This window comes from Pseudomonas cedrina subsp. cedrina (assembly GCF_001983175.1).
GTDB lineage: Bacteria > Pseudomonadota > Gammaproteobacteria > Pseudomonadales > Pseudomonadaceae > Aquipseudomonas > Aquipseudomonas cedrina.
Genome location: NZ_MNPW01000007.1, coordinates 56,702 through 172,044, shown reverse-complemented (window position 1 = coordinate 172,044; position 115,343 = coordinate 56,702). Strand labels below are relative to the sequence as shown.

Sequence of the window (115,343 nt, the reverse complement as noted above, 5' to 3'; positions counted from 1 at the left end):
AGGTAATCCAACATGAGCTTCAATCTTGCCAACAAAACCCTCGCCGAACGCGCCGAGCTGGAAGATGAAAAGTCGCGTCTCTACGACCTGTGGCAAACCAACCTGGGCAAAGCCAAGGGTGAGGCCGCGCGGTTGTTCGGCGAACGCGCCAAGCGCAAGGGCAAGTGGGCCGAATGGGTGCGCGCGGAACTTGACGGCATGTCGCCGCCGGAGTTCGCCAACATGGTGCGCAGTGAGGTCAACAAGCTGATGGCGGCGGCTAAGTAAAGCTCGCCACCACCGCTTCGCGAACTTTCAGCAACAGTGGATCAAGCTGCGCCTGGGTGCGCCAACCCAGTTCCACCGGATAGCGCGGCAGGGCCAGCGGGCACGGCACTACATGGAGGCCGGTCATTTGCGCGATGGCCCGCGCGGCATGCCCCGGAATGGTCGCCACTGCCTGGCTGCCCTTGAGCAAAAACGGCAGCGCGGCAAAGTGGCTGGTGGAGGCGCACACCTGGCGGGTCAAGCCCTGCGCCGCCAACCCCTCGTCGGTGATGCCGATAAACCCGCCGGACGACACCAGCACATGTTCGCGAGCGACGAACTCCTCCAGGCTGATACCGGGCTGGCTTGAGTCCAGCAGGCAGCAATAATCCCCCTCCGCCAGCACTTGGCGACTCAAGCGGCTGTGGGCGAAACCGCCGGCGGTAATCGCCAGGTCGAGCGTGCGGTCGAGCAGGGCGCCCGCCACGATCTGGCTGTGGGTCTGACGGAAAATCACGCGCAGTTTCGGCGCCCGTCGGCCGATCTCTTCCATCAGCCGGCGGCCATAGGCAATCTCGAAATCATCGGACAAGCCCACTACCACGGAGCGGCCCTGGTACTGCGGGTTGTGCGGATTGGCCATTGCCAGGCTCTGTCGACACCGATCCAGCGCTTCACTGATCAACGGTTTCAGCTGGTTGGCCCGCAAGGTGGGCGCCAGGCCGCGCCCGGTGCGCACGAACAATTGATCGTCATACACCTCGCGCAAGCGCCGCAGCCCGGCGCTGATGGCCGATTGGGTGACCCCCAGGCGCAACGCCGCGCGGCTGGCGCTGGACTCGTCATGCAGCGCTTCGATGGTTTTAAGCAGGTTGAGATCGACCTGGGCGATATTTATCTGGCTCATATCATTCAGTACTGAAGTGGGCTTTATTCATGATCGAGGCTGACGGGAGAATGGGCAACCCCTGACTACGGAGTGAATGTGATGCCTGTTTCTACTGTAGCGGCCCTGCAAATCGGCTCCTTGCCTGGCGGCAAGGCTGACACCCTGGCGCAGATCCTGGCCTATGAGCACGAAATCCTGCGCAGCGGTGCGCAATTGGTGGTGATGCCTGAGGCGCTGCTGGGCGGTTATCCCAAAGGCGAAGGCTTCGGCACGCAACTGGGCTATCGCCTGCCCGAAGGGCGCGAAGCCTTTGCGCGTTATTTTGCCAATGCCATCGACGTGCCAGGCGCCGAGACCGAAGCGTTGGCGGGTTTGTCGGCGCGCACCGGTGCGAGCCTGGTACTGGGTGTCATCGAGCGCAGTGGCAGCACTTTGTACTGCACCGTGCTGTATTTTGACCCGGCGGGTGGCCTGGTGGCCAAACACCGCAAATTGATGCCCACTGGTACCGAGCGGCTGATCTGGGGCAAGGGCGATGGTTCGACCCTGCCGGTGATCGATGCTGCCGTAGGACGCATCGGCGCAGCCGTGTGCTGGGAAAACATGATGCCGCTGCTGCGCACGGCGATGTACGCCAAGGGCGTCGAAGTGTGGTGCGCGCCGACGGTGGACGAGCGCGAAATGTGGCAAGTGAGCATGCGCCACGTGGCCCATGAGGGGCGCTGCTTTGTGGTCAGCGCGTGCCAGGTGCAGGCGTCGCCCCAAGCGTTGGGGGTGGAGGTCGCCCATTGGCCGTCGGACCGTCCGTTGATTGCCGGCGGCAGCGTGATTGTCGGGCCGATGGGCGACATCCTGGCCGGGCCTTTGCTGGGTGAGGCGGGGTTGCTGACTGCACGGATCGATACCGCTGACCTGGTGCGCGCGCGGTATGACTATGACGTAGTGGGGCATTATGCCCGTCCGGATGTGTTCGAACTGGTGGTGGATGAGCGCGCAAAACCGGGCGTGCGTTTTATCACTGATTAAACACAGTCAGGGTTGTGGGAGCTGGCTTGCCTGCGATAGCCATGGGTATCTACACAAGTTTCAAAGGCTGAAAAAATTCCCTGTAGTGAGCGGGCTTGTCCCGCGCTGGGCGGCGAAGCGGCCCTAATAAAGACACCGCTTTACTTCAGATCAATACACTTGCCTGATTTGGGGCCGCTTCGCAGCCCAGCGCGGGGCAAGCCCGCTCACTACAGACCGCGATCGCAGGCAAGCCAGCTCCTATATTAGATGCTCATCGGCCGGAAGATTTGGCTGCCAGCCATTCAGCGCGGGTCATTTCCCATAGGTCGCGCGGGAAGGTGCCCTCGACAAACTCGCCTTCTTCCGTCCTGATCAACCGCATGCCCGTACGCTCGGAAATCCGCCGTGACCCCAGGTTGGGCGCGGCCTTGGGCACCCGCATGAGAGGGCGCTTGAGTACGCCGAACCAATAGTCGGTCACTGCCGCGCTGGCTTCGCTCATCAAACCTTGCCCCTGCCACTGCGGGCCGAGCCAGAACCCTCGGTTGTTGTCCTGCTCATCCATCAGGCTGATAACGCCGATCAACTGATCCGGCGCGCTTTTCAAGCGGATCGACCAGTGCCATTCCTCGTGACGGGCCATGGCGGGCAGGGCGTTCTCTTCCAGGAAGGTGCGTGCACCATCGGCCGGGTAGGGCCAGGGCACCAAGGCATTGAGGTAACGCACCACTGCCCAGTGGGGAAATTGCCGCTGGATGCCCTCGGCATCGTCCAGGACCAGCGGGCGCAGGATCAGGCGGTCAGTCAACAACAGAGGTTGCATGGCGTTTACCAGGTAGCGGTATTCGGAAGATCCAGTGTGCCACGGTCCACAAAGCGCATCGTGCCGAACAGGCCTCCGGCCAATTTGCCGCGCAGCACATAGGGCAGGTTGTTCAGGCTCTGGGTCTGGCTCAGGCCCAGGGTCTGGCGCAGAAAGGAAAACGCCGAAACACTCACCGGCACCATGAGCACCGTCTCGGAAAAACGTGGGATGGAGCCGCTTTGATCGCTCACCCCCGACGCCAACGGCCGGCCATTGACCTCCAGGTCCAGGGCCACGCCGTTGTAGTCGATGGCCGTTTCATTGGGGTTCTGCACCCGTAGTTTCACGGCGAAGCGCACTTCCAGCTCCTGGCTTTGCAGCGGCTCGATGCCCACCACGTTGATGTTCACCGGGTCACGGTTGGGGAACAGCGCGCACGCGCTCAAGGTCAGCAGCAACAGCGATACAACCATGAGCTTGCGCATGTAACGGTGCTCCTATTTCTTGGTGACGTCCGGGTCCTGCATCACTTTGAGGGTCGAGGACTCCGGATCGAATTCATCTTCTTCCAGCTCTATGAACTCCTCAGGCAGGAAAATGTTCAGCACGATTGCACAGAAAGCGCCCACGGTGATCGGCGACTCGAAGATGTTGTGCAGCGCCTTGGGCAGCTCGCGCAGCACTTCCGGCACGGCGGCAACGCCCAGGCCCATGCCCAGCGAGATCGCCACGATCAGCACATTGCGCCGATGCAGGCCGGCTTCGGCGAGAATCTTGATACCCGCCACGGCCACGGTGCCGAACATGATCAGGGTCGCGCCGCCCAGGACCGGCTTGGGCATCAGTTGCAGCACCGCGCCGACCATCGGGAACAACCCCAGCAGCACCAGCAGGCCGGCGATAAAGTACGCCACGTAGCGGCTGGCCACGCCGGTCAGTTGGATCACGCCGTTGTTCTGGGCGAAGGTCACCATCGGCAGGCTGTTGAAGGTGGCCGCCATCGCCGAGTTAAGGCCATCGGCCAGCAGGGCCGGACTTGATGCGCTTGATGTGCAGCGGGCCCTTGACCGGCTGTTGGGAAATCATCGAGTTGGCCGTCAGGTCACCGGCCGCTTCCAGAGGGGAAATCAGGAAGATCACCGCCACGGGAATAAACGCCACCCAATCGAACGAGAACCCGTACTTGAACGGTACCGGTACGCTGATCAACGGCACCTGGGGCAATGCCGCCAGGTCCACGCGGCCCATCAGCCAGGCCACGACGAAGCCCAGGGTCAGGCCGATCACGATCGAGCCCAGGCGCAGGAACGGGTTGTTGAAGCGGTTGAGCACCACAATGGTCAGCAGCACCAGCGCCGCCAGGCCCATATTGCTCGCCGCGCCGAGATCGCTGGCGCCGAAACCGCCGGCCATGTCGGTGACCGCAACCTTGATCAACGACAACCCCATCAAGGTGATGATGGTACCGGTGACCACCGGGGTGATCAGCTTGCGCAGCTTGCCGATGAACTGGCTGAGCACCACTTCGATGAAGGCTGCGAAAAAGCAGATGCCAAAAATCGTCGAAAGGATCTCATCGGTGCCGCCGCCCCGGGCCTTGACCATGAAGCCGGCGCTGAGAATCACGCTGATAAACGAAAAACTGGTGCCCTGCAGGCACAACAAACCCGAGCCGATCGGGCCGAACGTGCGCGCCTGCACAAAGGTGCCGAGCCCCGACACAAACAGCGCCATGCTCACCAGGTAAGGTACTTCGCTTTCCAGGCCGAGCACGCCGCCGACGATCAAGGTGGGGGTGATGATGCCGACAAAGCTGGCCAGCACATGCTGCAACGCGGCAAAGACCGCCGCGGTGAAGTGCGGGCGGTCTTCCAGGCCGTAGATCAGGTCGGATTTATAGCGCGGGCGGGGGGCTTGAGCGTCAGACAAAATGAGGGCTCGGGTCAGAAAAGGGAGGCGCAGGATGCCAGAAACGGCCAGTCGTCAGAAGTGTAATAAATTTTTTATAAAGCGCCCTGCGCCAAACCCCGACATCAGCCGATACCTCGTATAGGCCTACCTATCCATGCCAACAGGGGTGGCCACGGTCTGTGCAGCGCGTTGGCGCTGGCGGATCGTTTCGCGGCAGGACGCTAGCAAACATTACTTCTGAGAGCCTCCCTTATGTCCCTCCGTCATCTGAACATTGCCCCTCGCGCATTCCTCGGGTTTGCCTTCATCGCCGTCCTGGTGGTCATCCTGGGGGTGTTTGCGGTCAACCGCATGACCCTGATGCGTCAGGCTTCGTCGGACATGAGCACCAACCAGCTGCCCAGCGTGACGTACCTGGGGCACATGACGGAAAACGTGCTGCGCATGCGTATCCTGTCCTTTCGCGTGCTGGTCAACCGTGAGCCGGCGGCCCTGCAGGAAGCCGAAACCCGCATCGGCGTGCTGGTCGACAAGGTCAGGGCCGCCCAGAGCCACTATGCCGCGTTGCCGGCAGGTGCCGAAGAGGCGGTGCTGTACAAGACGTTCGCGACGACCCTGGACAACTACGCCAAGGCCCAGGCCGACATGATTGCCCTGTCCAAGCAAGACAAGGTCGATGAAATGCGTGCCCTGATCAACAGCCGCATCAAGGAAGGCACCGACCAGATGGGCGAGCAGTTGAATAAACTGATCGCCCTCAACGCCGCCGGCGCCAAGGCCGCCGATGCCCAGGCCGAACACAGTTACGAGGCCGCCATTACCGGCGTTATCGTCGTGTCGGTCGCCGCTGCGCTGCTGACCGTGTTGCTGGCCTGGCTGCTGACCCGCAGCATCGTCACGCCGTTGCGCAAGGCCGTGCAAGCGGCTGAAAGCATCGCCGGCGGCAACCTGACCGCCACCATCGAAGACGACGGCAAGGATGAGCCGGCACGCCTGATCAGCGCCTTGTCGGCCATGCAGACCAACCTGCGCCAGACCATCCAGCACATTGCGGGCTCGGCCACGCAGTTGGCCTCCGCCGCCGAAGAACTGAGCGCGGTCACCGAGGAAGCCTCCAAGGGCTTGCAGCAACAGAACAACGAAATCGACCAGGCGGCCACGGCGGTCAACGAGATGACGGCGGCCGTGGAGGAAGTGGCGCGCAATGCGGTGTCCACGTCCGAGGCGTCCGGGCAGTCCAACCAGGCCGCGCGCGAAGGCCGCGACCGCGTGATGGATACCGTCGGCGCGATCCAGACCATGACCCAGGACGTGCAGAACACCGCCGTGATGATCGAAGGCCTGGCCACTCAGGGGCGTGACATCGGCAAGGTGCTCGACGTGATCCGCGCGATCGCCGAGCAGACCAACCTGCTGGCGTTGAACGCGGCCATCGAAGCGGCCCGTGCCGGTGAAGCCGGGCGCGGCTTTGCGGTGGTGGCGGACGAAGTGCGGGCATTGGCCCACCGCACGGCCCAGTCGACTCAGGAAATCGAAAAAATGGTCGCCGGTATCCAGAACGGCACCGGAGAAGCCGTGCAATCGATGCAGCAGAGCAACCAGCGCACCCAGAACACCCTGGAAATGGCCCGCGCCGCCGGCGTGGCACTGGAGCAGATCACTCAGTCCATCAGCCTGATCAACGAACGCAACCTGGTGATCGCCAGCGCGTCGGAGGAACAGGCCCAGGTGTCCCGCGAAGTGGACCGCAACCTGGTGAACATCCGCGACCTGGCCACGCAGTCGGCGGCGGGTGCCAACCAGACCAGCGCGGCCAGCCATGAGCTGTCACGCCTGGCGGTGGATTTGAATGGGATGGTGGCGCGGTTCGTTATCTAACGAGCGCCGCAATTCAACGGTGGGAGCTGGCTTGCCTGCGATAGCAATTTGTAGTGAGCGGGCTTGTCCCGCGCTGGGTGGCGAAGCCGCCCCAAACCAGGCGACCCCGTTTCATCCTGAACGTGAGCGGCGTCTTCATTGGGGCGGCTTCGCCACCCAGCGCGGGGCAAGCCCGCTCACTACACAGTTGGTTTTGTGGTGTGTCAGGGGGCTATTGCTGCCAGGCCGCCGGGTTCACCAGATTCTTCGGTTTCTCTCCCGCCAACGCCGCCAACAGATTGTCCACCGCGCACTGGGCCATCGCCTCGCGCGTCTCATGGGTCGCCGAGCCGATATGCGGTGTGGCCACCACGTTATTCAGGCGCAGCAGGGGGGAGCCATGATCGAGCGGTTCCTTCTCGAACACATCCAGCCCCGCCGCGCGGATAGTGCGTTGCTGCAACGCCTCGACCAGCGCCGCCTCATCCACCACCTTGCCCCGCGAAATATTGATAAAGATCGTCTCCGGGCCCATCAGCGCAAACTGTTCGGCGCCGATCAGCTTTTCGGTCTCGGCGGTGAGCGGCAGCGTCAGGCAGACAAAATCAGCCTGTTGCAGCAGGTCATTCAAGCTGCGGTACTGCGCGCCGAAGCGCGCTTCCACCGCCGGCTTGGGCGAATGGCTGTGGTAGATCACCGGCATGCCAAAACCAAAATGCCCGCGCTGGGCCAGGGCTTCGCCAATGCGGCCCATGCCGATGATGCCGAGGGTCTTGCCGTGGACATCGCTGCCAAAGTGCGCCGGGCCGATGTTTTTGTGCCACTGGCCGGCGCGCACCATGTCGGCGAGCTCGACCACGCGCCGGGCGGTCGCCAGGATCAACGCAAAGCCGGTGTCGGCGGTGGTTTCGGTGAGGACGTCGGGGGTATTGCTGAGCAGGATGCCGCGCCCGGTCAGGTAGTCGATGTCGTAGTTGTCGACGCCCACCGACACGCTGGCGACCGCCTCCAGTTTCGGTGCCAGGTCCAGCAGCGTGGCATCCAGGCGCAGGCTGGCACCGAGCAGGCCATGGGCGCCGGGCAGGGCACCGCGCAGCTTGGCCAGGCCAGGCTCGTCCAGGGCTTCGATCAGCGTGACCTCGGCCTGTTCATGCAGGCGGGCCATCAGCGGCGCGGAGAGTTTCTTGTACAGCACGACAGATTTTTTCATGAGGTCTTTACCTTCAACTCCGGGGTTGGCACCCGCACGCGATCACTGGCGCCGGGCTTGAGGAAAATCGTCAGCACCACCGACAGCAGCAACGCACCGCTCATCAGCAGGTACGACGCGCCGGGCGAACCGGTGCTGCTATTGAGGTAACCCACCAGGTACGAACCGCCGAACGAACCGAGGGCGCCCATGCTGTTGATCAGCGCCATGGCGCCGCCGGCGACGTTGGCCGGCAGGATCTCCGGCACGATGGCGAAAAACGGCCCGTAAGGCGCATACATGCAGGCCCCGGCAATCACCAGCAAGGTGTAGGACCACCAGAAGTGCTCGGCACCGAGTACGTAGGACGCGTAGAACGCAATCGAGGCGATCAGCAGCGGCGGCCACACAAAGCGTTTACGCTTTTGCAGCTTGTCCGACCCCCAGCTCACCGCCAGCATGCCGATCACCGCCGCCAGGTACGGCAGCGCCGACAGCCAGCCGGCCTCGACCATGTCCATCTGCAAACCGGCCTTGAGGATCGACGGCAGCCACAGCACAAAGCCGTACACGCCGATGCTCCAGCAGAAGAATTGCAGCGCCAGGATGATCACCTTGGGCGAGCGAAAGGCTTCGGCGTAGTTCTTCACCGCCTTGATACCGACTTGCTCGGCAGCCAGGGCGCTTTCCAGTTCCTGTTTCTCGGCATCGCTCAGCCACTTGGCATCCTTTGGACGCTCATCGGCCAGCTTCCACCAGATGAAGGCCCAGAACACCGCAGGCAGACCTTCGATGATAAACATCCAGCGCCAGCTGAAATGCTGCACCAGGTAGCCCGACACCACCGACATCCACAGCATGGTCACCGGGTTGCCGAGGATCAGGAAGGTGTTGGCGCGCGAGCGTTCGGCCCGGGTGAACCAGTGGCACAGGTACACCAGCATGGCCGGCATCACCGCCGCTTCGACCACGCCGAGCATGAAGCGGATCACGATCAGCATGTAGGCATTGGACACCACCCCGGTCAGGGTGGCCAGGCCGCCCCACAGGATCAGGCTGACAAAGATCAGCTTCTTGACGCTGCGCTTTTGCGCGTAGATCGCCCCCGGCACCTGGAAGAAAAAGTAACCGAGGAAAAACAGCGCCCCCAGCAACGACGACATGCCAGGAGTGATCATCAGGTCTTCGGCCATCCCGGAGGCGGCGGCGAAGCCATAGTTGGCGCGGTCCAGGTACGCCAGGCTGTAGGTGATAAAAACGATGGGCATGATGTACCACCAACGGCGGGTGGCGAGTTTCACGGTTTCCATGGGGTTGCTCCTGAGCTTGTTGTAGTTGTGGCAACAGGGTGTGGGTCAAGCGACGGATCGGGTGGGCAGCTCTGAACGGCTGGGCAAGCCTTCCATGTCACCACGGCTCTGCACGGCGCGGCTGCCGATCCAGTTGCCGCGCTGCACCGCCTCGGGAAAACTGAGGTTTTCCAGCAGCGCGCTGATCATGCCCACGGCGAAACCGTCGCCGGCGCCGACCGTGTCGACCACCGTTTCGACCCGCACGGCGGCCACGAAACCCTGGTCCATCTGCGTGCGGTAGTAGGCACCGTCGGGGCCCAGCTTGATCGCCACGGCTTCGGCGCCCTGGTCGAGGTAGAACGCGGCAATGTCGGCCGGGTCATCGAAACCGGTGAGCAGACGGCCTTCGCTCAAGCCCGGCAGGACCCAATCGGCCCTGGCGGCGAGGGCGTTGATTTCGCGGATCATCGTCTGTTGGTTGGCCCACAGCGACGGGCGCAGGTTGGGGTCAAACGACACGCTGCGCCCGGCCTTGCGCATCTGCGTCATCAGCTCCACGGACAGCTCGCGGGTAGCTTCGGACAAGGCAGGTGGAATACCGGTGGCATGCAGGTGCCGGGCTTGCAGCAGGGCAGGGCTGATCGCGGCGATCGACAAGTGGCTGGCCGCCGAACCCTTGCGAAAGTACTCCACCTGGGGATCAGCGCCCGCGTCTTCGCGGGACTTGAGTTGAAAGCCGGTCGGGTGCAGCGGATCGACCGCCACATGCCGGCAATCCAGGCCTTCCTGGGTCAAGGTATCAACCACGAAACGTCCGAGGGAATCATCGCCCACCCGGCTCAGCCAGGCCACGTTGAAGCCCAGGCGCGACAGGCCGATGGCGACGTTGCTGTCGGCGCCCGCGATACGTTTGTGAAACTGGGCGACCTGGGCCAGGTCGCCGGTCTGCTCGGCAACGAACATCGCCATGGTTTCACCAAACGACAGAATATCGATCTCAGACATGCGCATTCTCCGCACGGGGTTGGCCCAACAGGGCGAGGGCGGCGACCTGCCGCGCAGTGACGTCGACCAAGTCATCGCCTTGCAGCGGAAATTCCACCGCCCGGGTAATACCTGGAGTCATCAACTTGAGCAGTTGTTCCCACAGATGCAGGTCGGTGGGGCCGGGAGGCTGCGCGACCAGCTTGCCGTCGGCGCGACGGGCGACGGCCTTGCAGTGCAGATAATCCACATGCCGGCCCAGCAGGCGCGCGGCGGTGAGGGCGGATTGGTCTTGCCACTGCCAGTTGCCGATGTCAAAGGTCATTTTGACCGGCAGGCCCAGGCGTTCGACTTCGCTGAAGAAGCGTTGCATCGGCTCGATGCGGCCGCCGTGCAAGGTCTGGTCGTTCTCCACCAGCAGCTTGACCGGGTGGCGATCGAGCAGGGCGTGCAGGCTTTCCAGATCGTTAGTGTCGGTGAAATAGCCGAGGGAGACTTTCAGCCAGCGAGAGCCAAAGGCCTGGGCGCGGTCCAGGGTGGCGGCGAGTTCGGCATTCGGTTGGGCGCGACCGGCGACCCAAAGTTCCAGGGGCGATGAGAACACGGATTCCAGGCCATTTTCGGCGGCGGCCTGGGCCAGTTCGGAGGGCTGTTCGACGGTCAGCAATTCCTCACGCCATTCGATGCGTTGGGCACCGGCGCTGGCGAGCAATTCGACGAAACTCAACTGGCCCTGCTGGCGAACCAGGTCGGCGCCGTAGCTGGAAAGACTGATGGAGACGTGGTGTTTATGCATTGTTATTTATCTCTGAAACCGGTTTCATTTTTATACGCAAAACAAATGTGGGAGCTGGCTTGCCTGCGATAGCGGTGTGTCAGGCACCTTGATTGGCCTGATGCACCGCTATCGCAGGCAAGCCAGCTCCCACAAGAGATCGGGTTGAGCCTCGGATAATGAGTTGGGGCAGGAAATCCAGGGTACGCGTCGGCTCGGTATCACCGCGCAGGCGCTTGAGCAGGCAATCAAACGCCGTGGCGCCAATCGCCTCCGTGGGTTGGGCAAGGGCGGTGATGCCACTGCCCACCAGCGGGTACCACTCCAGATCATCCAGGGCGATCAGGCCGACATCATCGAACAGGTGGCAGCCCAGGTTTTTCAGCGCACGGGTGCAGGCCAGCGCGGCGATGCCGTTGGCGCAGAACAGCGCTTTGGGGCCAGGTTTCGCAAGAAAGCTTTGCAGATTGTTTTCCAGCGCGGCATCCATCTCAAGCACCGCACCGGTCAACGCCGGACGCCTGGCGATTTCGGCCTTGAAACTCTCCAGGCGCTCCAACCGCGAACTGGTGCCATCGGTGGCTTCGCTCACCAGCAGCACATCGCGGTAACCCTGTTGCTCCAGGTGTTCCACCGCCATGCGCACCGCTGCCGGGTTGTCCAGGCCGACCAGGTCGCTGTGCAACGGCTCGACCTTGCGGTCCACCAGCACCAAGGGCATTTCCCGTTGCAGTTCCAGCAGTTGGTCCAGGTGATGGCCGAGGGTGTTCACGATCAACCCTTCGATGTTGTACGAGCGCAGCGCCGCCAGGTGTTGGCGCTCCTGCTCGTCATCGCGGTCGGTGTTGCACACCACCAGGCTGTAGCCATGCTGGCGGCAAGCGGTTTCGACGCCGTGCATCACAGCAATGGAATAGGGGTTGCGAATATCGGCCACCAGCATGCCGATCAGCCGCGTGCGGCCGCGTTTGAGGCCACGGGCCATCTGGTTGGGGCGATAGCCGAGTTGTTCGATGGCTTGCTCGATGCGCAGGGCAATGGCATCGGAGAGCAGGGCGCGGTCATCGCCGATAAAGCGCGACACGCTGGCCTTGGACACGCCGGCGCGCTGGGCGACGTCGAGCATGGTCACGCGGCTGCGCTGGGCGGCGGAAAAGTTGTTCACGGTCATCGACCTTCTATTTTTATTGGAATCACTGAAACCGGTTTCAGGAAACCATCAAACGAGGAAAGTCGTCAAGTTGTTGTAGGACAAAGTCAGACAACCGGTGCGTCAAACCACCACACTCAGCCAAGTCGCGACCAACAGCAACAGGGCCATGCCCCGGTTGAAGTGCTGCATGGCCTTGGGTGAACGAAATACACGGGCCGACCCGATGCCCAACAGCGCCCATGTACCCAGGCAGGGCAGGGATATCAGGAAAAACACCAGGGACAAGACCACGACCTGGCTCTGGCGCTCCTCGCCATTGCCGGCAAATACGCTCACTACCGCGAGGGCCATCATCCAGGTTTTCGGGTTGATCAATTGCAGGCTGGCGGCGCCGATGAGGCCCAGGGGCTTTTCGGTTGCATCCACCTCGATAGCTTGGGCGGGCGCGCTGAAAATCTGCCAGGCCAGATAGCTCAGCCAGGCGATGCCTATCCATTGCATGGCCATCTGTACCTTGGGCAAATGGACCAGGGACTGGCCGAATCCGCTCCCTACCAGCAACACAAGGCCCGCAGCCCCGGCGCAGGCGCCGAAAATGATCGGCAGGGCGGCTTTCAACCCATAGCGCGCACTGTTGCTCAGCACCAGGATGTTGGTGGGGCCGGGTGTGATAGACGCAACAAAGGCAAACAATATAAATGGCAACATGACAGGGACTCCAAAAAAACGATGGAGTCGATCTTCACAAGCCTGCATGTCACCTGTCTGGAAGATTTGAGCAGCGTTTGCGGTACGCGGCGGGCGTGAGGCCGTAGGCACGCAGGAACCAGCGGCCCAGGTGGCTCTGGTCGGCAAAACCCAGGGCAATCGCCACTTGCGCCGGTTGCTCGCCCTTGGCCAGCAAATGCCGGGCGCGGGCCAGGCGCAGTTGCACCAGGTAGGCGTGGGGCGGCAAGCCGAACGCGCTCTTGAAGGCACGACTGAGGCGGAAGCGGTCGACCCCGCAGGCCAGGGCCAGTTCGTCCATGCCGACATCGGCGTGCAGGTGGGCATGCAGGTATTCCCGGGCCTTGTGTGCCACCCGCGGCAATCGCGGGTCTTCGTGGTAGCGGGTGCGCCAGTAAAGGTGACCGGTGAGGCGCTCCAGCAATTGGTCCATGGCGCGTTGTCGCACAATGCGCAGCTCGCCGCTGTGCAAGGTCTGGAACGCCTGGCTGGTGGCCAGGGCCAGGCGCGGATCGCGGGTCAAGGTGCTGGCAACACTCAACTGGCTACCCTGCGGCGCCTCTTCGAACACCGCGCTCACTTCACGCGCCAACCAGTGTGGGTCGAGGTAGAGCATGTGATAGGTGAAGCCGTCGGCGGTGGGCGCATCGCCGTCGTGCAGTTCGCCGGGTTCCAAAAGGAACACCTGGCCGGGCACGCTGTTGTGACGGGTGCGGCGGCAGTTGAATTGCTGCACGCCTTGTTCGGTGACGCCGATCAGGTAACTGTCGTGCCAGTGCGGGTCATAGGCGTGGCCCTCGAAATGCGCGCGCAGGGTCTCGATGCCAGTGTCGGCGTCCTGGGACAGGTCGATCCAGTTGTGCGCGGCCATAAAACACCGAGGCGGAATACGTGAGGCTATTAGCGCCCAGCCAGCGATGGGCGTCTAGAAGGTTTGTGCAGCGTCAGCCGAACAGCCCGGCGGCGATATTGATCGAGAACCCGAGGATCGCCGTGTTGAACAGAAAGCCGATCAGCGACTGCGCCAGTACCACTTTGCGCATGCCCCGGGTGGCGACGCCCACATCGGAAGTCTGCACCGCCACACCGATGGTAAAGGAGAAGTACAGGAAGTCCCAGTAATTGGGGGTCAGCAACCCTTCGGCAAAGCGCAGCGCCGGCGCCTTGCCGTCCCAGGTGTAATACAGGCGTGCGTAATGCACGCTGAAGATCACCCCGATCAGCAACCACGAACCGATCACCGTCAGCCCGGTAAAAGCGTAGTGCAGCAAACGTTCGGAGGCGGCCAGATCCTTGCTGCCCACCAGTTCGAAGGTGATGGTCGCCAGGCTGGCAATGGCAGCGATGCATACCGTGAACAGCACCAGCCCGGCGTTTTCATCCTCGATCTCGGCGATGCGCTTCACGTCATCGGCCTTGGCACGGCGGGTGAGCCACAACATCAGTATCAGGTAGGTCCAGACCCCGGCGTTCCAGCCGAAGAGGATTTTGCTGGCCAGCGTATCCGCCGGCGCCAGGATGCCTACGGCAATGCCGAGCACGGCGGCGGCGGAGAGGCGAGGGTGGGTGCGGGCGAGGAAGGGCATGGATGCTCACGGCTGGCAGGGGTAAGCAGACTGTACCTGATCATGGATACCATAAATAACTCTTGTGGGAGCTGGCTTGCCTGCGATGGCTTCAGGCACCAAGCCGTTGTAGTGAGCGGGCTTGCCCCGCGCTGGGCTGCGGAGCGGCCCTAATACAGTCACCACCGAGTTACAGGTAACACCGCATCGCCTGGTTTGGGGCGGCTTCGCCACCCAGCGCGGGGCAAGCCCGCTCACTACAGGCTGTGTAGATACCGATGGACATCGCAGGCAAGCCGGCTCCCACAGGAAACGGTTCAGGCTGGGCTAGCGTGGTTTTTTCTTCACCAGCTTCATCACCACCACAAAGAACACCGGCACAAACACCACCGCCAATGTCGCGGTGATCATCCCGCCAATCACCCCGGTGCCAATCGCCTGCTGGCTGGCGGAGCTGGCGCCCGTGGCGATCGCCAGCGGCACCACGCCGAGGATGAACGCCAGCGAGGTCATGATGATCGGCCGCAAGCGCAACCGCGCGGCTTTCAACGTGGCGGTGATCAGGTCTTCACCCTGGTCATACAGGTCCTTGGCGAACTCGATGATCAGGATCGCGTTTTTTGCCGACAAACCAATGATGGTGATCAAGCCGACCTTGAAGAACACATCGTTGGGCATGCCGCGCAAGCTCACCGCCAGCACCGCGCCGAGCACACCGAGCGGCACCACCAGCAACACCGAGGTCGGGATCGACCAGCTCTCATAAAGCGCCGCCAGGCACAGGAACACGATCAGCAGCGACAGGCCCAGCAGGATCGGCGCCTGGGAGCCCGACAAACGCTCCTGCAACGATAAACCGGTCCACTCCTGGCCCAGGCCCGCCGGCAGTTGGCTGACCAGACGCTGGATTTCATCCATCGCTTCACCGGTGCTGTGGCCCGGCGCCGCTTCGCCGGAAATCGCAATGGCCGGGTAGCCGTTGTAGCGCGTCAACTGCGTCGGGCCTTGGGTCCACCTGGCCTCGACGAACGACGAGAGCGGCACCATCTCGCCTTCCTTGTTGCGCACGTTGATCTTCATCAAGTCCGCCACCTGGCTGCGCTGGTCGCCTTCGGCCTGTACCACCACCCGCTGCATGCGGCCCTGGTTGGGGAAGTCGTTGATATAGGCCGAACCAATGGCCGAGGACAATACATTGCCCACGTCCGCAAAGGACACGCCCAGTGCGTTGGCCTGCTTGCGGTCGACTTCCAGTTGCACTTGCGGTGCTTCGGCCAGGGCGCTTTCGCGCACATTGGCCAGGATCGGGCTTTTGCCGGCGGCCGCCAGCAGATCGGTACGGGCCGCCATCAACGCCGCATGACCCACGCCGCCGCGGTCCTGCAGGCGGAACTCGAAACCACTGGATGTGCCCAGGCCATCCACCGGCGGCGGCAGGACCGCATAGGCAATCGCGTCCTTGAGCCCGCTGAAGGCCATGTTGGCGCGCTCGGCAATCGAGGCGGCGGCGTCGTCGCTGCCGCGCTCGGACCAATCCTTGAGCGTGGTAAACGCCAGCGCCGCGTTCTGCCCCGCTCCGGAGAAACTGAAGCCCATGATCATGGTGGTGTCGCCCACGCCCGGCTCGCCGGCGTTGTGCGCCTCGATCTGCTCGGCCACCTGCACGGTGCGGTTCTTGCTCGCGCCCGGTGGCAACTGGATGTCGGTGATGGTGTAGCCCTGGTCTTCCACCGGCAGGAATGAGGAGGGCAGGCGGGAGAACATCCACCCCAGGCCCACCAGCAGCACCAGGTAGATCAGCAGGTAACGGCCGCTGCGCTTGAGGGCATAGGCCACCCAGCCTTCATAACGCTCGGTGAGGCTGTCAAAGCGTTTGTTGAACCAGCCGAAGAAACCGCCCTTGGCGTGGTGCTCATCCTGGGCGATCGGTTTGAGCAACGTGGCGCACAGGGCCGGGGTCAAGGTCAGGGCCAGGAACGCCGAGAACAGGATTGAGGTGGCCATCGACAGCGAGAACTGCTGGTAGATCACCCCCACCGAACCTTTCATGAAAGCCATCGGCAGGAACACCGCCACCAGCACCAGGGTGATGCCGATAATGGCGCCGGTGATCTGGCCCATGGCCTTTTTCGTCGCCTCCTTTGGCGACAGGCCTTCGGTGACCATGATGCGCTCGACGTTTTCCACCACCACAATCGCATCGTCAACCAGGATGCCGATCGCCAGCACCATGCCGAACATGGTCAACACGTTGATCGAGAACCCCAGCAGCAACATGGTGGCGAAGGTGCCCATCAGCGCAATCGGCACCACCAGCGTCGGGATCAGGGTGTAGCGCACGTTCTGCAGGAACAGGAACATCACCGCGAACACCAGCGCCATGGCTTCGAGCAGGGTGTAGACCACCTTGGTGATCGAGACTTTGACGAACGGCGAGGTGTCGTAGGGGATCTTGTATTCCACGTTGGCCGGGAAGTAGCGCGACAGTTCATCCATCTTGACGCGCACCAGAGTTGCGGTGCTCAACGCATTGGCACCCGGCGACAGTTGCACGCTGACCGCCGTCGAGGGCTTGCCGTTCAGGCGCGTGGAGAACTGGTATTCCTGGCTGCCGACTTCCACTCGCGCCACATCGCCGATGCGCACGGTGGAGCCGTCCGGGTTGGCCTTGAGCACAATGTCGGCAAATTCCGCAGGGGTCGACAACTGGCCCTTGACCAGGATCGCGGCGGTGATTTCCTGGGTCTTGGTGCCCGGCAAGTCACCGATGCTGCCGGGCGCAACCTGGGCGTTCTGCGCGGCGATTGCGGCATTCACGTCGGCCGGCGTCAGATTGAAGCCAATCAGCTTCTGCGGGTCGATCCAGATGCGCATCGCGCGTTCGGCGCCATACAGCTGCGCCTTGCCCACGCCGTCCAGGCGTTTGAGCTCGTTCATCACGTTGCGCGCCAGGTAATCGCTGAGCGCCGTGTCATCGAGCTTGCCGTCGTTGGAGGTCAGGGTGACCAGCAACAGGAAGCCCGCAGAGACTTTCTGCACCTGCAAGCCTTGCTGGGTGACCGCCTGGGGCAGGCGTGGCTCCACCGCTTTGAGGCGGTTCTGCACATCGACCTGGGCCATTTCCGGGTTAGTGCCCGGCTGGAAGGTGGCGGTGATGGTGGCCGAGCCCAGGCTGCTCTGGGATTCGAAATACAGCAGGTGATCGCTGCCGTTGAGTTCCTGCTCGATCAGGCTGACCACGCTCTGGTCCAGGGTCTGTGCCGAGGCGCCAGGGTACACCGCATAGATTTCGACTTTCGGCGGCGCGACATCAGGGTACTGCGCCACCGGCAACTGCGGGATGGCTAGCGCGCCCGCCAGCAGGATAAACAATGCCACCACCCAGGCGAAGACCGGGCGGTCAATAAAGAACTGCGGCATGACGGGCTATTCCTTTACGAGTGGGCTGGCGTCCACTTCAACTTTTTCACCGGGGCGCGCGTGTTGCAGGCCTTCGACAATGATGCGGTCACCGGGCTTGAGGCCGTGGCTGACGATCCAGCGATCGTTGATGACGGCGCCCAGTTCCACCGGCTGCTGGCTCACGGTCTGCTCGGCATCCAGCAGCAGCACCATCGGGATACCGGCGCTGTCACGGGTGATGGCGCGTTGCGGCACGCTGATGCCTTGCTTGTCGACCGCCTGTTCCACGCGCACACGCACAAAACTGCCGGGCAGCAGGTCGAGGTCCGGGTTGGGGAACTCGCTGCGCAGGATGACTTGCCCGGTGCCGGGGTCGACGCTGATCTCGGCGAACAGCAACTTGCCCGGCAACGGGTAGAGGCTGCCGTCGTCCTCGATCAGCGTGGCCTTGGCCTGGTCCTGGCCGACCTGTTTCAAGCTGCCGGCGCGGAAGGCGCGGCGCAGGTCATTCAGCTCGCGGGTCGACTGGGTCAGGTCGGCGTGAATCGGGTCCAGTTGCTGGATGATCGCCAATGGCGTGGCTTCGTTCTGGCCGACCAGCGCGCCCTCAGTGACCAGCGCGCGGCCGATACGCCCGGAAATCGGCGCGGTCACGGTGGCATAGCCCAGGTTCAGCCTGGCCCGCTCGACGGCGGCCTTGTTGGCGGCGACTTCGGCGTTGGTCTGGCGCACGGCGGCGCGGGCGTTGTCGTAGTCCTGGCCGCTGATGGCGTTGCCTTCAACCAACTGGCTGTAACGCTGCTCTTGCAGGCGTGCCTGGAAGGCATTGGCCTCGGCTTTGCTGAGGTTGGCCTGGGCACTGTCGAGGTCGGCCTTGAACGGGGCCGGGTCGATGCGAAACAGCACATCGCCCTGTTTCACGTCATGGCCTTCCTTGAACACCCGTTGCATCACCACGCCCGCCACCCGTGCGCGCACCTCGGCGATCCGTGGCGCGGCAATGCGCCCGCTCAGTTCACTGGTGATGGCCAGGGGTTTGGCTTCAAGGGTTTCAATGCGCACTTTGGCCAGCGGCGGCTGTGGCGTCGGCGCTGCGGAGTCGCCACATGCGCCCAGCGCAAGGGTGAGGGCCAGCAGGCAAAACGGCGCAAACGGATTCTTCGACATGCTCTTATCCCAATATTGACTGGCGCATCCTAAGGGCACCTGCGCCGTGGTGCTGTGAAGCTGTGTAGGGCGTGTGTGAAGAAATGTAAGGTGCGGCGCGCGGGACGCCGGGGGCGTATATCCTTGCACACTGCTTATGTGGGAGCTGGCTTGCCTGCGATGCAAACGCCGCGGTCTTTGCCCAGACTGAGGTGATGCTATCGCAGGCAAGCCAGCTCCCACAAAAAGCAGTTCATGCAGCGCCCTGTGCACCGCCGACAAACCGCATTATTTGGAAACGCCATGCCCAACATCCTCCTGGTCGAAGACGACGCCGCACTTTCCGAGCTGATTGCCAGCTATCTGGAACGCAATGGCTACCACGTCAGCGTGCTCAGCCGTGGCGACCAGGTCCGCGAACGCGCGCGTGTCAACCCGCCGGACCTGGTGATCCTCGACCTGATGCTGCCCGGTCTCGACGGCTTGCAGGTGTGCCGCTTGCTGCGCGCCGACTCGGCGGGCCTGCCGATCCTGATGCTCACCGCCCGCGATGACAGCCATGACCAGGTGTTGGGCCTGGAAATGGGCGCCGACGACTACGTGACCAAACCCTGCGAGCCGCGCGTGTTGCTCGCCCGTGTGCGCACCTTATTGCGCCGCAGCAGCTTGTCCGAACCCCAGGTCGCCAATGACCGCATCATCATGGGCAACCTGTGCATTGACCTGTCGGAGCGCACCGTGATCTGGCGCGACCAGGCGGTGGAACTGTCCAGCGGCGAATACAACCTGCTGGTGGTACTGGCGCGGCATGCCGGCGAAGTGCTCAGCCGCGACCAGATCCTGCAGCGCTTGCGCGGCATCGAGTTCAACGGCACCGACCGTTCGGTGGACGTGGCCATTTCCAAGCTGCGCCGCAAGTTCGACGACAACGCCGGTGAAGCGCGCAAGATCAAGACCGTGTGGGGCAAGGGCTACCTGTTCAGCCGTTCCGAGTGGGAATGCTGACCCATGTTCCGCGTCCTGTTGCGTCTCTACCTGATCACCATCGTCACCTACAGTGCGGCGATCTACCTGGTGCCGACCCTGGTGATCCAGCTGTTCGAACACCGTTACATGAACTACAACATCGAGCAGACCCGCGGCCAGCAAAAGCTGATCGTCAAGCAATACCAGCGCGCGCCGGTGGAACGCTGGTCGCAGGTGACCGAGCAACTGGGCCGCGACTTCGCGCCACTGAAGGTCCAACTGCTGCTGCGCCAGGACGCCCGCTACACGCCGGCCGAAGAACAACTGCTGGAACAGGGCAAGTCGGTGGTGCGCCTGGGCGAATGGGGCTGGATGGAACAGATCAGCTCGCCGATCAACGATCAATTCGTGGTCAAGCTGACGATCCCGCCCGATCCGCTGGACATGAACGTGCTGTATTGGGCCATCAACGTGCTGATCATTGCTGCGCTGCTGGCTTGCCTGCTGGTATGGCTGCGCCCGCACTGGCGTGATCTGGAACGCCTGAAAAGCACCGCCGGGCAACTGGGCCAGGGCAATATGGCTGAGCGCACGGGGATTGCGGCCAACTCCAGCATCGGCAGCCTGGCCTCGGTGTTCGACACCATGGCCGACGATATCGAGCGCTTGCTCAACCAACAGCGCGACTTGCTCAATGCCGTGTCCCATGAACTGCGCACGCCGCTCACGCGCCTGGACTTCGGCCTGGCCCTGGCGCTGTCCGAAGACTTGCCCCAGGCCAGCCGCGAACGCCTGCAAAGCCTGGTGGCGCATATCCGCGAGCTCGACGAACTGGTGCTGGAACTGCTGTCCTACAGCCGCCTGCAAAACCCGGCGCAACTGCCGGAGCGGGTGAGCGTCGTGCTCGACGAATTTATCGACAGTGTGCTCGGCAGCGTCGACGACGAACTGGAAAACCCCGAGATCGTCATCGATGTGGCGCTTGACTGCGCCGTGGAGCGCTTCAACCTCGACCCGCGTCTAACCGCCCGTGCCTTGCAGAACCTGCTGCGCAATGCCACGCGTTACTGCGACAAACGCATTCAGGTCGGCGTGAAGGTCTGCCCCAAGGGCTGCGAAATCTGGGTCGACGACGACGGTATCGGCATTCCGGCGGATCAGCGCGAACGCATCTTCGAACCGTTCTACCGCCTCGACCGCAGCCGTGACCGCGCGACCGGCGGTTTCGGCCTGGGCCTGGCCATCAGCCGGCGCGCCCTGCAGGCCCAGGGCGGCACCTTGACGGCATTGGCGTCGCCGCTGGGCGGCGCGCGGTTTCGCATGTGGTTGCCCAACGTCGATTAGAAAACCCGGAGGGGAAGGCGCACACTGTGCCCCCGCTTTACCCGAGGAGAGATTGGCAATGACTGGTGTTCACGCGTCCGCTCAACAAGGTTTCTCCACCCAGGCGGTCACTTATGCCCAGGGCCGACCCAATTACCCCAGGCAACTCACCGGCTGGCTCACCGAAACCCTGCGGATTGACGCACGGTCGACGGTGATCGACCTGGGCGCCGGCACCGGCAAATTCACGCGCTTGCTCAGCACCCTGGCACCGACGCTGATTGCCGTCGAACCGGTGGCCGCGATGGGCGCGCAGTTGACCAGGCTGCTGCCGGGCGTGCGCCTGGTGAACGGCACGGCCGAATCCATCCCGCTGGCGTCCGCCAGCGCCGATGCGGTGGTTTGCGCGCAGGCGTTCCACTGGTTCTCCACCCAGGCCGCACTGGCGGACATACATCGCGTGCTCAAGCCCGGCGGGCGACTGGGGCTGGTGTGGAATGTGCGAGACGAAACGGTGGGCTGGGTGGCGGCAATCACAGAAATCATTACCCCGTACGAAGGCGATACCCCGCGCTTTCATACCGGGCGTTGGCGCGAAGCCTTCACGGGCGTGCATTTTTCCGATCCTGAACTCACCTGTTTTGCGTACAGCCATGTCGGCAGTCCTCAGGAGGTGATCATGGATCGCATTTTGTCGGTGAGCTTTATCGCGGCGCTTCCAGCAGCAGAAAAGGCTACCGTTACCGCGCAATTGCGCGCTTTGATCCAGACCCATCCCGACTTGCGCGGACGGGACACCGTTGCCTTTCCCTATCAGACCCAAGCCTATGTCTGTCAGCGGCTGAGCTAAATGGCATAAAGTCAGATCATATTGATATAAGTCGTTATAAGAAAAATCGCTATCCTGCGGCCAGAAATTTATAAGGCCGCAGGTAGCTGGAATGGATGTGGGTAATATTGGTTTCGTGGTTGCCGGCCTGATCGTAGGTTTTATCGTGGGCATGACGGGTGTGGGCGGGGGCTCCTTGATGACCCCGATCCTGCTGTGGTTCGGCATCAATCCGGCCACGGCCGTGGGCACCGACCTGTTGTACGCCGCCATCACCAAATCCGGTGGGGTGCTGGTGCACAGCAAAAACAGGAACATCGACTGGAGCATCACCGGCTGGCTGACCCTGGGCAGCGTGCCCGCGGTGCTGCTGACCCTGTGGTTCCTGGCCAGCCTGCACACCGACCCCAGCGCGATGAACGCGGTGATCAAGCAGGCCCTTGGCGTAGTGTTGCTGTTGACGGCGCTGGCGATCCTGTTCAAGAAAAGCCTGTTGGCCTTCGCCCAGCGCCATGCCGGCGATGGCTACCACATGAACCCGCGCAACCTGAACGCCCTGACCGTCGTCACCGGCGCAGTGCTGGGCACCATGGTCGCCCTGACCTCCATTGGCGCCGGCGCACTCGGCACGGTCGCGCTGTTTATCCTTTACCCGTTCCTGGCCACGCGCCGTCTGGTCGGCACCGAAATCGCCCATGCCGTGCCCCTGACCCTGGTGGCGGGCCTGGGCCACGCCGGCATGGGCAATATGGACTGGCATCTGCTGGGCTTTCTGTTGATGGGGTCTTTGCCGGGCATCTACATAGGCAGCCACATGACCGGCAAAGTCCCGGACGGCGTGCTGCGCCCGTGTTTGGCGGTCATGCTCATGGGCATCGGCTATAAACTTGCCTTCTAGGCCCTACACAAACCCAATGTGGGAGCGGCGGTGCGACGATTCGACTTGCTCGCGAATGCGGTGTGTCAGTCACAGAATCTTCAACTGGAAGACCGCATTCGCGAGCAAGCCCGCTCCCACAGTTTTGACTGCGCCCGGCCTTAGGCCTTGACCGGGCCATTCCCGATCTGCCACACAAACGGTGGCTCGGCCCCATTGACCACCCAATCCCCGACAATGCGCGCCTTGTAGATCACCGGGTTGTGCGAAGACACCGTCCGCGCATTGCGCCAATGCCGGTCGAGGGCCTTGCCCTGGCGCACATCCGAAGCCCCGAGCGCATTGAACAATTGGCTGGTGGCGCGCTGGATCAGTTCCGACACCACCACTTGCGCGGTGGCCGATTCAATCTCGGCCGCCACATTGGCTTCGCGCTCCACTGCCTCATCCCCGCCAAAGCGCGCCACATACGCACGTTGCGCCGGCAGCGTCGCTTTCAACGCGCTGGCCTCGGCGGCGTAGACCAGGGCGGCCACTTCGCCCACTACCTGTTGAACTTGCGCATCCTGGCTGACGTGGGACGCGTTGCCATGGCTGTAGATGCGCTTGCGGCTGCGCACCTGATGCGCCACGTCGCGCAGGGCGGCGCGGCCGATACCGGCCAAGGTGGCGAGCAGCACCAGTTGGTAGAACGCGGTCTGGTATTTGAAGCGGCTGGCGAAGTCGATGACATTTTCGGCCTCCACCCGCGCACCGGTAAAGCGCGAGGTGCCGCTGCCGGTGGTGCGCTGGCCAAAGCCGTCCCAGTCGTCGCTGTGGACCACGCCAGGCTGGCGCGCGCGGGTGGCCGCGATCACGTCTGCGCCGGTGTCGCTGCGCTGGGCGTACACGTCGATCCAATCGGCGAAAATACTGCCGGTGCTGTAATACTTTTCGCCATTGAGTGTCCAGTTGTCGCCGTCGGGGCTGACCTGGGTGACCACATCGCCAATCGCCACGCTGCCGATCTCGGTCCAGGCGCAGCCGACGATATCGCCGTCCACGAACCGTTTGAACCACAGGTCGCGACCGGCGCCGGGCGGCGCGTTCAAGCGGTCTTCGGCAAAGGCAAAGTGCCCGCGCAGGGCCTGGGGCACGTTCGAGTCGGCTTCGGCCAGTTCAATCAGCAGTTCGAACAACTGCGGCAGGGAAGCGCCGCCGCCGCCGTATTCCACCGGCACCCGCACCGCGCCAAAGCCGGCCTCCTTGAGCCATTGGATAGGCTCGTGGGGCAGGGTGCGGGTGTGCTCGCGCGCCACGGCGCCGTCGGCGATGCGCTGGAAGATTGGCCGGAAGCGCGCGGCCAGTGTGGGGTAGTCGACGCCGATGGACAGCGGGTTGATGACGTGATGTTCGGTCATGGGCAAGGTTCCTGGGCAGTGATCATGCAGAAGGTGATTGCACAGTCCGTGCCGGGTCCTGGCGCCCGTATTTGCTGGGCAACGCAATGCGCTACTGTTGCGCTGGCAACAGCTGATCGACAAACCCGCACGATCCGCAACAGTCACGCCGGCACTAGGTTTTCAGCGCGGCGCCCCTGGCCTGGGCATTTGCCCGGCCTGGCACGCTTGCTGCTCAAGGCCTGGGTACATCCCTTTGTGCGAGGTACCGTTCGATGAGTCAGCAAGCTGTGAAATTTGCCTATTGGGTGCCCAATGTCAGCGGTGGGTTGGTGGTCAGCAAGATCGAGCAACGCACCGACTGGGGCATCGACTACAACCGCAAGCTGGCGCAACTGGCGGAGGCCGCCGGCTTCGAGTACGGCCTGACCCAGATCCGCTTTACCGCCGGCTACGGCGCCGAGAACCAGCATGAGTCCGTGGCGTTCAGCCACGCCCTGCTGGCCGCGACCACCCGGCTCAAGGTGATCGCCGCGATCCTGCCCGGCCCGTGGCAACCGGCGCTGGCGGCCAAGCAACTGGCGACCATCGACCAGCTCACCAACGGCCGTATCGCGGTGAATATCGTCAGCGGTTGGTTCAAGGGCGAGTTCCAGGCCATTGGCGAACACTGGCTGGAGCATGATGAGCGCTATCGGCGTTCCGAAGAGTTCATCCGCGCCCTCAAAGGCATCTGGACCCAGGACGACTTTACCTTCAAGGGCGACTTCTACCGCTTCAACAACTACACCCTCAAGCCCAAGCCTGTCGGCCAGCCGGAAGTATTCCAGGGCGGCAGTTCGCGGGCCGCGCGGGACATGGCCGCGCGGGTCTCGGACTGGTACTTCACCAACGGCAACACGCCGCAAGGCATCAAGGCGCAGGTGGACGATATTCGCGCCAAGGCAGCGGCGAACAATCATTCGGTCAAGGTCGGCGTCAATGCTTTCATCATCGCCCGCGACACGGAGGCAGAAGCCCGCGCCGTGCTGGCGGAGATCATCGACAAGGCCGACCCGGAAGCGGTGAACGCATTTGGTGACGCCGCCAAACAGGCCGGCAAGGCTTCACCGGAAGGCGAGGGCAATTGGGCCAAGTCGAGTTTCGAAGACCTGGTGCAGTACAACGATGGTTTCAAGACCAACCTGATCGGTACGCCCCAGCAGATCGCCGAACGCATCGTCGCGCTCAAGGCGGTGGGGGTGGACCTGGTGCTGGCCGGTTTCCTGCACTTCCAGGAGGAAGTCGAGTACTTCGGCAAGCGGGTGTTGCCGTTGGTGCGGGAGCTCGAAGCCAAAGCCGCGATTAAGCAGGTGGCTTGAGTTTCCCTGTAGTGAGCGGGCTTGCCCCGCGCTGGGTGGCGAAGCCGCCCTAAACCAGGCGACTCGGTTTTTTTCTCGAACTCGGCGGTGTCTTTATTGGGGCGGCTTCGCCGCCCAGCGCGGGGCAAGCCCGCTCACTACAAGGATGTGTAAATACCTATCCTGCGATAGCGTCGCCAGCCTGCAGGGACTGTCAGGGAGCGGTTTGCAACGTCAGCACTTCAAAGCCATCCGCCGTCACCGCCACGGTATGTTCCCACTGCGCCGACAGGCTGTTGTCCTTGGTCACTACCGTCCAGCCATCCTTCAGGCTGCGCACCTTCGAGCTGCCCTGGTTGAGCATTGGCTCAATGGTAAACACCATGCCTTCGCGCAGTTCCAGCCCGGTGCCGGGGCGGCCGACGTGCAGGACTTGCGGTTCTTCATGCATCTGCCGGCCAATGCCGTGGCCGCAGTACTCACGCACCACGCTGTAGCCGTTGGCTTGCGCGTGGCTTTGGATTGCATGGCCGATATCGCCCAGGCGGGCGCCCGGCTTGACCTGGCGGATGCCGGCCCACATCGCTTCGAAGGTCATCTCGACCAGGCGCCGGGCTTTGGGGGCGACGGTGCCGATCATGTACATTTTGCTGGAATCGGCAATGAAGCCGCCTTTTTCCAGGGTGATGTCGATATTCACGATATCGCCGTCCTTGAGCACCTCCTTGGCGCTGGGCATGCCATGGCACACCACCTCATTGATCGAGGTGTTGATGGAAAAAGGGTAGTCATACTGGCCCAGGCTCGCCGGACGAGCCTTGAGGTCGTCGCGGATGTAGGCTTCGACGGCGGCGTCCAGCTCCAGGGTGGAGCGGCCGGCGCCGACAAAGCCGTCGAGCATGTCGAAGACCTGGGCCAGCAGACGCCCGGATTCGCGCATCACGACCAGTTGTGCGGCGGTCTTGATCATCAACCGCGCCCTCGGATCAGGTCGGGCTTGTCCAGCAACAGCTTGTTGATCAGCTCGTTGTAGGGCAGGTGGGGATTGAGTTCGGCGAGCAGGCCGATCTTGATCCAGAACTCGGCCTGGGCGTTGATGGAGCGGTCCATCGCGGCGCTGGCCAGGCGCAGTTGTTCGTGCAGTTGGTCGGTGATCTTGACGATGCCCATGCTGTTCACTGTGAGGTTTGAATATACAAAGCGTATATGTTTCGTATGTTCATCGTAAAGCCCCAGCCGCTAAATGGCATTCGATCATTGACTCTTCCGGCCGCCGCCGGTTAGTTTCGCGGTATGACCTCTCAAACCTTGCGCAGCCAGCAGAGCATTATTACCGCCATTCCTCACTTGGCGGGATAGCACACGGCTGCACCCAAACCCGCCCTGGAGGCGGGTTTTGTTTTTTCCGTCTTCCGGGGTTTTTGCCAAAAAGCCAGGAGACACCCATGAGCACCTGTACCGCGCCCCACCTCGCCGACCCTCTCGCCGACCCTGGGCTGCTTGAACGGTATGTGAAACAAATCCTCGCCGCCCCGGTGTATGACCTGGCGGTGCGCACGCCCTTGCAGGCTGCCCCCGCCTTGTCGGCGTTGCTCGGCAACCAGGTGCTGCTCAAGCGCGAAGACCTGCAGCCGACGTTTTCCTTCAAGATCCGTGGCGCCTACAACAAGCTGGTGCAGTTGAGCGACGCGCAAAAGGCGCGGGGCGTGGTCACCGCGTCCGCGGGCAATCATGCCCAGGGTGTGGCGCTGGCGGCGCGGGAGCTGGGGATCCGCGCGCGAATCGTCATGCCCGGCACCACGCCGGAGTTGAAGGTATTGGGCGTACGTTCCCGTGGTGCTGAAGCGGTGCTGCACGGAGAAAGTTTTCCGTTCGCCCTGGCCCACGCGCTGCAATTGGCGGAGTCGTCGGGGTGCACCTTCGTCTCGCCCTTCGACGACCCGCAGGTGATCGCCGGCCAAGGCACCGTCGCCATGGAAATCCTGCGTCAGCAGCAGGGCCCGCTGGACGCGATCTTCGTGCCGGTGGGCGGAGGTGGCCTGATCGCCGGCGTGGCTGCGTACGTCAAATACCTGCGGCCCGAGGTGCGCATCATCGGCGTCGAACCGCAAGGTTCCAGTTGCCTGCTGGCGGCGCTGCGGGCCGGTGAACGGGTGGTGCTGCCCAGCGTCGACGGGTTTGCCGACGGCACGGCGGTGGCGCAAGTCGGCGCCTACGGGTTTGAGATCTGCCGGGACTGGGTGGATGAGGTGATCACCGTCAGCAATGACGAACTGTGCAGCGCCATCAAGCTAATTTATGACGATACACGCTCCATCACCGAGCCTTCCGGCGCATTGGCGGTGGCGGGTATCTGCAAGTACGTGGCCAGTCACAGTCTGCTCGGGCAGACCCTGGTGGCGATCAATTCCGGAGCTAATATCAACTTTGATAGTTTGCGATATGTTGCAGAACGCGTGGCGGCGCAATGTGTCGTTTAATTCGAAGTCCAGGGTTAAACGTTTAATCGCAGGTGTTCGACGATGATTAAACCCACGCTGTTTAACTTATATAACCCAGCGCGCGGCTTATGAGGAAAAGTTACTACAAGGTCCGGTTTTGCCGAGTAGGCTTGGGTGTTGTAAGCGTCTGCCAGGGTTGGCAAGGCGCGGCGGGCGAGCACTCGCCATAATCACAACAAACTGTTGGCAGTCTCAATAAAGGAGAGGTTGACCATGCTTTCGGAACTGGAACTACGCAGTATTATTGAAGGAAGTTTCCTGCCCAAACGGTGCGAATGCACCAAAGCCGAAGATGCTTCGCTGACGATCAAGGTCTACGACGACCGCGACCGTGACCGTGTGGATTTGGAAGTCAAAGGCATCAACGCGGACAAACTCGACAGCAGTCGAGCCATTTGCAACCTGATTACCGGGTTGCGTGAAGACCTCAAGCAGGCCCATGTACCCACCCTGAAAAGAGCGGGAGGGCGAGGCTTCTACTAGCTAGACGCCTGGGTTTGAGTGACCGAAGACCTGTGGGCCTGGATGAACGCCAGGCCCAGTACGGTTTCCGTTGCCACGGCCAGCAGAATGCCGGGCCCGGCATTGCCGTTTATCCATTCACTGAACCCCAATACCGCCATATCAGGCATCCGGCGATAAAACCGCTGGTCATGGCGCGTCGGGTAGCGGACGGCGGCGCATGGCGTGCGCGATAGAACATCACGCCAATGGCCAGCAACAGCGCGGCGTTGGACGGTTCAGTTCTGGAACAGGCAAGCCTCGGATAACTTTTTATAGCTGACCTGTTGCACCTCACCGGCCTTGTCCACGAATTTGATCTGGGCCTCGATGACTTTGCAGTCTCGGGTCTGGGGTTCGGTCATGGAAATCACCTTCTGGATGTCCATGGGCATGCCGTAGTGGTACGGCACGGGCTTTGTTTCAGCCTGCGCCGTTACCGCTGCAGCAGTGAACGCCAGAGTGCAGCCGAGCAGGAGTACGCGGTGCGGATTCATGAGGATTCTCCGTCAGTGGTCCGGTTCATCGACGTGATGAACCGGTGGCCGCACCTTCAGCCGATGGCTAAAGAAATGCGGTCGAGCCCACTGTCATCTCCTCACCTTAACTATTGATTAAATAGAGGTTTCTGGGAAATTTCCTACATGCTTGCAAGACCATCAGAGCTGCTGGCGGTACGGCAGGTCAGGCCCGGTCTTGGTGCAGGTCAAGGCAGCCGCGCGAATCGCAAAGCCGAGCATGGCGTCGATCTGCTCGCGGGTGAGCTGTTGCAGGCCCTCTACCGAATCCAATTGCTGTTCGGTCAGCCAGGCAATCAGCGCGGCCTGGAAGGTGTCCCCGGCGCCGACTGTGTCGGCCATCACCACCTCGACTGCCGGTGCGGACCAGTTGCCATGTTGGCGGCTGAATACGCTGGCGCCATCGCCGCCACGGGTCAGGAACACCAGTTGGCAGCGGTGTTGCAGCCAACCCTGCAGCACGCTTTCCGGCGACTGGTCAGGGTAGAGCAGGTGCAGGTCCTCATCGCTGACCTTGATCAGGTCGGCATGCTTGACCAGCTCGGCGACGCGGTCACGCCACAGCTGGATATCCGGCTGCGGGTTGAGCCGCACGTTGGGGTCGAGGCTGATCAGGCGCTTGCCGCTTTCGCGCTTGACCAGGCTCAGCAGGGTATCGCCAATCGGCTGCACCACCAGGGAAAACGAGCCGACATGCAGGCCACGAATGTCATCGCCCAGCGCGGGCAGATGGGCAGTCTCCAAAAGTCGATCGGCACAGCCCTCGCCGCGAAAGTTGTACTGCGGCGAACCATCGGCGCCCACGGCGACCATTGACAAGGTTGTCGGCGCATTGAACTCCACCAGGAACCGCTCGCTGACGCCTTCATCTCTGAGCACCTGCAACAAGCGCCGGCCCAGGAAATCGGTGGACACGCCGCCAAACAGCCCGGCCTCGATGCCCAGGCGACGCAACCCGACCGCGACGTTGAACGGCGAACCGCCGGCAATCGCCTTGTAATTCACCCTGGAAGCCTGCCCGCTGGCGTCTTCCTCGCTGAAAAAATCGAACAGCGCTTCACCACACACCAGATACATAGTCGTTCGCTCTTAAAGGGTTGCCACTAACTGTTGATAGCGCTCGTAAGCCTGTTGGTAGGCGCTGACGCTGGTCGCCACCGGCAGGGTACGGCTGGCCGGGTCGACGCTCACGCATTTGTCGCACAGGCTGGCCAGGCTTTCGCCGGACTGGCACCACGCCGCCTGGATCGCCGCGCCCAGGGCGGCGGCTTCGCTTTGTTCGGTGCAGATCACTTCGGTGTTCATGATATCGGCGACCATCTGCCGCCACACAGGGCTTTTCGAGCCGCCGCCGATCAGGCGGATGCTGTGGCTTTGCAGGCCGGTCTGGCGCAGCAGGTCCAGGCCGTAACGCAGGCCGAAGGTGGTGCCCTCGACCACCGCGCGGCACAGGTTGGCGCGGGTCAGGTTGGTCATGGTCAGGCCGTGCAGGCTGCCGGTGGCATGGGGCAGGGCGGGCACGCGTTCGCCGTTGAGGAACGGCAGCATGCTCACGCCGTCGGCACCGATCGGCGCCTGCTCGACCAGGCTGTTGAAACCCGCCAAGTCGAGGTCGAACAACTCGCGGATCACCCCGGTTGCATTGGTCAGGTTCATGGTGCAGATCAACGGCAACCAACCGCCGCTCGACGAACAGAACGTGGCGACCGCCGCTTGCGGGCTCACGCTGGGCTGGTCGGCGAAAGCATACACGGTGCCCGACGAGCCCAGGCTCATGGTGATCACGCCGGGGGCAATGTTGCCGGTGCCGATCGCACCCATCATGTTATCGCCGCCACCGCTGGAGACGATGGCCTTGGGGTTGATGCCCAGGCGCTCGGCGATGGCCGGCAGGACGGTGCCGACTGCCTGGTTGGCCTCGATCAGTGGCGGCAACGCCTGTTCCAGGCGACCGCTCGGATCGATGTGCCGCAGCAGTGCCACATCCCATTCGCGGCTGCGCACGTTGAAATAGCCGGTGCCCGACGCATCGCCGTATTCCGCGACCGCGCGACCGGTAAGCCAGTAGTTGAGGTAGTCGTGGGGCAGCAGGATATGCGCGATGCGCGCGAAAATCTCAGGGTGCTGCTCGCGGGTCCAGAGCAGCTTTGACACGGTATAGCCCGGTGCAATCGCCACGCCGAGGCGTTCCAGGGAGCCAGTCTCGCCGCCCAGGTGGTGAAGCAGGCGGTCGTTTTCCGGCGCCGTTTCGGTGTCGCACCACAGCTTGGCCGGGCGCAATACCTGGCCCTGGTCATCGAGCAGAACCAGCCCGTGCTGCTGGCCGGAGACGCCGATGCCGAGAATGTCCTGGCCGTCCACGCCGGCCTGTTGCAGGGCGCGGTGGGAAGCTTGGGTAAACGCGTCAAGCCATTCCTGGGTGTGCTGCTCGCGACGGCCATTGGCGCCGCTGATCAGGGTGTGCGCCGCGGCGCCCAGGCCCAGCACCTTGCCGCTGGCGGCGTCGAGGACGATGGCCTTGGTGCCTTGGGTGCCGCAGTCGATGCCGAGGAACAGGTTTTGCTGGGTCATGATGGAGTGCTCAGCATTATTGTTGGATTGAAAATACGGTCAATGTGGGAGCTGGCTTGCCTGCGATAGCGGTCTGTCAGTCACTTCATGGCTAACTGGGCCACCGCTATCGCAGGCAAGCCAGCTCCCACATTATTAAGCCGGTTTCTTCAGGAGGTTCTGCAGTGTTTCGGTGACGCCGTTGTCACGCAAGCTGGCATAACACCGCTCGAACGCTGCCACAAACCCAGGCGAGTTGGGAATAGCTGTACCAAAAATCTCTTCCACCCCCAACAGGCGTTTGCTGATCAGCGCGTCATCGCTCACCAGCGCCTGGCAAAACTCGGCACGCGGATCCGGGATCTTGTAGCTCACGCCGTTCTCGTCCACGCCTTTCAAATACAGAGCCCAGGCGGCGACAACCAGTGCGGCGCGTTCAGTCTCGCGGCCATCGGCAATCAACCGGTTGATCGTCGGCACGGTGAACTTCGGAAACTTCGACGAGCCGTCCGAACATACCCGTTCCAACTGGTCGGCAATCGCCTGGTTGGAAAAGCGGTCCACCAGAGTCTGTTTGTAGTCCGTCAAGTCGATGCCCGGCACCGGCGCCAGGTTTGGCGTGACATCCAGGTCCATATAGGCGCGCATGTAGGCGACAAAAACCGGGTCGTTCATGGTCTCGTGCACAAACCGATAGCCCTTCAAAAAGCCCAGGTAGGTCAGCGCCAGATGGCTGCCATTGAGCAGGCCGATCTTCATTTCTTCATAGGGCGTGACGTCATCGGTGAACTGCACGCCGACTTTTTCCCAGGCCGGTCGACCGTTGACGAATTTGTCTTCCAGTACCCATTGCACAAAGGGTTCGCACACCACCGGCCAGGCATCGTCGATGCCGTGCTCATCATGCAATTGCAGGCGGTGGGCGGTGCTGGTCATGGGGGTGATGCGGTCGACCATGGCGTTGGGGAAGCTTACGTTGGCCTTGATCCAGTCATGCAACTCAGCGTTGTGCAGGGCGGCGAAGGCCAGCAGCGCCTTGCGCGTCACGGCGCCGTTGTGGGGCAGGTTATCGCAGGACATCACGGTAAACGCCGGGGTGCCGGCGGCGCGGCGTTTGGTGAGCGCGGCACAGATAAAGCCGAACACGGTTTTCGGTGCAGTCGGGTGCGCCAGGTCATGCTGGATCTGCGGCAGATGAGCCATGAACTCACCGTTGCTGTCGTCGATGCAGTAGCCGCCTTCGGTGATGGTCAGCGAGACGATGCGAATCTCGGGGCTGGCCAATTTGTCGATCAGCGCCTGGGCACCGTCTTCGGCCAGCAGCATGTCGCTGATCGCGCCGATCACACGGACTTCGGTGTCGTCGGTATCGCCCAGTTCGTACAGGGTGAACAGATAATCCTGGCCGGCCAGGTCGTCGCGGGCCTTGCGGTCCTCGGCGCGCAGGCCGACGCCGCAGATGCTCCAGTCCAGGCCCTCGCCCAGATTCATCAGTGCGTCGGTGTAATACGCCTGGTGCGCGCGGTGGAACCCGCCGACGCCGATGTGCGCGATGCCCTGCGATGTGCTGGCAATCGCGTAGGTGGGCAGTTTCACCTGGGATGCCAACTGGGTGAGGTTCTGTTTATTCAGCTTCATGGCGTAATACTCGCGAAATCAGGCGGCGGCGCGCAGTGGGCGGGCCACGGCTACACCGTCGGTGTCGAACAGGTGGCAGTGCGCCGGGTCCAGGTGCAGGTGCAGCGTCTCGCCGTATTGGCTGGCCATGTCGCCGCGAATCCGCATGGTCAGCGGCTCGCCGTTGGCGGTGATGACGTGGCAGAACGTGTCGCTGCCCAGGCGCTCGCCGACGTCGGCGGTAACGGTCAGCGTGGTCTGGCCCGGCGTGGCGATTTCCAGGTGCTCGGGCCGAATACCCAGGGTCACTGCGCTGCCCACGCTCAGGGTCGGCCCGCTGAGCGGCAGGCTGATCAGAGTCCCGGCGTCGAGCTGCACGTCACAGCCCTGGCCTTCGATCCGCGTGACCTTGCCCTTGAGGAAACCCATCTTCGGCGTACCGAGAAAGCCCGCCACGAACAGGTTGGCCGGTTGGTGGTACAGCTCCAGGGGCGAGCCGACTTGCTCGATACGACCGCTGTTGAGTACCACCACCTTGTCGGCCAGGGTCATGGCTTCAACCTGGTCGTGAGTCACGTAGATCATGGTCGCCTGCAGCTCTTTATGCAGGCGCGCCAGTTCCAGGCGCATCTGCACACGCAAGGCGGCGTCGAGGTTGGACAGCGGTTCGTCGAACAGGAAGATCTTCGGGTTACGCACGATGGCGCGGCCGATCGCCACGCGCTGGCGCTGGCCACCGGAAAGCTGCTTGGGCTTGCGCTCCAGCAACGGGCCCAGTTCGAGGATGCGTGCCGCTTCGTTGACTTTGCTCTCGACGATTTTCTTGTCGACGCCGGCCAGGTCCAGGGCAAACGACATGTTCTTGCGCACGCTCATGTGCGGGTACAGCGCGTAGGTCTGGAACACCATCGCCAGGTCGCGCTTGGCCGGCGTCACTTCGGTGATGTCGCGGCCGTCCAGTTCGATGGTGCCTTCGCTGACCTCTTCAAGGCCGGCGATCAGCCGCAGCAGGGTGGATTTACCGCAGCCCGACGGGCCGACGAACACCACGAATTCCTTGTCGTTCACTTCCAGGTCAATGCCCTTGATGATGGAAAAGCCTTCGAAGCCTTTTTGCAGATTCTTGATTTTCAGGTTGGCCATGATGGGCCTCCGCTTACACAATTTTTATAAGAAGCCGTTATTTCACGGCGCCGAAGGACAAACCGCGCACCAGCTGTTTCTGGCTGATCCAGCCAAAAATCAGGATCGGCGCGCAGGCCAGGGTCGAGACGGCGGACAATTTGGCCCAGAACAAGCCTTCGGGGCTGGAGTAGGAAGCGATCAGCGCCGTCAGCGGCGCGGCGCTGGACGAGGTCAGGTTCAGCGACCAGAACGCCTCGTTCCAGCACAGGATCAGCGACAACAACACGGTGGAAGCCAGGCCGCCCTTGGCAATCGGCAGCAACACGCGGACCATTTCCTGCCACAGGGTCGCGCCGTCCAGGCGCGCGGCTTCGAGGATGTCCTTGGGAATGTCCTTGAAGTAGGTGTAAACCATCCAGACCACGATCGGCAGGTTGATCAGGGTGTAGATGATGATCAGCGCAATGCGCGTATCCAGCAGGCCCATGCTCTTGGCCAGCAGGTAGATTGGCATCAGCACGCCCACCGGCGGCAGCATCTTGGTCGACAGCATCCACAGCAACGTGCCCTTGGTGCGCTGGGTTTCGTAGAACGCCATGGAGTAGGCGGCCGGCACCGAAATCAGCAGGCAAAGCGCGGTGGCGCTGAAGGAAATCAGCACCGAGTTCCACGCATAGCTGAAGTAGTTGCTGCGCTCGTTGATGTGCAGGTAGTTCTCCAGTGTCGGCGTGAAGATGAACTGCGGCGGCGTGGCGAACGCGTCGATTTCGGTCTTGAAGCTGGTCAGCACCATCCAGAAGATCGGAAAGAAGATCAGGATCGCGATGGCCCAGGCCAACGTGCCGAGCAACAGGCTTTGCAGGCGGCGGGATTGTTGAAGCGTCATGGCGCGGCCCTCAAGGCTTGTCAGTCAGGTTTTTGCCGATCATCCGCACCAGGATGATCGCCGCGATATTGGCGATGACCACGGCAATCAAGCCGCCGGCCGAGGCCATGCCCACGTCGAACTGCACCAGCGCCTGGTTGTAGATCAGGTAGGCGAGGTTGGTCGAGGCGTAGCCGGGGCCGCCGTTGGTGGTGGTGAAGATTTCGGCGAACACCGAGAGCAGGAAAATCGTCTCGATCATCACCACCACGGCAATCGGGCGCGCCAGGTGGGGCAGGGTCAGGTGCCAGAAAATCGCGATGGCGCCGGCACCGTCCAGGCGTGCGGCTTCCTTCTGTTCCTGGTCGAGGGACTGCATGGCGGTCATCAGCAGCAGGATCGCGAAGGGCAGCCATTGCCACGACACAATGATGATGATCGACAGCAGCGGGTAGTGCGCCAGCCAGTCCACCGGTTCGGCGCCGAAGAATTTCCACACGGCGGCGAGAATTCCCGACACCGGGTGGAAAATCAGGTTCTTCCAGATCAGCGCACCGACGGTGGGCATGATGAAGAACGGTGAAATCAGCAGCACCCGCACCAGGCCGCGGCCGAAGAACTCACTGGCCTCCAGCAATGCACTGATCAGCACGCCGAAGACCACGCTGATCAACAGCACGCTGCCCACCAGCAACAGGGTGTTTGTGGCACCGGGCAGGAAACCCGAGTCGGTGACGAAGTAGGTGAAGTTCTCCAGCCCCACGAACTGGTTTTCACCAGGGTAGAGCAGGTTGTAGCGGATCAGCGAAAAGTACAGGGTCATGCCCAGCGGCACGATCATCCACAGCAGCAGCAAGGCCACCGAGGGGCTGACGAGGAACCAGCCGGGGTTGGCCAGGCGGTTTTTGGAGGGTGTATTCATGGTGATCAGAACCAAGTCAGATGCATACAGTATCTGCGTCGGAGCGCGGTCAATGTGGGAGCTGGCTTGCCTGCGAAGGCATCACCTCGGTGTAACTGATAGACCGAGTTGCTTGCATCGCAGGCAAGCCAGCTCCCACAAAAGCCCTGCTCCCATGTTTACAGGGGGGAGCGGCTTATTTGGGATAACCCGCCCGCTTCATTTCCCGCTCGGTAGTGGTCTGCGCAGCCGTCAATGCCGCATCCACCGTCTGCTGTCCGGTCAGCGCACCCGAGAAGAACTTGCCGACCTGGGTCCCGATCGCCTGGAACTCAGGAATGGTCACCAACTGGATACCGATATACGGCACCGGCTTGAGCGTCGGTTTGGTTGGGTCCGCCACTTTCAGCGATTCCAGGGTCACCTTGGCAAACGGCGCGGCCTTCATGTATTCGTCGCTGTAGGTCGACTTGCGCGTGCCCGGCGGTACGTTGGCGACGCCGTCGGTCTTGGCCACCAATGCACCGTATTCCTTGGAAGTGGCCCAGCTGGTGAAGACCTTGGCGGCGTCCTTGGCCTTGGAACTGGTCGGGATCGCCAGGCTCCAGGAGTACAGCCACGAGGTGCCCTTGTCGGTCTTCTCGTGCGGGGCGAAGGTAAAGCCGACATGGTCAGCCACCTTGCTTTGGGTCTTGTCGGTGACAAACGAACCGGCGACGCTGGCGTCCACCCAGATCGCGCATTTGCCGCTGTTGAACAGCGCCAGGTTTTCGTTGAAACCATTGCTGGAAGCACCCGGCGGGCCGGATTTCTTCATGTTGTCCACGTAGAAGTTCAGCGCGTCCTTCCATTCAGGGCCGTTGAATTCCGGCTGCCACTTTTCATCGAACCAGCGCGCACCGTAGCCGTTGGCCAGGGTGGTGATCAGCGCCATGTTCTCACCCCAACCGGCTTTGCCGCGCAGGCACAGGCCGTATTGCTCTTTGCTCTTGTCGGTGAGTTTGGCCGCGAATTCGCCGATCTGGCTCCAGGTCGGATGCTCGGGCATGCTCAGCCCGGCATTCTTGAACAGGTCGGTGCGGTAATAAGTGATCGAGCTTTCGGCATAGAACGGCAGGGCATACAGCGAGCCCTTGACAGACAAACCGTCACGTACCGAAGGGAATACATCGTCGAGGTCGTAGGAAGCCGGCAGATCCTTCATCGGTTCCAGCCAACCCTTGGCGCCCCACAGTGCAGCTTCGTACATGCCGATGGTCAACACATCGAACTGCCCGCCCTGGGTGGCGATGTCGGTGGTCAGGCGCTGGCGCAGCACGTTTTCTTCCAGCACCACCCAGTTCAGCTTGATCTGCGGATGCTCGGTCTCGAAGGTTTTCGAAAGCTTTTGCATGCGGATCATGTCGCTGTTGTTGACGGTGGCAATGGTCAGGGTTTGCGCGCCGAGGCTGACGGCGCTGAGGGTCATGCAGGTCATCATGCAGGTAGAGACAAGCAGAGCTTTTGCTGTGAACTTCATCGCGCACTCCATTTCCGCGCCCAGGGGCTACGAAAGGACAGTTATTGTTGTTGTGTCTTCCTACAGGGAGTCAGGAAGAGTGTGCGTTGATTACAGCCTCCAAACGCCACGGTGACAAATCCTTGGGCGCACTGGGACTGATACTTTTTTGCACTTTTGGCGCGTGTTCGCTCCAGACTCTGCGTGGTACGAACACCATTACGCCAGGTTCTGCTCGGTCAGCCGCTGCACCGCCAGCCGTCGATAGTGGGAAGGGGTCATGCCTTTAAGCTGCTGAAAGCGTCGGTTGAAGTTGGAAATATTGTTGAACCCTGACTCAAAGCACACATCCGTCACAGCCTTGTCGCCATCGGCCAGCAACTCGCAGGATTTGCTGATCCGCAGCCGATTGACGAACTCGATAAAGGTGCGCCCCGTGGCCTGCTTGAACACCCGCGAAAAATACGTGGGTTTCATGCCCAAGTAATCCGCCACTTCTTCCAGCGGCAGCTCGCGCGCGTAGTGAGCAAAGATGTAGTCCACCGCGCGGTTGGTGCGGTCGATGCTGTGTTCATCCGCCACTTGGGGCGTGTTCACCCCGGACAGCAGCTGATAATCCTCACAGGCGCTCAGCACTTCCAGCAGGATAAAGAAGTGCCCGAGGCGCGCCATGCCCTGGGCATCCTCGATGCGCTGCATCAAGGTCATCGCTTGGGCAATCGTGTGTTTGCAGCGAAACTCGATACCGTACTGCGCCCGGTCCAGCATCGGCGCCAGGGTCTTGAGTTCGGTGAAGATGTGACTGCCGCTCTCCAGCAGGTCATCAGTGAAATTCACCAACATGTCGCGCTTGGGCACGATTTCGTCTTCCTCCACCTGGCTGATCCAGTTGTGAGGCAGGTTGGGGCCGGTGAGGAACAGGCTTTCCGGGTAGAAGTTGCCGATGTAGTCGCCGATAAACACCTTGCCCGAGCTGGCGACGATCAGGTGCAGCTCGTATTCCTTGTGGAAGTGCCAGCGCACCAGCGGGCAGGGGAAACCGTGCTGGCGATAGATGATGGACAGACCGTTGTGATCGTCCATCAGCTCGTAGGAAGGGTCGGTGATTCGCGTTGCTCGGGTCATGCTGCCGTCGCTTTATTGTGGTTGCTGCGTAGGATAATGCCCCGTCGCGCGCGCCCTCGCCAGCGTTGGTGTCTATAGGCTGCGGTTTTTCGCCTCGATCCACTGGGACATGTACTGCGTACTTTTATGGGCGTGGTGGCGCAGCATGCTGCCGGTGAAATTGTCGCGGCGATGGGCGTTGAGATTGCTGCGGCACTGTTCCAGGCAGGCTACCAGCGCGGGGCCATGGATATTCCGGTCATAGCGGCGGGTCAACAGTTGACGCCCGTTTTCCTGGGCCTCGGTCCAGCGCTCGCGGTCCTGATAAAGCGCCACGGCGGCGGCGGCCAGGGCCGGTGCGCTGTGTTCGATCATGCCTGGCCACGGTTGCTCATCGCCCATGGCTTCGGCGCCGATCGGCGTGGTGATATTCGGCGTGCCACAGAGCATCGCATCCGCCAGCTTGCCCTTGATGCCTGCGCCGAAACGCAGGGGCGCCAGGCAGATACGCGCGGCGGTCATCACCTGCAACGCATCTTCGGCCCAGTTCATCACATGAAAACCCTGGGCCGGGTTATGCAACGCGGTGGCCTTGGGCGGGGTGTAGGCGCCATAAATGTGCAACTGGGCCCCCGGCAGTTGCTGGCGAATCAACGGCCACAGGCTGTTTTTCATCCAGAGCACCGCATCCCAGTTGGGCGCGTGGCGAAAGTTGCCGATGCTGAGGAAGTGCGCGCGGTCTTCAAACGGCGCGAACGCCTCGGCCGGCGGCTGCAACATCAGCGGGCACCAGTGGAGCAGGGCGGCGGGCACCTTGAACTGCTCGGTGAGCAAGCGAATTTCCACGTCGGAGATCATCAGGCTGATATCGCAACGGTAAATCGCCGCGATTTCGCGCTTGGCCAGGTCGGTGTCGGCCATCAGCTTGAATTCTGCGGGCAGCGCCGGGGAAAACAGCGCAGTGAAATCGTCGCTGTCGGGGTGCGCCTTCAGGTGATCCTTGAGGCGTTGATGACGGGCGTCGCGCAGGCTTTGCAGGTCGGAAGTTTCCAACACGCGCAGGGCGTTGGGGCAGCATTTCTCTACGCGCCAGCCGAACTGTTCCTCCATCATGAAGCGGTCGAACAGCACGATGTCCGGGGCCAGTTCGCGGATAAAAGCATCGAAACTGCTGTTATTGAGCTCGATGGCGCATTCGGTGATGCCCAGCGCAGGCAGATCGGCCTTGTGCTCGCCGATGGTCGCCGGGCTGCTGAAGGTGATGTCCCAACCTTGTGTAAGAAAACTCTCCAGAATCTGCATCATGTGACCGCCCGCGGCTGAAGAGCGCGGCTCCGGCCAGACATAACCAATGATCAGGACTTTGGTGGCGGGTTGAGTCGTCAAGGCAGCGGACCCTCGGAAAGGTGAGCGAAAAATCGGGGATTAAACCACATATCCCGCTTGAGCCAGCGATCGAACAGACGGCGATTAGCCCGGTCGCTCTGAGGCGAAATTCATCTTTAAGACTGTCATTTGTGACAGTGAACGAGATTGTCGAGTGGTGATAGCTTGAGGACGCACCCTGAGTTCAAGGTTCACCAAGGCCAACTGTGGAGATATCTGAAATGAAAGCAAAACAACCCAATGGCAAACCGGCAATCAAGTCTGAGGATTCTCTGAACTGGCAACGCGCTAGATTGGTTGGCAAGTACAGCGAAAGATACATAGGTACCCTGGAGGTCCGCTGGTTGAAGCTGGATAAATTTAGATTCCAGACTGATCAATACATGATCACCGGCGACATCAAGCGAAAGAAAGCGAATATAAACGTGGAGGTATACGGGAATGTCACCGGCAGTTGGAAGGTGAATTCGCCCGATAACATGTACCAAGACGGGCAATGGCGCCCGTGGCTCACTGAGGGCAATTTCTTGATTGGGGCTTCCACGAAGATTTCTGTCATTGTAACTTTCATCTTTGACATGCCTGATGTTGACAAACGCATTCAGGTGAAAGAACTATTCATCATTTAGGCCTGCATGCGCCTCCAGGGGGCGCGCGCGGCAAAAGAATGCACCTGCGCATAGTTGCCCGTCGCGCTTTGTGGTTAACTTCGGCCTCTCGAATTCGTTTCAATAAACCCAGCATAAGGATTCTGTTCATGGCTCAAGTCACCCTCAAAGGCAACCCGGTCCAGGTTGAAGGCCAATTGCCGCAAGTCGGCGCCCAGGCTGCTGACTTCACCCTGACCGCCGGCGATCTGTCGAACGCGACCCTCGCCACTTTCGCCGGCAAGCGCAAAGTGCTGAATATCTTCCCAAGCGTCGACACGCCGACCTGCGCCACTTCGGTACGCAAGTTCAATGCCCAGGCCAACGATGTGGAAAACACCGTGGTGCTGTGCATCTCCTCCGACCTGCCGTTCGCCCAGGCACGTTTCTGTGGCTCCGAAGGGCTGGACAACGTGAAGAACCTGTCGGACTTCCGCAACGCCGACTTCGCGGTCGACTACGGCGTTTCCATCGCGGATGGCCCGCTGCAAGGCCTGACGGCGCGTGCTGTCGTGGTGCTGGACGAAAATGGCAAGGTGCTGCACAGCGAATTGGTCAGTGAAATCGGCCAGGAGCCAAACTACGAAGCCGCCCTGTCTGTTCTGAAGTAACTGTTTCGGTACGTTACTGCGGTTGTGCGGTAACACGCTTGATGCATGATTGCGGCCTGGCCTAGTCCAGGCCGTTTTCATTTGTGCTTCAGGCGCTTAGCGAAATAGGCGATGGACTAAGCTCATCCGTTAAAAGTTGTAAGCCCAAGGTAAATAGCCGGTAAAGGCGCTTTTCTTAATGCGCCCCAGTGCTTATCTTTCAGCCTCCCAAAGTAGAAGCGCTCGCGCCCAATGGTTGATCACTCCATGCAATCCTCCCCCCGCCACTCCCGCCGCTGGTTGTTCGGCCTGCTCGTGCTGCTGGTCATCGCCGGCCTGTGCTGGAAATTCTGGCCCAGCGGTGCCGCCCACAAAGACGCGCCGGCCGGCCATGCGAGCAAGACTGGCATGGCGCGCCCCGGTTTTGGCGGCGCCACCGGCCCGGTGCCCGTGCGCGTGGCGCCTGCGGTACTGGGCGAGTTCCCGGTGTACTACAAGGCATTGGGCACGGTCACTGCACTGAACACCATCAATGTGCGCAGCCGGGTGGGCGGCGAACTGGTGAAGATCGCCTTTGAAGAAGGGCAGATGGTCAAGGCTGGCGACCTGCTGGCTGAGATCGACCCGCGCAGCTACCAGAACGCCTTGCTCCAGGCCCAGGGCACGCTGATGCAGAACCAGGCCCAGTTGAAAAACGCCCAGGTCGACGTGCAGCGCTATCGCGACCTGTACGCCCAGGACAGCATCGCCAAGCAGACCCTGGACACCGCCGAAGCGCTGGTCTTGCAATACCAGGGCACGGTCAAGACCAATCAGGGCGCGGTGGACGATGCCAAGCTCAACCTGGAATTCACCAGGATACGCGCGCCGATCAGTGGCCGCGTCGGCCTGCGTCAGGTCGATGTCGGCAACCTGGTGGCGGCCAACGACACCACGTTCCTCGCCGTGATCACCCAGACCCAGCCGATCAGCGTGGTTTTCACCCTGCCGGAAAACACCCTGGAAACCGTGCTGGCCCGCTACCGCGCCGGTAACAAGCTGCCCGTGGAAGCCTGGGACCGCGGCGACGTGAAAGTGCAAGCCACCGGCGTGTTGCAAAGCCTGGACAACCAGATCGACGTGACCACCGGCACCCTCAAATTCAAGGCGCGCTTCGATAACAAGGACCAGGCACTGTTCCCCAACCAGTTCGTCAATGTGCACCTGCTCGCCGATACGCTGCACAACGTGGTGCTGGCGCCTTCGGCGGCGATCCAGTTCGGCAACGCCGGTACCTTTGTCTACGTGCTTGACGGTGACAACAAGGTCAAGGTGCAGCCACTGGTGGTCGGTGACACCGACGGCGAGAACACCGTGATCAAAGAGGGCCTGAAGGCCGGCGACCGCGTCGTGCTGGAAGGCACCGACCGGTTGAAGGACGGCAGCGAGATCGAAGTGGTCAATGACAGCAGCGAAGTACCGACCACGCCGACCGAACACCTGCAAGGCAAGCCCGCCGCGAAAGGGGAGACCGGCACCACCGCCGGCAAGGCGCAAAAGGTCGGTTCATGAACCTGTCGCGTCTGTTCATTCTTCGCCCGGTCGCCACCACGCTGAGCATGCTGGCCATTGTCTTGGCCGGCATCATTTCGTACCGCCTGTTGCCGGTATCGGCCTTGCCCCAGGTGGATTACCCGACGATCCGGGTGATGACCCTGTACCCCGGCGCCAGCCCGGACGTGATGACCAGCGCAGTCACCGCGCCGCTCGAGCGCCAGTTCGGGCAAATGCCCGGCCTTACACAAATGGCGTCCACCAGTTCCGGCGGTGCGTCGGTACTGACCCTGCGCTTCAACCTCGACATCAATATGGACGTTGCCGAGCAACAGGTGCAGGCCGCGATCAACGCTGCCACCAACCTGCTGCCCAAGGATTTACCGGCGCCGCCGGTGTACAACAAGGTCAACCCGGCGGACACCCCGGTGCTGACCCTGGCCATCACCTCCAAGACCATGCTGCTGCCCAAGCTCAATGACCTGGTCGACACGCGCATGGCGCAGAAAATCGCGCAGATCAGCGGCGTCGGCATGGTCAGCATCGCCGGTGGCCAGCGCCAGGCCGTGCGCATCAAGGTCAACCCCGAAGCCCTGGCGGCCAACGGGCTGAACTTGTCGGATGTGCGCACCCTGATCGCCGCGTCCAACGTCAACCAGCCCAAGGGCAACTTCGACGGCCCCACGCGGGTGTCGATGCTCGACGCCAACGATCAGTTGGTCTCGCCCGCGCAATACGCCGAGCTGATTCTGGCCTATAACAACGGCGCGCCGCTGCGCCTCAAGGACGTGGCGCAGATCGTCGACGGCGCCGAGAACGAGCGCCTCGCCGCCTGGGCCAATGACAACCAGGCCGTGCTGCTGAACATCCAGCGCCAGCCAGGGGCCAACGTGATCGAGGTGGTCGACCGCATCAAGGCGCTGCTGCCGAGCATCACCGACAACCTGCCGGCCGGCCTCGACGTGACCGTGCTCACCGACCGCACCCAGACCATCCGCGCCTCGGTCACCGACGTGCAGCACGAGTTGCTGATCGCCATTGCCCTGGTGGTGATGGTGACGTTTCTGTTCCTGCGCCGTTTCAGCGCCACGATCATTCCGTCCATCGCCGTGCCGCTGTCGCTGGTGGGCACCTTTGGCGTGATGTACCTGGCAGGGTTCTCCATCAACAACCTGACGCTGATGGCCCTGACCATCGCTACCGGGTTTGTGGTGGACGATGCCATCGTGATGCTGGAAAACATTTCGCGCTATATCGAGGAAGGCGAAACGCCAATGGCCGCCGCGCTCAAGGGCGCCAAGCAGATCGGTTTCACCCTGATTTCCCTGACCCTGTCGCTGATCGCCGTGTTGATCCCGCTGCTGTTCATGGCAGACGTGGTGGGGCGGCTGTTCCGTGAATTTGCGATCACCCTGGCGGTGGCGATCCTGATTTCCCTGGTGGTGTCACTGACGCTGACGCCGATGATGTGCGCGCGGCTGCTCAAGCGTGAACCCAAGGAGGAGGACCAAAGCCGCTTCTACAAGGCCAGCGGCGCCTGGATCGACTGGCTGATCGCGCGCTACGGTAGCCTGTTGCAGTGGGTGCTCAGGCACCAGCCGCTCACGTTGCTGGTGGCCATCGCCACCTTGGGCCTGACCGTGGTGCTGTACCTCGTGGTGCCCAAGGGCTTTTTCCCGGTGCAGGACACTGGCGTGATCCAGGGCATTTCCGAAGCGCCGCAGTCGATTTCATTCGCTGCCATGAGCCAGCGCCAGCAGGCACTGGCCAAGATCATCCTGGCGGACCCGGCGGTGCAAAGCCTGTCTTCGTATATTGGCGTGGACGGCGATAACGCCACCCTCAACAGCGGCCGCTTGCTGATCAACCTCAAGCCCCACGGCCAGCGCGACTTGAGCGCCGCCCAGGTGATCACCCGCCTGCAACCGGAAATCGACAAGCTGGTGGGCATCCGCCTGTTCATGCAGCCGGTGCAGGACCTGACCATTGAAGACCGCGTGAGCCGTACCCAGTACCAGTTCAGCATGTCTTCGCCGGACGCCGAGTTGCTGGCGCTGTGGAGCGAAAAACTGGTCCACGCGTTGAGCCAGTTGCCCGAGCTCACCGACGTTGCCAGCGACCTGCAGGACAAGGGCCTGCAGGTGTACCTGGTGATCGACCGCGACGCGGCTTCGCGCCTGGGAGTCAGCGTTTCAACGATTACCGACGCGCTTTACGATGCTTTCGGCCAGCGGCAGATTTCCACCATCTACACCCAGGCCAGCCAGTACCGCGTTGTATTGCAGGCCCAGTCCGGCGAAACCCTCGGCCCGGATGCATTGAACCAGATCCATGTGAAGACCACCGACGGCGGCCAGGTGCGCCTGTCCAGCCTGGCCAAGGTGGAACAGCGCCAGGCCCAGTTGGCGATCGCGCATATCGGCCAGTTCCCGGCGGTGATGATGTCGTTCAACCTGGCGCCAGGCGTTGCCCTGGGCAAAGGCGTGGAACTGATCAACCAGACCCAGAAGGACATCGGCATGCCGGTGGGCGTGCAAACCCAGTTCCAGGGCGCGGCCCAGGCGTTCGAAGCTTCGCTGTCGAGCACCTTGCTGCTGATTTTGGCGGCGGTGGTCACCATGTACATCGTGCTCGGCGTGCTCTACGAGAGCTATATCCACCCGATCACCATTCTCTCGACCTTGCCGTCGGCGGCGGTGGGGGCGTTGCTGGCGTTGCTGCTCAGCGGCAATGACTTGGGCATGATCGCGATCATCGGCATTATCTTGCTGATCGGGATCGTCAAGAAGAACGCGATCATGATGATCGACTTCGCCCTCGACGCCGAACGCAACCAGGGGCTCGACCCGCAGACCGCGATCTACCAGGCGGCGCTGCTGCGCTTCCGGCCGATCCTGATGACCACCCTGGCGGCGCTGTTCGGCGCGGTGCCGCTGATGTTGGCCACCGGCTCCGGTGCGGAGTTGCGCCAACCGTTGGGCCTGGTGATGGTCGGCGGTTTGCTGGTGAGCCAGGTACTGACGCTGTTCACCACCCCGGTGATCTACCTGTACTTCGACCGCCTCGGCCGACGCTGGCGCAAAGAGCCGCAAAGCCTGGAGCCGGTTGAGCCATGAACCTGTCCGGACCTTTCATTCGGCGCCCGGTAGCGACCATGCTGCTGAGCCTGGCGATCATGCTGCTGGGCGGCGTCAGCTTCAACCTGCTGCCGGTGTCGCCATTGCCGCAGATCGATTTCCCGGTGATCGTGGTGTCGGCCAGCCTGCCCGGCGCCAGCCCCGAGGTGATGGCGTCCACCGTGGCGACGCCGCTGGAGCGCTCGTTCGGCGCGATTGCCGGCATCACCACCATGAGCAGTTCGTCGAGCCAGGGCTCCACCCGGGTGATCCTGGCGTTTGACTCCGATCGTGATATCAACGGCGCGGCGCGGGAAGTGCAGGCGGCCATCAATGCCTCGCGCAACCTGCTGCCCAGCGGCATGCGCAGCATGCCCACCTACAAGAAGATCAACCCGTCCCAGGCGCCGATCATGGTGCTGTCGTTGACCTCGGACGTGCTACAGAAGGGCCAGCTGTACGACCTGGCCTCGACCATCCTCTCGCAAAGCCTGTCCCAGGTGCCGGGCGTCGGCGAAGTGCAGATCGGCGGCAGTTCGTTGCCGGCGGTGCGTATCGAGCTGGAACCCAAGGCCCTCGACCAGTACGGCGTGGCCCTCGACGACGTGCGCAACACCATCGCCAACGCCAACCAGCGCCGGCCCAAGGGCTCCCTGGAAGACAGCCAGCGCAACTGGCAGATCCAGGCCAACGACCAGTTGGAGAAGGCCAAGGACTACGAGCCGTTGTTGATCCGCTACCAGAACGGCGCCGCCTTGCGTCTGAAGGATGTGGCGAAAATCAGCGACGGTGTGGAAGACCGCTACAACAGTGGCTTTTTCAACAACGAACCAGCGGTGCTGCTGGTGATCAACCGTCAGTCCGGCGCCAACATCATCGAGACCGTGCGGCAGATCAAGGCACAGTTGCCGGCGTTGCAGGCGGTGCTGCCGTCCAGCGTCAAGCTGAGCCTGGCCATGGACCGCTCGCCGGTGATCACCGCCACGTTGCACGAAGCCGAGATGACCTTGCTGATCGCCGTCGGGCTGGTGATCCTGGTGGTGTACCTGTTCCTGGGCAATTTCCGCGCTTCGCTGATCCCGACCCTGGCCGTGCCGGTGTCGCTGGTGGGCACCTTTGCGGTGATGTACCTGTACGGGTTCTCGCTGAACAATTTTTCGCTGATGGCGTTGATCCTGGCCACCGGTCTGGTGGTGGACGATGCCATCGTGGTGCTGGAGAACATCTCGCGGCATATCGACGAAGGCGTGCCGCCGATGAAAGCGGCGTACCTGGGCGCCCAGGAAGTCGGTTTTACCTTGCTGTCGATGAACGTGTCGCTGGTGGCGGTGTTCCTGTCGATCCTGTTCATGGGCGGGATCGTCACCAACCTGTTCCGCGAGTTTTCCATCACCCTGTCGGCGGCGATCATTGTGTCGCTGATTGTCTCGCTGACCCTGACGCCGATGCTCTGCGCCCGTTGGCTCAAGCCCCATGTAAAAGACCGGATGACCGGTTTGCAGCGCTGGAGCCAGAAGGTCAACGACCGCATGGTCGCCGGCTACGCCACCAGCCTGGACTGGGTGCTGCGCCATCGTCGCCTGACCCTGCTCAGCCTGTTCCTGACCATCGGGGTCAACGTGGCGTTGTATGTGGTGGTGCCGAAAACCTTCATGCCGCAGCAGGACACCGGCCAGTTGATCGGTTTCGTGCGCGGTGACGACGGGCTGTCGTTCGGCGTGATGCAGCCGAAGATGGAGACCTTCCGCAAGGCGGTGCTCAAGGACCCGGCGGTGCTCAGCGTGGCCGGCTTTATCGGTGGCAACAACGGCACCAACAACGCGGTGATGCTGGTGCGCCTCAAGCCGATCAGCGAGCGCAGGATTTCCGCCCAGGCGGTGATCGAGCGGCTGCGCAAGGAGGTACCGCCGGTGCCGGGCGGGCGCCTGTTCCTGATGGCTGACCAGGACCTGCAATTCGGCGGCAGCCGGGACCAGACCAGTGCGCAGTATTCCTACATCCTGCAAAGCGGCGACCTGGCGGCCCTGCGCCTGTGGTATCCGAAGGTGGTGGCTGCCATGCGCGAGCTGCCGGAACTCACCGCCATCGACGCCCGCGAAGGGCGCGGCGCGGCGCAGGTCACGCTGATCGTCGATCGCGACCAGGCCAAGCGTCTGGGTATCGACATGGACATGGTGACGGCGGTGCTGAACAACGCCTACAGCCAGCGGCAGATTTCCACCATCTATGACAGCCTCAACCAATACCAGGTGGTGATGGAGGTCAACCCCAGGTACGCGCAGGACCCGATCACCCTCAACCAGATGCAGGTGATCACCTCCACGGGCGCGCGCGTGCCGCTGTCGACCATCGCCCATTACGAGAACAGCCTGGCGGACGACCGCGTCAGCCACGAAGGCCAGTTCGCCTCGGAAAACATTGCCTTCGACATGGCACCCGGCGTGACGGTGGAGCAGGGCACGGCCGCCATCGAGCGGGCGATCGCCAAGGTCGGGCTGCCGGAAGACGTGATCGCCAAAATGGCCGGCACTGCCGACGCGTTCGCGGCGACGCAGAAAGGCCAGCCCTTCATGATCCTCGGCGCGCTGGTGGCGGTGTACCTGGTGCTGGGCATCTTGTATGAAAGCTATATTCACCCGTTGACGATTCTCTCGACCCTGCCGTCGGCAGGGGTGGGCGCGATGCTCGCGATCTACCTGACGGGGGGCGAGTTCAGCCTGATTTCCCTGTTGGGCCTGTTCCTGCTGATCGGCGTGGTGAAGAAAAACGCGATCTTGATGATCGACCTGGCTCTGCAGCTTGAGCGCAATGACCGCCTGGGCCCGCTGGAGTCGATTCGCAGTGCCTGCCTGCTGCGTTTGCGGCCGATCCTGATGACCACTTTGGCGGCGATTCTCGGCGCCTTGCCCTTGCTGCTGGGCACCGGCGATGGCGCGGAAATGCGTCGTCCCCTGGGCCTCACCATCATTGGCGGCCTGGTGTTCAGCCAGGTCCTGACTCTTTACACCACTCCGGTGGTTTACCTTTATCTCGACCGCGCGCGCCATCGCTTCAATGCCTGGCGCGGCGTGCGTACCGATGCTGCCCTGGACACTGCGCTATGACCGATTCAACGAACGCCAACCCACCGCGCCGTCCTGCAATTGCACCGCCCCCTGTAGGAGCGAGCTTGCTCGCGAAAAATGCCCAGGCGCCGCATTCGTCCAGGCTCGGCGCGTTTTCGCTGACGATCTTCGCGAGCAAGCTCGCTCCTACAGTGGGGTTGGCGTTGTTGCTCAGTGCTTGCGCTATTGGCCCTGATTACAAACGTCCCGAAGTGGTTGAGCCGGCGCAATTCAAGGAGGCCCAGGGCTGGCGCCAGGCCACGCCCAGCGATTCATTGGCCCGTGGCGCCTGGTGGGAGCTGTACGGCGACCGCCAGCTCAACGACCTGGTGCAGCGCCTGAACACCTCCAACCAGACCGTGGCCCAGGCTGAAGCGCGCTTTCGCCAGGCCCGGGCGCTGGTGCGCAGTTCCCGTGGCGCGTTTTATCCCACCGTCGACCTGAGCGCCGGCAAGACCCGCGCCAGCCAAGGCACCGGCAGCAGCAGCGCGAGCCTAAGCAGCTCCAGCAGCGGTATCCGCGACACCCTCAACGCACAGTTGGGCGTGAGCTGGGAGGCGGACATCTGGGGCAAATTGCGCCGTGGCCTGGAGGCCAATGAAGCGAGTGCCGAAGCCAGCTCGGCGGACCTGGCGGCGATGCGCCTGAGCCAACAGTCGGAGCTGGTGCAAAGCTACCTGCAGTTGCGCGTCATGGACGAACAGACCCGCTTGCTGCAAGCCACGCTGGAGACCTATCAACGCTCCCTGCAAATGACCCAGAACCAATACCGTGCCGGGATCTCCGGCAAGGACGCGGTGGCCCAGGCACAAACCCAGCTCAAGACCACCCAGGCCAGCCTGATCGATCTGATCTGGCAACGCGCCCAGCTGGAAAATGCGATTGCCGTGTTGATCGGCGAAGCGCCGGCCAACTTCAACCTGGCGGTGAGCAAAGACATCCCGGCGCTGCCGCGGATTCCGCTGAGCCTGCCGTCGCAACTGCTTGAACGCCGCCCGGATATCGCCTCGGCCGAACGCTCGGTGATCGCCGCCAACGCCAATATCGGCGTGGCCAAGGCGGCTTATTACCCGGACCTGAGCCTGAGCCTGGCCGGCGGCTATTCCAGCAGCACCTATTCGGACTGGATCAGCCTGCCGAACCGCTTCTGGTCGGTGGGACCGAAGCTGGCCATGACCCTGTTCGACGGCGGCCAGCGTTCGGCCGAAGTCGACCGCACCGTGGCCAGCTATGACGAGACCGTCGCCAAATACCGCCAGACCGTACTTGATGGTTTCCGCGAAGTGGAAAATTACATGGTGCAGCTCAAGGTGCTGGAGGACGAGGCGGTGGTCAGCAATGAAGCGCTCGAGGCGGCCCGTGAGTCCTTGCGACTGACCCAGAACCAGTACAAGGCCGGGCTGATTGGCTACCTGGACGTGGTCACCGTGCAGGCCACGGCCTTGAGTAACGAGCGCACCGTGTTGACCTTGTTGCAGTCGCGCCTGGTGGCCAGTGTGCAACTGATCGCCGCACTGGGCGGTGGCTGGGATGGGCAGACGCCGATCAGCGGCAAAGACTAAGGGGGAACTCGGATCCAATGTGTGGGCTTGCCCGCGATGGCTACGCATGCGCAATTTGTAGTGAGCGGGCTTGCCCCGCGCTGGGGGGCGAAGCCCCCCCAAACCAGACGAGTTGGATTTATCTGGAACTCGGCGGTGCCTTTATTGGGGCGGCTTCGCCACCCAGCGCGGGGCAAGCCCGCTCACTACAATTGTATGGCGCCTGTCAAAACGACCTCACAATCCGCCCCAACGTCTCCATCGCCTTTTCCGACGCATCGCTCCAGGGGCTGCCATAGTTCAGGCGGATACAATTGCGAAAGCGCTGGGTCGCCGAGAAAATCGGCCCCGGCGCAATGCTGATGCCTTGTGCCAGCGCCATCTGGAACAGCTTCAACGAATCCGTCTGCTCCGGCAGTTCCAGCCACAGGAAGTACCCGCCGGCCGGCTGGCTGACCCGTGTCTGCGCCGGGAAGTAGCGGGCGATGGCGGCGAGCATGGCGCTTTGCTGTTCCTCCAGCGCATAGCGCAGTTTGCGCAGGTGCCGGTCGTAGCCGCCGTGTTGCAGGTAGTCGGCAATGGCCGCCTGGGCCGGCATCGAGGGGCACAGCGAGGTCATCAGTTTCAAGCGTTCGACTTTCTGCGCAAAGCGCCCGGCCGCCACCCAGCCCACGCGATAACCGGGGGCCAGGCTCTTGGCGAAGGAGCCGCAGTGCATCACCAGGCCTTCGGTATCAAAGGCTTTGGCCGGCTTGGGTGCGTGTTGGCCGTAATACAGCTCGGCGTACACATCGTCTTCGATCAGCGGCACCTGGTGGTCACGCAACAGTTCCACCAATGCTTGTTTCTTGGCTTCCGGCAGGGTTGCACCCATGGGGTTCTGGAAGCTGGTCATGGTCCAGCAGGCTTTGATCGGGTAGCGCTCCAGGGTTTGCGCGAGCACGCCCAGGTCGATGCCGTCGCGCGGGTGCACGGGAATTTCCACGGCCTTGAGTTTCAAGCGTTCCAGCACTTGCAGGCAGGCATAGAACGCCGGGGCTTCGATGGCGACCAGGTCGCCCGGTTCGGTGACGGCCTGCAGGCAGAGGTTCAAGGCTTCCAGGGCGCCGTTGGTGATTAGCAGTTCTTCCATCGGCAACATCAGGCCGCCGACCATGTAGCGCAGGGCGATTTGACGGCGCAGTTGCGGGTTGCCCGGCGACATGTCGGTGACCACCAGGCGCGGGTCCATCTCTCGGCTGGCGCTGGCCAGCGAGCGAGCCAGGCGCGGCAGCGGGAACAGCATGGGGCTGGGAAACGCCGAGCCGAAGGGCACTGTGTTGGGGTCTTTGATCGAGTCGAGCACCGAGAACACCAACTCGCTCACATCCACTTCGGTGGACTCATGCACGTGCTCGCTCACGACCGGCTCGGAGAACGGACTGGGTGCGTGAGTGTTGACGAAATAGCCGGAGCGCGGCCGCGCGCGGATCAGGCCACGCCGCTCCAGCAGATAGTAAGCCTGGAACACCGTGGACGGACTGACGCCGTAGGTCTGGCTGGCATAGCGCACCGACGGCACCCGCTGGCCGGGACCGAGCACGCCGCAGCGGATCAGTTCAGCGATGTCATCGGCGAATTTTTCGTAGCGTTTCATGGGTGGGCTGATTGCTTTCTTGAATACCACACAGGTCAAGGGTGGGAGCTGGCTTGCCTGCGATTCAGGCGACGCGGTCTTTAAAGTTGCACCGAGTCGATGCCATCGCAGCGGTGCGGCGATCCGACAAGCCAGCTCCCACAGATGTCGTGCAGTGTGCATGACAGACTCAGGCAGGGCGATAAAAAAGCGGATCAGCGAGGGCGCCTTACAGGCACTTGTCAGATCAACGAATCAGGCACATCGGCCTTTACATGTTGACGCCCGTCATGCGCCCCGGCGACCGTCAAGGCGTCCGCCTCGGCTTCGGTGATATAGATCCGCTCAGCGGCCAGTTCAACGTAGGACATGGATTTTTCAGTATCGGTGAGGATATGGACCCGGGTCGCCGGCACGCTGTGTTCCTGGCCGCCGTGTTCCTGATCATTGTCATTGAGCACGAAGTAGCACAGTTGGTTTTCGATACGCAGTGGCATGCTGATCTCCAGATTTATGGACCATCACCCGTAGGAAATCAGTAATGCGCAGCGGTTCCAGGCAACTGACTGGCGGTCGCGATTGTCCATTCATTACCTATTGATGACAGAGGAACGTTAATGGAAGCCTGGTTGCATGAAGCGTGGATAACCCTGCAGGCCGAATTTGCCGATATCGGTGATGCCAAGCAGCTCACCCAGGTCACCGTGCGCCTGTTGATGGCCGCGATCCTGGGCGGCATTCTCGGTTTTGAACGCGAGAGCAAGGGCAAGGCTGCCGGGGTACGCACCCATATGTTGGTGGCGCTGGGCGCGGCACTGTTCGTGCTGGTGCCGCAGATGTCCGGTAACCAGGCGGATGCCATGAGCCGGGTGATGCAGGGCGTGATTGCCGGGATCGGCTTTTTGGGCGCGGGCACTATCATCAAGGGCAAGGATGACGACGAAGGCCATGTCAAAGGCCTGACCACCGCGGCGGGCTTGTGGATGACCGCTGCGATTGGAGTCTCGGCCGGGTTGGGCCGGGAATCGACAGCGGTACTGAGTACGTTGCTGGCGTTGGCGGTGTTCAGCGTGATGCCGAAAATCGTCAAGCGTTTCGAGAAGGACTGACGATCACCGGTGGCATCGTCGTCGGTGGTTCTTCGACGGGTGGCGGTTCGTTCCCAGGCGGTTCGTTTTCCGGAACCGGTGCCGGCTCGGTGGGCGGCAGGGTTGGTTTGTCGATATTCGGGTCCGGGGTTTCAGCCGGGATCGGGATATTCATCAGTGTGGCCTCCTTTGTGCTTTGCTCTGTGGGTGGACATCCGCCTGGGCCAATTGATTCCCGCCCAATGGCCACACATCCGCCTGAACTTTTAGCCGCGGCGCAAGCTCGGACCTATAAGCGGCCCAGCTCTGGGAGAGTGCGGCCGTACCAGAATTCGGATCAAGCAAAGAGCGTCCATAGGGCGTAAGGGGAAGATGCTCGATGACTGCGCAGACACAGGTTCCAGAAAACTCCATATTGCCGCTGTCCCAGGCCTTGTTGCTGCCACGGATTGCGATCGAGAGCACCTCACCCGTGATCGACGGCGGCGAGTTTGCGGTCAAGGCCGTGGTCGGCCAGCGCGTTACCGTTACCAGCAAAGTGTTTGCCGACGGGCACGACAAACTTGCCGTGTTGATTCGCTGGCGTGCGCGCCAGGATGAAAGCTGGCACAGCGTGGTCATGAGCGATGTGGGCAACAATGGCTGGGAGGGTTCGTTTACCGTCACCCAGCAAGGCCCCCACGAATATTGCATCGAGGCCTGGATCGATACCTTCGCCAGCTTCTGCTACGAACTGCGCAAGAAGCATGAAGCCGGGGTGCCGGTCAGCCTGGAACTGCAGGAAGGCCGCAGCCTGGTGCTGCAGGCGGCCGAGCGCAGCGACAATGAACTGCGCGACCGCCTGATGTTGCTGCACCACGAACTGTCCGGCCTGCTGGAAACCGAGCAGGTTGCGCAGTTCCTGCACGAAGACAGTGCGCACCTGATGACCCAGGCCGACCACCGTGCCTATCTGAGCGTGAGCCCCGCCTATCCGATCGATGTGGAGCGCGAGGCTGCGTTGTTTGCCAGCTGGTATGAGCTGTTCCCACGCTCGATCACTGATGATCCTGCGCGCCATGGCACCTTCAACGACGTGCACTCACGGCTGTCGATGATCCACGACATGGGTTTTGACGTGCTGTACTTTCCGCCGATCCATCCGATCGGGCGCAGCCACCGCAAGGGCAAGAACAACTCATTGACCGCCGGCCCCGATGATCCGGGCAGCCCGTATGCGATTGGCAGCGAGGAGGGCGGCCATGAAGCCATCCACCCGCAACTGGGTAGCCGCGATGACTTCCGCCGCCTGGTGCAGGCCGCCGCCGAGCATGGCCTGGAAATAGCCCTGGATTTTGCCATCCAGTGTTCCCAGGACCACCCATGGCTCAAGGAGCATCCGGGCTGGTTCAACTGGCGCCCGGACGGCACGATCAAATACGCCGAGAACCCGCCGAAAAAATACCAGGATATCGTCAACGTCGATTTTTATGCGGCGGATGCGATTCCCGGCCTGTGGACCGAGCTGCGCGATATCGTGGTGGGCTGGGTCGAGGAGGGCGTGAAGACTTTTCGCGTAGATAACCCCCACACTAAGCCGCTGCCCTTCTGGCAATGGCTGATCAGCGATGTGCGCGCCAAATACCCTGAGGTGATCTTCCTCGCCGAGGCGTTCACCACGCCGGCGATGATGGCGCGCCTGGGCAAGGTCGGCTATTCCCAGAGCTACACCTATTTCACCTGGCGCAATACCAAGGCCGAGTTGAGCGAATACCTGACGCAGTTGAACGAGTCGCCGTGGCGTGAATGCTACCGGCCGAATTTCTTCGTCAATACGCCGGACATCAACCCGGCGTTCCTGCACGAATCCGGGCGCCCCGGCTTCCTGATCCGTGCCGCGCTGGCCACTATGGGCTCGGGCCTGTGGGGCATGTATTCGGGTTTCGAGCTGTGCGAAGCCGCGCCGGTGCCGGGCAAAGAGGAATATCTCGACTCGGAGAAATACGAGATCCGCCCACGGGACTTTACCGCGCCCGGCAACATCATTGCCGAGATCGCCCAGCTCAACCGCATTCGTCGGCAAAACCCGGCGCTGCAGACCCATCTGGGCTTGAAGCTCTACAACGCCTGGAACGACAACATCCTGTACTTCGGCAAGCGCAGCGAGGATGGCGGCAACTTTATCCTGGTGGCGGTGAATCTTGACCCGTTCAATGCCCAGGAAGCGCATTTCGAGCTGCCGCTTTGGGAAATGGGCTTGCCCGACGATGCGCAGACCCAGGGCGAGGATTTGATGAACGGCCATCGCTGGACCTGGTATGGCAAGACCCAGTGGACCCGCCTGGAGCCGCAGATGCCGTTTGGGATCTGGCGTATTACCGTTTCCTGAGCCTGATCGTTCCCACGCTCCGCGTGGGCATGCAGCCCCGGACGCTCCGCGTCCCAAAGCGTGACGCAGAGCGTCACAAGAGGCATTCCCACGCAGAGCGTGGGAACGATCTCGAAGATTGTGAGTATTTCAGGAGTTTGTAATGGCGAAGAAACCCAAGGCTGCCACCTTTATCAAAGACCCGCTCTGGTACAAGGACGCGGTGATCTACCAGGTTCACGTCAAATCCTATTTCGACTCCAACAACGACGGTATCGGTGACTTTCCCGGCCTGATCGCCAAACTGGACTACATCGCCGACCTGGGCGTGAACACCATCTGGCTGCTGCCGTTCTACCCTTCGCCCCGCCGCGACGATGGCTATGACATCGCCGAATACCGTGGCGTGCACAGCGACTACGGGACCATGGCCGACGCCAAGCGGTTTATCGCCGAGGCGCATAGGCGCGGGTTGCGGGTGATCACCGAACTGGTCATCAACCATACCTCCGACCAGCATCCCTGGTTCCAGCGTGCGCGCAAGGCCAAGCCCGGCTCGGCGGCGCGGGACTTCTACGTGTGGTCGGATGACGACCAGAAGTACGACGGCACCCGCATCATCTTTTTGGACACCGAAAAGTCCAACTGGACCTGGGACCCGGTCGCCGGCCAGTACTTCTGGCACCGGTTCTACTCGCACCAACCCGACCTCAACTTTGACAATCCGCAGGTGATGAAAGCGGTGCTGAGCGTGATGCGCTACTGGTTGGACATGGGCATCGACGGCCTGCGCCTGGATGCCATCCCGTACCTGATCGAGCGCGACGGCACCAACAACGAAAACCTTGCCGAAACCCACGACGTACTCAAGCAGATCCGCGCCGAGATCGACGCCAACTACCCGGACCGCATGTTGCTGGCCGAAGCCAACCAGTGGCCGGAAGACACGCAGATGTACTTCGGTGACCGCAAGGGCGACGACGGCGACGAGTGCCACATGGCGTTCCACTTCCCGCTGATGCCGCGCATGTACATGGCGCTGGCCCAGGAAGACCGCTTCCCGATCACCGACATCCTGCGCCAGACCCCGGAGATTCCCGCCAATTGCCAATGGGCGATCTTCCTGCGCAACCACGATGAACTGACGCTGGAAATGGTCACCGACAAAGAACGTGACTACCTGTGGAACTACTACGCCGCCGACCGCCGCGCGCGCATCAACCTGGGCATTCGCCGGCGCCTGGCGCCATTGATGGAGCGTGACCGTCGGCGTGTCGAACTGCTCAACAGCCTGCTGCTGTCGATGCCCGGCACGCCGACCCTGTACTACGGCGATGAAATCGGCATGGGCGATAACATCTACCTTGGCGACCGCGATGGCGTGCGCACGCCGATGCAGTGGTCCATCGACCGCAACGGCGGCTTCTCCCGCGCCGACCCGGCCAGCCTGGTGCTGCCGCCGATCATGGACCCGTTGTACGGCTACCAGTCGGTCAACGTCGAGACCCAGACCCAGGACCCGCACTCGCTGCTCAACTGGACGCGCCGCATGTTGGCGGTGCGCAAGCAGTCCAAAGCGTTTGGCCGCGGCAGCCTGAAGATGCTCTCGCCGAGCAACCGGCGCATCCTGGCGTATACCCGCGAGTACACCGCGCCGGATGGCCGCACTGAAATCATCCTGTGCGTGGCCAACGTATCACGCAGTGCCCAGGCGGCCGAACTGGACCTGTCGGCGTTCGCCGGCATGGTGCCGGTGGAGATGCTGGGGGGCAACGCCTTCCCCCCGATCGGTCAGTTGAATTTCCTGCTGACCCTGGCGCCCTATGGTTTTTATTGGTTTGTATTGGCGGCGGAGAATCAAATGCCCAGCTGGCACGTGGAACCTGTTCAAGGCATGCCCGACTTCACCACTCTGGTGCTGAAAAAGCGCCTGGAAGAGTTGCTGGACGAGCCGTGCCGCACCACCCTGCAGTCGACCTCATTGCCCACCTGGCTGCCCAACCGGCGCTGGTTTGCCGGTAAGGACACGGCGATCGACAGCGTGCATATCGCCTATGGCGTGCGCTTTGGCGATGCCCAGCATCCGGTATTGCTCAGCGAGCTGGAGGTGACCGCGGGTGGCCAGGTCAGCCGTTATCAGTTGCCGTTCGGCTTCCTCGCCGAAGACCAGTTCACCAGCGCCTTGCCGCAGCAACTGGCCATGGCCCGGGTGCGCCGAGCGCGGGAAGTGGGGTTGGTCACCGATGCGTTCAGCCTTGAGTCGTTTATCCGTTCGGTGATCCAGGGTTTGCTGGCGGGCACCGTGCTCAGCACCAGCGATGGGGATATCCGCTTTGAAGCGACGTCGCACTTGACCGATCTGCAATTGAAGGATGACTTCGCGGTGCGCTACCTGTCCGCCGAACAGTCCAACAGCTCGGTGGTGGTGGGCGAGAGCCTGGTGCTCAAGTTGATCCGTAAAGTCAGCGCCGGTGTGCACCCGGAGCTGGAAATGAGCGCCTACCTGACCGCCGCCGATTACCCGAACATTTCGCCGTTGATGGGGGCTGTGGTTCGCCGCGATGCCGAAGGCCAGGACAACCTGCTGATGATCGCCCAGGGTTACCTGAGCAATCAGGGCGACGCCTGGACCTGGACCCAGAACAACCTGGAGCGCGCCATCCGCGATGAATTGGCCGAAGCGCTTTCCGAGCAGGAACAGCACTACAACGCCTTGGGCGAACTGAAGGATTTTGCCGGGCTGCTCGGCCAGCGCCTGGGCGAAATGCACCTGGTGCTCGGCGCGCAGACCACCAACGCGGACTTTAAGCCCGAGGTCACCACCGCCAAAGACACTCAGGCATGGGCCAAGGATGTCGGCGCGCAACTCGACCGTGCCTTGCAACTGCTCAAACTTAACCAAGGGCAATTGAACGCAGCCGATCAAGCGCTGGTCAGTGAGTTACTGGCGCAGAAAAAGGCGATTGCCGCGCATGTCCAGGCGTTGGCCAAAGCTACCGCGGGCGGGCTGCGCATCCGCGTCCACGGTGATTTGCACCTGGGCCAGGTGCTGGTAGTGAAGGGTGATGCCTACCTGATCGACTTTGAAGGCGAGCCGGCGCGACCACTGCATGAGCGACGGGGCAAGCACAGCCCGTACAAAGATGTGAGCGGTGTGTTGCGTTCGTTTGATTACGCGGCGGCGATGGCCTTGAACCTGCAAGGCGTGGATCACTCGCCCGAAGCGGACCAGGCACGCAGGCGCGTCACCGATCGCTACCTGAAAGAAGCACGCCTGGCTTTTATCCAGGCTTATCAGGCCGCTACGTCTACACTGGCGCATGACTGGCAGGATGCCAACGGCCAGGACGCGGTGCTGACCTTGTTCAGCCTGGAGAAGGCCGCGTATGAAGTGGCCTACGAAGCGGAAAACCGCCCGACCTGGTTGCCGGTGCCCCTGCAAGGGTTGCACGGACTGTTGAGCGGGCTTGCACCTATATCGAAAACTGCACGCGGTGGGGAAACGTCATGAGCTTTACACATAAAGAACCGCTGCAACCGAAGTTGACAGCATTGCCGGCGTCCAAGGACGTCGAAGCGCTGGTACGCGCCGAACACCACGACCCGTTCTCGGTCCTCGGGCCGCACGATGATGAGCAAGGCGGCCAATTCATCCGCGCGTTCCTGCCGGAGGCCTTGAGCGTCCAGGTACTGACGCGTGACAGCGGCGAGCAGATCGGCAGCCTGGACGCGAGCCAGGTGCCGGGTTTGTTCGTCGGACACTTCTCGAGCCGCCAGCCGTACCTGCTGAAAATCCAGTGGGCCGGCGGCGAGCAGATCACCGAAGACCCTTATAGCTTCCAGCAACTGTTGCTGGGTGAGATGGACCTGTACCTGTTTGCCGAAGGCAATCACCGCGACCTTGGCAGTTGCCTGGGCGCCCAAGTGACCAGCGTCGACGGCGTGCAGGGCGTGCGGTTCGCCGTGTGGGCACCGAATGCGCGGCGGGTGTCGGTGGTCGGCGACTTCAATATCTGGGATGGGCGCCGGCATCCGATGCGCCTGCGCCATCCTTCCGGCGTCTGGGAGATCTTTATCCCACGCCTGCAACCGGGCGCGGCCTACAAATACGAGATTCTCGGTGCCCACGGGATCCTGCCGCTCAAGGCCGACCCGATGGCGCTCGCCACCCAGATGCCGCCGGACACTGCGTCCAAGGTCGCCGCACCGTTGCAGGTGGACTGGCAAGACCATGAATGGATGCAGTCCCGCGTCGACAAGCAAAAGACCACGGCGCCGCTGTCCATCTACGAGCTGCATGTGGGTTCGTGGCAATGCGAGCTGGACGAGGCGGGCGAGGTGGCCCGGCAATACAATTGGCGCGAACTGGCTGAACGTCTGGTTCCCCATGTGCAGCAACTGGGTTTCACCCACGTCGAGCTGATGCCGATCATGGAACACCCGTTCGGCGGCTCCTGGGGCTACCAGGCGCTGTCGCAATTCGCGCCCACGGCGCGGTTCGGTTCGCCGGAAGATTTCGCGTATTTCGTCAATGCCCTGCACCAAGCCGACATCGGTGTGATCCTCGACTGGGTGCCGGCGCATTTCCCCACCGATACCCACGGCCTGGCGCAATTCGACGGCACCGCGCTGTACGAATATGCCAACCCGCTGGAAGGCTTCCACCAGGACTGGGACACGCTGATCTACAACCTGGGCCGCACCGAAGTGCATGGCTTCATGCTGGCCTCGGCGCTGCACTGGCTCAAGCACTTCCACATCGACGGCTTACGCGTGGACGCCGTGGCGTCGATGCTTTATCGCGATTATTCACGCAAGGCCGGCGAATGGGTGCCCAACCGCCACGGCGGCCGCGAGAACCTGGAAGCCATCGAATTCCTGCGCCATTTGAACGACGTAGTCGCCCTGGAAGCACCCGGCGCGCTGGTAATCGCCGAGGAATCCACCGCCTGGCCGGGGGTGAGCCAGCCGACGCAGCAGGGCGGCCTGGGTTTCAACTACAAGTGGAACATGGGCTGGATGCACGATTCCCTGCACTACATCCAGCAGGACCCGGTGTACCGCGCCCACCATCACAACGAGCTGAGCTTCGGCCTGGTGTATGCCTGGTCCGAGCGTTTCATCTTGCCGATCTCCCACGATGAAGTGGTGCACGGCAAGCATTCGCTGATCGACAAGATGCCCGGCGACCGCTGGCAGAAGTTCGCCAACCTGCGCGCCTACCTGGCCTTCATGTGGATGCACCCCGGCAAGAAGCTGCTGTTCATGGGCTGCGAATTCGGCCAATGGCGCGAGTGGAACCACGACCAGCAACTGGACTGGTATCTGCTGCAGTACCAGGAGCACCAGGGCGTGCAGAAGCTGGTGGGCGACTTGAACCGCCTGTACCGCGAGGAGCCTGCGTTGCACGAGCAGGATGACGCGCCGCAGGGCTTCCAGTGGCTGATCGGCGACGACGCGCTCAACAGCGTGTATGCCTGGCTGCGCTGGAGCAAGGATGGCAAGCCGGTGCTGGTGGTGGCCAACTTCACCCCGGTGCCGCGTGAGGCCTATACCGTCGGCGTGCCTTTCGCCGGACGCTGGAAGGAAGTCATCAACACTGATGCCGAGATGTACGCCGGTTCCAATTACGGAAATGGCGGCGAAGCCGTCACCCTGGATGAGCCGCGCCACGGCCAACCGGTGTCGCTGTCGTTGAATGTGCCGCCGCTTGGGGTGCTGATCCTGCGGCCGGAACCGCTCTAAAGGCTCTACCGCGCTGGATTCTGTTGTCCGCGCTACTGGCAGGGTGCCACAATGGCGCCTTTGTCATGGCAGTCGGATCAGGCGGATCTCATGAATGGCCTTGGGCGTGGGCAGGATCAGGATTGCTTTATAGAGGAGCAGGTGCGAACTGACCGTTTGCATCAGCTCTTCCGGCAGTCTTTCGCCGCCATTTTCGGCAGCTACATAGCGGCGGTGATGCTGTGCTGGCTGTGCTGGGATCGGTTTGACAGCCAGGTCATCCTGATCTGGCTGGTGGTGCTGGCAGGTTCATCCCTGTTGCGCGTGAAGATGTTCGTGGAATGGTTTCGTTGCCCCGAGGCCGAGCGTACGCCAAGGCGCTGGGAGCGCCGTTATTGGATCACATTGGTGCTCTCCGCCGGCATCTGGGGCCTCGGCGCCCTGGCGGTGATGCCCACCGATGACCGCTTGTCCCAGACGCTGGTCATGCTGTTTACCGTGGGCATGTCGGTCGGCGCGGTTTCCTGTTACTCGGCTTATCGCTATATGTCGCTGGTCTCCATGGGCCTGGTGCTGTTGCCGTGCACCCTGTGGCTGTTGGTCCAGCCCTCTTCGACGCAGGTGGGCGTGGCCATTGCGGTGCTGGTGTTTTCGACCTTTGTGATCAGTGCCACGCACAAGTTGTCCGATGCCCTGGAGAAGGCGTTCCGCCTGACCCGGCAGATGGAGCGTGCGCACACTATTTCCACGCGCGCCGCACAGACCGATGAACTCACCGGCCTGATGAATCGTCGCGCGTTTTTCGATCATGCTCAAGTGCTGTATGAACGCTGCCGCCATCACCAGCAACCGTTGTGCGCACTGATGCTGGACATGGATCACTTCAAGGCGATCAACGACACCTACGGCCACCAGGCCGGGGACCAGGTGCTGCGCCAGATCGGCGGGGTGATCACGGCCTCGTTCCGCCAGGCCGATGTCTACGGCCGGCTGGGCGGCGAAGAGTTTGCAGTGTTGCTGCCCAACACCTCGCTGGAAACCGCGCGGGCGATTGCCGAACAACTGGTCAAGGCGATTGCCGGCCTCGCCTGTGAACCCGTGCATGGGTTGAGCGCCAGCCTCGGCGTGGCGCACACCGATGCGCAGGACCAAGACCTGCACAGCCTGATGAACACCGCCGACAAGGCGCTGTACCGCGCCAAGGCCCTGGGCCGTAATCAGGTGGCGGTGGCGGCCGAGCAGGGCTGAGCCCAAGGCGCCCTAAGCTTTAATGTGTGTCGAGCGCGGAGGCTGCGAAGGTGGCGGCATTGCGGGCATTTTCTTCGCCTGGCAGTCCGCTATCGCTGCCTCGCTAAAGCTCGAGAGCTCCCACAGGGGATCGCTGTGTTGCTTGGATTTTCCGCTTAGCGGCTGGCCCCATTTTCAGCAGCGCCGCAACTCAACTGTGGGAGCTGTCGAGCCCCGGCGAGGCTGCGAAGGCGGCGGCATTGCTGGTATTTTCTTCGCCTGACAGTCCGCTATCGCTGCCTCGCTAAAGCTCGAGAGCTCCTACAGGGATCGGCTGTGTGGGTTGCATTTGGGGTGTGGCTGCGGGCGCTTTCTCAGCAGCGCCGCAACTCAACTGTGGGAGCTGTCGAGCCCCGGCGAGGCTGCGAAGGCGGCGGCATTGCTGGCATTTTCTTCGCCTGACACTGCGCTATCGCTGCCTCGCTAAAGCTCGAGAGCTCCCACAGGGATCGGCTGTGTGGGTTGCTAGAGCATCGCCTTGGCCAGCGCTCGTGCCACCTGATCGGCGGAGTAGGGCTTGGGCAGAAACTCGAACCCTTCGTAGCCGCTGTCGGCCAGCTCTTCGCTGTAGCCGGAGGTGAGTACCACCGGCAAATCCGGGCGACGTTCACGCAGCAGCCTGGCCATCGCAACGCCGGTCATGCCCGGCATCACCACATCCGAGAAAATCCCGTCGAACGCCAGGGCATCTTCGCCGGCCAGGGCGAGTGCCTGTTCGGCATTCGTGGCCCATGTGGTCTGGTAACCCAGGTCCTGCAGGATCTGATTGGCGAAGCGGCCCACTTCCAGGTTGTCCTCCACGATCAGGACATGGTGCTGCGTCGTGTCCTGGAGCTGAGGCTCATCTTCCTGAGGGAGAGGGTGCTGCTCTGCCTGCGGCGTTACTTCGGGCAAGTACAGAGTAAAGATCGCGCCCTGTCCGAGCTGGCTGGCCACGTCAACGTTGCCGCCGGACTGCTTGGCAAACCCGAATACCTGGGACAACCCAAGCCCAGTGCCTTTGCCGACCGCCTTGGTGGTGAAGAACGGCTCGAAAATATGCTCGAAGGCGTCAGGGGTGATGCCGTTGCCGGTGTCGGCCAGCGAGATGCTCACAAACGGTTGGTGGGACGCGTCATCGCCTCGGATGCGCGGCATGCCTGCAACCTTGGCGACGCGCAAGGTCAGGGTGCCTTGGCCGTCCATCGCATCCCGGGCATTCAGGGCGATGTTGATCAGCGCGGTCTCGAACTGGCTGGCATCCACGCGCACATGGCAAGGTTGCTCGGGCAACTGCACCTGCACATGAATGCGTGCGCCGGTGACGCTTTCGAGCATCTCGCCGATGTTATGGACCCGTTGGCCCGCATCGAAGATTTCCGGGTTCAGCGGCTGGCGCCGTGCGAAGGCGAGCAGTTGACTGGTGAGTTTGCTGGCGCGCTCGACGGTATCGGAGACGGCGCCCATATACCGTTGGCGCCGCTGCTCGGAAAGCCCAGGCTGGCGCAGGAAGTCCACCGAGGAGCGAATGATGGTCAACAGGTTGTTGAAGTCATGGGCCACGCCGCCGGTCAGTTGGCCAATGGCTTCGAGCTTCTGGGACTGGCGCAACGCCGCTTCGGCCTCGGTGAGCGCGGTGGTGCGCTCCTGCACCCGTTGCTCCAGGGTCGCGTTCAGCTCGGTGAAGGCTGCCAGGCCTTCGCGCACGGCAGCGTCGGCCCGTACTCGCTCGATATGGGCCCAGGAGCGTTCAGTGACTTCGCCCACCAGCGACAGGTCATAAGGCGACCACGCCCGGGCGGCTTTGTGGTGCACCGACATCAGGGCCGTCAGGCGGCCATCCTTGATCAGCGGGAAGCACACCGTCGCCAGCGCCCCCAATGCCTGGTAGCTGGCGGCTTGCTCGGGCGGGAATTCGACGCGATTGTCCTGCACCACCAGCGGCTCGCCGGCGCGTAATTGCTGTACCGCTCGGGCGCCGAACGACGCCAGGCTGTAACGCCCCACAATGCTCGGCGAACCTGGCGCCGCCCAGTTGCCGCGAACGGTAAAACCATCTTCGTCGGCATCCATGTCGGCGTAGGAGCAATTGGACACCTGCAGTTGCTCGGCCAGCAGGCGCGTGGTGGTGGACATGATGCTGGCGGCGTCGGTGGCATTGGCCACGGCGCTGCCAATGGCATCCAGCACGGCCAGGCGGCGGTTGAGGAACACGGTGGCGGTGGTTTCAGTGACGGTATCGAGCATGCCCACGACCTTGCCCTGAGGGTCGCGAATGGGGCTGTAGCAAAAGGTGAAATACGCCTGTTCGGGCCCCGCGCCGCGCTCGATCAGCAGCGGGAAATTCTCGATATAGGTGGCATGGCCTTCGAACGCGGCGTTGGCGATGGGGGCGATCTCGGCCCAGGCTTCGCTCCAGATTGCGCTGAACGGACGCCCCAACGCGTAGGGTTTGTCGCCCAGGATCGGACTGAACGCGTCATTGTAGAGCGTGATCAGTTGCGGCCCCCAGACGATGGCCTGGGGGAAACTTGAGGCAAAGCACAGCGCGACGGTAGTCTTGAGCACATCCGGCCACTGCTCCAGCGGCCCCAGGGGCGTACTCGCCCAGTCATGCTGGCGAACCCGCTCAGCCATGTCGCTGCTACTTTGCAGCCAATTCATCATTGCAAAACACCTTGTTAACCACGGTCTTGTCGGTTGCCTGACGGGTTCAGGCTGCCAAGCTACAGACCGGGTTGGCGGCCATCGGTTCCGGGACAATTATCCACGAGATGGCTATTTGATGTCTCCTTCGGATGAGTGAATTGGCAAACATCCTTACTGGGCGCCGAAAACCGCTGTCCAGTAGATCCCCGCATCGCTCTTTGGGTCCATGGCGTACGCCGCGCCCAGTTCGCGAAATTTCGGGTTCATCAGGTTGGCGCAGTGGCCGGGGCTGGCGAGCCAGCCGTCGACGACCTTGCGTGGTGTATCCAGGCCCGCGGCGATGTTTTCGCCAATATTCTTCGCGATATACCCGGCCAGTTCGGCGCGATCCCCGGGGGTACGCCCGTCGTGGTCGAGGTGGTCGAAGAAGTTGCCGTTGGCCATGTTGCGCGTATGGCTGTTGGCGGCGCCGGCCAAGTCGTCATTCCAGGACAGGGGCGTAGTCGCGGTAAACCCCTGGGTGCCGCACTGGCGCGGTTGCGCGCGGGCGGTGTTGATCAGGTTGAGCAGTTGCTTGCCTTCGGTCTGCCAGTCGCCCAGGCCGCTGGTGAGCAGCGGGCGGGCGAGCACGATGCGCCAGTCCTGGCCGCTGTTGCTCACGCCGATATCGACGAATTGCGGATCCAGCACCACGCGGCAAAAGCTTTCGCGCACCGCCTTCATGGCCGACTGGGCATCCTTGGGCCCGGACAGACTGATCGCCTGCACGTTGACCATCGGGTAAGCGGCCCGCGCCAGTGCCTGCTGCAAATCGCCCACGTTGTTGGCCGGCAGCACCAACCGCGTATCGCTGGCCAGGGGCGGCAGTTCCTGAGAGCCCTGGTTGCCGCAGCGTTGCACCTGGCTGCGGTATTGGTTGATCAGTTGTATCAACTGACTTTCTTCATTCGCCATCGCGCTGGCGCAGAACACCAGGCTGGCGGCCAGCGTCGTAAGACCCATCATCAATGACAGAACGCGCATGGACGTTACCCTTGAGCTTGAAAGTGCCCATGATGCGCGATGTAACCCGGTCTGGCGCAACGCCTTTTTTGTTTTTTTGCCTCAACGGATGTTCTGCGGGGCATTCAACCCCGTGATGCGGCCAGATGCCATTGCACTGGCCAGCAGAATCAAACCCAACGCCACGCCAAAGGTCAGGTGCATGCCGTGGGCGACCGATTGCGCGGTTGCATGGGTCACATCCGGGGTCGCCCAGGCAAACACCGCGCCCAGGGCCGATGTGCCGAAGATCAACCCAAGGTTGCGCGACAGATTCAACAGGCCCGCGACCGTGCCGCGACGCGCGCCTTCCACATCGCTCATCACGGCGGTGTTGTTGGCCGCCTGGAACAGGCTGTAGCCGCAGGTCAAAATCACCAGCCCGCCCAGGTACATCAACAGGCCCGAAGCGATTGACAGCAGCAGGGCGCCACAGGCCAGCACGCCCAACCCGGCAAGTGTCATGCGGCGGCTGCCGAGACGGTCGGTCAGGCGGCCGGCCGGTACGCCGCTGGCCGCCGCGACACAAGGGCCGACGGCCATCGCCAGGCCCATCCACGCCGGCTCGAGCCCCAGGCCATGGGACAGATAGAACGGACCCACGACAAAGGTGGCCATGATCACGGCGGCCACCAGGGCACTCATGGCCAAGCCGGCTCGCAACGAAGCGTCCTTCAACGACGACCAGGCATTCGGACCCATGGATGAAGGCGCGTGCGGACGGTCAGCCGGTAAACAGCGCCAGGCGAGCACCAGCGCCAACACACCCAGTGGCACGCCCACCAGGAAAATCCCACGCCAGCCCCAAGCACCGAGCAACATACCGCCGACGCCGGGGCCCATCGCGGTGCCGACGGCCGACATCGTACCCAGCAAGCCCATCACCCGTCCGGTGCGTTCACGGGGTACCGTGTCGCCGACCATGCCCATGGCCATGGCCATCATGACTGCCGCGCCCAGCCCCTGCAGGCTGCGCGCGGCGATCAGCCATTGAAGTGATGGTGCCATGGCGCACAATCCGCATGCTGCGGCGAACAGGCACAACCCGGCGAGCAACAAGCGCCGCCGGCCCAGTCGGTCGCCCAGGCGTCCGGCGCTCACAATCACCGCCGTGATCGCCAGCAGGTAAGCCAGCACCACCCACTGCACGGCGTGAAACGATGCATCAAATGCCCTCGCCAGGCTGGGCAGGCCGACGTTGGCGATGCTGGTGCCGAGGGAGGCCAGCAACATGGACAGGGACAGGCTGGCAAGGCTGCCGCGTGAGGCGTTCTGCATGGGGAATCCTTGAGTGGAGGCAACTGTCACAAATCTACGGTGTGCCCTACCATGGCGGAAGACGCATGGCTTGCAGCTCATACATGCGCGTGACGCCTGATAAGGAATGCCAATGCCTGATTTCAATCTGTTGGTCACCCTGGATGTATTGCTCGCCGAGGGCAGTGTCGCTGCTACGGCCAGACGCCTGCGCCTGAGCCCTTCGGCCATGAGCCGCGCGCTGGCGCGGTTGCGCGAAACCACGGGAGATCCGCTACTGGTACGCGCGGGTCGCGGCCTGGTGCCCACGCCAAGGGCGGTGGAACTGCGCGAACAGGTCAGCCGTCTGGTGCAGGACGTCAACGCCGTGTTGCGCCCCGTGCACGCCCTGGATATGGCACGGGTGGAGCGCACCTTTACCTTGCGCACCAGCGAGGAGTTTGTCGAAAATTTCGGCCCGGCGTTGTTGGCACGCATCGCTCAGGACGCGCCCGGCGTGCGCCTGCGGTTCATCAACAAGACCGACAAGGACAGTGCATTACTGCGAGAAGGCAGCGTCGACCTGGAAACCGGCGTGGTCGACCCCACCGCCAGCCCGGAAGTGCTGACCCAGGCGCTGTTCCGCGACCGTCTGGTGGGGGTGGTACGCAGCGGCCATCCCCTCAGCCAGGGCAAGATCAGCGCCGAGCGCTATGCCCGGGGCCAGCATGTCTATGTATCCCGGCGCGGCCAGGACCGTGGTCAGGTCGACGACGCGCTTGAAGCCCTGGGCCTCACGCGGCAGATCAGCACAGTCGTCGCCGGGTTCGCCACCGCCATTGCCCTGGCCCGCGACACTGACCTGATCGCCAGCGTGCCAGAACGCTACACCGCCCACCGACGACACGGCCTGCACAGCTTCGCCTTGCCCCTGGAACTGCCGGACTTCAGCGTGGCAATGCTCTGGCACCCACGGCTGGATGCCGACCTGGCCCATCGCTGGTTGCGCGGATGTTTGCGTGAGGTGTGCGCGGTGCAACAGGTACAATCGCCGCTGCCTTGATGCCAAGCCCAGGAATTTGCATGTTCAGCCTTACCCGCTACACCACACCGTGCCCCGAGCCAGTCAACGGCCAGATCCTGCAGATGGTGGTGGATAACCTCACCGACATCAGCAGCGTGGCACTGCCGCCGAGTAACCTGCTGTACAACATTTACCAGTACGCCATCGGTTTTGAGGTGCATCTGTATCTGGAAGCGCTTGATGGTTCCCAGGGGATTGCCGTTGAACTGGTCGTGGCGATGGACGAGGAAAACCTGCTCGGCTTTTGCCTGTATCTACCCGTGAAGGACGACCCTCAAGCCTGCGGCATCGCGTTCATGGCGGTACAGGCGGGTTTCCGGCGCCAGGGCGTGGCGCGACGGATGATGCAGGACGTACTGGCCCGCTACCCCCATGCCGAGCTGGCGTGCGCGGTGGAGAAGGTTCCGGCGTTCGAAGCCATGGGCTTTAAGCTACGCGGCCCGCGCGGCACCCAGGTGCTGATGAATACCCGCGACTACGGCACCGATGGGCTGATGGGCGTGCTGGATGTGGCGGCGATCTACAGCTCATTGGAAGTGCGGCAGATCCATACGTACCTGCTGCAAAAACACGGCAAGCGCGCAATGGCGGATGCCGAGAAACAGCGCGATCGGCATCTCGATCAGTTGGCGCGCAAGGTCCAGCTGTTTATCGCCGCGCGTTAGCCTCTGCCTGGCCCCAGCAGGGTCTGTAGTGAGCGGGCTTGCCCGCGCCGGGTGGCGAAGCCGCCCTAACAGGCCGTTGAAAAATTCAGCCCTATTTCCCCCAACCCGCCAAGTTTGAGATTTTTTCAGCCGCTCAGGCTTGGCGCCGCCCTTTATTCCGCCTCAATCAGCGAGTGTTTTGCCAGTTCCAGCGCAAATATTCGCCTGTGGGCGATTTCTGGGCGCATCTCGCCTAAACATGCGACCCACGCCACCAGCCCGACAAGCTCCCTAAACGGATCAAGTTGTACACCGAAAAGCCCAGCAGCAACTGGGCGCTGAGCTTTTCGCGGCCGATCAGCTTGGTTTTGCGCAGACCACCCACGGTCTTTAACCAGCCAAATCCTTCCTCGATTCTTTTTCGTATTTTCATGCTGACGCCGTAACCCGGATGACGGGTCGTACGGCCATCGATTGCGCTCTTGATTGCCTTCCTCGATACATGCGGCGTCACCTTCAAATCACGCACCATTTGGACAAAAAATTTCTGGTCGTAGCTTTTGTCCGCGCCCACGGTGCTGCCAGGTTTGACCGTGCGTTCAAGCATCTTCAAGGCTGCACCCACCTCGGCGTGTCCATTGAACTCGGTGCATTCCACATCCACGATCAACCCGTTACGGTTTTCCATCAGCGTGTGGGCCATATGGGCCAGGCGACTGCCATCCGCCGGGCTCTTGCGGGCCAGCCGCGCCTGGGGATCGGTAGTCGATTGGTGAGTCTTGTTGCCGCGTTTCTCACCCTTGAAATCGAGATAGTTGTTGCGAGGGCCACCCTCTGGCGGCTCATTATCCGGCTTCTCGCCATCGTCCTTTTTGACGAAGGATTTATGCGAAGCCCAAGCATCGATCAGCGTGCCGTCCACACTGAAATGCTCATCGCTGGCGTACTGCGACCACTGGGCCAGCGACTTGATACGCTGGAAGAATAGACGAGCAATATCCTGGTTAAACAGGCGGTCACGGTTCTGACTGAAGGTCGAGTGATCCCATACCTGTTCGTCCATCGACAGACCGACGAACCAGCGAAAAAGCAGATTAAAATCGAGTTGTTCGACCAGTTGCCGCTCGGAACGCACGGTATAAATCACCTGCAGCAGCGAAGCCCGCAGTAGCCGCTCTGGTGGAATTGAGGCGCGCCCCAGCGATGAATACAAAACCTCGAAATCAGAATCCATCGACACCAGGATCGTATCAACCAGCTCGCGCAGCGGGCGTAGCGGGTGATCCTTTGGGATACGCTGTTCAAGCGTCGTGTAACTGAACAGGTCATTTTGCTTGAGATCGGGTCCACGCATTGGCTCGGTCTTCCGCTGGCATAGAGGAACATGACTGGGAGTTTGCCAGAATCCAATTCGGTTCGGTCTTTTTCAACGGCCTGCTAATCCAGTCACCGCCGAGCTACAGATAAAACCGTGTCGCCTGGTTTGGGGCGGCTTCGCCACCCAGCGCGGGCAAGCCCGCTCACTACAAAGGCGGCTCACTTATTCGCGCGGTTGACCATCGCCAGGATGGTCTTCAGCAACTCCTGCTGCGCCTCTTCACGACGGATCTCGCCGCTGGCCGCTGCCTGGGACAGCTCTTGCGCCGCGCCCAGCATGGTGACCTCCGAGTTGTGGCTGGGCTCGGAAAGCGGCGGGGCGCAGGCGCATCTGCAAAAAGCCAGGACGGTCGGCCAGGGTCTCTTCCAGGCTGAAACGCTCGCCGGTTGATTTCAACCTTCGCGAAACAGGTCGTGGGCATCCAGCAAGCGGTAGGCAATTTCCGGCCGTTTCTCCAGGCCGCGACGGATTGCGGCCGGGATGGATTGGCGGGTCTTGCGGCACATGCCCGGCAGCTCGTCGATCACGATCTGGATCCCGCGCATGCTCTTGACCTCGGTGTGACCCGGCGCGATATGCACGCGGATACCCAGCAGTTCGTACATGCGCTGCTGCATGTGTTCCAGGTCTTGCAGGGTTTTGAGGTCTTCGAGGCGCTCGAGCAGTTTCTTCTCTTCGTGGCGCGTCAGGTTGAGGATGCGCAGGTCCGCGCCTGGGGCTTGCAGCAGCTGTTCGCGATCGCAGACGCAGGCGCCGGGTGGGCAGGGTTGGCGAATTGTCATGTGCATCCCCCCGGCACCGGTGCCTCAATAGGCCAACTGAACCCCAAGACTGCCCAATGCCTTCCAGTACTCAGGATAGGTCTTGGCCACACAGTCCGGGTCCTGAATGCGGATACCCGACACCTTCAGCCCGGCCAGTGCGAAGCACATGGCGATGCGGTGGTCGGCATGGGTGTCGATCAGCGCGTTGCACGACGTGCCAGCCAGGGCAGGGTCGCTGGCGACCAGCAAGTCGTCGCCTTCGATGGTCGCCAGGCCCGGGCGGATCTCATTCAAACCGTCATGCAGCGCTTGCACGCGATCGCATTCCTTGACCCGCAGGTTGGCCAGCTCAGTGAAACGCACCGGGGTGTTGTTGAAGGCGGCGAGCACCGCCAGCGTCGGGATCGCGTCCTGCATTTGCGAGCCGACCACCGTGGCCTGCATGTTGGGGAATTGTGCGATCACGGCCTGGGCCTTGGCGTCGGGCTGGGTGAAATCCTGCGCGGCCACGCCGATGTCGATGTGGCCAGCGGTAAGCACTTCGGCGGCCCACAGGTACGTGGCGGCGGAGGCGTCGGGTTCTATCAGGTAATCATGGGCGGTGTAGCCGGTCGCCGCCACGCGCCAGGTGGTGTCGTCGACCGCTTCAACCTGGGCGCCGAAGGCTCGCATGCAATCCAGGGTCAGGTCCACATAACCACGGGCGCCGATGTCCTTGCCGGTCAGCGCCACTTCAATCGGCGCTTCGCCGCAAGCGGCGAGCATCAGCAGGGCGGAAACGTATTGGCTGGACAAGCCGCCGTCGATCTCGAAGCGCTTGGCCTTGACCTTGCCCACCCCGTGCACGGTGACCGGCGGGCAACCGCTGGGGCTGTCGACCTGGATGCCGTTCTGGCCGAGGGTCGCGAGCAGCGGGCCGATCGGGCGTTTTTGCATGTAGCCGTCGCCGTCCAGCACCACGGTACCTTCCACGGTTGCGACAGCTGCGGTCAGAAAGCGCATCGCGGTGCCGGCATTGCCGAGAAACAATGGCTGCGCCGGCAATTGCAGCTTGCCCTGGCCTGTTACCACAAAGGTGGTGTCGTCCGGCTCGTCGATGGTCACGCCCATCTGGCGCAGGGCCACCGACATGTGACGGGTGTCATCACTCTTGAGCGCACCGCTCAGGCGGCTGGTGCCCTTGGCCAGGGCCGCCAGCAACAAGGCGCGGTTGGTGATGGATTTGGAGCCGGGGGGCGCGACCTTGCCGTTGAGAGGGAAGTTGGGCGGTGTGACGGTCACGGTTTTCTGCGAACTCAAGGTACAGGGCTCCTGATTCAAGGCAAGGTCTGCGGGCGGACCCGAATAATCGGCCAAAGCGGCAGTGCTTGTCGAGGCTTAGCGCAGGCTCAGCCAGTAATCATGCAGGGCCCGCGCGGCCGGTTCGATCTCGCTGACGCGCTGCTGGTGCGCCGGCACATCCAGGTCGGCCGGCAGTTCGAAGTTGTCCTGCTCGGCGCACCACGAAATTTTCTCCAGCGCCGCGGCCTGGGCGGCCGGCAGTTCTGGCCAGTTGCCAATGGCGGCGCCACGGATGTAGCCAAAGCACCACTCTTCGGCGAGGGTCACGCGTTGGCCCTGGTGCTCGGTTTCATCGAAGCGTGCCTTGAAGCCCTTGGCATCGGTGGCCAGTTGCTCGGCCAGCATGTTGATATGGCGCACGCACAGTTCGAGAAAGCCTTGCGCTTCGTCCATGTTGTCCCACTGCGGGTTCTGACCGCCCCAGATGGCCGGGAACCACTCGGCAACATCGACCTGCACCGGGCTGGACACCAACGCGGTGAAGTAGCCGTCGAGTTCGGCCAGGTTCAGCACCGACTGGTCGTCGCCGTACTTGAGCAGGACGTTTTCGATGCATTCGAATTCGGCGGCGGTGAGGGGGTGGGTGTGCATGAGGATATCCTTTAAACGTCGAACGCCGCTGATGGGGCGGCTCAAAGCGCGAAGGATGGCGCGTGCGCGGGGTTTTATCCAGCGGATTTTCCGCCACCTTGGCCAGTCCCGCTTTTGGCCGATGCGCCCTTGCGCTCCCTTGTTATAGTTCGGCCCTCATCACTCGCCAGTCAGGGATCACTGCCATGTTCGAATACCAAGCTTTCGCCGTCGAACTCAGCGGCAACGTTGCCCATGTGCAGATCAACCGCCCGGAAAAGATCAATGCGATGAACGCGGCGTTCTGGACCGAGATCATCGACATCTTCCAGTGGGTCGAAGACACCGACGCCGTGCGCGCGGTGGTGCTCAGCGGCGCGGGCAAGCATTTCTCCTCAGGGATAGACCTGATGATGCTGGCCTCGGTGGCCAACGAATTGGGCAAGGACGTGGGCCGCAACGCGCGCCTGCTGCGGCGTAAGATTCTTGACCTGCAAGCCTCGTTCAACGCGGTCGACAACTGCCGCAAGCCGGTGCTGGCGGCGATCCACGGCTACTGCATCGGCGGCGCCATCGACCTGATCAGCGCCTGCGACATGCGTTATGCGGCCGAAGATGCACAGTTCTCGATCAAGGAAATCGATATCGGCATGGCCGCCGACGTCGGCACCCTGCAGCGTCTGCCGCGCATCGTCGGTGATGGCATGCTGCGCGAGCTGGCCTACACCGGTCGCCAGTTCGGCGCCGAAGAAGCGCGAAGCATTGGCCTGGTCAATCGCGTTTATCCCGATCACGCCAGCCTGTTGGCCGCCGTGATGGACATCGCCCGGGAAATCGCCGCCAAATCGCCGATTGCGGTGACCGGCACCAAGGCCATGATCAGTTACATGCGTGACCATACAATCACTGACGGCCTGGAATACGTTGCCACCTGGAACTCGGCTATGTTGCAATCCAACGACCTGCGTGTGGCCATCGCGGCCCATATGAGCAAGCAGAAACCCGAATTCGTGGATTGACCGACATGACCCCAGGCTGGATTACTACAACGCTGCTGGACAACGACACCCCCGGCGGCTGGGCCGTTGCGCGCAGCCGCGACGGCTTTTTGCATGACCCCAACGGCCCGCTGTTCCCGCGCGAATGGCTCAAGCGCCAGGACCTGCCGGTGTTCGCCGAACACGGCATCGGCCATCTCGACGGCGAACCGGTGTACCTGCTGGAACTCGACTCGGCGGCGCACGTGCCGGGCTGCAGTTGGCAGGGTTTGCGCGGCTTCATGCTGCAAGGCGATCACACCCTGTACAAGGTGCTGGGTTACGCCGCGCAGATCGGCACCTGGGCGCGGGAGCATCGGTTCTGCGGGAGTTGCGGCCAGGCCATGGTGCAAGTGCCCCGCGAGCGCGCGATGTATTGCCAGGCCTGCGACCTGCGCAGCTACCCACGGATCTCGCCGAGCATGATCGTGCTGGTGACCCGTGGCGACGAGATTCTGCTGGCGCGTTCGCCACGTTTTGTCACGGGTGTGTACAGCACGCTGGCGGGGTTTGCCGAGCCGGGCGAATCGGCCGAGGAGTGCCTGATCCGTGAGGTGCGCGAAGAGGTCCAGGTGGAGGTGAAGAATATCCAGTACATGGGCAGCCAGTGCTGGCCGTTTCCCCATTCGATGATGCTGGGCTTTCACGCCGAATATGCCGGGGGCGATATCGTGCCCCAGGCTGACGAGATCGAAGACGCGCAGTGGTTCAACATCCACGACTTGCCGCCGCTGCCGGCGTCACGTTCGATTGCGCGTTACCTCATCGACCTCTACCTGGCGCGTCGCTTAGGCCACGCTGAACCAGTGCTGCCAGGCTAGGCGCACGGTCAGGCCGAGGACCACGGTGATAAACACCGGGCGAATGAATTTGGCGCCGCCGCTGATGGCGCTGCGTGCGCCAAAGAATGCGCCGCACATTACCGAAATGCCCATCGCCAGGCCGACGATCCAATCCACCGAGCCGTTGAAGATAAACACCGACAGCGCCGCCGCGTTGCTGACGAAGTTCATGCTGCGCGCCACGCCGCTGGCTTTGACCAGGTCGATCGGGTGCAGCAGCATGGTGCTGACCGTCCAGAATGCCCCGGTGCCGGGACCGGCCACGCCATCGTAGAAACCCAGCCCGAACCCCTGGGTGGCTTGCCACTTTTTCTTGATCGGCGCTTCGGCGTCCAGCGGCGCCTTGGGTGTGCCGCCGAACAGCAGATACACACCGCAGGCGAACACGATCACCGGCAGCATCTTGTTGAGGGTTTCGGCGGGCAGGTAATGCGCAACCACGGCGCCGGCCAGCGCCCCTATCAGCGTACCGACAATGGCGTGCACCCACTGGCGCGGGTGGAACAGCTTGCGCCGGTAGAAGGTAAAGCTGGCGGTCGCCGAGCCGAAGGTGGAGCTGAGTTTGTTGGTGCCCAGCACCAGGTGCGGCGGCATGCCGGCGGTGAGCAGGGCGGGGGTGGTGAGCAGGCCGCCGCCGCCGGCGATGGCGTCGATAAAACCGGCGATAAAGGCAACCACCGCCAGGATGGCGAGGGTGGTGAGGTCTACGCTGAGTTCGAAGGGCATGGGCAGGGCTTATTGTTAGCTGGGCACAGCGAAGAGGCTGCACCAAAGGCCTGCATCTTACCTGCCGGATGTATGCAAAACCAAATGTGGGAGCTGGCTCCCACATTTTGCACCGTGCCCGCTTGATTCAACGGTGGGTTTCGAGCCATTCCAGGGCGGTACGCCAGATGCAAATTCCCAGGAAATACGCCGACATCACCGACCACAGCCCAAACGTCCACGGGTTGGTATTGGGGTAATCCATCACCATCAAAAAGCTGCACAGCAACCAGATCGTGGTCACCGCAATATTGATCGGCATGAAGCGCTTCACCCGGAACGGGTGCAGGAACTTCATCGGCGTCACGGTCAGCAACGCCAGGCCGATCACCGTGAGCAACGTGACCCAGGCGTCCGGCTGGATGATATAGACGCACAAGGCCACCACGTTCCATGCGGCAGGGAAGCCGACGAAGTAGTTGTCCTTGCTTTTCATGTTCACGTTGCAGAAGCAGAACAGCGACGACACCAGGATCACCGACACCGTCAACAGGTGGGTGAACTCCGGCAGGTCGATATAGCGGTAGATAAACAGCGCCGGAATAAACACGTAGGTCAGGTAGTCGATCACCAGGTCCAGCACCGAGCCGTCGAAGCTGGGTAATACCGTGCTTACATTGACCCGTCGCGCCAGCGAACCGTCGACGCCATCCACCACCAGCGCCAGGCCGAGCCACAGCAGGCAGGCCTTGGGCGAGTTTTCGAGCAGTGCCAGGGTGGCCAGGAACGCCAATACCACGCCAGTGGCGGTGAAGCCGTGGGCGCCCCAGGCTTTGAGTCTGGCTACATGCAGGGTCGATATCACGGGTGGTTCTCCAAAAGGTCAAACGGGGCAGCCGACGACGTGACGCCGTCGAGTCTGGCCGGGGAATGCAGGTATCGACCGGAAAGAAGGTAAGAAGGTTCACCAGCCCGGCGCATCACTTAGGGTAGCAAGCGTAAGACGTTTCGGCATCAACCTTGGCGGAACACCAGCGCCTTTAAGCCACTTTGTGCATCAATATCAGGAAATTCCGGCGGGTTTTCCAGCCGTTCGACAAAACGCAGTCCGGGTGCCTCCTGGGTTACGCCGTTGATCAGGAAGTCTTCGCCAAACGCAGGGTCATTCATGCAAGCAAGCACCGTACCCCGTGGCGTCAGCAAATCCGGCAGGCGGCGCAATACGCGCTGGTAGTCCTTGGTCAGCAGGAAACTGCCTTTCTGGAACGACGGCGGGTCGATGATGACCAAGTCATAGGGGCCGCCTTGGCTGACTTTGGCCCAGGACTTGAACAGGTCGTGGCCCAGGAAGCTGACCTTGCCCAGGTCATGACCATTCAGGCGATGGTTGTCGCGGCCACGGCTCAGGGCACCGCGGGCCATGTCCAGGTTCACCACGTGGTCGGCACCGGCTTCGATGGCCGCCACGGAAAAACCGCAAGTGTAGGCAAACAGGTTGAGCACGCGCTGGCCCTTGGCCTGTTCGCGCACCCAGTTGCGGCCGTAGCGCATGTCGAGGAACAGACCGCTGTTCTGCTTTTTACCCAGGTCTATCAAGTAACGCAGGCCGCCTTCGGTGATGATCATCTCATTGACAGGCTCGCCCGCCAGCCATTCGAGGGTGCTTTGCGGCAGGTAGCGGTGCTGCAGGGCCACGGTGTAACTACCGAAGTGGGTGTGCAGCAGTTGCTTCAGGGCTTGCAACGGCGCAGCGTCCGGCTCCTTGAACAACGACACCAACAGCACGCCTTGCAACCAGTCCACCGTCACTTGCTCAAGGCCCGGCCAGCAGCGGCCACGGCCGTGGAACAAGCGACGGGTTTCGCTGGGCGGGGTTTGCAGAGCGGTGAGCAAATGGGTGTGCAGCGTGGCGAGTGCGTCAGGGTTCATCGTTGAGCGTCGGTCATTGAACGGCCGACATTTTAACCACAATCACGGCGTTAAAAGGCAGCAATCAGCGGCGCGCCAAACACCTCGCGCATAAACCCCGGTGCGATATACCGCTCGTAATGCGCTTCGGAGAGCAGGAAGAACTCGCGGTCAATCGCATCGCGCAGATCGGCCAGGCTGCGCTCGCGAAACTCCGGCAACAAGGCCAGCCCGTACGCGTCCAGCTTGGAAATGACCCGCGCGCCTCGCGCAATCAGCTGATACGCCCAGCAATACGGCGACTGGTGCGGCATAAAGCGAATCTTGCGATTTTCCAGTTGCTGGCGCAGCAGGTGCGGATCGAACACCTCCAGCTTGCTGGCCATCACCTGCACGAGCAATTGCTCCAGGCGCAGCCACACCGCCTGTTTCTCGTCGGCGTTGTAGCCGTTCCACTGGATCACTTCATGGTGATAACGCTTGCAGCCCCGGCAGACCAGGTCACCGTAGACGGTGGAGCACAGGCCGACGCAGGGGGTTTTGATGGTTTGATTGGGCATAAGGCTTGTACGCAAAGTCTATGAATCACCGCAGACTTCCATGTGGGAGCTGGCTTGCCTGCGATAGTGGTGTATCAGTCACACAGGTTTCGGCTGACCCGCCACTATCGCAGGCAAGCCAGCTCCCACATGTTGGCTCTGCGTCGTTGTCAGTCCCAGCTCAGGGCGCCGCCGGTCTGGTACTCGATTACACGGGTTTCGAAGAAGTTCTTCTCTTTCTTCAAATCCATGATCTCGCTCATCCACGGGAACGGGTTGGTCGTCCCTGGATACTCTTCTTTCAGACCAATCTGCGACAGGCGACGGTTAGCAATAAACTTGAGGTAATCCTCCATCATCGCCGCATTCATCCCCAGCACCCCACGCGGCATGGTATCCCGCGCATATTCAATCTCCAGCTGCGTCCCCTGCAAAATCATCTGGGTCGCTTCTTCCTTCATCTCGGCATCCCACAAATGCGGGTTTTCGATTTTGATCTGGTTGATCACATCGATACCAAAGTTCAGGTGCATCGACTCATCGCGCAGGATGTACTGGAACTGCTCGGCCACGCCGGTCATTTTGTTGCGGCGGCCCATGGACAAAATCTGGGTGAAGCCGCAGTAGAAGAAGATGCCTTCCAGCACGCAGTAGTAGGCGACCAGGTTGCGCAGCAGCTCTTTGTCGGTGTCGACGGTGCCGGTTTCGAACTTCGGATCGGAGATCGAGCGGGTGTACTTCAGGCCCCAGGCGGCTTTTTTAGCGACCGATGGAATCTCGTGGTACATGTTGAAGATCTCGCCTTCATCCATGGCCAACGATTCGATGCAGTACTGGTAGGCGTGGGTGTGGATCGCTTCTTCGAAGGCCTGGCGCAGGATGTACTGGCGGCACTCCGGGTTGGTGATCAGGCGGTAGACGGCCAGCACCAGGTTGTTGGCGACCAGGGAGTCGGCGGTGGAGAAGAAGCCGAGGTTGCGCATGACAATGCGGCGTTCGTCGTCGGTCAGGCCTTCTGGGTCTTTCCACAGGGCGATGTCGGCGGTCATGTTGACCTCTTGCGGCATCCAGTGGTTGGCGCAGCCGTCGAGGTACTTTTGCCAGGCCCAGTCGTACTTGAAGGGCACGAGCTGGTTGAGGTCGGCGCGGCAGTTGATCATGCGCTTTTCGTCGACGGCGACGCGGGCGGAGGCGCCTTCGAGTTCGGCGAGGCCTTCGGCGACGTCGAGTTTGTCGAGGGCGGCCTTGGCGCGGACGATGGCGGCGGAGTCGTTGGCGGTCACGTGACGCGCTTCCAGGGCAGCGGCGGCGCCGGCACCGTCGAGGCGGTCCATGTTGGCTTCGCTGGCGTGGCCGGCGTTGGCGCCCTTGATCACCGCTGCACCGGTGTCTTCGTTGTCGACTTCATCCCAACTCAGCATTGAATTCTCCTTCCGCGTACTCGAAAAATAAGGGGTGTTTGCAGGCTTCAAGGCATTGAAATACTGCGCGTAGTGTGGTCGGTAAATACCGATACTGCACACTATGTAGTGGTCTGTTTTGTTTGTGGGCACACTATATGGTGTGTGACAGGGATGGTCAACGCACAAGCGCAAACATCACGGACTGAGCTTGATCTACCCGCACAATCCGCCTTCCGGGCGGTTGCTCAAGATTCAACCTGGTAATTTCCTACGAGTTTCGAAAGCACTTCTCGGGCCAGCACGGCTGGTTTTGGGCAACGTTGCGCCGATCCGCACAGGTCACACGCCGGTATTGAACGAAGATCAAGCGTCACAACTGGCGAGAGGGGCCTGCCTTGATTACGCGCGCGAGCAATACGTTCCAGAGTATCGAAAAATTCCAGCACCGAGATGACCGTGGTCATGGCATCCAACACAGCGGCATGGGGTCCAAGAGCGCTGAGGAAGCTGCCCGGCAGCTTTTGCGGCAGAGCCCCGGTTGGCCGGACAGGAACGGCGACGGTCGCTATGACGTGATCTACGAATTCCGCACCCCGCCGCAAGACAGGCAGAAGAAACAGTTCAATAAAACCGGGTTCACTCATGTGCTCGAAAACCAACGGCAGCAGACTCGGCTCAGTTTGCAATCCATTGAGGATGTCGCATGCGTCAAGTTTACCGAGGGGCCCAAAACCGAGGACAGCGACGGGCACATTATGATTGGGAATTACGGCCAGAGGTTCGATGACCAAGGTCACGCCATCACCAGCCACTCACATGCGGTATTGCCACAGCCTGGAGAACCGCGCAGTGGCGATGTGTGGTTTGTGGTCAACAAGGGCGACACCAGCGTCGCCGATGCGAACCTTGGCGACGCAGGAAGGCACACAATCACCCATGAACTGGGGCATGCCATGGGCCTTGCCCACCCAGGAGACTACAATGGCACGCTCGATAAATCCAAAATCGCTTATCACGAGGACTCACAGAGCCACACCGGCATGAGCTACCGAGGCGAGCGCACCGATTACATGCATCACGGCGCAGTGCGCGCTGCTGCGCCACAGCTGGACGACATCAGCGCCTACCAGACGCGTTACGGCGCCAATCATGAAACCCGCCAGGACGACACCACCTACGGCTTCAATTCCAACACCAACCGGGACTTCCTCAGCGTAAAGACTGACAAGGATAAGATGCTCGCTGCCATCTGGGACGGCGGGGGCAACGACACATTGGATGTTTCCGGCTACAAGCAGGATCAACAGATCAGCCTGAAGGCCGGGACGTTTTCTGACATCGGCGGCCTCAAGGGCAATGTCTCGATCGCCTACGGTGCAACCATCGAAAATGCCGTTGCAGGCTCCGGCAATGATTTGCTGGTGGGCAACGAAGCGGCCAACACGCTCAAGGGCGGGGAGGGCAATGACCGCTTTTACGGTGCGGGCGGAGCGGACAAACTGTGGGGTGGCAAAGGGGGTGATGTCTTTGTTTACGGGAAAACCAGCGAGTCGACTGGGGCCTCACCCGACGAGATCATGGACTTCGTCAGCGGCAAGGACCGCGTGGATGTGTCCGGGATTGTTACGACACTGGGCAATAAACCGCTGAAGTTCGTCAACGCATTTACCGGGGGCGGCGGTGAAGCGTTGGTCGCCTATGATCCGGCGCTTGACATGAGTAAGTTGCAGATTACCGGCAAGTCGGGCGAGGCAGCCTTCGTTCTTCTGGTTCACGGTAAATTGCAACAACGCGACATTGTCAGTTGATTCAATGGCCTCTGCTACCCAGGCTTGCGGCCCGCAACAATGCCTCGAACAGCTCCCGCACCTGGGGCTCATCACTGTGGGCCACATTGAAACGCATCGAATCGCGGTGCGCCGGGTCATAGCCAAACAGCGCGCCCGGCGCCAGCACCATGCCCTGTTTCAAGGCGGCCTGGGCCAGCACTTCGCCGTTGATCCCTGGCGGCAGGCGCGCCCAGATAAACATCCCGCCTTCATAGCCCATCGGCAGTTCGCAGCCGCAACGCTTGAGCCATTGCTCGACCCGTCCACCGGTCTCCATCAAGCGCTGCACCATGCGTTTGCGGTGCTTGGCGTAGCTGCCTTCGCTGAGCATGCGGTACACCAGTTGCTCGAACAGCTCCGAGGTCACGCCGCCGCTCATCAGCTTCATATTGGTGAGGTTGGCCGCCAGTTGCGGCGCGGCCACCACGAAGCTGACGCGGGCGTTGGCGCTGAGGATCTTGGAGAAGCCCGACAGATAGGTGACCTGGTCCAGGCCGGCGAGGGCGGCCAGGCGCGGCGGCGGGTTGGGGTGCAGGTCGCCGTAGAGGTCATCCTCGACGATATGGCAGTGGTAGCGCTGGGTCAGTTGCAGCAGGCGAAACGCCTGGCCAGGGCTGAAGGAATGACCGGTTGGGTTGTGCAGCACGCTGGTGGTCAGGTACAGGCTGGGGCGATGTTCGGCCAGAAGCTGCTCGAGGGCGTCGAAGTCAAAGCCGTCGGGCCGGCGCTGGACCGTGACTACCTTGACGCCATGCAGCGCCAGGTTGGCGTGGAAGTTGAAATAGCACGGCGTATCCAGCAACACGCTGTCGCCGGGGCGTGCCAGCAGGCGCATCAACATGTCCAGGCCTTGCACGGTATTGGGGGTGGTGATGATCTGATCCACCGACACCGACAAGCCCTCGCCGTGGAGTTTCTGTTGCAAGGCCTGGCGCAACGGCAATAGCCCGGCCGGCGTGCCCAGCCCGGCGATGCGCAACGATGGCGCGCGCACCACGCTGCGCAGGGTCTGGCGGATGGCATCGCTGTCCAGCCATGCCTCGGGCAAGTGCCCGCCACCGGGGCGCAGGTCGCCAAAGGCTGAGGCAAGGGGGCGGCGCAATACACTGAGCAGGTCCTGAGGCAGCAAGTCGGCCCAGTTCGCTGTCGTCGGGCGCAGGCGGTCCATCGACACAAAATAACCACGGCCTTGGCTGGAGGTCAGCAGACTGCGCCCGCGCAGGCGGTCGAGGGCTTCATTGAGGGTGAACTTGCTCACGCCCAAGGTCTCGGTCAGCTCGCGCACCGAGGGTAACTTGCTGCCGGGCGCCCACTCGCCGTTTTCGATGGCCTGGCTGAACGCCTCGACGATCTGCTGCACCTTGGAGGTGCCCTCTGCAAAGGCGATGGCCGATACGAACATGTGGCTTCCTTATCTTTTCCGGTGATTTTACCGGTGAAGTTCGGCCGGATTAGGCCTGACTTCACCTGCCATGTGCAATGGCTCCTGCCTAGACTGCAGGCTTTCTTCCCCAGGTTTCAGGCCATGACCAGCGCATTAACCCTCTCTTCCTTTCTGTATTTCCTGCTGTTTTGCGCGACGATGACCTTCAGCCCCGGACCCATGACTTTGCTGCTGTTGAGCCTGGGCCTGCGTAACGGGCTGCGCAGCTCGATCCCGGCGCAGCTCGGCGCCAGTGTGTCTTACCTGATCTCAATCCTGATTTTTGCGGTGGGCTTCTCGGAGCTGATCAAGGGGCACCCCGTCATCACCCAGGCCATCCAGGGCATCGGCGTGGCGTACATCCTTCACCTTGCCTACAAACAATGGACCAGCAGCGGCGCGGTACTCGACCGGATCGGCGCCGTGGAAGGCGCGCGCAGCCTGTTCGGCAAGGGCTTGCTGACCGGGTTTTCCAACCCCAAGACCCTCATCCTGTTCAGCGCGGTGTTCCCCCAGTTCGCAGGGGCCGGCGGGCACAGTTCGGCCCTGGATATTGCGATTCTCGGGCTGACGTTCCTGTTGCTGCAATTTGCCAGCGGCTGCCTGTATGGCTACTTCGGTCAGCGCATCCGGCATGTGCTGGAAAACCCCAGGCGGCGTGTGCTGTTGCAGCGGATCACGGCGGTGCTGCTGTTGGGCGTGGCATGGATGCTGGCGCGGGGCCTTTTGCGCTGATGATCCGGAGCGCATAAGGGCTGGTGGCGATTTGCCGGTACCCTGATAGACTCCAGGCATTCACTCAGGATTTCATCCCGTCATGTCAGTTGCAGAAGGACACGGACTTACGCTCGCTTCCCGATTGTACAAGTCCCGTACCTTTGGGCTGACGCTCGGTTTTATGTGCGTGGCGCTCGGGATGTATCCTTTGGACCCCGCCGGGTGGGTGTGGGCGTGGATGTTGATCAACGCGTTTGTGTGGCCGCACGTGGCGTTTCAACTGACGTTGCGCAGCACCAAAGCCCTGCGCAGCGAACGGCGCAACCTGCTGTTCGACTCCTTTTGCGGAGGGTTCTGGGTCGGTGCCATGCACTTCAACCCGTTGCCCAGCGTGACCACCTTGTCGATGATGACCATGAACAATGTGGCCATCGGCGGTCCGCGGTTCATGTTTGCGGGATGGGGCGCGCAGGCGCTGGGCATCGGTACTTCATTATTAGTGTTCGCCCCGGCATTCATGGCGATGACCACCCAGGCGCAGCTTTACGCCTGCCTGCCGCTTCTGATGCTGTACCCGTTGGCATTGGGCTGGATTTGCTACCGCCAGGCGCTGAACCTGGCGCGCCACAAGCGCGAGCTGCTGACCCTCAGCCGCACGGACAGCCTGACCGGCCTGCTCAACCACGGCGCCTGGAAGGACCACCTCGAACTCCAATTCCAGCGCTGCCGGCGCGGTTCCACAGGCGCCGCCATAGCGCTGATCGATATCGACCATTTCAAGGTCATTAACGACACTTATGGCCATGTCACCGGTGATATCGTCTTGCGCCGACTCAGCACATTCTTGCGCCAGAACCTGCGCGCCACCGACCTGGCCGGGCGTTACGGTGGTGACGAATTCTGCGTCATCCTGCCGGACATGCCGCTCAACCGCGCCGCGGAATTGATGGACGCCTTGCGCGACCGCTTCAACGCCTTGGCCTACGCCCAGGACCCGACCCTGCGCGCCAGCGTGAGCATTGGCCTGGCCCCGTATCAACCGGCCCATGCAGATTCGACGAGCTGGTTGAATGACGCCGACCAGGCCTTGTATGAAGCCAAGAGCAGTGGGCGCAACCGCGTCAGCGCCGTGCAGGGGAGTTGGTTGCGATCGGTTTAGTGGGGTAGGGTGTTACGGCACCTTCCCACAGAAAACAAGGATCGGTTTATGCTCTTCAACTTCTCCCGCACCCTCCTGGCCGCCACCCTGGCGTTGTCCTTCGCCGCGCCGGCCTACAGCGCCGAACCCCACAAACCGATCCAGGCGCAAGCCGAGCAGTACAAGGCAGAGGCCTTGAAGCTGCTGGAGCGCCTGGTCAACATCGACTCGGGGTCGGGCTATGAACCGGGCCTGACCCAAGTGCGCGACATCGCCGTTGATGAGCTCAAACAGCTGGGCTTCAGCATTGAGCTGGTGCCGGATAAAGCGGCCAATAACAGCCATGTGGTTGCCACCCTCAAGGGCACCGGCAAGGCCAGGATCCTGCTGATGGCTCACATGGACACCGTCTTCAAGGAAGGCTCGGCCGCCGAGCGCCCGTTCCACATCAAGGACGGCCGCGCCTATGGCCCCGGCGTGATGGACGACAAGGGCGGCATCGTCGCCGGCATCTACGCGCTCAAAGTCCTCAAGGACCAGGGTTTCAAGGACTACGCGCAAATCACCTTCCTGCTCGACGCCAGCGAAGAAACCGGCTCCCAGGCCGCCTCCGAACTCATCCGCAACACCGCCAAGGGCCACGACGTCACCCTCAACCTCGAACCCGGCCGCCCGGCTGATGGCCTGGTGGTATGGCGCAAAGGCAGCGCCACCGCCGTGGTCGAAGTCAAAGGCAAAGCCGCTCACGCCGGCGTCGCCCCGGAACTGGGCCGCAACGCCGCCATGGAAGCGGCGCACCAGATCCTGCAACTGGGCAAACTGGGCGATGAAGAGAAGAAAACCACCATCAACTTCACCGTGCTCAAGGCTGGCGACCGCACCAACGTCATCCCCGACCAGGCCACCGCCAAAGCGGACGTGCGCGCGGCGCTGCCGGAAGAGTTTGACCGGATCGAGAAAGATCTGGTGCGGGTGTCGGCGAACAAACTGATCCCGGAGACAGAAGTGAAAACCACGTTGCAGCGCGGGTTGCCACCGATGCCGCAGACGGCGGAGTCGGATAAATTGGTGGCGATTGCCCAAGGGATTTATGCGGAGTTGGGCAAGAAGCTGACGATTGAAGGCAGCGGCGGGGCCGCGGATGCGAGTTTGTCGGCTGGGGTCGGCACGCCGACGCTGGATGGGTTTGGGATTGTGGGGGGCAATATTCACACGGCGGATGAGTATGCCGAGGTGGATAGTGTGGTACCGCGGGTTTATCTGCTTAGCCGGATGATCATGGAACTGAGTAAACGCTGATCTGGCTGAGCTTACCTTCCCTGTGGCGAGCAGGCTTGCCCTGCGTCGGGCTGCGCAGCAGCCCCAAAACAGGCGATACCGATTTAACTGTAAATACGCATTGCCTGGAATGGGGCCGCTTCGCGGCCCAGCGCGAGCAAGCTCGCTCACTACAGGGGGCGGTGTTGGCTTGGAGAGCGGTGTTGGTTTTACCAAGTTGATGGGTCTTCGAGGCTGGCTTTTTCGAGGTCGTCTTTCCAGACTTCGTTGGCGAGTCGGTAGATGTCGGCGAAGAAGCCTCGGGGATCGGCTATTTCGGTTTCGTTCCAAGCCATGGTTATGTATTCGTCATAATCGCTTTCGAATTCTTTGGCGAAGTCGAAATAGGGTTGGTCTAATGCCTCTTTAAGTGCGGACATCAATACAGAGCGGTGTCTATATGACAGGTACATAAGATCCTTAAGAATAAAGGAGGTAATGATTGCTTCCCTATCTTTCTCATTGTTAGGGTCGTACTGCCATAGTGTTTTTCCAACCGTTTCTTCAAGGTCATATATCGATAGCGCTCCTAATATATGAGAGATGTTAGGGGTGTATGGGATGTTCATTAATGGGTGCTTCAGCATTGTTTGCTCGCTTAAGAAACGATAATTAGCCAATTTGGCTTTTCTATCAAGCCAGTCGGCCGAGCACCAAATTTAGCAGTGGTGGTAATGTTGTAATAGTTTTTTAAGCATCTCAAAAGAACTCGCATGATTTAGTTTGATCAATTATAGGTGTGCTGAAATAAGTCGCCATTGTTTTAAAAATCGAATCAAAGCTGTCGTTAATGGCGAGAAAGTGTGTTATTGAGTCGATGAACTACTCTTGCTCAGCTCTCGTGTAATTCTGGAAGTCTGGCTTGGTTAATTTGTCAAAAAGTTCTGTAAGTTCTTTCTCGTTGTTTATATTCTTTGAGGCGATAAATTTTTCTCGCTCTATATCGTCCGTGTTTTCAATGTCGTAAGTGAACAATAGTCCACGGATTATGGACATGCTGGGCTTGTTTTTCATTTCTTCATCACTCCGTGTAAGCTGTTTTTGGGTTGCCTTGGTTATTTAATATCACCCTTGCTTTGGGCTTCTGACTGTATCCCATTCCATTATTTGAGTATCCTTCACCAATAATCTTGCCCATGTCCATAGGTCTCATTGATGCGGCGAGTCCGTTTCTTCTAAAGATGAGCTGGGCTCGGTATATCGAATTTAATTGGTCACGGTGGCTGAGATATTTAGTTGCAGCCGGTGGGTATTTAGGTTCCCCTGTATTCGGACCTGACGTGTAGCGTTCAATAATTCCTGTCGTCGGATTTTTTTGCGGTATTCAATCGTTCGAGCTGAGATTCGAGTGTTGTTTGCGCGCCATTGATCGTTCCCACGCTCCGCGTGGGAATGCCGCCTGTGACGCTCCGCGGCCCGTCGACAGCTCAATGTGTATAGGTGACGCAAAGCGTCACGGGATGCATTACCACGCGGAGCGTGGGAACGATCAATCCCTCCATTGCACTGACTTTGGCCGCTCAAGCTCGCTCGCCACATGAATGCTTACTAGACAAGGTTCTCTTGTTTAAGTAAGTATTCATCGAATTTCACAATAATATGGTTCAGCCATGCTAGCCCGGATGTCCATTGATGTGGGTAGTGGTAATAGCAATGCTGTTCGTGTAATAAGTTGTTTCGAAGATCAGATTCAGTGGTATAGGAACTTATCAGCTCCAGAATTTCGCTTTTTACAATGATGATTGCCTCTTTATTTGAGTCTAATAAGAAAGAGCCAATGGCTTCATCAGCCGAAGAATACTCCTCTATCCAGTCTTGATGAAAGTAACCTCCAAAAAATTGTTGAAGCTCTGTCAGTGGAATATTCATTTTTCTGGGTATCCTGTCAGTAATAGATAGCCGTCTGGCATTGCAGGTCTTCTCTTTAAGACCAGAATGAATTTGTAAACGAGTATAGGCGAAGTAGTCCCTCTAATAATACTTAATCCTGTGGGTTGGCTTGAGTTTTCTTTTATTATGTGTTTGTCTTTTGTTCCCTCCAGGAATGTTAGGATTTCTTGGCGGTGGTTGCTTAGACTTTCAGAAACAAGCGCTTCTGCTTTCTCTTTACTTATGAATGTAGACGCAGCTGGGATAGCAGGTTCCAGCTCTAGCCTTGCTACCAATTGTGCATCGGTCTGTTCTACGTGCTTCCTAAGCAAATGCCCGCCTGCATTTTCATGTGCATCTAGAACTCCTCCAGGGCAATTTCCAACCGTACAACTTAATCCTAACGGATCAACCCACCCGGTCGGGTTGGGCACGTACTGGTACGCATTGATCCCACCCGCCAGCTTCACCGGATCCGGTGTCAGGTAACGACCAATATCCGGATGGTAGTAGCGATGGCGGTTGTAGTGCAGTCCGCTTTCCTGATCGAAGTACTGCCCTTGGAAGCGCAGCGGGTTGTCGATTGTGTTGATGTCGAGGCGGGTGATTTCTCCGTAGGTGCGGTAATGCGCGGACCAGACGATTTCGCCGTCCGGGGCGGTGAGTTCCTGAGGCGTGCCCAGGTGGTCGAGTTGGTAGTGGTAGGGTCTGACTTCTTTTGGACCGAAGCCTTCCAACAGCGCCAGCGGGCGGAAGCTGTCCGGTTCGTAGAGGTAACTGCGGTGTCGGTCCGCGTGGTGTTCGGCGATGAGCTTGTCGCCTTGCCAGAAAAATTCGGTGGTTTTGCCGTCGACGGTTTTGCTGATACGGCGGCCAAACGGGTCGTAGCGGTAGCTGGCGGTTTTTCCGTTGGGTTGGGTGATGCCGATCAGGCGGTGCTGGCAGTCGTAGTGGTATTCGGTGACGAGTTGTTGGCCTTTGCCGCGTCGTTCGCGGATGAGGTTGCCGAAGGCGTCGTAGTCGTAGTGGCGGTCGCCCTGGATCATCAGGCGGTTGCCGGCGACGATGTCGGGGCCGGGGCGGTCTTGCATGAGCAGGTTGCCGGCCGGGTCGTGGGCGAAGCGTTCCTGTTCGCCTTGGGAGTGGTCGGCGCGGGTTAGGTGGTTGAGTAGGTCGTAGTGGTAGTGGTGTTCGCCTTTGCGGGTGTCGTTGAGGCGTGTGAGGTTGCCGGATTTGTCGTAATCGTAGTGGCGCTCGTAAAGGTAATGTTCCTGTTGAGTGACGGCGTGGGCGTGCAGGCGCTGTTGATCGTCGTAGTGATAGTGGCTGAGGAGCTGGCCTTGTTGGCGTTGGTGTTCCTGGCCTGCCTTGAAGAGATGGGAGGTGAGTACGTCACCATTCAGTTCGACGCTGGCGAGATGGCCGCCTTTGTCATGATTGAAGGTGAGGCGGTTGTTATCCGGTAGGCGCAGTTTTTGTAGCTGGCCGCAGGCGTCGTAGCCGTAGCGCAGGGTGCCCCAGCCTTGGTGTTCGGCGGTGAGGCGGTTTTGCTGATCGTATTCGTAGGCTAAAAACCAATGGCCGTCGTCGACGCTGAGGAGATTGCCCTGGCGGTCGTAGGCGTAATCGATGATGTTGCCGTCGGGCAGGGTTTTTCTGACGAGGCGTCCGGCGTGGTCGCGTTCGTAGCGGATGATTAGCTGACTGCCGTCGTCGCCGTGTTCGGTTTTTTCTTGGAGGTTGCCGTTGAGGTCGTAGACGTAGGCGGTGCGCTGGCCGTCGAAGCCGATTTCCTGCTGGATCAGACCGTTTTTGTAGTACTGGAGTCGGTAGGTTTCGCCGACTTCGTTTTCGATTTCGGTCAGCAGCAGCCGGGCGTTGTCGTAGCGGTAGTTGACCTGGGTACCGTCGGCATTGATGCGGCGGCTGATCAGGTGCAGGCCGTCGGCATATTCGTAGTGGGTGACGTGGCCCAGTTCATCGCGTTCGGAGGTGATTTTTCCGTAGGCGTTGTAGGTATATTTACGCGTGTCGCCGCTCGGCAGGACGATTTGGATTAATCGCCCAACGTTGTTCCACTCAAATTGCGTGAGCGCGCCGTGCTCATCTTCGCGCGCAATCTGCCGGCCTAGATCGTCGTAGCGATAGCGCTTTACTCCGCCATTGGGCAACTGCTCTTCCAGCAACTGGCCGCGCGCATTCCACACTAAGCGATGACAGCTGTTATCGGGGTACCAGACCTGCGTCAGTTGTCCGTATTTGTTGTAGCTGTAGTCGGTAGCATTGCCGTCGGGATCGGTCCTGCGCGTAACGTCGCCCTGGTCATTACGCTCATATTTCCAAACCGCTTCGCCACGCCGCACCACCCGTACGAAACCGTTGTCGTGCTCGTAGGAAGTCGGTTCGTCATCCCCTGGAAACAACGCCACCAAACGCCCGGCTTCGTCGTACTGATACGCCGTGATTGCCCCGAGCGGGTCTTGCTCAACCGTTAGCCGACCTTTGTTATCGTAGGATTTGAAGTGCTGGGCGCCATCCGGGTCGATGCGTTGCACCAGTCGCGCCCGATCATCGTGGACATAGACTTCCTGGCTGCCATCAGCGTTGTGAACGACAACGCTGTCGTCATCTCCCCAGACATACCGCGTGTCCATCCGCGAAAAGCTGGCCCAATGCCGGACACACCGCGCCGCTTTGCCAGTCCGCTCCCACTCCCAGTAAAAACTCGCCCCACCGGCCAACCCACGCTTAAGAATGACGTGCTGTTCGTCGTACCGATAAACCTCACTTTCGCCGACAGCATTGGTCGCCGAAACCAGCCGTCCAAGGTCGTCATAGGCGTAGGAAACAATGGTCTGCTCCGTCACCCAGACAAACGGACCGTCGTCCACCGCCCGCTCAATCTGGTAGTCCACCGCGACGATGCGGCCCGACGCATAGCGCAAAAACAGCGAACGCCCGACGCCGTTATCCAGCCGCTCAATGCGCCCCAAAAAATCTCGGGAAATCCGCAGCCGGTTGTCATACGCATCGCTGATCGCCGTCAGCACGCCGTTGCGAAAGTGATAGAAGCGCGATGCCTGGGCCAGCACCAACTCACCTGGCAGCGCCCCCAAATAGATCGCCGCTTCCGCCAGGCTATTGGTAATCGCCGGCCGAGCAATAGTCGGCAAGGGCAGGGCAGTCGACCGATTCTCATGATCCGTCCACACCACCGAATCACCGGAAACACTAAGCCGATGCGCTAGCGAGTGACTCCAACCAAACCCCAACCCGCCATCCACTTCCACCGCACTGGTGCGGTACAACCGGGTCCACTCAAACGGCAAAATCCCGTCCAGCACACCTTCGGTCAGCGTCAGCAGCTCCTCGTCCGTGACCATCGACACCGGGCAGCCGTTGGTTGCGGTTTTATCCGAAGAATCAGCCGCATCCCCCGCCGGGTTCTTCGCAACCGCAGGCACGTCATCGACATGTTCCTGCCGCACCAACGCCGTCCGCTGGGTCTTGTTGCGAACCACCGGCACCGGATTCGAAACCAACTGATCCCCAACCCTCAACGGCACATCCGGAATCGTCCTGATCGGCGTCGCAGGCCCACCCAATAGAATCGGCTTGGCGAGCTCGGCGTGATCATCCACGCGAGCTTTGCCAAACTGCCCGGCCATGTGCTCCAGCCATCGGCGCGCACGTTGAGACTTGATGCCGCCCAGCACCTTCGTACTCATCCGCACCGCCATGCCCATCCCGGCAGTGGCGAGGCCCAGCAACAGGTTGATCAATACTTCAGCGGTGATTTCCCCGAGCAATTCGTTCATGTAAGGCGGCGGCAACATCCGCATCCAACTGACCATTGCCGCCAGGTAGATAAACAACAGCGGTTCATCGCTGAGCACCAAAAGGCCCTTGGCCAGGGTGTCCGCGCCGAGACTCAGCAGCTTGTCCAATTCCTCCTGGGACAGGTAATGCAGCAGCTGTTCGGCATGCCCCAACGGGTCGGCAAGCCACTGGGCCAACTGCTTGAGGTTGTCCCATAGCGAGTACAGCGCTTCGCCGAACCCACGCGCGTAGGCCTGATGCAGCGAGAGGTAGCGCTTGAGGAAGTTGGCTTCGGAATAACCCTTCCACAGCGGTGCGAAGGTGGTGGCCCATTCGCTGCGCAGCCAACCTTCCAGCGGGGCAATAACCGATTGATAGGAGGCGTACAACGCTTTGAAATGCGCTTTGGAAACATCGGGGTAGAAACTGACGCGGTAGCGCTGGTTGCGATCGCACTCCGTGATTTCGAGAATGCCGCTTGGGCCGATGGTCTTGTGGATCGGCTCGCCCAGAGGGCCGCCGTCGGGGTCGATGCGCTGCACCATCACGGGCGTATTGCCAATGGGCACGAACCGTGAACTCTGGAACATATGCACCAGGGCCAGCGTGCCGCTTGCCGGGCAGGTCGCGACGGTGCTGCTGGGGATAATCGAGCGGTTGATCGGCGCCACCAGCGCCACTCCATCCCCAACCTTGAAGACCTGTTCGATAGCCAATGCCGAAAAGCTGAAAAAACTCTCGGCCCAGGCGTCGTAGTGGTTGAGGCAGCGTTTGAAGTCGCTGAGAACGGATTCGACGTCCCGCGTCTTCGAATCCATCGTGGCCAGCACCAAGTAGCCAATGGTTTGGCCGGTTAGCTGGATCATGAAGCAGCCCCGTTAACCGGGGCACTGACACGTAAAACCATCTGCAATCCCTCGCACTGTGTATTCAGGCGAGGGACTTTGCAGCGCTTTGCGCAGGAGAGGAGTAGAGCTTATCCGGCGGTTATGTGGGACGTTTCGACAACTTTCGTCTTCTCCCGGCCCAGCACCACACTGCCCAGCGCCAGCAAAAACAGCAGCGTCAGCACCGTGCCCACCAGCACGCCACCAGTCAGCACAAAGGCCAGGGACGACCAGAACACCGACAACGTCAGCGGGATGAACGCCAGCGCGGATTCGGGACAAGGCACCGACGTATGGCTGATCGGCGCCGAGCGGACAATAAAATTATGGACATAATTTTTCGCGCATATTATGGTCGAAATATAACTTAATCCAGCCTCACGGATGTTCCCTATGGCAAACGCCCCGGCCCCATCGCGCAGCTTGTTGTTTTTACTGGTGGCCCTGACGGCGCTTGGAGAGGTTTCGACCCAACTGATCATTCCCGGCCTGGGCGCGATCGAGCAGGCGCTGGCGGCGCCCGCCGGTTCCGCATTGATGGCGTTGTCGGCGTTCGTCGCAGCCTTTGGCCTGGGGCAATTGCTGTTCGGCCCGCTGTCGGACCGGATCGGTCGCCGCCCGGTGCTGATCGGCGGCCTGCTGCTGTATGTGGTGGCGACCTTGTCGATGCTGCTGGTCCACGACATTTACCAGTTCATCGCCGCCCGTGTGCTGCAGGGCCTCGGCGCCTGCGCCGCGCTGGTGCTGGCGCGCACGGTGGTGCGCGACGTGTGGAAGGCCGAAGCGGGGCCGGCCCTGGCGCTGACCATGATCGGCATGCTCTACGCCATTGTGGTGGCGCCGATGGTCGGCGGGCTGCTGATCAAACTCTTGGGTTGGCGCGCGCCGATCATCCTGGCGCTGGTGATCGGCAGCGTGGTGTTGCTGCTGGCCGTGTTGGTCTTTCGCGAGAGCAACCACTACCTCGATCCCAAGGCGGGCCATTGGCGCACACTGGGCGGGCAATACCTGGACCTGCTCAAGGGCCGCCAATACCGCGCGTTCGCCGTGGCCCTGGCGTGCACCTATGGCGCGATGTTTGCGGTGATCGCCGGGTCATCGGCGGTGTTTATCAACCTGCTGGGGTTCAGCAGCCTGGAATATGGCATCAACTTCGGCCTGATCGTGTCGATGCTGATCGTCGGCTCCACTTATACCCGACGCAATATCATGCGCCTGGGGCCGCAGCGCATCGTATCGATGGGCGTCGCGCTGGTGGCCTGCGGTGGGGGGCTGGCGGTGGTCATCTATGCGCTGTTCGGCCTGTCGGCAGTGGGCCTGGATATTCCCATCGCCCTGGCGACCCTTGGCGGCGGCCTGGTTCTGCCCGGTTCGGTCACCGGCGGCGTGATGCCCAATGCGCACCGCGCGGGGCTGGCGGCAGGACTGATGGGCTTTTCACAGATGTTTGGCGCCACCTGCAGCGGCCTGTTGTTGAGCCAGCTGCGCGACGGCAGTGCTGCGCCGATGATCATCATCCAGGGGGGCTTTGCGGTGATGGCCTTTGTCGCCTTTCACCTGTTGCGCGAGCGGCGTGCGGCGTGGGTGCCCAGCGTCTGAGTTGTCACACTTTGTCCAAGTTATTCGGGGCTGGATGATTACGATTCTCTTTTGAGTCCAATCCTAAGGTCCATGTCGATGCTTACTGCTTTTCGCTTCTCACCCCTGGCCCTGCTGGTTGCGGGCAGCCTCAACGCGTCCGCCGATGAACCCCTGGCACTTAATGATGTGGTGGTGACGGCTTCCGGCTTTGCACAAAGCGTCGAGGACGCCCCGGCCTCCGTCACCGTGATCGACGGCGAAGCGCTGCGGCGCAAGTCCTACCGCGACCTTGGCGATGCGGTGCGCGACGTGGAAGGCGTGACCGTCAATGGCGGCGCGAATGAAACCGACATCTCCATCCGTGGCATGCCGGCCGACTACACCTTGATCATGGTCGACGGCAAACGCCAGAGCGCGCGCGAATCGCGGGTCAATGGCAACAGTGGCTACGAGCAAAGCTTCGTGCCGCCGGCCGCCGCCATCGAGCGCATCGAGGTGGTGCGCGGGCCAATGTCTTCGCTGTACGGGTCGGATGCCATCGGCGGGGTGATCAACGTGATCACCCGCAAGGTGTCGCCGACCTGGGGCGGTTCGCTGGGATACGACTATTCGGCACGCCAGCACAGCGACCAGGGCAACGCGCGCCAGACCCAGTTCTACCTCAGCGGCCCGCTCAAGGAAGACTTCCTGGGCTTGCAGGTGTGGGGCCGTTACCTGGATCGCCAGGCCGACGATGACATCGAACAGACCAATGGCTTCAGCCAGGCCGACCACCGTGACCTCACCGCACGCCTGGCATTCACGCCCACTATCGACCACGACATCCTGCTGGAAGCCGGTGCCACGCGCTTGAAAAACGGCGACGGCATGAGCGCCAACTGGGCCACGCGCGAGCAGGAAAACAACCGCGACCACTGGTCGCTGTCCCATCAGGGTCGTTGGGGCTGGGCCACCTCGGACGTCGCCTTGTCCCAGGAAACGTCCAGCCGCGAAGGCAAGGCCACTGTCGCACAAACCGACATCTACGGGCGCAAACCCGAGATCAAGAACACCGTGTTCGACGCCAAGCTGGTGGTACCCACCGCGCATAACGTCAGCACCGTCGGCCTGCAATGGAATGAAAGCGAGTTGACCGACTGGAACCAGGGCCTGGGCGACCGCGTCGATTATAAGTTTTCGGTCGTGCAAAAGGCCCTGTTTGCCGAGAACGAGTGGTCGATGACCGACAGTTTTGCCCTCACCACCGGCCTGCGCCTGGACGAGCACGAAAAGTACGGCGCACACCTCAGCCCACGGGTCTACGGGGTATGGCGCGCCTCCGAACAGTGGACGCTCAAAGGCGGGGTCGCCCGTGGCTTCAAGGCGCCGGAATTGCGTGCGGTCGTCGAGGACTATGCCTACCTGCGCCGCAACCGCTTCGTGATGTTTGGCAACCCGGACCTCAAGCCCGAAACCAGCACCAACTACGAAGTTTCGGCGCTGTGGAGCAACCGTGACGACCTGTCGGGCGGCGTCACGCTGTTCTACAATGACTTCCAGGACAAACTTTCCACCGTCACCACCGACCGGCGCTGGAACAGCTACACCATCATGGAGCGGGTCAACGTCGACAAAGCGATCATCCAGGGCGTGGAGCTGAATGGCCAGTGGGACATCAACCCCAGCGTGCTGCTCAAGGCCAATTACACCTACACCGATTCGGAGCAAAAAAGCGGCGCCAACAAGGGCGCGCCGCTGGCCCTCACGCCCGAACAAAAAGCCAATGTGCGCAGCGAGTGGACGATCAATGACCGCACCCAGGCTTGGGTTTCGTTGAGTTACTACGGCGAAGAAACCGGCAACACGATCACCGACGAACCGGCGCCGGGCTACACCACCGCCGACCTTGGTGGTTCGTTTGACGTGAACGATTCGCTGACCCTCAACGCCTCCTTAAACAACCTCACCGACAAGCGCCTGGACGATGAAACCTACGGCACGGTGAACTATGGTCGTACGCTGTGGATGGGCGCCACGCTCAATTTTTAAAGCCTGGGTATCTACACAACTTTTTCAGCGGTGTGCGGTGAGGGCGCTTGCTCCATCCTTTCTGTGTCGGTCCCGCTCAAAATGTGGGAGCTGGCTTGCCTGCGATGCAGGCACCTCGGTACATCAGGCACGCCGAGTTGATGCCATCGCAGGCAAGCCAGCTCCCACAGGAAAGCTTCAAAGCGCCGCCGGCAATCGCACCACCGCGCACAGGCCGGCCGGTGCGCGGTTCTCCAGCACCAGCTCACCGCCATGGGCCTGGATGCACGAGCGTGCAATCGCCAGGCCCAACCCCACGCCGCCGTCGCTGACGCCGCGCTGCACGAACGGTTCGAACACCTTGTTCAGCCAGTCCTCGGGCAAACCCTGGCCGTGGTCGAGAATCTCGATGCGCAGCCAACCGCCGTGCTCGCGCAGCAGGTGCAGGCTGGCATCGCCGGCGTGGTGCAGGGCGTTGTCGATCAGGTTGGTCAGCGCCCGTTTGAGCGCCAACGGCCGACACGTCACCTGCAGCGGTGGCGCGCCCGCCCAGGTGACGGGCTGCTGCAAGCGCTGGTAACGCTTGGCCAGGTCATCGAGCAGCGCGCTCAGTGAAATTGTTGTGGTGTGTTCCTGCACCGCGTCGTCACGCACGAAGTTCAAGGTTTCGCGCACCATCGCGCTCAACTCGCTGAGGCTTTCGAGCATGTCATCGCGGGCCGCGCCGGGCTCCAGCAATTCGACCTGCAGGCGCAGTTCGGTGATCGGCGTGTTCAAGTCATGGCTGACCGCGGCGAGCATCCGCGTGCGGCCTTCGACATGCCGGGCGAGGTGGGCCTGCATGGCATTGAAGGCGACGGTGAGTTCGCGCGCTTCCTGCGGGCCCTGTTCGGGCAGCGGGGCGATCCATTCACCACGGCTCACCCGCTCAGTGGCCTGGGCCAGTGTTTTGATCGGGCGCACCACCCGAGCGATAAAAAACATCACGATCAATAGCACCGGCAGGGTGGTGACCGGCAGGCTGTAGGCCAATACGCGGCCCCATTCATAGGCGCCGGCAGGAAACTGCACCGCGTTCAGGTAGCTGCCATTGGGCAGTGCGATGCTGCTGCGCAGGCGTAACGGTGCCCAGCCGGCGGGGCTGAACAGATGGGTGCGAGCATTGGCGCCGCTGATGCGCTCCAGTTGCACGCCGATGGCCAGCGCCTCATTCAGATGCAGTCGGCTGCGCAGTTCGTTGGCCAGCCGCTGTTCTTCGGGACGCAGCTCAAAGGGCGCCACCTCCGGCGTTGACGCCATCCAGAAACGCGCGCCAGCGCTGCCCATGGCCGCCAGCAGATGCGCGGTTTCGGCGGGCGGCAAATCGACGGCGGCGTGATGGGCAGTGCCCAGGCGTTCCAGGCTGAAGCTGCGCGATAAGGGGTGGATCAGGCTGCCGGTGCGTTGCAGCACCAGCATCGCAATCGCGTTCGACGCCAGCAGCGCCAATAACAACAACAGGCTCAACTGCCGCGCCAAGGTGCGCGGCCATAGTCTGCTCAGGGCGCGCATTCGCTGACCTCGGCGGCCAGCAGGTAACCTGCGCCCCATATGGTGCGCAGCAGGTCCAGCGCTTCATCGCCCTGGGCCAGTTTGCGGCGCAGGCGGCTGACTTGACGATCGATGGCGCGGTCGCTCACGTCGCTGTCGGCGGCGGCGGTGAGATCGATCAGGCGTTCGCGGGGCAACAGGGTATTGGGATGGGCGAGAAAGACCTGCAGCAAACGACTTTCAGCGGTACTGAGCTGGATGGCCGGGCTGCCGTCGCGGCACAGCGTGGCGCCAATCACGCTGAAATGCCAGCCGCCGAAGCGATAGGCGCGCGCACTGCGGCTGGCTGCGGCAGGCCTGGTATGACGACCCTGGCGGCGCAGCACACTGTTGATGCGCGCCACCAACTCGCGGGGCTCGAAGGGTTTGGTGATGTAGTCGTCGGCCCCCAGGTCCAGGCCGCGCACACGGTCGGCGGCGGTGTCGCGGGCGGTCAACAGGATCACTGGCACGTTGCCGCGCCGATGTAACTGGTTGCACAGTTCAAAGCCATCGCCATCGGGCAGCAGCACGTCCAGCACCACCACGTCGAACGCCTGGGTCTTGAGCAATTGCCACATGCCGGCCGCGTCCTCGGCGGTGCGCACCTCAAAGGTGTGCCGGCGCAGGTAAGTGGCCAGGGGCTCGCGGATTTTTCGGTGGTCATCCACTACCAGCACGCGAGGCGCGGCAGGCGCAGGGGCAAATGGCATTGCGGCACTCGACAGGTTGAGCGGGAGAGGGCGGATATTACTACGAGTCATTATCATTAACGCTGTTTTTGTAAACGTGTTGCGGTCTTGCGTTCCATCAGTGGAACGATCAAGGTCATTTTTGCCCTCTAGCGCCGAATTACCCTGGGATTTAAGGTGTATGCACTTTGGAGGACCACCATGAAAAAACTCATCGGCATCTACACCAGCCCTCGTGCCCATTGGGTCGGCGACGGTTTCCCGGTACGCACGTTGTTTTCCTACGACTCGATGGGCAAGCACATCAGCCCATTCCTGTTGCTGGACCACGCCGGCCCCGTAGATTTCACCCCGACCGAACAACGTCGCGGTGTTGGCCAACACCCCCATCGCGGTTTTGAAACCGTGACCATCGTCTACGACGGTGAAGTTGAACACCGCGACTCCACCGGCGCCGGCGGCAAAATCGGCCCTGGCGACGTGCAATGGATGACCGCCGCCAAAGGCATCCTCCACGAGGAGTTCCACTCCGAAGCCTTCGCCCGTAGCGGCGGGGTCATGGAAATGGTGCAACTGTGGGTCAACCTGCCGGCCAAGGACAAAATGGCCGAGGCGGGTTACCAGACCCTCGTCGACAGCGACATCCCCGTGCTGCCGCTGGCCAACGACGCCGGGCACCTGCGCCTGATCGCGGGCGAGTTTGCCGGTGCCCGTGGGCCGGCCCGTACATTTACCCCCATTGATGTATGGGACTTGCGCCTCAACGCAGGCCAACCCGTGACCCTCGACCTGCACCAGGGGCGCAACACCGCCCTGGTGATCCTGAGCGGAACCGTGCGGGTCAACGGCGAGGAGGTCGCCCGCCAGGGGCAACTGGCTTTGTTCGAGCGCGACGGCACCCAACTGACCCTGGCGCCCGACGAAGATGCCAAAGTGTTGCTGTTGAGTGGTGAGCCTATCGACGAGCCTATCGTCGGTCACGGGCCGTTTGTGATGAATACCGAGCAGGAGATTCATCAGGCGTTTGCCGACTTCCACTACGGCCAATTCGGGCGGATGGACGCCTGACGGCTCGGCACAAAACCCTGTGGGAGCTGGCTTGCCTGCGATAGCGTCAGCGCGCTGTGACTGATACACCGAGGCGTGCGCATCGCAGGCAAGCCAGCTCCCACATTTTGTTTCCAGCATTCGCGTTTCATGCGATCTTCCCGTCATTCGCCCTGGAGTCGCCTGGATGCCCTCATTTATCGCTGATCACCCGATGCTGTGCGCCCTGGCGCTGATCTTTATTGACATCGCCGTGTGGCGCCTTATTTCCGCCGACCTCGCCAACTGGAAGCTGGCGGCGCGGTTGGTGATTTTTGCCGTATTCAGCGCCGTGCTGTTCAACGACGGCATGAACCCCATGCAGCTTGCGCCTTATGCGGACGACACGGCGCTGCACCTGGCGGCCACCGCCTTGCAGATCGGCTGGTGGCTGTTTGCAGCGCGTACGCTGACGGTGTTGCTGGGTGCGCTGATGATGCAGCGGGTCGGGCATACCGGGCGGCTGCTGCAGGACCTGATGGGCGCGGTGATCTTCCTGATTGCGATCATTGCCGCCATGGCCTACGTGCTCGACCTGCCGGTCAAGGGTGTGCTCGCAACGTCCGGCGCCGTGGCGATCATCGTCGGCCTGGCGTTGCAGAGCACGCTGAGCGACGTGTTTTCCGGGATCGTGCTCAACACCACCAAGCCCTATCAACTGGATGACTGGATTTCCATCGACGGCACCGAAGGCCGGGTGACCGATATCGACTGGCGCGCCACGCGCCTGCAAACCTCCCAGGGCAGCATGGCGGTGATTCCCAATTCGCTGGCGGCCAAGGCCAAGATCATCAATTTCTCGCGGCCGGCGGATATGTTCGGCTTGGCGGTAAGCGTGCAGGTCAGCCCCCATGCGCGTCCGCAAACGGTGATCGAGGCGCTGGAGCGGGCGATGCAAGGTTGCCGGCCGCTATTGAGCAAGCCCGCGCCGAGCGTGGCGTTCAAGACCTCCGCCAGCGGCGGTGTCGAATACGAAATCAGCGGGTTCGTTCCGGCGATGCCGCTCAAGCGCGAAGTCCGCAACCAACTGTATGACCTGGCCTTCCGGCACCTGCAGGCGGCAGGCGTGAGTCTGTTATCGGCCACCGAAAGCGCTACCCCGACGCAAACGTCACGGGCGCGGGCGCTGTTGGATAATTCGACGATTTTCTCCACCTTGCGCCAGGAGGAAAAAGACACTTTCAGCCAGAACATGACCCTGCACACCTACCGTGCCGGCGAGATGATTTTGCCGGCGGGAGAGGTCAGCGATCATTTGTTCATTGTGGAGTCCGGCGTGGTCTCGGTGATGCTGACCAAGGGCGGGCACACATTCGAAGCCGGGCGCATGGGGCCGGGCGAGGTGATCGGCGAGGCGGGCATCCTGACCGACCAGGCCGCGCTGGCGGACTTTTGCGCCAAGACGTTCTGCACCCTGTACCGCATCGAGAAGGAATACCTGACGCCCTGCCTGGACGCGCGCCATGACATCGGCGATGCGATGAAAAGCTTGCTGGACTTCCGTATTCACGCCGCGCAAGCCTTGACGGAGGAGGCGCCGGCGGTGCCGGTGAAGAAGGGATTTTTGCAGTGGTTGCGCAGGCGCGGGCTCTGACGAATGTGTCGGACCTGGCAACGCTGCCGTGAGCGGGCAGGTGTTTGAGGCAGAAGCGCCCATATAAACGCAACGTTGAAAAGATCATGGTGTGTCGGCACGATATTAAATAGAATGAATCTCATTTGAGACTCACTCGCGCCGTGCAGGTCGCTTGCTATGAATGATGCTGTTGTCCCGTCCCACGTCCCCGAACTGACGTTGGCCAGCCTGTACCGCGACCATCGCAGCTGGCTCGAAAGCTGGTTGCGCCGGCGCCTGGGCAATGCTTGGGATGCCGCCGACCTGAGCCAGGATACGTTCCTGCGCGTGCTTGCCAGCGCGCAGCCGATTGCGCAGATGCAGGAGCCGCGGGCGTACCTGGTGACGGTGGGCAAGCGCCTGCTGGTGAATTTTCATCAGCGGCGCAGCCTCGAACAGGCCTACCTGAATGCCTTGGCAAACCTGCCGCAAGCCTGTGTGCCGTCGCCCGAACAGCGCTGGCTGGTGCTGGAGACCCTGCAAGCCCTGGATGAACTGCTCGATGGCTTGCCAGCGCTGGTGCGCCGCGCGTTTCTCTGGAGCCAATTGGAAGGCCTGGGCTATCGGCAGATAGCCGAACGTCTTGACGTGTCCGAACGCACGGTCAAACGCTATATGGCCCAAGCCTACGAACATTGCCTGCTGGTGGACCTGTGAGCCGTGACGTCGCCCGCGCCGCTGCCCAGTGGCTGGCGCTGCTTGAGTCCGGTGCGGCCACCGAGCGTGATCACGCCGCGCTGCAACACTGGCGTGACAGCCACCCGCAACACGAACAGACCTGGCAGAAAGCCCAGACCTTGCGCCAGCGTTTCAGCGACTTGCCCCAGGCCCTGGCGATGGCCAGCCTCGACCGCCCGCAACCGGGGCGCCGCGCCGTGCTCAAGCGTGCCCTGGGACTCGCGGCATTGGTGCCGACCGCCTGGCTGATCAGCCGTCAGTTGCCCATCGAGGCATGGCGCGCCGACCTGCACACCGCGACCGGCGAGCGCAAGCGCATGGCGCTGGACGACGGCGGCAGCCTGCAACTCAATACCGCGACGGCGGTGGACGTGGACCTGGCGCAGCGACGCATCACGTTGGTGGACGGCGAATTGGCGCTTGATGTGCCTGGTGCAGCGCCGATGACTGTCCAGACCCGCTACGGCGAGTTGAAGGTCAGCCAGGCGCAGGTGTGTGTACGGCAACTTGCCTCGGGTTGCCTGGTGTCTGTGCTCCAGGGCACGGTGCAGGTGCGCGATCTGGGCGGGCAAGCGGCGACCTTGCAAGGGGGTCAGCAAGCGCGGTTGAAAACTGGCGGGCTGGGGGCGTGGGTACCGTTCGACGTGCTGCAACCGGGCTGGCGCGACGGCGTACTCACTGCGCAGAACCAACCGCTGGGGGATTTCCTGCGGGAGCTGCAACGCTATCGGCCGGGCGTTCTGCGCTGGGAGCCCAGCCTGGAAGCGCTGCGGGTTACCGGAAGTTTTCGCTTGGACGACACCGATCGCATTCTCGACTTGCTGGCCTCAAGCCTGGGGTTGCGTGTACAGGCGCGTACCCGGTATTGGGTCACACTTTCCTGAGGTGCCCAAGATCAAAATGTGGGAGCGAGCAAGCCCGCGAATGCGGCCTGTAGTGAGCGGGCTTGCCCCGCGCTGGGTGGCGAAGCCGCCCCAGACCAGGCGACTCGGTTCTACCTGGAGGTCGGTGGTGTTTTTATTGGGGCCGCTTCGCAGCCCAGCGCGGGGCAAGCCCGCTCACTACACACTGCATTCGCGGGCTTGCCCGCTCCCACACTGATCCTGCCTTGGTTTGAAAAAGTATTCGTGCTTTCAAATTACGTGGGCACGTTGCAGCTCGGTCAAGGCCAGTGCCTTGAGCTGCGCCAGCACCGGATCCCGCCTATCCCTGGGGTGCGGCAATCCCACGGCGAGTTCCTGGCGAATACTGCTGGGCCGGTTGTCCATCACCAGCACCCGGTCACTGAGGTAAAGCGCCTCGTCTACATCGTGGGTCACCAACAGCAGGGCGATGGCATGGTGTTCGGCCAGTTGCAGCAGCAAATCCTGCAGCTTCATGCGGGTGAACGCATCCACCGCGCTGAACGGTTCATCCAGCAGCAATACCTGCGGGCGCGAATACAAGCCCCGTGCGATGGCCACCCGTTGCGCCATGCCGCCGGACAATGCCTTGGGTAGCGCCTGGGCAAAACCCTTGAGGCCGACCTCCTCGATCAACTGCGTCACCCAGGCCTTGTCGTAGTGGCTGTCATCAGTGAAACCGATGTTCTGCTCCACCGTGAGCCAGGGCATCAGCCGCGGTTCCTGGAACACAAAAGCGACTTCACCATCGGGGCTGCGCAACTCGCCCTGGAAGTCTTTCTCCAGCCCGGCGACGATCCGCAGCAAGGTGCTTTTGCCGCAGCCGCTGGGGCCCAGCAGGCTGACGGCTTCGCGAGGTTGCAACGCCAGGCGCACCTCGTTCAGCACCGTGGTGTGGGCAAAGCTCTTACGCGCCACGTGAATGTCCAGCAGCGGTTGCGCGCTCATTGTCCGGCTCCCTGGAAGGTATCGCGCCAGGCAAGGCAGCGCTTTTCCAGCGCTGCAAGCAGGCCATCGCTGATCTTGCCCAGCAGCGCCAGCACGATGATCGCCGCCAGCACGATATCCGGCCGCGAGGTTTCCCGCCCATCGCTGAGCAAGTAACCCAGGCCCTTGGTGGCGGCAATCAATTCGGCCGCCACCAGAAACATCCAGGCCAGGCTCAAGCCACTGCGCAATCCGGTAAACAGGCCGGGCAGGGCGGCAGGCAAAAGGATGCGGCGCACCAGGCGCCGCCGACTGAAACCGTACATTTGCCCGACTTCCACCAGCTTGCGGTCGATATCGCGAATGGCCGCGACGCCATTGAGGTACACCGGGAAAAACGCGCCAATCGCGATCAGCACGATCTTCGAGGTTTCGTCGATGCCCAGCCACAACAGCAGCAACGGCACCCAGGCCAGGCTCGGGATCGAACGCAGCCCGGCGAAGGTCGGTTCCAGATAGGCTTCGGCCTCACGGCTCAAGCCCACCCAGGCGGCAAACACCAGCGCCAGGCCGCCGCCAATGGCAAAGCCCAGCAGCACCCGGCCGAGGCTGGCGCCGATGTGTTTCCACAGCGCGCCTTCGGCGAGGTCTGCCAGGGTCACGGCGATCTCGCTGGGCGCCGGCATCTGGTACGACGGCAGCCAACCCACGCGAACCACCACTTCCAGCACCAGCAGGATCACCACTGGCACCACGAGGCCCTTGAGTCGCCTGGGCCAGGCACTGCGGTGGATAACCACTGGCGCGGCTAAGGGCATTGCTTGGCTCTTGCTGGTCATTTCGCAGTCCTTACTGGCTGAACGTAGTGTCGATCAACTGATCAATCACCTGGTCCACATTGACCCCTTTGCGCACCAACGCTTCGGAGACCAGGATCGGTGCGGCCGCCTTGGACGACGCCACGTCCTTGGCGCTCAAGAACGGCGTGCTCAGGTCGGTGCGCGAGAGCTGCAGCTTGGCCACTTCCAACGGCAAGCCGGACTCGTCAGCGAGCAGCTTGGCGAACTCCTCCGGGTGCTTGACCGCCCAGTCCCGCGCCTTTTCATAGGCGCCGAGCACCTTGGTGATGGTCTGCGGATGGGCCTTGGCGAACGTCTCGGTAACGCTGACTACGCCGTAGCTGTTGAAGTCCTTGTTACGGTACAACAGGCGCGAACCGGCCTGGATTTCGCTGGCCGCCATATGCGGGTCGAGACCGGCCCAGGCGTCCACGTCACCTTTTTCCAGGGCTGTGCGACCGTCCGGGTGTTGCAGGTGCACCAGTTCCACGTCGTCCTTGTCCAGCCCGGCCGTTTGCAGGCTGCGCAAGGTAAACAGGTACGGGTCGGTGCCTTTGGTGGCGGCGATTTTCTTGCCCTTGAGATCGGCGAGGCTCTTGAGCGGTGAGTCTTTGCGGACCACCAGGGCTGTCCATTCGGCACGGCTATACACATACACCGATTTGATCGGGCTGCCGTTGGCGCGGCTCAGCACCGCGGACAGGCTGGCGGAAGAGGCAAAGTCCACGCCGCCACTGTTGAGGTACTCCAGGGAACGGTTGCTGCCCTGGCTCAGTACCCAGCCCACCTTGGAGTGCGGCAAGGCTTGTTCCAGCCAGCCAAAATGCTTGAGCACCAGGCTGACGGGCGAGTAGTAGGCGTAATCGAGATTGACCTCGGCAGGGTCGGTTTCAGCCGCGTGCGCCAGGGGTTGCAGGCACAGGACGAGCGCACAGGCGCCCAATAGACGTTGGGTGAAGGGGTTCATGAAACAGCTCCGACAAGGCAGTGAGAGAAGGCTTTTTCTTATATTCAGAAAATGAAACGGCATGCTCCATCATGCTCTTATGGAATATGCAGTCTCTGTGCCAGCTGGTTCGTGCACGTATTTACGGGGCTTCAGGTTGAAAAGGACGCGACGCAACAGCGCAGAATGTTGATCGGCTGTTGGTGGAGCAACAGTTATTATATATCTAAATCGTATAAATAAAGAGTTATATATTCCTTTTAATGTTGTCTTCGATAGCGCATTTTGAAGGCCTGCGCATTCGTGCGGATTGACCCAACAGCCAAAAGGAAAGCCGACATGACCATTAAAGCGATCAACGTGCGCAACCAGTTCAAGGGCGTGATCAAGGAGATTCTGCTGGGGGAAGTGGTGTCGGAAATCGACGTGCAGACCGCGTCCGGTATCGTCACGTCTGTGATCACCACCCGCTCGGTGCGTGACCTGGAATTGAAGATCGGCAGTGAAGTGATTGCTTTTGTGAAGTCGACCGAAGTGTCCATCGCCAAGTTGTGAATACCCTCTAACTGTGGGAGCCAGCTCCCACATTGATAGAGGTGCAACTGTCAGGCCGCCATCAAGCCTGAAGCAGCGCGCGCTCCATGCGCTGCAACCCTTCTTCGAGCATCGACCGCGGGCAGCCGAAGTTCAGGCGCACGAACTGCTGGCTGTCATCGCCGAACTCGATACCGGCGCTCAACCCGACCTTGGCCCGTTCCAGGAAGAACTGCTGCGGGTCGGCAAGGTCCAGGGCGCTGCAATCCAGCCAGGCCAGGTAGGTGCCTTGCGGGGCATGCATCACCACGCCGGGCAGGCGGGTCTGCACGGCATCGAACAGGTAGTCGCGGTTGGCTTGCAGGTACGCCTTCAACGCCTCCAGCCATTCGCCGCACTCGCTGTACGCTGCGCGGGTGGCTTCCAGGCCCAGGGGGCTGACGCTGTCGACCATGCCGCAACGGGCCGCGTTGAAGCGCTCGCGGATCTCGGCGTTCTGCACCACCGCAAAGCAGGTCTTCAGGCCGGCCACGTTATAGGCCTTGCTCGCCGACATCAGGGTGATGGTGCGCTGGGCGATCTCCTCGCTGAGGCTGGCCGTGGGGATGTGGCGGCGGCCGTCGAAGCACAGCTCGGCGTGGATTTCATCGGAGATGATCAGTGCGCCGTGTTCCAGGCACGCATTGGCCACCGCCAGCAGTTCGTCGCGGGGGAAGACCTTGCCGATCGGGTTGTGCGGGTTGCTCAACAGCAGCGCGCCCGCGCCAGCCAACGCCTGGCGCAGGGCCGGCAGCGGCGTGAGGTATTCGCCGTTGCTCAATTGGAATGGTATTTCGATGCGCGGCAGGTTCCAGTTTCCCGGCGCCAGGCGGATCGGCCGGTAGTTGGGCGTCTGCAGCACCACCGGTTGGCCCGGCTGTACAAACGCGTGCAGTGCCATGTTGAAACCTGGCTCGACGCCCGGCAGGAACAGCAGCTCATCCGGCTGCACACGCCAGGCGTACTTGGCCCACAGGTCGGCGACAATCGCCTCACGCACATCCGCGCCGGCGACGCTGTAGCCGAGGACCTGCTGGTCCAGGCGCGCATGCAAGGCCTGGAGCACGGCGGGTGGCGCCGCGATGTCCATGTCGGCGATCCACATGGGCAAGACGTCCTGCGGGTAGCGGCTCCACTTGGTGCTGCCGGTGCCGAAGCGCGAGTGGATCGTGTCGAAATCAAAGCTCATGGGGGGCTCGTATCAAGGGAGGCAGGCGAGAAAGGCCGTGATTCTAGCGCCGCCAAGCGCAAAACATAACCACGAGATCGCTGCAGTCTCCAACAGGGGATCACAACCCCTGGTTGCCTCGAATCAAGTCATATGCCTTCCTGGCAATCGGGTTCGCCGTGTGCGGTCGAATCCACAGGTAGTACGTCACCTCAGGCAAGCGCGGCAACCCATCCGTCTCCCCCAGCACCCGCATGTCCGGCCCGAGCATTTCCATGCTTCGCGGCGTCACCCCCAGCCCCGCACGGGTCGCGGCCTTGATGCCGATCAGGTTCGACGCCAGGTAGGCCTGGCGCCAGGCAATATTGGCCCGCTCCAACGCTTCCAGCGCATAGCGCCGGTAGATGCTCGGCTCATCCACCAGAATCAACGGCAACGGTTCACTCGGCTGATGGATGTACTGCGCCGAACAAATCCACCAGACCGGTGACGTGCGCAACGCGAAACCTTCCAGGTTCGGGTCGGAGCGGGTGGAAATCACCATGTCCACCTTGCCCCGATGCAAGTCATCCATCAGGAACGGGCTGCGGCCCACATCGATCTCCAGGCGCAAGCGCGGTGCGGAGCGGGCGATGTGGCTGAGGATCGGCGGCAGGATGGTGTCGGCGATATCGTGAGGCGAGCCGATACGCAATACGCCGCTCAGGCTGCTTTCGCGCAGGGAGTTCAACGCATCGTCATTGAGCGAAAGCATCTGGCGTGCATGGCGCAGCAACTGCAGGCCGGGTTCGGTCAGCTGCTTTTGCCGGCCGCGCTTCTCGAACAGCCTGATCCCGACTTGCTGCTCCAGGCGCTGCATATGCTGGGTCACGGACGATTGGGTGCGGGCCAGGTGCGTGCCGGCCTCGGCGAAGCTGTGGTGGTCGACCACGGCGATAAAGGTGCGCAGCAGTTCAAGGTCGAGGGTCGACATGGCCGGTTCCAGAAGCGGTTTTACATCACGGGCGTGACGTTAAACATTACAGAACTTTATGTATTTGAGAGAAATATTTTTAGCTGGCTCAATGAATATTGGGTTATGCCTGAATCGAAGGTTGTCCGTCCACGGCAAGTTATAACGATATGAGATATCTGCATTTCCGTTGCTTGCCCACACTCCCTAGCATGCCCCTCCATCAGGTCGGGGTACGCCGATCATTCGCCAGGGGGAAGTCCAATGAAATTGAAGAAATGGTTGCCGGTGGCCCTGGGGTCGCTGATCGCGTTGGGCGCCAATGGGGCGGCACAGGCCGATGCGACCCTGGACAAGATCGAGCAGCGGCATGTGCTGGTTGTGGGTGTTCTGTTGTCCGGCGGGCCGTTCGGCAGCATTGACCCGGCGACGCAACAGCCCAAGGGCTTGAACGTGGACCTGGCCAACGAGCTGGGGCGTCAACTCAAGGCTCAAGTGCAACTGGTGCCGGTATTGCCCGCCAACCGGGTGCAGTTCCTGCAGCAGGGCAAGGTCGACCTGCTGATCGCCAATATGGAATGGACCGCCGAGCGCGGTGAGATCCTCGGTTTTGTGCCCACTCCGTTCTACCGCATCGGTGGCGCCGCGGCCGTGCTCAAAGACAGCAAGATTGCCCGCTGGCAAGACCTCAAGGACCAGCCCGTGTGCACCTCCCAAGGCAGCAGCTATGTGAAGCCGCTGACCGAGTTCGGCGCCCAGATCAAGGCGTTCAAAAGCTCCTCTGAATCCTTGCTGGCCTTGCGCGGCAACAACTGCGTCGCGGCGGTGCATGATTCCACCCTGATCAACCCGCTGGTCAACGACAGCGCCGAATGGAAGGGCTACCGCGTCATCACCCCGGAACTCAACCCGGCGCCCTCGGTGATCTGGACCCGCCGCGGCGAAGGCGATACCCAGGCCAGGCTCGACCCGATCATCCAGGCACTGCACCGCAGCGGCTGGCTGATCGAAGCCCAGACCCGCAACCGCATCAGCCCGGCATCGCCTGCGCTGGTGGAATTGCAGAAACAGTTCAAGGGCGCCTGACATGCACTTCAAAACCCTCACCGCGCTCGGCCTGGCCCTGTGCGCAGGCTTCGCGCAGGCCGACGCTACACTCGACAAGATCCAGCAACGCCACGCCATCAGCGTCGGGGTGATCCTCAGCGGTCCGCCGTTCGGCACCCTTGACCCCAAGACCGGCGAACACCTGGGCTATAACGTCGAACTGGCCAAGAGCATCGGCCAGGCGCTGGGCGTCGAAGCCAGGACCGTTTCGGTGCTGGCGCCCAACCGCGTGCAGTTCCTGCAACAGGGCAAGGTCGATATCCTGATCGCCAACATGCAGTTCACCCAAGAGCGCGCTGAGATCCTCGATTACGTGCCCACGCCCTACGAAGAAGTCGGTGGCGCGGCATTGATTCGCAAAGGCGCGGGCATCACGCAGTGGGCCGACCTCAAGGACAAACCGGTGTGCGTGTCCCAGGGCAGCAATTTCATCAAGCCCCTGCAGGAAACCTACGGCGCGCAGATCAAGGCGTTCCGCAGCCAGTCCGAGTCGCTGTTGTCGCTGCGCGGTAACGGTTGCGTGGCCGCCGTGCACGTCAGCCCAACCCTGCACGCATTGCTTGGCGATGCCGAGTGGGCCGGGTATGAAATCCCGTTGCCGGGCGACCTGATCCCGTCCAACTCGGTGATCTGGCTGCGCAAGGGCGAACACGACACCCAGGCCAAGCTCGATGCCATCGTGAAGGGCTGGCATAAAAGTGGTTTCCTGATTGCCCTGGGCGAACGTACCGGCATGGCGCCGTCCCAGGCCTTGCGTGATTTGCATGAGCAGTACAGTCATGAGTGATGCGCTGTTTGCCACTTTGCAGCACCTGCTCGGCGCGGCCCATGTGCAAACCAGCGAGGATGCGGCGCCCTACCTGACCGACAAGCAGGGCCGCTACACCGGCCGGGTAATCGCGGCGGTGCACCCGGCCAATACGGAGGAAGTCGCGGCGGTGGTGCGTGCCTGCGTGGCGCTCAAGGCGCCGGTCGTGGTGCAAGGCGGCAATACGGGGCTGATGGCCGGCGCCACACCGGACGCCAGCGGACGCTCGGTGCTGCTGTTGCTGGACCGCATGAACCGCGTGCGAGCGGTCGATACCGACAACGATACCCTCACGGTGGAAGCCGGCTGCATCCTGCAGCATGTGCAGGAGGTGGCTCGCGCCGCCGATCGACTGTTCCCCCTGAGCCTGGGCGCCGAGGGCAGTTGCACCCTCGGTGGCAACCTGGGCACCAATGCCGGCGGTACCGGCGTGCTGCGCTATGGCAATACCCGCGAACTGACCCTGGGCCTGGAAGTGGTGACTGCCGAAGGCGAGATCTGGCATGGGCTGCGCGGCTTGCGCAAGGACAACACCGGCTACGATCTGCGCGATTTATACATCGGCAGCGAAGGCACGCTGGGCATCATCACCGCCGCCACCTTGAAACTGTTTCCATTGCCCAAGGCCCAGGCAACCGCGTTGCTGGCATTTGATGAATTGGCGCAAGCCGTGGCCTTCTTGTCCCATGCCCGTTCCGGTTTCGGCGCGAGCCTCACGGCTTTCGAATTGCTCAGCGCCGATTGCCTGGCTTTGCTGCGCGAGCAGTTTGCGCAAGGCCCGCAGCCGTTCAAGGCCGCAAGCCAACCCTGGTTCGCCTTGATCGAACTCTCTGACAACCACGGTGAAAGCCACGCCCGCGAAGCCTTTGAACAGGTGTTGGGCGAGGCCTTCGAACAGCAGTTGGTCAGTGACGCGCTGATCGCTGAAAGCCTGGCGCAAAGCACGGCCCTGTGGCTGCTGCGCGAGAACATGAGCGAGGCGCAAAAACGCGCCGGGCGCAATATGAAGCACGATATCTCGGTGCCGATTTCCCAACTGGTGGCCTTCGTCGCGCATACCGACGCCTTGCTGCAGCAGCACTTTCCCGGTGTGCGCAACTTCACCTTCGGCCACCTGGGCGACGGCAACCTGCACTACAACGTAGCGCATCCGCTGGACTCCACGGTGGACGCGCACATGGCGCACTACGCCGAACTGAGCGCCCTGGTGCACGACAGCGCCCACGCCCACGGCGGCTCGATCAGTGCCGAACACGGCATTGGCCAACGCAAGGTCGGTCTGCTGGGCCGTTACAAAAGCCCGGTAGAGCTGGACTTGATGCGCCGCATCAAGCAGGCGCTCGACCCGCACAACCTGCTCAACCCTGGCAAAGTCCTTGAGGTACAGCCATGACCGTACGCCTGTCCCGACGCGTGCGGCGGGTGTCGCTGTCCGCCAACGCCGCGGCAAAGTCCCGCGTTACCGAGCTGCGCGACGCCGGTCGCGATATCCTCGACCTCACCACCGGCGAGCCGGATTTCGATACGCCGGAATTTATCAAGCAGGCGGCTTATGCCGCCATCGCAGGGGGTGCGACCAAGTACACGCCGACGCCAGGCGTGAAGGCGTTGCGTGTAGCCGTGCAGCGCAAACTGGCCGAGGAGAACCACCTCGACTATCCGCTCGCGTCGATCGTGATTGCCAACGGCGCCAAGCAAATCATCTTCAACGCATTCGCCGCGACCCTGGATGACGACGATGAAGTCCTGGTGCCGACCCCGTACTGGCCGTCCTTCCCCGACAGCGTGCGCTTCAATGGCGGCGAACCAGTGTTCATCGAATGCGGCCTCGCGCAGGGCTGCAAACTGCTGCCGGCCCAGCTGGAACAGCACATCACTGCGCGCACGCGCTGGCTGATCCTCAATAGCCCCGGCAACCCCAGTGGCGCGGTGTACAGCGCCGCCGAGCTGAGCGCGTTGGCCGAGGTGCTGCGCCGCCATCCCCAGGTGTTGGTCCTGCTGGATGAGCTGTACGAATACATCCGTTTCGATGGCCGCCCGGCACAGAGCCTGCTGAATGTCGCGCCGGATCTGCAGGACCGCTGCCTGCTGGTGGGCGGCGTGTCCAAGACTTACGCCATGACCGGCTGGCGCATTGGCTTTGGCGCGGGGCCGAAAATCCTTGCCGATGCCATCGCGGTGGTGCAGTCGCAATCCACCTCTGGCGCTTCCTCGGTAGGCCAGGCCGCTGCGTTGGCCGCTTACACCGGCGGGCTGGATTTCCTCGCGGAGCACGTGGCGGCTTATCAATTGCGCCGGGACATCCTGGTGGAGGCGCTCAGGCACGTTGAGGGCCTGGAAGTTCTGGTACCCCAGGGTGGTTTCTTCGTCTTCGTGCGCTGCGCCGGGCTGCTGGGGCGTGTTCGTCCGGACGGCCAGCGCATCGACAATGATGGCGACGTGGTCGCCTGGCTGCTGGAGGAGGGCGTGGCCGGTGTGGCGGGCAGCGCCTATGGCCTGTCGCCGTGGTTGCGCCTGTCCATCGCGACCGCGACCGACAGCGTGGCCGAAGCCGGGCGGCGGATCGCGACTGCCTGCGGAAAACTGCAATGATGGAAGTGTTTGTGCAGTGGGCCGCCGGCATTGGCCTGAACTACAGCTTCCTGCTCGACGCTTACCAGCGTGGCACGCTGGTGCAGGGCGCGCTGACCACCGGCCTGTTGTGCCTGTTCACTATCATCGGCAGCCTGCTGGCGGGGATTACCTTGGCGGCGATGCTGACCTCAGGCAACCCGTGGCTGGCCAAGCCGGCGCGGGTGTTCGTGGAAGTCACGCGCAATACGCCAACCCTGGTGCAGCTGTACTGCGCGTTCCTGGTGCTGAACATGCTGCTGACCCAGGCAGTCGGCGCGGCCAACCCGCTGACGCCGTTTGCCTGGGTGGTGATCGTGATCTCCCTGCACAAGGGCGCATTCCACGCCGAGGCCCTGCGCGCCGGCATCGAGGCGGTGCCGGCCGTGACCCTGGAGGCCGCCAGTTCCCTGGCCTTCAGCAGCCGCCAACTGCTGTGGAATGTGCAGTTGCCGTTGGCGCTGCGCTTTGCCTTGCCGTCGCTGATCAACAACCTGATCGACCTGGTGAAGATGACGGCCGTGGCCTCGGCGATTGCCGTCGGCGACATCACCTACGCGGCAATCATGATCTGGACCCAGAGTGACAACGTGCTGGAGCTGATGATTCTGATCCTGAGTTTCTTCGGGCTGCTGAGTTTTATCGTCAATTGTGTGGGGCGCTGGCTGGAAGCGCGCCTGAGGATGCCCGGTTATGGCCATTGATTCATTCCCGGTACTGTCGGCGTTGCTGCAATGGTCGCCGGCGCTGGTGGCCGGTTTCGGCCAGAACATTTTGATCAGCGTGGTGGCGATTGCCCTGGGTTCGGTGCTTGGCCTGCTGGTTGGCGCACTGGCGCTGTCACCCCTCGGGTTTGTCGCGCGGCTGTGGGTGCAGGTGTTTCGCAACGCGCCGTGGCTGGTGCTGATCTATTTCACTACCTATGTGTTCCCGTTCGAGATCCGCATCGGCAGCAGTTACGTGTCGTTCCCCGACTGGGTCAAAGTCACCCTCGGCCTGGCCTTGCCGGCGAGCGCCAACGTGGCGGAGATCTTTCGTGGCGCCATCGGTTCGATCCCCAGCACCCAGTGGGAAGCCGCGCGGTCGCTGGCGTTTACCCGGGGCCAGTTGTTCCGTTCGATCATCCTGCCGCAGTGCTTCAAGCGCATGTTGCCGCCGTGGATGAACCTGTATGCGGTGGTCACCATGGGCACGGCGCTGGCCTCGCTGGTGGGCGTGCACGACGTGATCGACACCGCGCAGATCGCCAGCAACACCGTGAACATGACCGGTTTCACGGTGGTGGTCTACCTGAGCCTGCTGGTGCTGTTCTTTGCCTATTGCTATCCGATTTCCCGTCTCACCCAACACCTGGAGCGCCGTTATGCCTTCTATTGAACCCCTGGTGAGCCTGCGGGATGTGCACTTGTCATTCGGCGCCAACCCGGTGCTCAAGGGCATCGACCTGGAGGTGCTGCGCGGCCAGGCGGTGTCGATCATCGGGCCGTCGGGCTCGGGCAAATCCACGATCCTGCGCTGCATCACCGGGCTGTTGCAGCCCCAGCGCGGCAGCATCCGCGTGGGCCAGACCCAAGTCGACACACTGGCCCAGGAAGCCCAGCGCATCGAGCTGCGCAAGCGCGTGGGGTTTGTGTTCCAGCAATACAACCTGTTCCCGCACTTGTCGGTACTGGAAAACCTGGTGATTGCCCCGCGCAAGGTGCTGGGGCGCAACCGCACCGACGCCGAGAACGATGCCCGCGCCTTGCTGGCCAAAGTGCGCATGGAACACAAGGCCGATGCCTACCCCGGCCAGCTTTCCGGCGGCCAGCAACAGCGCGTGGCGATTGCCCGCGCCCTGGCGATGCGCCCGGAATTGATCCTGTTCGACGAGGTGACTTCGGCCCTCGACCCGGAAACCGTCGGCGAAGTGCTGACGGTGATCCGCGAGCTGACCGAAGAGGGCATGACCTGCGTGCTGGTCACTCACGAAATGCGCTTCGCCGAAGAGATCAGCGACGTCGTGTACTTCACTGAACACGGCGTGATTGTCGAGCATGGCAGCGCCGCACAGATCTTCCAGAACCCGGCCAGCGAACGCACCCAGACATTCCTGCGCCATGCCTTGGGCGATTCGGGGCGCCGTGGCCCCGTCGCCCACGACCCGTACCTGTTGACCCATTTGAGCCGTTACAGCCTGTCTGTCTGATTAGAGGAAGTTCGTGATGAGTATCGAAAACCGTGCCGCCGTTATCGAAGCGTTTTTGCAGCAGATCCGTGTCATCAACCAGCGCGGCGTAGACCGTGCGGCCCTCGTAGAAATTACCGGCCTGCTGGAAAACCTCGCAGGGCGTCGTGACCTGTT

At 61.9% G+C, this 115,343-nt stretch carries 95 protein-coding genes and 4 pseudogenes (1 of these 99 cut by a window edge); 44 read left to right on the top strand and 55 right to left on the bottom strand.

Annotated elements, in window-relative coordinates; translation table 11 throughout:
* Window positions 1-12: 12 nt before the first annotated feature.
* A complete protein-coding gene (locus tag BLL36_RS16290; protein WP_076952414.1) occupies window positions 13-267 on the top strand; it encodes a hypothetical protein in 255 nt (84 codons plus the stop codon).
* On the opposite strand, the gene BLL36_RS16285 is transcribed toward BLL36_RS16290, so the two are convergent.
* Window positions 260-1,153: a LysR family transcriptional regulator gene (locus BLL36_RS16285; RefSeq protein ID WP_076952413.1), complete on the bottom strand. Its 894-nt coding sequence runs from the start codon at window positions 1,151-1,153 to the stop codon at window positions 260-262. The genes BLL36_RS16290 and BLL36_RS16285 overlap by 8 nt on opposite strands.
* 81 nt (window positions 1,154-1,234) lie before the next feature.
* Between BLL36_RS16285 and BLL36_RS16280 the strand changes: the two genes are divergently transcribed.
* Window positions 1,235-2,161, top strand: a complete 927-nt coding sequence (locus BLL36_RS16280) for a carbon-nitrogen hydrolase family protein (RefSeq protein ID WP_076952412.1) — start codon at window positions 1,235-1,237, stop codon at window positions 2,159-2,161.
* A 253-nt stretch (window positions 2,162-2,414) separates the two neighbouring features.
* Here the strand turns inward: BLL36_RS16280 and BLL36_RS16275 are convergent, their stop codons facing one another.
* The 3 genes and pseudogenes from BLL36_RS16275 to BLL36_RS16265 all read right to left on the bottom strand — a co-directional run bounded on the left by BLL36_RS16275 (window position 2,415) and on the right by BLL36_RS16265 (window position 4,877).
* Window positions 2,415-2,966, bottom strand: a complete 552-nt coding sequence (locus BLL36_RS16275) for a GNAT family N-acetyltransferase (RefSeq protein ID WP_076952411.1) — start codon at window positions 2,964-2,966, stop codon at window positions 2,415-2,417.
* A gap of 5 nt (window positions 2,967-2,971) precedes the next feature.
* Window positions 2,972-3,433 (bottom strand): LEA type 2 family protein, encoded by a 462-nt coding sequence (locus BLL36_RS16270; protein ID WP_076952410.1) that lies wholly within the window; start codon window positions 3,431-3,433, stop codon window positions 2,972-2,974.
* Between the two features lie 12 nt (window positions 3,434-3,445).
* A pseudogene (locus BLL36_RS16265) lies at window positions 3,446-4,877 on the bottom strand (nucleobase:cation symporter-2 family protein).
* A 234-nt stretch (window positions 4,878-5,111) separates the two neighbouring features.
* Between BLL36_RS16265 and BLL36_RS16260 the strand changes: the two are divergent.
* Window positions 5,112-6,737, top strand: coding sequence for a methyl-accepting chemotaxis protein (locus BLL36_RS16260; protein WP_076952409.1), 1,626 nt, complete (start codon window positions 5,112-5,114; stop codon window positions 6,735-6,737).
* Between the two features lie 211 nt (window positions 6,738-6,948).
* On the opposite strand, the gene BLL36_RS16255 is transcribed toward BLL36_RS16260, so the two are convergent.
* From BLL36_RS16255 to BLL36_RS16210, 10 genes are all read right to left on the bottom strand, one after another.
* The gene (locus BLL36_RS16255; RefSeq protein ID WP_076952408.1) at window positions 6,949-7,926 is read right to left on the bottom strand and encodes a 2-hydroxyacid dehydrogenase; all 978 of its coding nucleotides are present in this window, start codon (window positions 7,924-7,926) and stop codon (window positions 6,949-6,951) included.
* Entirely contained in the window at window positions 7,923-9,215 is a 1,293-nt protein-coding gene (locus BLL36_RS16250; RefSeq protein ID WP_076952407.1) for an MFS transporter, read from the bottom strand. The genes BLL36_RS16255 and BLL36_RS16250 overlap by 4 nt, the downstream gene beginning before the upstream one ends.
* Window positions 9,216-9,260: 45 nt before the next feature.
* Complete coding sequence (locus BLL36_RS16245) at window positions 9,261-10,202, bottom strand: sugar kinase (RefSeq protein WP_076952406.1); 942 nt, start codon at window positions 10,200-10,202, stop codon at window positions 9,261-9,263.
* Window positions 10,195-10,977, bottom strand: coding sequence for a sugar phosphate isomerase/epimerase family protein (locus BLL36_RS16240; protein ID WP_076952405.1), 783 nt, complete (start codon window positions 10,975-10,977; stop codon window positions 10,195-10,197). Before BLL36_RS16240 ends, BLL36_RS16245 begins: the two co-directional genes overlap by 8 nt.
* Before the next feature lie 79 nt (window positions 10,978-11,056).
* The gene (locus tag BLL36_RS16235) at window positions 11,057-12,121 is read right to left on the bottom strand and encodes a LacI family DNA-binding transcriptional regulator (protein WP_090220136.1); all 1,065 of its coding nucleotides are present in this window, start codon (window positions 12,119-12,121) and stop codon (window positions 11,057-11,059) included.
* A 108-nt stretch (window positions 12,122-12,229) separates the two neighbouring features.
* Complete coding sequence (locus tag BLL36_RS16230; RefSeq protein ID WP_076952403.1) at window positions 12,230-12,817, bottom strand: LysE family translocator; 588 nt, start codon at window positions 12,815-12,817, stop codon at window positions 12,230-12,232.
* A 49-nt stretch (window positions 12,818-12,866) separates the two neighbouring features.
* Window positions 12,867-13,706, bottom strand: coding sequence for an AraC family transcriptional regulator (locus tag BLL36_RS16225; protein ID WP_076952402.1), 840 nt, complete (start codon window positions 13,704-13,706; stop codon window positions 12,867-12,869).
* Between the two features lie 73 nt (window positions 13,707-13,779).
* Entirely contained in the window at window positions 13,780-14,421 is a 642-nt protein-coding gene (locus BLL36_RS16220) for a DUF1345 domain-containing protein (protein ID WP_076952401.1), read from the bottom strand.
* Window positions 14,422-14,727: 306 nt separating this feature from the next.
* Entirely contained in the window at window positions 14,728-17,820 is a 3,093-nt protein-coding gene (locus BLL36_RS16215) for an efflux RND transporter permease subunit (protein WP_076952400.1), read from the bottom strand.
* Window positions 17,821-17,826: 6 nt separating this feature from the next.
* Complete coding sequence (locus tag BLL36_RS16210; protein ID WP_076952399.1) at window positions 17,827-18,969, bottom strand: efflux RND transporter periplasmic adaptor subunit; 1,143 nt, start codon at window positions 18,967-18,969, stop codon at window positions 17,827-17,829.
* A 282-nt stretch (window positions 18,970-19,251) separates the two neighbouring features.
* On the opposite strand from BLL36_RS16210, the gene BLL36_RS16205 reads away from it, so the two are divergent.
* The 4 genes from BLL36_RS16205 to BLL36_RS16190 all read left to right on the top strand — a co-directional run bounded on the left by BLL36_RS16205 (window position 19,252) and on the right by BLL36_RS16190 (window position 22,964).
* Window positions 19,252-19,953 carry a response regulator transcription factor gene (locus tag BLL36_RS16205; protein ID WP_076952398.1) on the top strand — a complete coding sequence of 234 codons (702 nt, stop codon included), beginning with the start codon at window positions 19,252-19,254 and terminating at the stop codon, window positions 19,951-19,953.
* Between the two features lie 3 nt (window positions 19,954-19,956).
* Window positions 19,957-21,258 (top strand): ATP-binding protein, encoded by a 1,302-nt coding sequence (locus BLL36_RS16200; RefSeq protein ID WP_076952397.1) that lies wholly within the window; start codon window positions 19,957-19,959, stop codon window positions 21,256-21,258.
* Between the two features lie 58 nt (window positions 21,259-21,316).
* On the top strand, window positions 21,317-22,087 hold the full coding sequence (locus BLL36_RS16195) for a class I SAM-dependent methyltransferase (protein WP_076952396.1): 771 nt from the start codon (window positions 21,317-21,319) through the stop codon (window positions 22,085-22,087).
* Window positions 22,088-22,178: 91 nt separating this feature from the next.
* A complete protein-coding gene (locus BLL36_RS16190) occupies window positions 22,179-22,964 on the top strand; it encodes a sulfite exporter TauE/SafE family protein (RefSeq protein ID WP_076952395.1) in 786 nt (261 codons plus the stop codon).
* Window positions 22,965-23,104: 140 nt separating this feature from the next.
* On the opposite strand, the gene BLL36_RS16185 is transcribed toward BLL36_RS16190, so the two are convergent.
* Window positions 23,105-24,343 (bottom strand): acyl-CoA dehydrogenase family protein, encoded by a 1,239-nt coding sequence (locus BLL36_RS16185; protein WP_076952394.1) that lies wholly within the window; start codon window positions 24,341-24,343, stop codon window positions 23,105-23,107.
* Between the two features lie 254 nt (window positions 24,344-24,597).
* Between BLL36_RS16185 and sfnG the strand changes: the two genes are divergently transcribed.
* Window positions 24,598-25,683: a dimethylsulfone monooxygenase SfnG gene (gene sfnG, locus BLL36_RS16180; protein ID WP_076952393.1), complete on the top strand. Its 1,086-nt coding sequence runs from the start codon at window positions 24,598-24,600 to the stop codon at window positions 25,681-25,683.
* Window positions 25,684-25,876: 193 nt separating this feature from the next.
* On the opposite strand, the gene map is transcribed toward sfnG, so the two are convergent.
* Together map and BLL36_RS16170 are read right to left on the bottom strand one after the other, a co-directional pair.
* On the bottom strand, window positions 25,877-26,632 hold the full coding sequence (map, locus tag BLL36_RS16175; protein WP_076952392.1) for a type I methionyl aminopeptidase: 756 nt from the start codon (window positions 26,630-26,632) through the stop codon (window positions 25,877-25,879).
* Window positions 26,632-26,832 (bottom strand): ParD-like family protein, encoded by a 201-nt coding sequence (locus BLL36_RS16170; protein ID WP_017135045.1) that lies wholly within the window; start codon window positions 26,830-26,832, stop codon window positions 26,632-26,634. Before BLL36_RS16170 ends, map begins: the two co-directional genes overlap by 1 nt.
* Window positions 26,833-27,107: 275 nt before the next feature.
* On the opposite strand from BLL36_RS16170, the pseudogene ilvA reads away from it, so the two are divergent.
* Both ilvA and BLL36_RS16160 read left to right on the top strand, forming a co-directional pair.
* A pseudogene (gene ilvA, locus BLL36_RS16165) lies at window positions 27,108-28,118 on the top strand (threonine ammonia-lyase, biosynthetic); the annotation flags it as partial.
* Between the two features lie 258 nt (window positions 28,119-28,376).
* Window positions 28,377-28,646, top strand: a complete 270-nt coding sequence (locus BLL36_RS16160) for a DUF1652 domain-containing protein (RefSeq protein ID WP_076952390.1) — start codon at window positions 28,377-28,379, stop codon at window positions 28,644-28,646.
* Here the strand turns inward: BLL36_RS16160 and BLL36_RS16155 are convergent.
* The 11 genes and pseudogenes from BLL36_RS16155 to BLL36_RS16105 all read right to left on the bottom strand — a co-directional run.
* Window positions 28,643-28,896, bottom strand: a pseudogene (locus tag BLL36_RS16155) (hypothetical protein); the annotation flags it as partial. The gene BLL36_RS16160 and the pseudogene BLL36_RS16155 sit on opposite strands and share 4 nt — an antisense overlap.
* Before the next feature lie 7 nt (window positions 28,897-28,903).
* Complete coding sequence (locus BLL36_RS16150; RefSeq protein WP_076952389.1) at window positions 28,904-29,161, bottom strand: DUF2790 domain-containing protein; 258 nt, start codon at window positions 29,159-29,161, stop codon at window positions 28,904-28,906.
* Between the two features lie 162 nt (window positions 29,162-29,323).
* Entirely contained in the window at window positions 29,324-30,259 is a 936-nt protein-coding gene (locus BLL36_RS16145) for a carbohydrate kinase family protein (protein ID WP_076952388.1), read from the bottom strand.
* A 12-nt stretch (window positions 30,260-30,271) separates the two neighbouring features.
* Window positions 30,272-31,753, bottom strand: a complete 1,482-nt coding sequence (gene xylB, locus BLL36_RS16140; RefSeq protein WP_076952387.1) for a xylulokinase — start codon at window positions 31,751-31,753, stop codon at window positions 30,272-30,274.
* Window positions 31,754-31,888: 135 nt separating this feature from the next.
* Complete coding sequence (locus BLL36_RS16135) at window positions 31,889-33,370, bottom strand: mannitol dehydrogenase family protein (RefSeq protein WP_076952386.1); 1,482 nt, start codon at window positions 33,368-33,370, stop codon at window positions 31,889-31,891.
* A gap of 18 nt (window positions 33,371-33,388) precedes the next feature.
* Window positions 33,389-34,492, bottom strand: coding sequence for an ABC transporter ATP-binding protein (locus BLL36_RS16130; protein ID WP_076952385.1), 1,104 nt, complete (start codon window positions 34,490-34,492; stop codon window positions 33,389-33,391).
* A 37-nt stretch (window positions 34,493-34,529) separates the two neighbouring features.
* Window positions 34,530-35,360, bottom strand: coding sequence for a carbohydrate ABC transporter permease (locus BLL36_RS16125; protein ID WP_076952384.1), 831 nt, complete (start codon window positions 35,358-35,360; stop codon window positions 34,530-34,532).
* Between the two features lie 10 nt (window positions 35,361-35,370).
* Window positions 35,371-36,261, bottom strand: a complete 891-nt coding sequence (locus BLL36_RS16120) for a carbohydrate ABC transporter permease (protein ID WP_076952582.1) — start codon at window positions 36,259-36,261, stop codon at window positions 35,371-35,373.
* Between the two features lie 175 nt (window positions 36,262-36,436).
* The gene (locus tag BLL36_RS16115; RefSeq protein WP_394329494.1) at window positions 36,437-37,720 is read right to left on the bottom strand and encodes an ABC transporter substrate-binding protein; all 1,284 of its coding nucleotides are present in this window, start codon (window positions 37,718-37,720) and stop codon (window positions 36,437-36,439) included.
* A gap of 237 nt (window positions 37,721-37,957) precedes the next feature.
* Window positions 37,958-38,863, bottom strand: a complete 906-nt coding sequence (locus BLL36_RS16110; RefSeq protein ID WP_076952382.1) for an AraC family transcriptional regulator — start codon at window positions 38,861-38,863, stop codon at window positions 37,958-37,960.
* Window positions 38,864-38,935: 72 nt separating this feature from the next.
* The gene (locus tag BLL36_RS16105; RefSeq protein ID WP_076952381.1) at window positions 38,936-40,228 is read right to left on the bottom strand and encodes a glycosyltransferase; all 1,293 of its coding nucleotides are present in this window, start codon (window positions 40,226-40,228) and stop codon (window positions 38,936-38,938) included.
* 221 nt (window positions 40,229-40,449) lie between these two features.
* Here BLL36_RS16105 and BLL36_RS16100 point away from each other — a divergent pair, with 221 nt between their 5' ends.
* The 6 genes from BLL36_RS16100 (at window position 40,450) to BLL36_RS16075 (ending at window position 50,780) form a co-directional block, all read left to right on the top strand.
* Complete coding sequence (locus tag BLL36_RS16100; protein ID WP_076952380.1) at window positions 40,450-40,857, top strand: hypothetical protein; 408 nt, start codon at window positions 40,450-40,452, stop codon at window positions 40,855-40,857.
* 128 nt (window positions 40,858-40,985) lie between these two features.
* Window positions 40,986-41,486 (top strand): thiol peroxidase, encoded by a 501-nt coding sequence (gene tpx / locus BLL36_RS16095; protein WP_076952379.1) that lies wholly within the window; start codon window positions 40,986-40,988, stop codon window positions 41,484-41,486.
* Window positions 41,487-41,717: 231 nt separating this feature from the next.
* Window positions 41,718-43,016 (top strand): MdtA/MuxA family multidrug efflux RND transporter periplasmic adaptor subunit, encoded by a 1,299-nt coding sequence (locus BLL36_RS16090; RefSeq protein WP_076952378.1) that lies wholly within the window; start codon window positions 41,718-41,720, stop codon window positions 43,014-43,016.
* Window positions 43,013-46,114 (top strand): MdtB/MuxB family multidrug efflux RND transporter permease subunit, encoded by a 3,102-nt coding sequence (locus BLL36_RS16085; RefSeq protein WP_076952377.1) that lies wholly within the window; start codon window positions 43,013-43,015, stop codon window positions 46,112-46,114. Before BLL36_RS16090 ends, BLL36_RS16085 begins: the two co-directional genes overlap by 4 nt.
* Window positions 46,111-49,218, top strand: coding sequence for an efflux RND transporter permease subunit (locus BLL36_RS16080; RefSeq protein ID WP_076952376.1), 3,108 nt, complete (start codon window positions 46,111-46,113; stop codon window positions 49,216-49,218). The genes BLL36_RS16085 and BLL36_RS16080 overlap by 4 nt, the downstream gene beginning before the upstream one ends.
* Window positions 49,215-50,780, top strand: a complete 1,566-nt coding sequence (locus BLL36_RS16075; RefSeq protein WP_076952375.1) for an efflux transporter outer membrane subunit — start codon at window positions 49,215-49,217, stop codon at window positions 50,778-50,780. The genes BLL36_RS16080 and BLL36_RS16075 overlap by 4 nt, the downstream gene beginning before the upstream one ends.
* A gap of 205 nt (window positions 50,781-50,985) precedes the next feature.
* On the opposite strand, the gene mapR is transcribed toward BLL36_RS16075, so the two are convergent.
* Both mapR and BLL36_RS16065 read right to left on the bottom strand, forming a co-directional pair.
* On the bottom strand, window positions 50,986-52,395 hold the full coding sequence (gene mapR / locus BLL36_RS16070) for a GntR family transcriptional regulator MpaR (RefSeq protein ID WP_076952374.1): 1,410 nt from the start codon (window positions 52,393-52,395) through the stop codon (window positions 50,986-50,988).
* A 221-nt stretch (window positions 52,396-52,616) separates the two neighbouring features.
* Window positions 52,617-52,871 carry a DUF3203 family protein gene (locus tag BLL36_RS16065; protein ID WP_076952373.1) on the bottom strand — a complete coding sequence of 85 codons (255 nt, stop codon included), beginning with the start codon at window positions 52,869-52,871 and terminating at the stop codon, window positions 52,617-52,619.
* 120 nt (window positions 52,872-52,991) lie between these two features.
* Between BLL36_RS16065 and BLL36_RS16060 the strand changes: the two genes are divergently transcribed.
* Complete coding sequence (locus BLL36_RS16060) at window positions 52,992-53,483, top strand: MgtC/SapB family protein (protein ID WP_076952372.1); 492 nt, start codon at window positions 52,992-52,994, stop codon at window positions 53,481-53,483.
* On the opposite strand, the gene BLL36_RS31040 is transcribed toward BLL36_RS16060, so the two are convergent.
* Complete coding sequence (locus BLL36_RS31040; protein WP_165448110.1) at window positions 53,461-53,637, bottom strand: hypothetical protein; 177 nt, start codon at window positions 53,635-53,637, stop codon at window positions 53,461-53,463. The two genes, BLL36_RS16060 and BLL36_RS31040, sit on opposite strands and share 23 nt — an antisense overlap.
* Window positions 53,638-53,841: 204 nt before the next feature.
* Between BLL36_RS31040 and BLL36_RS16055 the strand changes: the two genes are divergently transcribed.
* From BLL36_RS16055 to BLL36_RS16040, 4 genes are all read left to right on the top strand, one after another.
* Window positions 53,842-55,830: an alpha-1,4-glucan--maltose-1-phosphate maltosyltransferase gene (locus tag BLL36_RS16055; RefSeq protein ID WP_076952371.1), complete on the top strand. Its 1,989-nt coding sequence runs from the start codon at window positions 53,842-53,844 to the stop codon at window positions 55,828-55,830.
* A gap of 142 nt (window positions 55,831-55,972) precedes the next feature.
* The gene (treS, locus tag BLL36_RS16050) at window positions 55,973-59,320 is read left to right on the top strand and encodes a maltose alpha-D-glucosyltransferase (RefSeq protein WP_076952370.1); all 3,348 of its coding nucleotides are present in this window, start codon (window positions 55,973-55,975) and stop codon (window positions 59,318-59,320) included.
* Window positions 59,317-61,554, top strand: a complete 2,238-nt coding sequence (gene glgB, locus BLL36_RS16045; RefSeq protein ID WP_076952369.1) for a 1,4-alpha-glucan branching protein GlgB — start codon at window positions 59,317-59,319, stop codon at window positions 61,552-61,554. The genes treS and glgB overlap by 4 nt, the downstream gene beginning before the upstream one ends.
* Before the next feature lie 156 nt (window positions 61,555-61,710).
* Entirely contained in the window at window positions 61,711-62,781 is a 1,071-nt protein-coding gene (locus BLL36_RS16040) for a GGDEF domain-containing protein (RefSeq protein WP_231998962.1), read from the top strand.
* A 504-nt stretch (window positions 62,782-63,285) separates the two neighbouring features.
* Here BLL36_RS16040 and BLL36_RS16035 read toward each other — a convergent pair.
* From BLL36_RS16035 to BLL36_RS16025, 3 genes are all read right to left on the bottom strand, one after another.
* On the bottom strand, window positions 63,286-65,466 hold the full coding sequence (locus BLL36_RS16035) for a GAF domain-containing protein (RefSeq protein WP_076952367.1): 2,181 nt from the start codon (window positions 65,464-65,466) through the stop codon (window positions 63,286-63,288).
* A gap of 153 nt (window positions 65,467-65,619) precedes the next feature.
* Window positions 65,620-66,471, bottom strand: a complete 852-nt coding sequence (locus BLL36_RS16030) for a CAP domain-containing protein (RefSeq protein ID WP_076952366.1) — start codon at window positions 66,469-66,471, stop codon at window positions 65,620-65,622.
* 81 nt (window positions 66,472-66,552) lie between these two features.
* Window positions 66,553-67,767, bottom strand: a complete 1,215-nt coding sequence (locus BLL36_RS16025) for an MFS transporter (protein ID WP_076952365.1) — start codon at window positions 67,765-67,767, stop codon at window positions 66,553-66,555.
* 112 nt (window positions 67,768-67,879) lie between these two features.
* Between BLL36_RS16025 and BLL36_RS16020 the strand changes: the two genes are divergently transcribed.
* The gene (locus tag BLL36_RS16020; protein ID WP_076952364.1) at window positions 67,880-68,788 is read left to right on the top strand and encodes a LysR family transcriptional regulator; all 909 of its coding nucleotides are present in this window, start codon (window positions 67,880-67,882) and stop codon (window positions 68,786-68,788) included.
* Window positions 68,789-68,808: 20 nt separating this feature from the next.
* Window positions 68,809-69,474 (top strand): GNAT family N-acetyltransferase, encoded by a 666-nt coding sequence (locus BLL36_RS16015; protein ID WP_076952363.1) that lies wholly within the window; start codon window positions 68,809-68,811, stop codon window positions 69,472-69,474.
* Between the two features lie 232 nt (window positions 69,475-69,706).
* On the opposite strand, the gene BLL36_RS16010 is transcribed toward BLL36_RS16015, so the two are convergent.
* The 4 genes from BLL36_RS16010 to BLL36_RS15990 all read right to left on the bottom strand — a co-directional run bounded on the left by BLL36_RS16010 (window position 69,707) and on the right by BLL36_RS15990 (window position 73,527).
* Window positions 69,707-70,807 (bottom strand): IS5 family transposase, encoded by a 1,101-nt coding sequence (locus BLL36_RS16010; RefSeq protein ID WP_076952362.1) that lies wholly within the window; start codon window positions 70,805-70,807, stop codon window positions 69,707-69,709.
* A gap of 416 nt (window positions 70,808-71,223) precedes the next feature.
* Entirely contained in the window at window positions 71,224-71,613 is a 390-nt protein-coding gene (locus BLL36_RS16000) for a hypothetical protein (RefSeq protein WP_076952361.1), read from the bottom strand.
* 24 nt (window positions 71,614-71,637) lie between these two features.
* Window positions 71,638-72,894: a 3-phosphoshikimate 1-carboxyvinyltransferase gene (gene aroA, locus BLL36_RS15995; RefSeq protein ID WP_076952360.1), complete on the bottom strand. Its 1,257-nt coding sequence runs from the start codon at window positions 72,892-72,894 to the stop codon at window positions 71,638-71,640.
* A 78-nt stretch (window positions 72,895-72,972) separates the two neighbouring features.
* Window positions 72,973-73,527, bottom strand: coding sequence for a UPF0149 family protein (locus BLL36_RS15990; RefSeq protein WP_076952359.1), 555 nt, complete (start codon window positions 73,525-73,527; stop codon window positions 72,973-72,975).
* Between the two features lie 185 nt (window positions 73,528-73,712).
* Between BLL36_RS15990 and BLL36_RS15985 the strand changes: the two genes are divergently transcribed.
* Window positions 73,713-74,525, top strand: a complete 813-nt coding sequence (locus tag BLL36_RS15985; RefSeq protein ID WP_076952358.1) for a crotonase/enoyl-CoA hydratase family protein — start codon at window positions 73,713-73,715, stop codon at window positions 74,523-74,525.
* 5 nt (window positions 74,526-74,530) lie between these two features.
* Window positions 74,531-75,364, top strand: coding sequence for an NAD(+) diphosphatase (gene nudC, locus BLL36_RS15980; protein ID WP_076952357.1), 834 nt, complete (start codon window positions 74,531-74,533; stop codon window positions 75,362-75,364).
* Here the strand turns inward: nudC and BLL36_RS15975 are convergent.
* The 5 genes from BLL36_RS15975 to BLL36_RS15955 all read right to left on the bottom strand — a co-directional run bounded on the left by BLL36_RS15975 (window position 75,332) and on the right by BLL36_RS15955 (window position 79,958).
* Complete coding sequence (locus BLL36_RS15975) at window positions 75,332-76,111, bottom strand: TSUP family transporter (RefSeq protein ID WP_076952356.1); 780 nt, start codon at window positions 76,109-76,111, stop codon at window positions 75,332-75,334. The genes nudC and BLL36_RS15975 overlap by 33 nt on opposite strands.
* A 127-nt stretch (window positions 76,112-76,238) precedes the next feature.
* Complete coding sequence (gene pcsA / locus BLL36_RS15970) at window positions 76,239-76,955, bottom strand: phosphatidylcholine synthase (protein ID WP_076952355.1); 717 nt, start codon at window positions 76,953-76,955, stop codon at window positions 76,239-76,241.
* A gap of 149 nt (window positions 76,956-77,104) precedes the next feature.
* Window positions 77,105-78,019: a class I SAM-dependent methyltransferase gene (locus tag BLL36_RS15965; protein WP_076952354.1), complete on the bottom strand. Its 915-nt coding sequence runs from the start codon at window positions 78,017-78,019 to the stop codon at window positions 77,105-77,107.
* A 50-nt stretch (window positions 78,020-78,069) separates the two neighbouring features.
* A complete protein-coding gene (locus tag BLL36_RS15960; RefSeq protein ID WP_076952353.1) occupies window positions 78,070-78,558 on the bottom strand; it encodes a DUF1289 domain-containing protein in 489 nt (162 codons plus the stop codon).
* Window positions 78,559-78,707: 149 nt separating this feature from the next.
* The gene (locus BLL36_RS15955; protein ID WP_076952352.1) at window positions 78,708-79,958 is read right to left on the bottom strand and encodes a ribonucleotide-diphosphate reductase subunit beta; all 1,251 of its coding nucleotides are present in this window, start codon (window positions 79,956-79,958) and stop codon (window positions 78,708-78,710) included.
* Window positions 79,959-80,335: 377 nt separating this feature from the next.
* On the opposite strand from BLL36_RS15955, the gene BLL36_RS15950 reads away from it, so the two are divergent.
* Entirely contained in the window at window positions 80,336-81,748 is a 1,413-nt protein-coding gene (locus tag BLL36_RS15950) for a M10 family metallopeptidase C-terminal domain-containing protein (RefSeq protein WP_231998963.1), read from the top strand.
* 1 nt (window position 81,749) lies between these two features.
* Here the strand turns inward: BLL36_RS15950 and BLL36_RS15945 are convergent, their stop codons facing one another.
* Window positions 81,750-83,171 carry an aminotransferase-like domain-containing protein gene (locus BLL36_RS15945; protein ID WP_076952350.1) on the bottom strand — a complete coding sequence of 474 codons (1,422 nt, stop codon included), beginning with the start codon at window positions 83,169-83,171 and terminating at the stop codon, window positions 81,750-81,752.
* Window positions 83,172-83,294: 123 nt separating this feature from the next.
* Here BLL36_RS15945 and BLL36_RS15940 point away from each other — a divergent pair, with 123 nt between their 5' ends.
* From BLL36_RS15940 to BLL36_RS15930, 3 genes are all read left to right on the top strand, one after another.
* Window positions 83,295-83,927 (top strand): LysE family translocator, encoded by a 633-nt coding sequence (locus BLL36_RS15940; protein ID WP_076952349.1) that lies wholly within the window; start codon window positions 83,295-83,297, stop codon window positions 83,925-83,927.
* 82 nt (window positions 83,928-84,009) lie between these two features.
* Complete coding sequence (locus tag BLL36_RS15935; RefSeq protein ID WP_076952348.1) at window positions 84,010-85,068, top strand: diguanylate cyclase; 1,059 nt, start codon at window positions 84,010-84,012, stop codon at window positions 85,066-85,068.
* Between the two features lie 48 nt (window positions 85,069-85,116).
* Window positions 85,117-86,346, top strand: coding sequence for a M20/M25/M40 family metallo-hydrolase (locus tag BLL36_RS15930; protein WP_076952347.1), 1,230 nt, complete (start codon window positions 85,117-85,119; stop codon window positions 86,344-86,346).
* A 188-nt stretch (window positions 86,347-86,534) separates the two neighbouring features.
* Here the strand turns inward: BLL36_RS15930 and BLL36_RS15925 are convergent, their stop codons facing one another.
* From BLL36_RS15925 to BLL36_RS15905, 4 genes and pseudogenes are all read right to left on the bottom strand, one after another.
* A complete protein-coding gene (locus tag BLL36_RS15925; RefSeq protein WP_076952346.1) occupies window positions 86,535-86,951 on the bottom strand; it encodes a hypothetical protein in 417 nt (138 codons plus the stop codon).
* A gap of 961 nt (window positions 86,952-87,912) precedes the next feature.
* Window positions 87,913-88,233: a contact-dependent growth inhibition system immunity protein gene (locus BLL36_RS15915; protein ID WP_076952344.1), complete on the bottom strand. Its 321-nt coding sequence runs from the start codon at window positions 88,231-88,233 to the stop codon at window positions 87,913-87,915.
* Window positions 88,230-92,918: an RHS repeat-associated core domain-containing protein gene (locus BLL36_RS15910; protein WP_076952343.1), complete on the bottom strand. Its 4,689-nt coding sequence runs from the start codon at window positions 92,916-92,918 to the stop codon at window positions 88,230-88,232. The genes BLL36_RS15915 and BLL36_RS15910 overlap by 4 nt, the downstream gene beginning before the upstream one ends.
* Window positions 92,919-93,028: 110 nt before the next feature.
* Window positions 93,029-93,211: pseudogene (locus BLL36_RS15905) on the bottom strand (hypothetical protein); the annotation flags it as partial.
* A gap of 121 nt (window positions 93,212-93,332) precedes the next feature.
* Between BLL36_RS15905 and BLL36_RS15900 the strand changes: the two are divergent.
* Window positions 93,333-94,538: a multidrug effflux MFS transporter gene (locus BLL36_RS15900; protein ID WP_076952342.1), complete on the top strand. Its 1,206-nt coding sequence runs from the start codon at window positions 93,333-93,335 to the stop codon at window positions 94,536-94,538.
* A 78-nt stretch (window positions 94,539-94,616) separates the two neighbouring features.
* Window positions 94,617-96,548 carry a TonB-dependent receptor domain-containing protein gene (locus tag BLL36_RS15895; protein ID WP_076952341.1) on the top strand — a complete coding sequence of 644 codons (1,932 nt, stop codon included), beginning with the start codon at window positions 94,617-94,619 and terminating at the stop codon, window positions 96,546-96,548.
* Between the two features lie 177 nt (window positions 96,549-96,725).
* On the opposite strand, the gene BLL36_RS15890 is transcribed toward BLL36_RS15895, so the two are convergent.
* Together BLL36_RS15890 and BLL36_RS15885 are read right to left on the bottom strand one after the other, a co-directional pair.
* Window positions 96,726-98,045, bottom strand: coding sequence for an ATP-binding protein (locus BLL36_RS15890; RefSeq protein WP_076952581.1), 1,320 nt, complete (start codon window positions 98,043-98,045; stop codon window positions 96,726-96,728).
* Between the two features lie 20 nt (window positions 98,046-98,065).
* Window positions 98,066-98,809: a response regulator transcription factor gene (locus tag BLL36_RS15885; protein ID WP_076952340.1), complete on the bottom strand. Its 744-nt coding sequence runs from the start codon at window positions 98,807-98,809 to the stop codon at window positions 98,066-98,068.
* Between the two features lie 180 nt (window positions 98,810-98,989).
* On the opposite strand from BLL36_RS15885, the gene BLL36_RS15880 reads away from it, so the two are divergent.
* The 4 genes from BLL36_RS15880 to BLL36_RS15865 all read left to right on the top strand — a co-directional run bounded on the left by BLL36_RS15880 (window position 98,990) and on the right by BLL36_RS15865 (window position 103,051).
* Complete coding sequence (locus BLL36_RS15880) at window positions 98,990-99,856, top strand: pirin family protein (protein ID WP_076952339.1); 867 nt, start codon at window positions 98,990-98,992, stop codon at window positions 99,854-99,856.
* A gap of 166 nt (window positions 99,857-100,022) precedes the next feature.
* On the top strand, window positions 100,023-101,468 hold the full coding sequence (locus BLL36_RS15875; protein ID WP_076952338.1) for a mechanosensitive ion channel domain-containing protein: 1,446 nt from the start codon (window positions 100,023-100,025) through the stop codon (window positions 101,466-101,468).
* A gap of 159 nt (window positions 101,469-101,627) precedes the next feature.
* Complete coding sequence (locus BLL36_RS15870; RefSeq protein WP_076952337.1) at window positions 101,628-102,146, top strand: sigma-70 family RNA polymerase sigma factor; 519 nt, start codon at window positions 101,628-101,630, stop codon at window positions 102,144-102,146.
* Window positions 102,143-103,051, top strand: a complete 909-nt coding sequence (locus tag BLL36_RS15865) for a FecR domain-containing protein (protein ID WP_076952336.1) — start codon at window positions 102,143-102,145, stop codon at window positions 103,049-103,051. Before BLL36_RS15870 ends, BLL36_RS15865 begins: the two co-directional genes overlap by 4 nt.
* A gap of 249 nt (window positions 103,052-103,300) precedes the next feature.
* Here the strand turns inward: BLL36_RS15865 and BLL36_RS15860 are convergent, their stop codons facing one another.
* From BLL36_RS15860 to BLL36_RS15850, 3 genes are read right to left on the bottom strand one after another with little or no spacing between them, the layout of a single operon-like run.
* The gene (locus BLL36_RS15860) at window positions 103,301-104,017 is read right to left on the bottom strand and encodes an ABC transporter ATP-binding protein (RefSeq protein ID WP_076952335.1); all 717 of its coding nucleotides are present in this window, start codon (window positions 104,015-104,017) and stop codon (window positions 103,301-103,303) included.
* Window positions 104,014-104,835 (bottom strand): ABC transporter permease, encoded by an 822-nt coding sequence (locus BLL36_RS15855; RefSeq protein WP_076952334.1) that lies wholly within the window; start codon window positions 104,833-104,835, stop codon window positions 104,014-104,016. Before BLL36_RS15855 ends, BLL36_RS15860 begins: the two co-directional genes overlap by 4 nt.
* 10 nt (window positions 104,836-104,845) lie before the next feature.
* Window positions 104,846-105,802 (bottom strand): aliphatic sulfonate ABC transporter substrate-binding protein, encoded by a 957-nt coding sequence (locus tag BLL36_RS15850; RefSeq protein ID WP_076952333.1) that lies wholly within the window; start codon window positions 105,800-105,802, stop codon window positions 104,846-104,848.
* Between the two features lie 318 nt (window positions 105,803-106,120).
* Here BLL36_RS15850 and BLL36_RS15845 point away from each other — a divergent pair, with 318 nt between their 5' ends.
* On the top strand, window positions 106,121-106,336 hold the full coding sequence (locus BLL36_RS15845) for a TOBE domain-containing protein (protein ID WP_076952332.1): 216 nt from the start codon (window positions 106,121-106,123) through the stop codon (window positions 106,334-106,336).
* A 61-nt stretch (window positions 106,337-106,397) separates the two neighbouring features.
* On the opposite strand, the gene BLL36_RS15840 is transcribed toward BLL36_RS15845, so the two are convergent.
* Together BLL36_RS15840 and BLL36_RS15835 are read right to left on the bottom strand one after the other, a co-directional pair.
* Window positions 106,398-107,543, bottom strand: a complete 1,146-nt coding sequence (locus BLL36_RS15840) for a MalY/PatB family protein (protein WP_076952331.1) — start codon at window positions 107,541-107,543, stop codon at window positions 106,398-106,400.
* A gap of 100 nt (window positions 107,544-107,643) precedes the next feature.
* Window positions 107,644-108,495 carry a LysR substrate-binding domain-containing protein gene (locus BLL36_RS15835; protein WP_076952330.1) on the bottom strand — a complete coding sequence of 284 codons (852 nt, stop codon included), beginning with the start codon at window positions 108,493-108,495 and terminating at the stop codon, window positions 107,644-107,646.
* Window positions 108,496-108,738: 243 nt separating this feature from the next.
* Here BLL36_RS15835 and BLL36_RS15830 point away from each other — a divergent pair, with 243 nt between their 5' ends.
* The 8 genes in view from BLL36_RS15830 to BLL36_RS15795 are tightly spaced (at most 16 nt apart) and all read left to right on the top strand, a layout consistent with a single transcriptional unit that may run on beyond the window.
* Window positions 108,739-109,560: a transporter substrate-binding domain-containing protein gene (locus tag BLL36_RS15830; RefSeq protein ID WP_076952329.1), complete on the top strand. Its 822-nt coding sequence runs from the start codon at window positions 108,739-108,741 to the stop codon at window positions 109,558-109,560.
* Between the two features lies 1 nt (window position 109,561).
* A complete protein-coding gene (locus BLL36_RS15825; protein WP_076952328.1) occupies window positions 109,562-110,368 on the top strand; it encodes a transporter substrate-binding domain-containing protein in 807 nt (268 codons plus the stop codon).
* Window positions 110,361-111,782, top strand: a complete 1,422-nt coding sequence (locus BLL36_RS15820; RefSeq protein WP_076952327.1) for an FAD-binding oxidoreductase — start codon at window positions 110,361-110,363, stop codon at window positions 111,780-111,782. Before BLL36_RS15825 ends, BLL36_RS15820 begins: the two co-directional genes overlap by 8 nt.
* Complete coding sequence (locus tag BLL36_RS15815; protein WP_076952326.1) at window positions 111,779-112,981, top strand: aminotransferase class I/II-fold pyridoxal phosphate-dependent enzyme; 1,203 nt, start codon at window positions 111,779-111,781, stop codon at window positions 112,979-112,981. The genes BLL36_RS15820 and BLL36_RS15815 overlap by 4 nt, the downstream gene beginning before the upstream one ends.
* A complete protein-coding gene (locus tag BLL36_RS15810; RefSeq protein WP_076952325.1) occupies window positions 112,978-113,703 on the top strand; it encodes an amino acid ABC transporter permease in 726 nt (241 codons plus the stop codon). Before BLL36_RS15815 ends, BLL36_RS15810 begins: the two co-directional genes overlap by 4 nt.
* Window positions 113,693-114,376: an amino acid ABC transporter permease gene (locus BLL36_RS15805; RefSeq protein ID WP_076952324.1), complete on the top strand. Its 684-nt coding sequence runs from the start codon at window positions 113,693-113,695 to the stop codon at window positions 114,374-114,376. The genes BLL36_RS15810 and BLL36_RS15805 overlap by 11 nt, the downstream gene beginning before the upstream one ends.
* Window positions 114,363-115,187: an amino acid ABC transporter ATP-binding protein gene (locus BLL36_RS15800; RefSeq protein WP_076952323.1), complete on the top strand. Its 825-nt coding sequence runs from the start codon at window positions 114,363-114,365 to the stop codon at window positions 115,185-115,187. Before BLL36_RS15805 ends, BLL36_RS15800 begins: the two co-directional genes overlap by 14 nt.
* A 16-nt stretch (window positions 115,188-115,203) precedes the next feature.
* Window positions 115,204-115,343: the start of a cysteine dioxygenase family protein gene (locus tag BLL36_RS15795; protein ID WP_076952322.1), read on the top strand. 457 nt of this gene lie beyond the right edge of the window; only the first 140 of its 597 coding nucleotides appear in the window; it begins with the start codon at window positions 115,204-115,206; its stop codon lies beyond the right edge, outside the window.

Excerpts from the sequence above, each read along its gene's own strand:
- BLL36_RS16290 (WP_076952414.1), top strand. The coding sequence starts at position 13 with ATGAGCTTCAATCTTGCCAACAAAACCCTCGCCGAACGCGCCGAGCTG.
- BLL36_RS16285 (WP_076952413.1), bottom strand. The coding sequence starts at position 1,153 with ATGAGCCAGATAAATATCGCCCAGGTCGATCTCAACCTGCTTAAAACC.
- BLL36_RS16280 (WP_076952412.1), top strand. The coding sequence starts at position 1,235 with ATGCCTGTTTCTACTGTAGCGGCCCTGCAAATCGGCTCCTTGCCTGGC.
- BLL36_RS16275 (WP_076952411.1), bottom strand. The coding sequence starts at position 2,966 with ATGCAACCTCTGTTGTTGACTGACCGCCTGATCCTGCGCCCGCTGGTC.
- BLL36_RS16270 (WP_076952410.1), bottom strand. The coding sequence starts at position 3,433 with ATGCGCAAGCTCATGGTTGTATCGCTGTTGCTGCTGACCTTGAGCGCG.
- BLL36_RS16260 (WP_076952409.1), top strand. The coding sequence starts at position 5,112 with ATGTCCCTCCGTCATCTGAACATTGCCCCTCGCGCATTCCTCGGGTTT.
- BLL36_RS16255 (WP_076952408.1), bottom strand. The coding sequence starts at position 7,926 with ATGAAAAAATCTGTCGTGCTGTACAAGAAACTCTCCGCGCCGCTGATG.
- BLL36_RS16250 (WP_076952407.1), bottom strand. The coding sequence starts at position 9,215 with ATGGAAACCGTGAAACTCGCCACCCGCCGTTGGTGGTACATCATGCCC.
- BLL36_RS16245 (WP_076952406.1), bottom strand. The coding sequence starts at position 10,202 with ATGTCTGAGATCGATATTCTGTCGTTTGGTGAAACCATGGCGATGTTC.
- BLL36_RS16240 (WP_076952405.1), bottom strand. The coding sequence starts at position 10,977 with ATGCATAAACACCACGTCTCCATCAGTCTTTCCAGCTACGGCGCCGAC.
- BLL36_RS16230 (WP_076952403.1), bottom strand. The coding sequence starts at position 12,817 with ATGTTGCCATTTATATTGTTTGCCTTTGTTGCGTCTATCACACCCGGC.
- BLL36_RS16225 (WP_076952402.1), bottom strand. The coding sequence starts at position 13,706 with ATGGCCGCGCACAACTGGATCGACCTGTCCCAGGACGCCGACACTGGC.
- BLL36_RS16220 (WP_076952401.1), bottom strand. The coding sequence starts at position 14,421 with ATGCCCTTCCTCGCCCGCACCCACCCTCGCCTCTCCGCCGCCGCCGTG.
- BLL36_RS16215 (WP_076952400.1), bottom strand. The coding sequence starts at position 17,820 with ATGCCGCAGTTCTTTATTGACCGCCCGGTCTTCGCCTGGGTGGTGGCA.
- BLL36_RS16210 (WP_076952399.1), bottom strand. The coding sequence starts at position 18,969 with ATGTCGAAGAATCCGTTTGCGCCGTTTTGCCTGCTGGCCCTCACCCTT.
- BLL36_RS16205 (WP_076952398.1), top strand. The coding sequence starts at position 19,252 with ATGCCCAACATCCTCCTGGTCGAAGACGACGCCGCACTTTCCGAGCTG.
- BLL36_RS16200 (WP_076952397.1), top strand. The coding sequence starts at position 19,957 with ATGTTCCGCGTCCTGTTGCGTCTCTACCTGATCACCATCGTCACCTAC.
- BLL36_RS16195 (WP_076952396.1), top strand. The coding sequence starts at position 21,317 with ATGACTGGTGTTCACGCGTCCGCTCAACAAGGTTTCTCCACCCAGGCG.
- BLL36_RS16190 (WP_076952395.1), top strand. The coding sequence starts at position 22,179 with ATGGATGTGGGTAATATTGGTTTCGTGGTTGCCGGCCTGATCGTAGGT.
- BLL36_RS16185 (WP_076952394.1), bottom strand. The coding sequence starts at position 24,343 with ATGACCGAACATCACGTCATCAACCCGCTGTCCATCGGCGTCGACTAC.
- sfnG (WP_076952393.1), top strand. The coding sequence starts at position 24,598 with ATGAGTCAGCAAGCTGTGAAATTTGCCTATTGGGTGCCCAATGTCAGC.
- map (WP_076952392.1), bottom strand. The coding sequence starts at position 26,632 with ATGATCAAGACCGCCGCACAACTGGTCGTGATGCGCGAATCCGGGCGT.
- BLL36_RS16170 (WP_017135045.1), bottom strand. The coding sequence starts at position 26,832 with ATGGGCATCGTCAAGATCACCGACCAACTGCACGAACAACTGCGCCTG.
- BLL36_RS16160 (WP_076952390.1), top strand. The coding sequence starts at position 28,377 with ATGCTTTCGGAACTGGAACTACGCAGTATTATTGAAGGAAGTTTCCTG.
- BLL36_RS16150 (WP_076952389.1), bottom strand. The coding sequence starts at position 29,161 with ATGAATCCGCACCGCGTACTCCTGCTCGGCTGCACTCTGGCGTTCACT.
- BLL36_RS16145 (WP_076952388.1), bottom strand. The coding sequence starts at position 30,259 with ATGTATCTGGTGTGTGGTGAAGCGCTGTTCGATTTTTTCAGCGAGGAA.
- xylB (WP_076952387.1), bottom strand. The coding sequence starts at position 31,753 with ATGACCCAGCAAAACCTGTTCCTCGGCATCGACTGCGGCACCCAAGGC.
- BLL36_RS16135 (WP_076952386.1), bottom strand. The coding sequence starts at position 33,370 with ATGAAGCTGAATAAACAGAACCTCACCCAGTTGGCATCCCAGGTGAAA.
- BLL36_RS16130 (WP_076952385.1), bottom strand. The coding sequence starts at position 34,492 with ATGGCCAACCTGAAAATCAAGAATCTGCAAAAAGGCTTCGAAGGCTTT.
- BLL36_RS16125 (WP_076952384.1), bottom strand. The coding sequence starts at position 35,360 with ATGACGCTTCAACAATCCCGCCGCCTGCAAAGCCTGTTGCTCGGCACG.
- BLL36_RS16120 (WP_076952582.1), bottom strand. The coding sequence starts at position 36,261 with ATGAATACACCCTCCAAAAACCGCCTGGCCAACCCCGGCTGGTTCCTC.
- BLL36_RS16115 (WP_394329494.1), bottom strand. The coding sequence starts at position 37,720 with ATGATGACCTGCATGACCCTCAGCGCCGTCAGCCTCGGCGCGCAAACC.
- BLL36_RS16110 (WP_076952382.1), bottom strand. The coding sequence starts at position 38,863 with ATGACCCGAGCAACGCGAATCACCGACCCTTCCTACGAGCTGATGGAC.
- BLL36_RS16100 (WP_076952380.1), top strand. The coding sequence starts at position 40,450 with ATGAAAGCAAAACAACCCAATGGCAAACCGGCAATCAAGTCTGAGGAT.
- tpx (WP_076952379.1), top strand. The coding sequence starts at position 40,986 with ATGGCTCAAGTCACCCTCAAAGGCAACCCGGTCCAGGTTGAAGGCCAA.
- BLL36_RS16090 (WP_076952378.1), top strand. The coding sequence starts at position 41,718 with ATGGTTGATCACTCCATGCAATCCTCCCCCCGCCACTCCCGCCGCTGG.
- BLL36_RS16085 (WP_076952377.1), top strand. The coding sequence starts at position 43,013 with ATGAACCTGTCGCGTCTGTTCATTCTTCGCCCGGTCGCCACCACGCTG.
- BLL36_RS16080 (WP_076952376.1), top strand. The coding sequence starts at position 46,111 with ATGAACCTGTCCGGACCTTTCATTCGGCGCCCGGTAGCGACCATGCTG.
- BLL36_RS16075 (WP_076952375.1), top strand. The coding sequence starts at position 49,215 with ATGACCGATTCAACGAACGCCAACCCACCGCGCCGTCCTGCAATTGCA.
- mapR (WP_076952374.1), bottom strand. The coding sequence starts at position 52,395 with ATGAAACGCTACGAAAAATTCGCCGATGACATCGCTGAACTGATCCGC.
- BLL36_RS16065 (WP_076952373.1), bottom strand. The coding sequence starts at position 52,871 with ATGCCACTGCGTATCGAAAACCAACTGTGCTACTTCGTGCTCAATGAC.
- BLL36_RS16060 (WP_076952372.1), top strand. The coding sequence starts at position 52,992 with ATGGAAGCCTGGTTGCATGAAGCGTGGATAACCCTGCAGGCCGAATTT.
- BLL36_RS31040 (WP_165448110.1), bottom strand. The coding sequence starts at position 53,637 with ATGAATATCCCGATCCCGGCTGAAACCCCGGACCCGAATATCGACAAA.
- BLL36_RS16055 (WP_076952371.1), top strand. The coding sequence starts at position 53,842 with ATGACTGCGCAGACACAGGTTCCAGAAAACTCCATATTGCCGCTGTCC.
- treS (WP_076952370.1), top strand. The coding sequence starts at position 55,973 with ATGGCGAAGAAACCCAAGGCTGCCACCTTTATCAAAGACCCGCTCTGG.
- glgB (WP_076952369.1), top strand. The coding sequence starts at position 59,317 with ATGAGCTTTACACATAAAGAACCGCTGCAACCGAAGTTGACAGCATTG.
- BLL36_RS16035 (WP_076952367.1), bottom strand. The coding sequence starts at position 65,466 with ATGATGAATTGGCTGCAAAGTAGCAGCGACATGGCTGAGCGGGTTCGC.
- BLL36_RS16030 (WP_076952366.1), bottom strand. The coding sequence starts at position 66,471 with ATGCGCGTTCTGTCATTGATGATGGGTCTTACGACGCTGGCCGCCAGC.
- BLL36_RS16025 (WP_076952365.1), bottom strand. The coding sequence starts at position 67,767 with ATGCAGAACGCCTCACGCGGCAGCCTTGCCAGCCTGTCCCTGTCCATG.
- BLL36_RS16020 (WP_076952364.1), top strand. The coding sequence starts at position 67,880 with ATGCCTGATTTCAATCTGTTGGTCACCCTGGATGTATTGCTCGCCGAG.
- BLL36_RS16015 (WP_076952363.1), top strand. The coding sequence starts at position 68,809 with ATGTTCAGCCTTACCCGCTACACCACACCGTGCCCCGAGCCAGTCAAC.
- BLL36_RS16010 (WP_076952362.1), bottom strand. The coding sequence starts at position 70,807 with ATGCGTGGACCCGATCTCAAGCAAAATGACCTGTTCAGTTACACGACG.
- BLL36_RS16000 (WP_076952361.1), bottom strand. The coding sequence starts at position 71,613 with ATGACAATTCGCCAACCCTGCCCACCCGGCGCCTGCGTCTGCGATCGC.
- BLL36_RS15990 (WP_076952359.1), bottom strand. The coding sequence starts at position 73,527 with ATGCACACCCACCCCCTCACCGCCGCCGAATTCGAATGCATCGAAAAC.
- BLL36_RS15985 (WP_076952358.1), top strand. The coding sequence starts at position 73,713 with ATGTTCGAATACCAAGCTTTCGCCGTCGAACTCAGCGGCAACGTTGCC.
- nudC (WP_076952357.1), top strand. The coding sequence starts at position 74,531 with ATGACCCCAGGCTGGATTACTACAACGCTGCTGGACAACGACACCCCC.
- BLL36_RS15975 (WP_076952356.1), bottom strand. The coding sequence starts at position 76,111 with ATGCCCTTCGAACTCAGCGTAGACCTCACCACCCTCGCCATCCTGGCG.
- BLL36_RS15965 (WP_076952354.1), bottom strand. The coding sequence starts at position 78,019 with ATGAACCCTGACGCACTCGCCACGCTGCACACCCATTTGCTCACCGCT.
- BLL36_RS15960 (WP_076952353.1), bottom strand. The coding sequence starts at position 78,558 with ATGCCCAATCAAACCATCAAAACCCCCTGCGTCGGCCTGTGCTCCACC.
- BLL36_RS15955 (WP_076952352.1), bottom strand. The coding sequence starts at position 79,958 with ATGCTGAGTTGGGATGAAGTCGACAACGAAGACACCGGTGCAGCGGTG.
- BLL36_RS15945 (WP_076952350.1), bottom strand. The coding sequence starts at position 83,171 with ATGTTCGTATCGGCCATCGCCTTTGCAGAGGGCACCTCCAAGGTGCAG.
- BLL36_RS15940 (WP_076952349.1), top strand. The coding sequence starts at position 83,295 with ATGACCAGCGCATTAACCCTCTCTTCCTTTCTGTATTTCCTGCTGTTT.
- BLL36_RS15935 (WP_076952348.1), top strand. The coding sequence starts at position 84,010 with ATGTCAGTTGCAGAAGGACACGGACTTACGCTCGCTTCCCGATTGTAC.
- BLL36_RS15930 (WP_076952347.1), top strand. The coding sequence starts at position 85,117 with ATGCTCTTCAACTTCTCCCGCACCCTCCTGGCCGCCACCCTGGCGTTG.
- BLL36_RS15925 (WP_076952346.1), bottom strand. The coding sequence starts at position 86,951 with ATGCTGAAGCACCCATTAATGAACATCCCATACACCCCTAACATCTCT.
- BLL36_RS15915 (WP_076952344.1), bottom strand. The coding sequence starts at position 88,233 with ATGAATATTCCACTGACAGAGCTTCAACAATTTTTTGGAGGTTACTTT.
- BLL36_RS15910 (WP_076952343.1), bottom strand. The coding sequence starts at position 92,918 with ATGATCCAGCTAACCGGCCAAACCATTGGCTACTTGGTGCTGGCCACG.
- BLL36_RS15900 (WP_076952342.1), top strand. The coding sequence starts at position 93,333 with ATGGCAAACGCCCCGGCCCCATCGCGCAGCTTGTTGTTTTTACTGGTG.
- BLL36_RS15895 (WP_076952341.1), top strand. The coding sequence starts at position 94,617 with ATGCTTACTGCTTTTCGCTTCTCACCCCTGGCCCTGCTGGTTGCGGGC.
- BLL36_RS15885 (WP_076952340.1), bottom strand. The coding sequence starts at position 98,809 with ATGCCATTTGCCCCTGCGCCTGCCGCGCCTCGCGTGCTGGTAGTGGAT.
- BLL36_RS15880 (WP_076952339.1), top strand. The coding sequence starts at position 98,990 with ATGAAAAAACTCATCGGCATCTACACCAGCCCTCGTGCCCATTGGGTC.
- BLL36_RS15875 (WP_076952338.1), top strand. The coding sequence starts at position 100,023 with ATGCCCTCATTTATCGCTGATCACCCGATGCTGTGCGCCCTGGCGCTG.
- BLL36_RS15870 (WP_076952337.1), top strand. The coding sequence starts at position 101,628 with ATGAATGATGCTGTTGTCCCGTCCCACGTCCCCGAACTGACGTTGGCC.
- BLL36_RS15860 (WP_076952335.1), bottom strand. The coding sequence starts at position 104,017 with ATGAGCGCGCAACCGCTGCTGGACATTCACGTGGCGCGTAAGAGCTTT.
- BLL36_RS15855 (WP_076952334.1), bottom strand. The coding sequence starts at position 104,835 with ATGACCAGCAAGAGCCAAGCAATGCCCTTAGCCGCGCCAGTGGTTATC.
- BLL36_RS15850 (WP_076952333.1), bottom strand. The coding sequence starts at position 105,802 with ATGAACCCCTTCACCCAACGTCTATTGGGCGCCTGTGCGCTCGTCCTG.
- BLL36_RS15845 (WP_076952332.1), top strand. The coding sequence starts at position 106,121 with ATGACCATTAAAGCGATCAACGTGCGCAACCAGTTCAAGGGCGTGATC.
- BLL36_RS15840 (WP_076952331.1), bottom strand. The coding sequence starts at position 107,543 with ATGAGCTTTGATTTCGACACGATCCACTCGCGCTTCGGCACCGGCAGC.
- BLL36_RS15835 (WP_076952330.1), bottom strand. The coding sequence starts at position 108,495 with ATGTCGACCCTCGACCTTGAACTGCTGCGCACCTTTATCGCCGTGGTC.
- BLL36_RS15830 (WP_076952329.1), top strand. The coding sequence starts at position 108,739 with ATGAAATTGAAGAAATGGTTGCCGGTGGCCCTGGGGTCGCTGATCGCG.
- BLL36_RS15825 (WP_076952328.1), top strand. The coding sequence starts at position 109,562 with ATGCACTTCAAAACCCTCACCGCGCTCGGCCTGGCCCTGTGCGCAGGC.
- BLL36_RS15820 (WP_076952327.1), top strand. The coding sequence starts at position 110,361 with ATGAGTGATGCGCTGTTTGCCACTTTGCAGCACCTGCTCGGCGCGGCC.
- BLL36_RS15815 (WP_076952326.1), top strand. The coding sequence starts at position 111,779 with ATGACCGTACGCCTGTCCCGACGCGTGCGGCGGGTGTCGCTGTCCGCC.
- BLL36_RS15810 (WP_076952325.1), top strand. The coding sequence starts at position 112,978 with ATGATGGAAGTGTTTGTGCAGTGGGCCGCCGGCATTGGCCTGAACTAC.
- BLL36_RS15805 (WP_076952324.1), top strand. The coding sequence starts at position 113,693 with ATGGCCATTGATTCATTCCCGGTACTGTCGGCGTTGCTGCAATGGTCG.
- BLL36_RS15800 (WP_076952323.1), top strand. The coding sequence starts at position 114,363 with ATGCCTTCTATTGAACCCCTGGTGAGCCTGCGGGATGTGCACTTGTCA.